At 65.4% G+C, this 115,343-nt stretch carries 100 protein-coding genes and 3 pseudogenes (1 of these 103 only partly in view); 40 read left to right on the top strand and 63 right to left on the bottom strand.

Features of this window, described 5'->3' with window-relative positions; genetic code table 11:
- Positions 1 to 83 precede the first annotated feature (83 nt).
- A complete protein-coding gene (locus tag BST13_RS02135; protein WP_083160180.1) occupies positions 84 to 569 on the top strand; it encodes a flavin reductase family protein in 486 nt (161 codons plus the stop codon).
- Positions 570 to 572: 3 nt separating this feature from the next.
- Here the strand turns inward: BST13_RS02135 and BST13_RS39265 are convergent, their stop codons facing one another.
- From BST13_RS39265 to BST13_RS02155, 5 genes are all read right to left on the bottom strand, one after another.
- On the bottom strand, positions 573 to 734 hold the full coding sequence (locus tag BST13_RS39265; RefSeq protein ID WP_095533378.1) for a hypothetical protein: 162 nt from the start codon (positions 732 to 734) through the stop codon (positions 573 to 575).
- A gap of 116 nt (positions 735 to 850) precedes the next feature.
- Entirely contained in the window at positions 851 to 1,600 is a 750-nt protein-coding gene (locus tag BST13_RS02140) for a succinate dehydrogenase/fumarate reductase iron-sulfur subunit (protein ID WP_083160182.1), read from the bottom strand.
- A 1-nt stretch (position 1,601) separates the two neighbouring features.
- Positions 1,602 to 3,509, bottom strand: a complete 1,908-nt coding sequence (locus BST13_RS02145) for a fumarate reductase/succinate dehydrogenase flavoprotein subunit (protein ID WP_083160184.1) — start codon at positions 3,507 to 3,509, stop codon at positions 1,602 to 1,604.
- Between the two features lie 37 nt (positions 3,510 to 3,546).
- A complete protein-coding gene (locus BST13_RS02150; protein ID WP_083160186.1) occupies positions 3,547 to 4,377 on the bottom strand; it encodes a hypothetical protein in 831 nt (276 codons plus the stop codon).
- 56 nt (positions 4,378 to 4,433) lie between these two features.
- Positions 4,434 to 4,724, bottom strand: a complete 291-nt coding sequence (locus tag BST13_RS02155; RefSeq protein WP_083160188.1) for a hypothetical protein — start codon at positions 4,722 to 4,724, stop codon at positions 4,434 to 4,436.
- 109 nt (positions 4,725 to 4,833) lie between these two features.
- On the opposite strand from BST13_RS02155, the gene BST13_RS02160 reads away from it, so the two are divergent.
- The 3 genes from BST13_RS02160 (at position 4,834) to BST13_RS02170 (ending at position 6,824) form a co-directional block, all read left to right on the top strand.
- The gene (locus BST13_RS02160; protein WP_083160721.1) at positions 4,834 to 5,607 is read left to right on the top strand and encodes an isocitrate lyase/PEP mutase family protein; all 774 of its coding nucleotides are present in this window, start codon (positions 4,834 to 4,836) and stop codon (positions 5,605 to 5,607) included.
- A gap of 82 nt (positions 5,608 to 5,689) precedes the next feature.
- The gene (locus BST13_RS02165; protein WP_245839268.1) at positions 5,690 to 6,157 is read left to right on the top strand and encodes a hypothetical protein; all 468 of its coding nucleotides are present in this window, start codon (positions 5,690 to 5,692) and stop codon (positions 6,155 to 6,157) included.
- Between the two features lie 208 nt (positions 6,158 to 6,365).
- Positions 6,366 to 6,824, top strand: coding sequence for a hypothetical protein (locus BST13_RS02170; protein WP_245839270.1), 459 nt, complete (start codon positions 6,366 to 6,368; stop codon positions 6,822 to 6,824).
- Between the two features lie 59 nt (positions 6,825 to 6,883).
- On the opposite strand, the gene BST13_RS02175 is transcribed toward BST13_RS02170, so the two are convergent.
- Entirely contained in the window at positions 6,884 to 7,765 is an 882-nt protein-coding gene (locus tag BST13_RS02175) for a DMT family transporter (RefSeq protein ID WP_245839272.1), read from the bottom strand.
- A 25-nt stretch (positions 7,766 to 7,790) separates the two neighbouring features.
- Here BST13_RS02175 and BST13_RS02180 point away from each other — a divergent pair, with 25 nt between their 5' ends.
- Complete coding sequence (locus BST13_RS02180) at positions 7,791 to 9,203, top strand: aminotransferase-like domain-containing protein (protein ID WP_083160194.1); 1,413 nt, start codon at positions 7,791 to 7,793, stop codon at positions 9,201 to 9,203.
- A 195-nt stretch (positions 9,204 to 9,398) separates the two neighbouring features.
- Here the strand turns inward: BST13_RS02180 and BST13_RS02185 are convergent, their stop codons facing one another.
- Positions 9,399 to 9,857 carry a MarR family winged helix-turn-helix transcriptional regulator gene (locus BST13_RS02185; RefSeq protein WP_083160196.1) on the bottom strand — a complete coding sequence of 153 codons (459 nt, stop codon included), beginning with the start codon at positions 9,855 to 9,857 and terminating at the stop codon, positions 9,399 to 9,401.
- 475 nt (positions 9,858 to 10,332) lie between these two features.
- Here BST13_RS02185 and BST13_RS02190 point away from each other — a divergent pair, with 475 nt between their 5' ends.
- The 6 genes from BST13_RS02190 (at position 10,333) to BST13_RS02215 (ending at position 16,633) form a co-directional block, all read left to right on the top strand.
- Positions 10,333 to 11,241: an SDR family NAD(P)-dependent oxidoreductase gene (locus BST13_RS02190; protein WP_083160725.1), complete on the top strand. Its 909-nt coding sequence runs from the start codon at positions 10,333 to 10,335 to the stop codon at positions 11,239 to 11,241.
- 17 nt (positions 11,242 to 11,258) lie between these two features.
- A complete protein-coding gene (locus BST13_RS02195) occupies positions 11,259 to 12,140 on the top strand; it encodes an amidohydrolase family protein (RefSeq protein ID WP_083160198.1) in 882 nt (293 codons plus the stop codon).
- Positions 12,137 to 12,604: a MaoC family dehydratase gene (locus BST13_RS02200; RefSeq protein ID WP_083160200.1), complete on the top strand. Its 468-nt coding sequence runs from the start codon at positions 12,137 to 12,139 to the stop codon at positions 12,602 to 12,604. Before BST13_RS02195 ends, BST13_RS02200 begins: the two co-directional genes overlap by 4 nt.
- An 18-nt stretch (positions 12,605 to 12,622) precedes the next feature.
- A complete protein-coding gene (locus BST13_RS02205) occupies positions 12,623 to 13,789 on the top strand; it encodes an acyl-CoA dehydrogenase family protein (protein ID WP_083160202.1) in 1,167 nt (388 codons plus the stop codon).
- Positions 13,790 to 13,911: 122 nt separating this feature from the next.
- Entirely contained in the window at positions 13,912 to 14,907 is a 996-nt protein-coding gene (locus BST13_RS02210) for an NAD(P)H-dependent flavin oxidoreductase (RefSeq protein ID WP_083160204.1), read from the top strand.
- A 133-nt stretch (positions 14,908 to 15,040) separates the two neighbouring features.
- Entirely contained in the window at positions 15,041 to 16,633 is a 1,593-nt protein-coding gene (locus BST13_RS02215; protein ID WP_083160206.1) for an AMP-binding protein, read from the top strand.
- A 317-nt stretch (positions 16,634 to 16,950) separates the two neighbouring features.
- Here BST13_RS02215 and pcaC read toward each other — a convergent pair whose 3' ends face one another.
- The 4 genes from pcaC to pcaH are packed head-to-tail and all read right to left on the bottom strand — an operon-like array spanning position 16,951 to position 19,910.
- On the bottom strand, positions 16,951 to 17,340 hold the full coding sequence (pcaC, locus tag BST13_RS02220; RefSeq protein ID WP_083160208.1) for a 4-carboxymuconolactone decarboxylase: 390 nt from the start codon (positions 17,338 to 17,340) through the stop codon (positions 16,951 to 16,953).
- On the bottom strand, positions 17,337 to 18,596 hold the full coding sequence (locus BST13_RS02225) for a lyase family protein (protein WP_083160727.1): 1,260 nt from the start codon (positions 18,594 to 18,596) through the stop codon (positions 17,337 to 17,339). The genes pcaC and BST13_RS02225 overlap by 4 nt, the downstream gene beginning before the upstream one ends.
- 2 nt (positions 18,597 to 18,598) lie before the next feature.
- Positions 18,599 to 19,150: a protocatechuate 3,4-dioxygenase subunit alpha gene (gene pcaG / locus BST13_RS02230; protein WP_083160210.1), complete on the bottom strand. Its 552-nt coding sequence runs from the start codon at positions 19,148 to 19,150 to the stop codon at positions 18,599 to 18,601.
- Positions 19,143 to 19,910 (bottom strand): protocatechuate 3,4-dioxygenase subunit beta, encoded by a 768-nt coding sequence (gene pcaH, locus BST13_RS02235; protein ID WP_083160212.1) that lies wholly within the window; start codon positions 19,908 to 19,910, stop codon positions 19,143 to 19,145. Before pcaH ends, pcaG begins: the two co-directional genes overlap by 8 nt.
- Before the next feature lie 88 nt (positions 19,911 to 19,998).
- Between pcaH and BST13_RS02240 the strand changes: the two genes are divergently transcribed.
- Positions 19,999 to 20,781, top strand: a complete 783-nt coding sequence (locus BST13_RS02240) for an IclR family transcriptional regulator (RefSeq protein WP_083160214.1) — start codon at positions 19,999 to 20,001, stop codon at positions 20,779 to 20,781.
- A 22-nt stretch (positions 20,782 to 20,803) separates the two neighbouring features.
- Here BST13_RS02240 and BST13_RS02245 read toward each other — a convergent pair whose 3' ends face one another.
- The gene (locus BST13_RS02245) at positions 20,804 to 22,033 is read right to left on the bottom strand and encodes a PucR family transcriptional regulator (protein WP_083160216.1); all 1,230 of its coding nucleotides are present in this window, start codon (positions 22,031 to 22,033) and stop codon (positions 20,804 to 20,806) included.
- A 205-nt stretch (positions 22,034 to 22,238) separates the two neighbouring features.
- Here BST13_RS02245 and BST13_RS02250 point away from each other — a divergent pair, with 205 nt between their 5' ends.
- From BST13_RS02250 to BST13_RS02265, 4 genes are all read left to right on the top strand, one after another.
- Positions 22,239 to 23,129, top strand: coding sequence for an alpha/beta hydrolase (locus tag BST13_RS02250; protein ID WP_083160729.1), 891 nt, complete (start codon positions 22,239 to 22,241; stop codon positions 23,127 to 23,129).
- A 23-nt stretch (positions 23,130 to 23,152) separates the two neighbouring features.
- Positions 23,153 to 24,082, top strand: coding sequence for an SDR family NAD(P)-dependent oxidoreductase (locus tag BST13_RS02255; protein WP_083160218.1), 930 nt, complete (start codon positions 23,153 to 23,155; stop codon positions 24,080 to 24,082).
- Positions 24,083 to 24,197: 115 nt separating this feature from the next.
- Positions 24,198 to 25,055 (top strand): SDR family NAD(P)-dependent oxidoreductase, encoded by an 858-nt coding sequence (locus BST13_RS02260; protein WP_083160220.1) that lies wholly within the window; start codon positions 24,198 to 24,200, stop codon positions 25,053 to 25,055.
- A 668-nt stretch (positions 25,056 to 25,723) separates the two neighbouring features.
- Positions 25,724 to 26,524, top strand: a complete 801-nt coding sequence (locus tag BST13_RS02265) for a nitroreductase family protein (RefSeq protein WP_083160222.1) — start codon at positions 25,724 to 25,726, stop codon at positions 26,522 to 26,524.
- A 285-nt stretch (positions 26,525 to 26,809) separates the two neighbouring features.
- On the opposite strand, the gene BST13_RS40370 is transcribed toward BST13_RS02265, so the two are convergent.
- The 4 genes from BST13_RS40370 to BST13_RS02285 form a co-directional block, all read right to left on the bottom strand.
- Positions 26,810 to 26,977 carry a hypothetical protein gene (locus BST13_RS40370; RefSeq protein WP_158087091.1) on the bottom strand — a complete coding sequence of 56 codons (168 nt, stop codon included), beginning with the start codon at positions 26,975 to 26,977 and terminating at the stop codon, positions 26,810 to 26,812.
- 69 nt (positions 26,978 to 27,046) lie between these two features.
- Positions 27,047 to 28,222 carry a 4-hydroxybenzoate 3-monooxygenase gene (locus BST13_RS02275; RefSeq protein WP_083160731.1) on the bottom strand — a complete coding sequence of 392 codons (1,176 nt, stop codon included), beginning with the start codon at positions 28,220 to 28,222 and terminating at the stop codon, positions 27,047 to 27,049.
- Between the two features lie 117 nt (positions 28,223 to 28,339).
- Entirely contained in the window at positions 28,340 to 29,548 is a 1,209-nt protein-coding gene (locus BST13_RS02280; RefSeq protein WP_083160226.1) for a cytochrome P450, read from the bottom strand.
- 29 nt (positions 29,549 to 29,577) lie between these two features.
- Positions 29,578 to 30,561 (bottom strand): PDR/VanB family oxidoreductase, encoded by a 984-nt coding sequence (locus BST13_RS02285; protein WP_083160733.1) that lies wholly within the window; start codon positions 30,559 to 30,561, stop codon positions 29,578 to 29,580.
- A 113-nt stretch (positions 30,562 to 30,674) separates the two neighbouring features.
- Here BST13_RS02285 and BST13_RS02290 point away from each other — a divergent pair, with 113 nt between their 5' ends.
- The 3 genes from BST13_RS02290 (at position 30,675) to BST13_RS02300 (ending at position 34,988) form a co-directional block, all read left to right on the top strand.
- Positions 30,675 to 31,433, top strand: coding sequence for an IclR family transcriptional regulator (locus BST13_RS02290; protein WP_083160735.1), 759 nt, complete (start codon positions 30,675 to 30,677; stop codon positions 31,431 to 31,433).
- Between the two features lie 98 nt (positions 31,434 to 31,531).
- Complete coding sequence (locus BST13_RS02295; protein WP_083160228.1) at positions 31,532 to 34,117, top strand: flavin-containing monooxygenase; 2,586 nt, start codon at positions 31,532 to 31,534, stop codon at positions 34,115 to 34,117.
- Between the two features lie 115 nt (positions 34,118 to 34,232).
- The gene (locus BST13_RS02300; RefSeq protein ID WP_083160230.1) at positions 34,233 to 34,988 is read left to right on the top strand and encodes an SDR family NAD(P)-dependent oxidoreductase; all 756 of its coding nucleotides are present in this window, start codon (positions 34,233 to 34,235) and stop codon (positions 34,986 to 34,988) included.
- Here the strand turns inward: BST13_RS02300 and BST13_RS02305 are convergent.
- The gene (locus tag BST13_RS02305) at positions 34,985 to 37,303 is read right to left on the bottom strand and encodes an ATP-binding protein (protein ID WP_245839274.1); all 2,319 of its coding nucleotides are present in this window, start codon (positions 37,301 to 37,303) and stop codon (positions 34,985 to 34,987) included. The two genes, BST13_RS02300 and BST13_RS02305, sit on opposite strands and share 4 nt — an antisense overlap.
- 318 nt (positions 37,304 to 37,621) lie before the next feature.
- Here BST13_RS02305 and BST13_RS02310 point away from each other — a divergent pair, with 318 nt between their 5' ends.
- The 4 genes from BST13_RS02310 (at position 37,622) to BST13_RS02325 (ending at position 42,533) form a co-directional block, all read left to right on the top strand.
- The gene (locus tag BST13_RS02310; RefSeq protein ID WP_095533387.1) at positions 37,622 to 39,247 is read left to right on the top strand and encodes a fatty acid--CoA ligase; all 1,626 of its coding nucleotides are present in this window, start codon (positions 37,622 to 37,624) and stop codon (positions 39,245 to 39,247) included.
- A gap of 25 nt (positions 39,248 to 39,272) precedes the next feature.
- The gene (locus tag BST13_RS02315; RefSeq protein ID WP_083160737.1) at positions 39,273 to 40,196 is read left to right on the top strand and encodes an AraC family transcriptional regulator; all 924 of its coding nucleotides are present in this window, start codon (positions 39,273 to 39,275) and stop codon (positions 40,194 to 40,196) included.
- A gap of 156 nt (positions 40,197 to 40,352) precedes the next feature.
- On the top strand, positions 40,353 to 40,916 hold the full coding sequence (locus BST13_RS02320; RefSeq protein WP_083160236.1) for a flavin reductase family protein: 564 nt from the start codon (positions 40,353 to 40,355) through the stop codon (positions 40,914 to 40,916).
- An 18-nt stretch (positions 40,917 to 40,934) separates the two neighbouring features.
- A complete protein-coding gene (locus BST13_RS02325; protein ID WP_095533381.1) occupies positions 40,935 to 42,533 on the top strand; it encodes a 4-hydroxyphenylacetate 3-hydroxylase family protein in 1,599 nt (532 codons plus the stop codon).
- A 167-nt stretch (positions 42,534 to 42,700) separates the two neighbouring features.
- Here the strand turns inward: BST13_RS02325 and BST13_RS02330 are convergent, their stop codons facing one another.
- From BST13_RS02330 to BST13_RS02355, 6 genes are read right to left on the bottom strand one after another with little or no spacing between them, the layout of a single operon-like run.
- Complete coding sequence (locus BST13_RS02330) at positions 42,701 to 43,273, bottom strand: HutD/Ves family protein (protein ID WP_083160237.1); 573 nt, start codon at positions 43,271 to 43,273, stop codon at positions 42,701 to 42,703.
- A complete protein-coding gene (hutI, locus tag BST13_RS02335; RefSeq protein WP_083160239.1) occupies positions 43,270 to 44,463 on the bottom strand; it encodes an imidazolonepropionase in 1,194 nt (397 codons plus the stop codon). The genes BST13_RS02330 and hutI overlap by 4 nt, the downstream gene beginning before the upstream one ends.
- On the bottom strand, positions 44,460 to 45,791 hold the full coding sequence (locus BST13_RS02340) for a formimidoylglutamate deiminase (RefSeq protein WP_083160241.1): 1,332 nt from the start codon (positions 45,789 to 45,791) through the stop codon (positions 44,460 to 44,462). The genes hutI and BST13_RS02340 overlap by 4 nt, the downstream gene beginning before the upstream one ends.
- Positions 45,788 to 47,002, bottom strand: coding sequence for an allantoate amidohydrolase (locus BST13_RS02345; protein ID WP_083160243.1), 1,215 nt, complete (start codon positions 47,000 to 47,002; stop codon positions 45,788 to 45,790). The genes BST13_RS02340 and BST13_RS02345 overlap by 4 nt, the downstream gene beginning before the upstream one ends.
- A complete protein-coding gene (hutU, locus tag BST13_RS02350) occupies positions 47,002 to 48,657 on the bottom strand; it encodes a urocanate hydratase (protein WP_083160245.1) in 1,656 nt (551 codons plus the stop codon). Before hutU ends, BST13_RS02345 begins: the two co-directional genes overlap by 1 nt.
- A 41-nt stretch (positions 48,658 to 48,698) precedes the next feature.
- A complete protein-coding gene (locus BST13_RS02355) occupies positions 48,699 to 49,568 on the bottom strand; it encodes a MurR/RpiR family transcriptional regulator (RefSeq protein WP_083160247.1) in 870 nt (289 codons plus the stop codon).
- A 340-nt stretch (positions 49,569 to 49,908) separates the two neighbouring features.
- Between BST13_RS02355 and hutH the strand changes: the two genes are divergently transcribed.
- From hutH to nirD, 3 genes are all read left to right on the top strand, one after another.
- A complete protein-coding gene (gene hutH / locus BST13_RS02360) occupies positions 49,909 to 51,480 on the top strand; it encodes a histidine ammonia-lyase (protein ID WP_083160249.1) in 1,572 nt (523 codons plus the stop codon).
- A gap of 103 nt (positions 51,481 to 51,583) precedes the next feature.
- On the top strand, positions 51,584 to 54,148 hold the full coding sequence (nirB, locus tag BST13_RS02365) for a nitrite reductase large subunit NirB (protein WP_083160251.1): 2,565 nt from the start codon (positions 51,584 to 51,586) through the stop codon (positions 54,146 to 54,148).
- Entirely contained in the window at positions 54,145 to 54,516 is a 372-nt protein-coding gene (gene nirD, locus BST13_RS02370; RefSeq protein WP_083160253.1) for a nitrite reductase small subunit NirD, read from the top strand. The genes nirB and nirD overlap by 4 nt, the downstream gene beginning before the upstream one ends.
- Before the next feature lie 546 nt (positions 54,517 to 55,062).
- Here the strand turns inward: nirD and BST13_RS38965 are convergent.
- The 9 genes from BST13_RS38965 to BST13_RS02415 all read right to left on the bottom strand — a co-directional run bounded on the left by BST13_RS38965 (position 55,063) and on the right by BST13_RS02415 (position 62,808).
- Complete coding sequence (locus BST13_RS38965; RefSeq protein WP_158087092.1) at positions 55,063 to 55,224, bottom strand: hypothetical protein; 162 nt, start codon at positions 55,222 to 55,224, stop codon at positions 55,063 to 55,065.
- Between the two features lie 211 nt (positions 55,225 to 55,435).
- Entirely contained in the window at positions 55,436 to 56,131 is a 696-nt protein-coding gene (locus BST13_RS02380; RefSeq protein WP_083160257.1) for a sirohydrochlorin chelatase, read from the bottom strand.
- Positions 56,128 to 57,288, bottom strand: coding sequence for a uroporphyrinogen-III synthase (locus BST13_RS02385; protein ID WP_083160740.1), 1,161 nt, complete (start codon positions 57,286 to 57,288; stop codon positions 56,128 to 56,130). Before BST13_RS02385 ends, BST13_RS02380 begins: the two co-directional genes overlap by 4 nt.
- A gap of 35 nt (positions 57,289 to 57,323) precedes the next feature.
- The gene (locus BST13_RS02390; protein WP_083160259.1) at positions 57,324 to 58,739 is read right to left on the bottom strand and encodes a nitrate/nitrite transporter; all 1,416 of its coding nucleotides are present in this window, start codon (positions 58,737 to 58,739) and stop codon (positions 57,324 to 57,326) included.
- A 98-nt stretch (positions 58,740 to 58,837) separates the two neighbouring features.
- Positions 58,838 to 59,368: a GNAT family N-acetyltransferase gene (locus BST13_RS02395; RefSeq protein WP_095533388.1), complete on the bottom strand. Its 531-nt coding sequence runs from the start codon at positions 59,366 to 59,368 to the stop codon at positions 58,838 to 58,840.
- 131 nt (positions 59,369 to 59,499) lie between these two features.
- Entirely contained in the window at positions 59,500 to 60,381 is an 882-nt protein-coding gene (locus BST13_RS02400) for a 5-oxoprolinase/urea amidolyase family protein (RefSeq protein WP_083160262.1), read from the bottom strand.
- Between the two features lie 16 nt (positions 60,382 to 60,397).
- Positions 60,398 to 61,060 (bottom strand): 5-oxoprolinase subunit B family protein, encoded by a 663-nt coding sequence (locus BST13_RS02405; protein ID WP_083160264.1) that lies wholly within the window; start codon positions 61,058 to 61,060, stop codon positions 60,398 to 60,400.
- 74 nt (positions 61,061 to 61,134) lie between these two features.
- Complete coding sequence (locus tag BST13_RS02410; protein WP_083160266.1) at positions 61,135 to 61,818, bottom strand: queuosine precursor transporter; 684 nt, start codon at positions 61,816 to 61,818, stop codon at positions 61,135 to 61,137.
- Positions 61,819 to 61,854: 36 nt separating this feature from the next.
- Complete coding sequence (locus BST13_RS02415; RefSeq protein ID WP_083160268.1) at positions 61,855 to 62,808, bottom strand: ABC transporter substrate-binding protein; 954 nt, start codon at positions 62,806 to 62,808, stop codon at positions 61,855 to 61,857.
- 126 nt (positions 62,809 to 62,934) lie between these two features.
- Here BST13_RS02415 and BST13_RS02420 point away from each other — a divergent pair, with 126 nt between their 5' ends.
- The 3 genes from BST13_RS02420 (at position 62,935) to BST13_RS02430 (ending at position 66,249) form a co-directional block, all read left to right on the top strand.
- Positions 62,935 to 63,219, top strand: coding sequence for a hypothetical protein (locus BST13_RS02420; protein WP_083160742.1), 285 nt, complete (start codon positions 62,935 to 62,937; stop codon positions 63,217 to 63,219).
- 112 nt (positions 63,220 to 63,331) lie between these two features.
- Positions 63,332 to 64,894: an amidohydrolase gene (locus BST13_RS02425; RefSeq protein ID WP_083160270.1), complete on the top strand. Its 1,563-nt coding sequence runs from the start codon at positions 63,332 to 63,334 to the stop codon at positions 64,892 to 64,894.
- Between the two features lie 11 nt (positions 64,895 to 64,905).
- On the top strand, positions 64,906 to 66,249 hold the full coding sequence (locus BST13_RS02430) for an APC family permease (protein WP_083160744.1): 1,344 nt from the start codon (positions 64,906 to 64,908) through the stop codon (positions 66,247 to 66,249).
- An 81-nt stretch (positions 66,250 to 66,330) separates the two neighbouring features.
- On the opposite strand, the gene BST13_RS02435 is transcribed toward BST13_RS02430, so the two are convergent.
- On the bottom strand, positions 66,331 to 66,750 hold the full coding sequence (locus BST13_RS02435) for an organic hydroperoxide resistance protein (protein ID WP_083160271.1): 420 nt from the start codon (positions 66,748 to 66,750) through the stop codon (positions 66,331 to 66,333).
- 118 nt (positions 66,751 to 66,868) lie between these two features.
- On the opposite strand from BST13_RS02435, the gene BST13_RS02440 reads away from it, so the two are divergent.
- Positions 66,869 to 67,312, top strand: coding sequence for a MarR family winged helix-turn-helix transcriptional regulator (locus BST13_RS02440; RefSeq protein ID WP_083160273.1), 444 nt, complete (start codon positions 66,869 to 66,871; stop codon positions 67,310 to 67,312).
- Here BST13_RS02440 and BST13_RS02445 read toward each other — a convergent pair.
- The 4 genes from BST13_RS02445 to BST13_RS02460 form a co-directional block, all read right to left on the bottom strand.
- The gene (locus tag BST13_RS02445) at positions 67,309 to 69,303 is read right to left on the bottom strand and encodes an MFS transporter (RefSeq protein WP_083160275.1); all 1,995 of its coding nucleotides are present in this window, start codon (positions 69,301 to 69,303) and stop codon (positions 67,309 to 67,311) included. The two genes, BST13_RS02440 and BST13_RS02445, sit on opposite strands and share 4 nt — an antisense overlap.
- Positions 69,304 to 69,443: 140 nt before the next feature.
- On the bottom strand, positions 69,444 to 70,469 hold the full coding sequence (locus BST13_RS02450) for an alcohol dehydrogenase catalytic domain-containing protein (RefSeq protein ID WP_083160277.1): 1,026 nt from the start codon (positions 70,467 to 70,469) through the stop codon (positions 69,444 to 69,446).
- A gap of 2 nt (positions 70,470 to 70,471) precedes the next feature.
- Positions 70,472 to 72,394: a flavin-containing monooxygenase gene (locus BST13_RS02455; protein ID WP_083160279.1), complete on the bottom strand. Its 1,923-nt coding sequence runs from the start codon at positions 72,392 to 72,394 to the stop codon at positions 70,472 to 70,474.
- 86 nt (positions 72,395 to 72,480) lie between these two features.
- The gene (locus BST13_RS02460; protein WP_083160746.1) at positions 72,481 to 73,653 is read right to left on the bottom strand and encodes a Fic family protein; all 1,173 of its coding nucleotides are present in this window, start codon (positions 73,651 to 73,653) and stop codon (positions 72,481 to 72,483) included.
- A 463-nt stretch (positions 73,654 to 74,116) separates the two neighbouring features.
- On the opposite strand from BST13_RS02460, the gene BST13_RS39275 reads away from it, so the two are divergent.
- Positions 74,117 to 74,461: a hypothetical protein gene (locus tag BST13_RS39275; RefSeq protein ID WP_170064254.1), complete on the top strand. Its 345-nt coding sequence runs from the start codon at positions 74,117 to 74,119 to the stop codon at positions 74,459 to 74,461.
- A 58-nt stretch (positions 74,462 to 74,519) separates the two neighbouring features.
- Here the strand turns inward: BST13_RS39275 and BST13_RS02465 are convergent, their stop codons facing one another.
- From BST13_RS02465 to BST13_RS02565, 21 genes and pseudogenes are all read right to left on the bottom strand, one after another.
- Positions 74,520 to 75,398: a crotonase/enoyl-CoA hydratase family protein gene (locus BST13_RS02465; RefSeq protein WP_083160281.1), complete on the bottom strand. Its 879-nt coding sequence runs from the start codon at positions 75,396 to 75,398 to the stop codon at positions 74,520 to 74,522.
- A gap of 79 nt (positions 75,399 to 75,477) precedes the next feature.
- Positions 75,478 to 76,077 (bottom strand): LysE/ArgO family amino acid transporter, encoded by a 600-nt coding sequence (locus BST13_RS02470; protein ID WP_083160283.1) that lies wholly within the window; start codon positions 76,075 to 76,077, stop codon positions 75,478 to 75,480.
- A gap of 314 nt (positions 76,078 to 76,391) precedes the next feature.
- Positions 76,392 to 76,814 (bottom strand): annotated as a pseudogene (locus BST13_RS02475) (ATP-binding protein); the annotation flags it as partial.
- Positions 76,815 to 76,862: 48 nt separating this feature from the next.
- The gene (locus BST13_RS02480) at positions 76,863 to 77,306 is read right to left on the bottom strand and encodes a DUF6262 family protein (protein WP_083160285.1); all 444 of its coding nucleotides are present in this window, start codon (positions 77,304 to 77,306) and stop codon (positions 76,863 to 76,865) included.
- Positions 77,303 to 78,640 carry a tyrosine-type recombinase/integrase gene (locus tag BST13_RS40130; protein WP_281254716.1) on the bottom strand — a complete coding sequence of 446 codons (1,338 nt, stop codon included), beginning with the start codon at positions 78,638 to 78,640 and terminating at the stop codon, positions 77,303 to 77,305. The genes BST13_RS02480 and BST13_RS40130 overlap by 4 nt, the downstream gene beginning before the upstream one ends.
- The gene (locus BST13_RS40135; protein ID WP_281254717.1) at positions 78,523 to 79,476 is read right to left on the bottom strand and encodes a hypothetical protein; all 954 of its coding nucleotides are present in this window, start codon (positions 79,474 to 79,476) and stop codon (positions 78,523 to 78,525) included. The genes BST13_RS40130 and BST13_RS40135 overlap by 118 nt, the downstream gene beginning before the upstream one ends.
- A pseudogene (locus BST13_RS02490) lies at positions 79,473 to 80,655 on the bottom strand (tyrosine-type recombinase/integrase). The gene BST13_RS40135 and the pseudogene BST13_RS02490 overlap by 4 nt, the downstream one beginning before the upstream one ends.
- A 120-nt stretch (positions 80,656 to 80,775) precedes the next feature.
- Positions 80,776 to 81,105: pseudogene (locus BST13_RS02495) on the bottom strand (ATP-binding protein); the annotation flags it as partial.
- A gap of 55 nt (positions 81,106 to 81,160) precedes the next feature.
- Positions 81,161 to 82,708 (bottom strand): IS21 family transposase, encoded by a 1,548-nt coding sequence (gene istA / locus BST13_RS02500; protein ID WP_095533390.1) that lies wholly within the window; start codon positions 82,706 to 82,708, stop codon positions 81,161 to 81,163.
- Positions 82,709 to 83,778: 1,070 nt separating this feature from the next.
- Entirely contained in the window at positions 83,779 to 84,924 is a 1,146-nt protein-coding gene (locus BST13_RS02510) for an acyl-CoA dehydrogenase family protein (RefSeq protein ID WP_158087093.1), read from the bottom strand.
- A 91-nt stretch (positions 84,925 to 85,015) separates the two neighbouring features.
- Positions 85,016 to 86,632 (bottom strand): GMC family oxidoreductase, encoded by a 1,617-nt coding sequence (locus BST13_RS02515; RefSeq protein ID WP_083160290.1) that lies wholly within the window; start codon positions 86,630 to 86,632, stop codon positions 85,016 to 85,018.
- Between the two features lie 13 nt (positions 86,633 to 86,645).
- On the bottom strand, positions 86,646 to 87,695 hold the full coding sequence (locus BST13_RS02520; protein ID WP_083160292.1) for an aldo/keto reductase: 1,050 nt from the start codon (positions 87,693 to 87,695) through the stop codon (positions 86,646 to 86,648).
- A gap of 37 nt (positions 87,696 to 87,732) precedes the next feature.
- Positions 87,733 to 88,800 carry a 2,3-butanediol dehydrogenase gene (locus BST13_RS02525; RefSeq protein ID WP_083160294.1) on the bottom strand — a complete coding sequence of 356 codons (1,068 nt, stop codon included), beginning with the start codon at positions 88,798 to 88,800 and terminating at the stop codon, positions 87,733 to 87,735.
- On the bottom strand, positions 88,797 to 89,960 hold the full coding sequence (locus BST13_RS02530; protein WP_083160750.1) for a glycerate kinase: 1,164 nt from the start codon (positions 89,958 to 89,960) through the stop codon (positions 88,797 to 88,799). The genes BST13_RS02525 and BST13_RS02530 overlap by 4 nt, the downstream gene beginning before the upstream one ends.
- Positions 89,957 to 90,982 (bottom strand): ABC transporter permease, encoded by a 1,026-nt coding sequence (locus BST13_RS02535; RefSeq protein ID WP_083160296.1) that lies wholly within the window; start codon positions 90,980 to 90,982, stop codon positions 89,957 to 89,959. The genes BST13_RS02530 and BST13_RS02535 overlap by 4 nt, the downstream gene beginning before the upstream one ends.
- 3 nt (positions 90,983 to 90,985) lie before the next feature.
- Entirely contained in the window at positions 90,986 to 92,503 is a 1,518-nt protein-coding gene (locus BST13_RS02540) for a sugar ABC transporter ATP-binding protein (RefSeq protein WP_083160298.1), read from the bottom strand.
- Complete coding sequence (locus BST13_RS02545; protein WP_158087094.1) at positions 92,500 to 93,516, bottom strand: ABC transporter permease; 1,017 nt, start codon at positions 93,514 to 93,516, stop codon at positions 92,500 to 92,502. Before BST13_RS02545 ends, BST13_RS02540 begins: the two co-directional genes overlap by 4 nt.
- Positions 93,513 to 94,646 carry a sugar ABC transporter substrate-binding protein gene (locus BST13_RS02550; RefSeq protein WP_083160302.1) on the bottom strand — a complete coding sequence of 378 codons (1,134 nt, stop codon included), beginning with the start codon at positions 94,644 to 94,646 and terminating at the stop codon, positions 93,513 to 93,515. The genes BST13_RS02545 and BST13_RS02550 overlap by 4 nt, the downstream gene beginning before the upstream one ends.
- A complete protein-coding gene (locus BST13_RS02555; RefSeq protein ID WP_083160304.1) occupies positions 94,643 to 96,244 on the bottom strand; it encodes an acyl CoA:acetate/3-ketoacid CoA transferase in 1,602 nt (533 codons plus the stop codon). The genes BST13_RS02550 and BST13_RS02555 overlap by 4 nt, the downstream gene beginning before the upstream one ends.
- Before the next feature lie 526 nt (positions 96,245 to 96,770).
- Positions 96,771 to 97,790, bottom strand: a complete 1,020-nt coding sequence (locus tag BST13_RS02560) for a LacI family DNA-binding transcriptional regulator (protein WP_083160306.1) — start codon at positions 97,788 to 97,790, stop codon at positions 96,771 to 96,773.
- A gap of 176 nt (positions 97,791 to 97,966) precedes the next feature.
- Positions 97,967 to 99,451 carry an aldehyde dehydrogenase family protein gene (locus BST13_RS02565; RefSeq protein WP_083160308.1) on the bottom strand — a complete coding sequence of 495 codons (1,485 nt, stop codon included), beginning with the start codon at positions 99,449 to 99,451 and terminating at the stop codon, positions 97,967 to 97,969.
- Between the two features lie 131 nt (positions 99,452 to 99,582).
- Between BST13_RS02565 and BST13_RS02570 the strand changes: the two genes are divergently transcribed.
- Positions 99,583 to 100,743: a DUF993 family protein gene (locus BST13_RS02570; RefSeq protein WP_083160310.1), complete on the top strand. Its 1,161-nt coding sequence runs from the start codon at positions 99,583 to 99,585 to the stop codon at positions 100,741 to 100,743.
- A gap of 27 nt (positions 100,744 to 100,770) precedes the next feature.
- Here BST13_RS02570 and BST13_RS02575 read toward each other — a convergent pair whose 3' ends face one another.
- Positions 100,771 to 101,577, bottom strand: a complete 807-nt coding sequence (locus BST13_RS02575; protein WP_083160312.1) for a sugar phosphate isomerase/epimerase family protein — start codon at positions 101,575 to 101,577, stop codon at positions 100,771 to 100,773.
- Positions 101,578 to 101,791: 214 nt separating this feature from the next.
- On the opposite strand from BST13_RS02575, the gene BST13_RS02580 reads away from it, so the two are divergent.
- From BST13_RS02580 to BST13_RS02600, 5 genes are read left to right on the top strand one after another with little or no spacing between them, the layout of a single operon-like run.
- The gene (locus BST13_RS02580; RefSeq protein WP_083160314.1) at positions 101,792 to 102,973 is read left to right on the top strand and encodes an acyl-CoA dehydrogenase family protein; all 1,182 of its coding nucleotides are present in this window, start codon (positions 101,792 to 101,794) and stop codon (positions 102,971 to 102,973) included.
- A complete protein-coding gene (locus tag BST13_RS02585) occupies positions 102,970 to 103,716 on the top strand; it encodes an SDR family NAD(P)-dependent oxidoreductase (RefSeq protein ID WP_083160316.1) in 747 nt (248 codons plus the stop codon). Before BST13_RS02580 ends, BST13_RS02585 begins: the two co-directional genes overlap by 4 nt.
- A gap of 32 nt (positions 103,717 to 103,748) precedes the next feature.
- A complete protein-coding gene (locus BST13_RS02590; RefSeq protein WP_083160318.1) occupies positions 103,749 to 105,089 on the top strand; it encodes an MFS transporter in 1,341 nt (446 codons plus the stop codon).
- Positions 105,086 to 106,123 carry a Gfo/Idh/MocA family protein gene (locus BST13_RS02595; protein ID WP_083160320.1) on the top strand — a complete coding sequence of 346 codons (1,038 nt, stop codon included), beginning with the start codon at positions 105,086 to 105,088 and terminating at the stop codon, positions 106,121 to 106,123. The genes BST13_RS02590 and BST13_RS02595 overlap by 4 nt, the downstream gene beginning before the upstream one ends.
- Positions 106,111 to 107,196, top strand: a complete 1,086-nt coding sequence (locus BST13_RS02600) for an alcohol dehydrogenase catalytic domain-containing protein (RefSeq protein WP_083160322.1) — start codon at positions 106,111 to 106,113, stop codon at positions 107,194 to 107,196. The genes BST13_RS02595 and BST13_RS02600 overlap by 13 nt, the downstream gene beginning before the upstream one ends.
- Positions 107,197 to 107,636: 440 nt before the next feature.
- Here the strand turns inward: BST13_RS02600 and iolG are convergent, their stop codons facing one another.
- From iolG to BST13_RS02620, 4 genes are all read right to left on the bottom strand, one after another.
- Positions 107,637 to 108,644: an inositol 2-dehydrogenase gene (gene iolG / locus BST13_RS02605; RefSeq protein WP_083160324.1), complete on the bottom strand. Its 1,008-nt coding sequence runs from the start codon at positions 108,642 to 108,644 to the stop codon at positions 107,637 to 107,639.
- A 64-nt stretch (positions 108,645 to 108,708) separates the two neighbouring features.
- A complete protein-coding gene (locus BST13_RS02610; RefSeq protein WP_083160752.1) occupies positions 108,709 to 109,584 on the bottom strand; it encodes a sugar phosphate isomerase/epimerase family protein in 876 nt (291 codons plus the stop codon).
- Between the two features lie 20 nt (positions 109,585 to 109,604).
- On the bottom strand, positions 109,605 to 110,687 hold the full coding sequence (locus BST13_RS02615) for a Gfo/Idh/MocA family protein (RefSeq protein WP_095533391.1): 1,083 nt from the start codon (positions 110,685 to 110,687) through the stop codon (positions 109,605 to 109,607).
- A gap of 200 nt (positions 110,688 to 110,887) precedes the next feature.
- Positions 110,888 to 112,477 carry an IclR family transcriptional regulator gene (locus BST13_RS02620; protein WP_083160326.1) on the bottom strand — a complete coding sequence of 530 codons (1,590 nt, stop codon included), beginning with the start codon at positions 112,475 to 112,477 and terminating at the stop codon, positions 110,888 to 110,890.
- Positions 112,478 to 112,823: 346 nt separating this feature from the next.
- Here BST13_RS02620 and BST13_RS02625 point away from each other — a divergent pair, with 346 nt between their 5' ends.
- The 3 genes from BST13_RS02625 to BST13_RS02635 form a co-directional block, all read left to right on the top strand.
- Complete coding sequence (locus BST13_RS02625; RefSeq protein ID WP_083160327.1) at positions 112,824 to 113,909, top strand: maleylacetate reductase; 1,086 nt, start codon at positions 112,824 to 112,826, stop codon at positions 113,907 to 113,909.
- Between the two features lie 14 nt (positions 113,910 to 113,923).
- Positions 113,924 to 114,886, top strand: coding sequence for a dioxygenase family protein (locus tag BST13_RS02630; RefSeq protein WP_083160328.1), 963 nt, complete (start codon positions 113,924 to 113,926; stop codon positions 114,884 to 114,886).
- 167 nt (positions 114,887 to 115,053) lie between these two features.
- Positions 115,054 to 115,343, top strand: partial view of a sugar porter family MFS transporter gene (locus BST13_RS02635; protein WP_083160329.1) — the beginning only. The gene runs 1,195 nt beyond the window's last position; only the first 290 of its 1,485 coding nucleotides appear in the window; its start codon is at positions 115,054 to 115,056; the stop codon falls past the right edge of the window.

Genomic DNA, 115,343 nt, shown 5'->3' on the forward strand with positions numbered 1-115,343 from the left:
CGCGCGACGGCGCGGCCTAGTTCGGTTCACGGCGAGCCTGACGGTGGCCGCCGTCGGCGACCACGTGTGAAGATGGAGATGATATGAGCGCAACAGAATTGAGCCCGACGTCTCTGCGTGAAGCATTCGGCCATTTCCCCACCGGCGTCGTGGCCATCGCCGCCGAGGTGGAGGGCATTCGTGTGGGCCTGGCAGCCAGCACGTTCGTCCCGGTGTCACTGGATCCGCCGCTGGTGTCCTTCTGCGTGCAGAACAGCTCCACCACCTGGCCCAAGCTCAAGGGTCTTCCGGCCCTGGGCATCAGTGTGCTGGGTGAGTCCCACGACGACGCAGTGCGCGCCCTGGCCGCCAAGACCGGCGATCGCTTTGCGGGTCTTGAGACGGAATCCCGCGATTCGGGTGCGGTGTTCATCCACGGCACCAGCGTGTGGCTGGAGAGCACCATCGCGCAGCTGGTGCCCGCGGGTGATCACACCATCGTGCTGCTACAGGTCAGCGAGATCACGGTGCACGACGACATCGCACCGATTGTGTTTCACCGCAGCACATTCCACCGGCTCGGCGACTGAGGTTCAGGGGCGCTCGGCGAGTTCCTTGCGATAGCCGTCGACGCGCTGCTCGAGTTCGGCGGCGTCTTCGGGGCGGCCTTCCTTGCGGGCCAGTTCCGCCCGGGCCGAAAGCTCGCGGATTGCCGTGCGAATGTCGTTGACGCTGTGGGTGTGTCCCATTGTCATCGGCTGCCTTTCGTCGCTGATTGGCTGCTTACGCCCGAGCCTACGCGCTGATTCTGCGGTCGGGGCGGCGTCTACTCGTACTTTCGCGCCTCGTCCGCAGAATCAACGCACCGCAGCTACCGCTTAAAAAGCTTGTTGCCCAGCCACACGATCGGGTCGTACTTGCGGTCCACGACGCGTTCCTTCATCGGGATCAGCGCGTTGTCGGTGATCTTGATGTTCTCCGGGCAGACCTCGGTGCAGCACTTGGTGATGTTGCAGTAACCCAGCCCGAACTCGTCCTGGGCCATGTCCCGGCGGTCCACGGTGTCCAGCGGATGCATGTCCAGCTCGGCGATGCGCATGTGGAACCGGGGGCCCGCGAAGTTCTGCTTGTTCTCCTCGTGGTCACGCACCACGTGGCAGACGTTCTGGCACAGGAAGCACTCGATGCACTTGCGGAACTCCTGGCTGCGGTTCACATCCTCCTGCTGCATCCGGTATTCGCCGGGCTGCAGACCTTTCGGCGGGGTGAACGACGGGATCTCGCGGGCCTTCTGGTAGTTGAAGGACACGTCGGTGACCAGGTCGCGCATGATCGGGAAGGTGCGCAGCGGCGTCACCGTCACGGTCTCGGCAGGGTCGAACGTCGACATGCGCGTCATGCACATCAGCCGCGGACGGCCGTTGATCTCGGCCGAGCAGGATCCGCACTTGCCGGCCTTGCAGTTCCACCGCACCGCCAGGTCAGGGGTCTGGGTGGCCTGCAACCGGTGGATGATGTCGAGCACCACCTCGCCGTCGTTGACCTCGACGGTGTAGTCCTGCAAATCACCGCCCGTGTCGTCTCCGCGCCAGACCCGCAGGTTCGCGTCATACGCAGCCATCTCAGCCCTTCCGATCGGGGTGCTCGGCCAGTTCTTGCTCGGTGTAGTACTTCTCCAGTTCGGACAGCTCGAACGTGGCCAGCAGGTCGGCCCGCATCGGCAGCTGAGACTCCGGCGTCACCGTCACGTCCGGCACCACCTGGTCATCGCCGACCGCGCGGCACACCAACAATGTGTTGCGCCAGTTGGCGTCCATCTCGGGGTAGTCGTCGCGGGTGTGCCCACCGCGGCTCTCGGTGCGGGCCAGCGCGGCCTTGGCGACGCACTCGCTGACCAGCAGCATGTTGCGCATGTCGATGGCCAGATGCCAGCCCGGGTTGAAGGCGCGGCCGCCCTCGACGGTGACGTGGCGCACACGGCCCCTGAGTTCGGCGAGCTTGGTCAGCGCCTCCTCGATCTCGTCGGCCTTGCGGATGATGCCGACCAGATCGTTCATGCACTGCTGCAGCTCGGCGTGCAGGGTGTACGGATTCTCCGGATTCGCATGCTGTTCGAACGGGTCCAGTGCCAGCTGGGTGGCCTCGACGATGGCGGCCTCCGACACGGCCGGCCGCTCGGACAGGGTCTGCACATAGTCGGCGGCGCCGAGTCCGGCGCGGCGGCCGAACACCAGAAGGTCGCTCAACGAGTTGCCGCCCAGCCGGTTCGAGCCGTGCATCCCGCCCGAACACTCGCCTGCGGCGAACAATCCGGGTGTGATCGCCCCGCCTGTGTCGGGGTCGACTTCGATACCGCCCATCACGTAGTGACAGGTCGGGCCGACCTCCATCTCGTCCTTGGTGATGTCGACCTCGGCGAGCTCCATGAACTGGTGGTACATCGACGGCAGCCGCCGCTTGATCTCCTCGGTCGGCATGCGTGAGGCGATGTCGAGGTACACGCCGCCGTGTGGCGAGCCGCGGCCCGCCTTGACCTCGGAGTTGATGGCGCGGGCCACCTCGTCGCGGGGGAGCAGGTCAGGGGTGCGGCGCGCGGAGTCGTTGTCCTTGAGCCACTGGTCGGCTTCTTCTTCGGTTTCGGCGTACTGCCCCTTGAACACCGCGGGGATGTAGTCGAACATGAACCGCTTGCCTTCGGAGTTCTTCAGCACTCCGCCGTCGCCGCGCACGCCCTCGGTGACCAGGATCCCTTTCACCGACAGCGGCCACACCATGCCGGTCGGGTGGAACTGGATGAACTCCATGTTGATCAGACTGGATCCGGCGCGCAGGGCCAGCGCGTGGCCGTCTCCGGTGTACTCCCACGAGTTCGACGACACCTTGAACGACTTGCCGATGCCTCCGGTGGCCAGCACGACCGCGGGGGCCTCGAACAGCACGAAATTGCCGCTCTCGCGGTAATACCCGAATGCGCCTGCAATCCGGTCCCCGTCCTTGATCAGGTCCGTGATGGCGGTTTCGTGGAACACCCGGATGCGGGCCTCGTAGTCACCGAGTTCGGCCTTGTCCTCCTGTTGCAGCGAGACGATCTTCTGTTGCAGGGTGCGGATGATCTCCAGGCCGGTGCGGTCGCCGACGTGGGCCAGCCGCGGGTAGGTGTGGCCGCCGAAGTTGCGCTGGCTGATCCGGCCGTCCTTGGTCCGGTCGAACAGTGCGCCGTAGGACTCCAACTCCCACACGCGATCCGGGGCCTCCTGCGCGTGCAGTTCGGCCATCCGCCAGTTGTTGAGGAACTTGCCGCCACGCATGGTGTCACCGAAGTGCACCTGCCACGAGTCCTTGGTGTTGACGTTGCGCATCGCCGCGGCGCACCCGCCCTCGGCCATCACCGTATGTGCCTTGCCGAACAGTGATTTGGTCACCACTGCCACCCGCAGACCCCGCTCACGCGCCTCGATCACCGCACGCAGCCCTGCACCGCCGGCACCGATCACGACAACGTCGTATTGATGCCGTTCCAGTTCAGCCATCTATAACCCCACTACTTTGTTTTCAGGAATTAGGTTGTCAGCCAACAAATCTCAAGTCGGATATGGTTCCGCTGGCGACCAGCATGATGTAGAAGTCGGTGAGCACCAACGTGCCCAGCGTGATCCACGCGAACAGCATGTGGCGGGTGTTCAGCTTGGATACCTGGGTCCAGATCCAATAGCGGACGGGATGTTTCGAGAAGTGTTTGAGCCGCCCTCCGGTGACGTGTCGGCAGGAATGGCACGAGATGGTGTACACCCACAGCAGGATCACGTTGACGAGCAGGATGAGGTTGCCGAGGCCGAATCCGAAACCGCTGGCGGTCGCGTCGGAGTGGAAAGCCACGATGGCGTCGTAGGTGTTCACCAGTGAGATCAGCACCGCGACATAGAAGAAGTACCGGTGTGCGTTCTGCACGATCAGCGGAAGTCGCGTCTCCCCGGTGTATTTCGCGTGCGGCTCGGCCACCGCGCAGGCGGTCGGGGACTGCCAGACCGACCGGTAGTAGGCCTTGCGGTAGTAGTAGCAGGTGAGCCGGAAAGCCAACAGGAACGGCAGCGAGATGAACGCCATCGGGATGAACCACGGCAGGGTGCCGACCCAGTGCCCGAAGTGGCTCGCCCCGGGCGCGCACGCGGTGCTCACGCACGGCGAGTAGAACGGCGTCAGGTAGTGGTATTGCGGAACCCAGTAAGCGCTGCCCCAGAACGCCCGGATGGTGGCGTAGATGACGAACGCGGCCAGTCCGAGGTCGGTCAGCAGTGGCGCCTGCCACCACCGGTCGGTCCGCAGCGTGCGCTCCGGAATCTGGGCGCGCGTGGGGGAGAAGACCCCGGTCGCACGACGGTCATCGGTGGGTGCGCTCACGGTTCCCTTTCGTCAGTTTCAGTTGTCGGGTGGGGCGGCAGATGCCCGGCTTCCTGCTAGCCGCTGACGCCGCCATCGCTGATGTCGCCCCAGAACTCCCGGTCGTATTGGGTATCGGGGATCGCGATCTTCTCGCCGACGGCCGTCTGCGGTGTGCAGCCGTGGCGCATCGCGAGTTCATCGGCGTCGATGTTCAGGCGGTCGACGTCGAGGAGGATGCGCTCGACATCGTTGGTTATCCGACGCGTGGCCGGCGAGTCACCGTATTTGGCCGCCAGCGCCGTGACAGAGCGACGCATATCGCCGATCAACTTGTGCAGTTCGGCGAATTCGGTTGTGGTGGACATGTGACCTCCTTGGGCTGAAGGGTGTCATGAATCACAGTACGACAACCGATGCTAGCCACATCACCAGTTGAGAGTGACGCGGGTCACGTTGAGAGTCGGAGGTATGCGGATGCCCCAACAAGCTCTGTCCCAACAGGTTCTGCAGGACCGCGCGACTGCCCTGCTGGCATTGCACCAGCCGGGTAATCCGGTGGTGCTGCCGACGGTGTGGGACGCCTGGTCGGCGAAGACCGCCGTCGAGGCGGGGTTCGAGGCGCTCACGCTGGGCAGCCATCCGGTGGCCGATTCGGTCGGGAAGGCCGACGGCGAGGGGATGGCCTACGACGAGTTGACGGCGCGGGTGGCCCAGATCTGCGGTGCGGTCGACGTGCCGATCTCGGTCGACATCGAATCCGGTTACGGCGAGACGCCGCAGCGGCTCATCGATGGTCTGCTGGCCGCGGGCGCGGTCGGGCTGAACATCGAGGACACCGTGCACAGGGAGGGCAAGCGCCTGCGCAGCGCCGAGGAACACGCCGCGTTGGTCGGTGAACTGCGCAAGGCGGCCGACGCTGCGGGCGTGCACGTCGTGATCAATGCCCGTACCGACCTGTTCCTGCGGGAAGACGGTTCGGAGGCCGATCGCGTCGAACGCGCCGTGGCCCGGCTGAAACTGGCCGCCGACGCGGGTGCGGACTGCCTGTATCCGGTGGGACGTCATGATCCGGAAACCATGCGACGCTTGACATCTGAGCTGCCTCTGCCGGTGAATGCGATCGCGATACCCGAGACCGACGATCCTGCGTCGTTCGGACCGCTCGGGGTCGGCCGGATCAGTTTCGGGCCGTTCCTGCAGCGGGCCTTGACCGGGACGGTGAACGAGTTGCTGGTCCGCTGGCGCTGAACGTCGGCTGTGCGTCCATAATGTGACCAAGGGGTCACGAGAAACGGTAGGGCGCATCATGGGTCGGGGTAATAGTTGTGCGATGACGGCGCCCGTCGTGGCCGTCGCGATGCTCGGCGCTGGTGTCGCCGCAGCGGATTCGGGCCTGACGATGGTGCCGCTGCAGGCGCAGATCAGGCATTGCGATTTCGCTGCGGCGGAGCACCTGACCGGCTATGGCGCGGGCACCGGCTCGGGCTTCGTCGATGTCGGCGCGGACGGTTCGGGCACGGTGCGCGCCGATGTGCGCATGCAGACCGCCGTGCCCGATACCGCCTATCGGGTGCGGCTCATACAGTTGCCGCGTTTGTCGTACGCCACGTGCAATGCCGGTGATCCGGGTGTGGCGACCGGCGTGCTCCAGACCGATGCGGTGGGCACGGCCTCGACCACCGTGACGGGGCCGCTCATGCAGGGTGCAACCGGCGCGTATGTCGTCATCGAGGGTCCGCCCGCGACAGGCAAGTTCATCCCCGAGACCTATAGCTCGACCTTCATCGCCCGGCTCTGAGTTGTAGTCGGTAAACCGATGGAACTCCTTTGGGTTCCATCGTTTTTCGCTCATATCGGCTGAGCGGAGGCGGCTTCGCCTGATCGCGCCGCGCGGCTCGACCTGGCGCGGGGCCTTCATGTGCGCGGATAATGTGACCACGATCACACAACGAGCATGTGAGGCGCAGATCATGGCCAGGCATGGGATTGGTTCGGCAGTAGTCGTAGTGGTTGCAGTCGCGGCCCTGGGCGGTACGGGCACCGCAGTCGCCGGTGCGGGTACGGCGATGACGATGGTGCCGCTGGACAACCAGATCAAGCAGTGCGACCTCGTCACCACCACGTACGAGCTGACGTACGGCAGTGCGTCGGGGTTCGTCGATGTGGGCGCACCGGATTCGGGTTCGGTGCGTGCCGAGGTGCATATGCAGACCGCGCTGCCCGACAGCACCTACCAGGTTCGGTTGGTTCAAGTGCCGCGCTCCTTGGCGGCGACGTGCAACCCGGGCGATGCCGGGGTGGCCGCCGGGGTGATGTACATCGACGGTCTGGGCAACGGTTCGACGACGGTCACGAGCCCGCGGATGCCGGGTGCGACCGGAGCGGGCGTCATTGTCGAGGGTCCGCCCCGCCCGGGCCGCCTGCACGGCGACATCTACACCTCGTCGTACATCGCCGCGATCTGACCGCTGATCGCCACACCGGTGAAACTCCCTGAGCTCCAACGGTGTTCGCGGTCAGCCAGTCATCCGAGCCGGATGCGCACGGCAAGGCCCGCGCAGGCGATCACCGCGGCTCCGCCGAGCACCGTCAGCCAGGTCAGCTGCTCGTGCAGCAGCAGGGCCGCCCAGCAGATCGTCATCACGGGCTGGACGAGTTGCACCTGGCTGACCTGCGCCATCGGGCCGATCGCCAGGCCCCGGTACCACGCGAAGAAGCCGAGGTACATGCTGATCGCCGCCAGATAGCCGAAGGCCGCCCACTGAGCCGGCGTCGCATTCGGTGGTTGCTGCACGACGGAGATGGCGGTCAGCACCAGCATCACCGGCGCTGCCACCACCAGCGCCCAGGACACCGTCTGCCACGCCCCGAGCTCCCTGGCGAGCAGTCCGCCCTCGGCGTAGCCGACGGCCGCCGCCGCGACAGCACCGAACAGCAGCAGATCCGCCCAGCCTAAATGTCCGATCCCGCCGCCCTGCACCATCGCGAACACCACCGCGGCAGCCGCGCCGATGGTGGCAGTGACCCAGAACGCCGCAGGCGGATGCTCGCGACTGCGCAGTACGGCGGTGACCGCGGTGGCCGCCGGCAGCAGCGCGACCACGACCGCACCGTGGCCGGCGGGCACGATCGTGAGCGCGTACGACGTCAGGAGCGGAAATCCTGCGACGACCCCTGCGGCCACCACAGCCAGGCGGACCCACTGCGTGCCGCGGGGCAGCGATTGCCGGGTGAAGGCCAGTGCGGCGGCGGCGAGTGCGGCGGCGACGACGGCTCGTCCCGCACCGATGAACAGCGGGGAGAGCCCGCCGATCGCGAAGCGGGTGAAGACGATGGTGAACGAGAACGCGACCACGCCCAGAAAGCCCCAGAGCACACCGGCTTGGGATAACGGTGGTCGCGTCATCACAGTAGCGCTACTCTTATCCGACATGGATAACGATAGCACTGAGCGGATCGTCGCGGGTCTGCGGCAGTGGATCGCCACGGCGGCGCCCGGTGCGCAATTGCCGTCCAATCGTGCGCTGGTGGCCCAGTACGCGGCCAGCCCGGTCACCGTGCAGAAGGCGATGCGCGCACTGCGCGGCCTCGGGCTCGTGGAATCGCGGCCCGGGGTCGGCACGTTCGTCCGGGCTGTCCGCACTGCCCGACCGCCCGACTACGCTTGGCAGACAGCCGCTTTGGGATCACCCCAGGTTCGACTACCGGGCCCGTCCACGCCGATGCGCAGCGCGGCGCCCGATGTGATCGGCCTGCATTCGGGTTATCCGGACCGAGAACTGCTGCCCCAGCGCTTGGTTCGCGTAGCCCTCGCACGGGCCGCCCGCACCGACGCTGCGCTGACCCGGTCCGACGCTGCGGGGTTGTCCGAATTGCGGGCGTGGTTCGCCACCGAACTGGCCGAGTCCTGCCCGGCGGGCGTGACCCCGCCGGCACCTCGCGATGTGATCGTGTTGCCCGGCAGTCAAAGTGGATTGAGCTCGACCTTTCGGGCCCTGGTCGGCTTCGGGCAGCCGATGCTCATCGAGTCCCCCAGCTACTGGGGTGCGATCCTGGCCGCCGCCCAGGCCGGCGTGCGGTTGGTCCCCGTGCCGAGCGGATCGAGCGGTCCTGATCCCGACGAGCTCGCGCGTGCTTTCGCCGAGACGGGCGCCCGGCTGTTCTATGCGCAACCAAACTTCGCCAATCCTACCGGGGCGCAATGGGATTCCGAGTTGACGCGACAGGTGCTCGACGTCGTGCGGCGCCACGGTGCCTTCCTGCTGGAAGACGACTGGGCACGCGATTTCGCCATCGACGCCGCCGCCAGCCCGGTCGCCGCGCTCGACGACGCCGGCCACGTCATCTACCTGCGCTCGCTGACCAAGAGTGTGTCGCCGGCGATCCGGGTGGCAGGTCTGGTGGTCCGCGGACCGGCGCGGGAACGCATCCTCGCCGACCGGGGTGCCGAATCCATGTACGTCAGCGGGCTGCTGCAGGCTGCCGCGCTCGATGTCGTCACGCAGCCGGCCTGGCACTCGCATGTGCGAGCTCTGCGCCACCAGTTGCGGGTACGGCGTGATCTTCTGGTCTCCGCGGTGACCGAGCATGTCGCCGCGGGGCACCTGGACCGCGTGCCCCGCGGCGGCTTGCACCTGTGGCTCCGGCTTCCCGACTCCACCGACCTCGACCGGCTGGTGCGGGACTGCGAGACCGACGGTGTTCTGGTGGCGGCCGGTGCGGAGTGGTTTCCGGCCGAACCGGCGGGCGCTTACCTGCGGCTGAACTACTCCGGGCCCGACCCGGCGCGGTTCGCGGAGGGCGCCAGGGTGGTCGGTGCGGCGCTGGCCAGGCAGGCGGGGTAGCGGCTGTCCTTGCTCAACAAATTCGTCGTCGGGAGGAGCCGTGAACTGCCGTGCGACAGTTGCGTTGAGTAGCCGGGTGAAGGAATGCCCAGCCAAGCAGTCGCAGATCTTCGAATCGCCGAGCGCCGCTGGGAACTGGCGTGTGCTCGCTGTGGCCTCCCGGCCCTATTGGTGGCCGAGATTGTGCCCTGACCTTTACCGGTCGGGAGGTGGGTCAGCGCTCACAACTCTGGACAGCAGTTCTTCAAGCGTTTTGCGCTCCGCAGCGGTCAACACTGAAAGCAGCTCAGCGTCGACTTCGCGAGCGAGGGCCGCCGTTTTGCGGTAGACCTGAGAACCCTTGCGGGTCAAGACAATCAGTCGGGTACGTCGATCATCGGGGTGCGGGTCACGTCGCACCAGGCCCGCGCGCTCCAGGTCATCGACGAGGGCGACCACCGCACTCGGGTCCACTCCCAGAAACTCTCCCAGCTCACGCTGCGACATCCCGCCGCTTTCTGCAGCGGCAACCAGCACAGAGTGATGCCTGCTGCGCAGACCGACGGGTTCAAGGACGCGGTTGAAATTGCGCACCGACAGGCCGCCCGCTAGCGCGAGCAGGAATCCAACCCTGTCACCCGGGGAGGGTTGCGCTCTCTTCGCTGGTTGTGCCATAGGAGGTCATTGTGGCATCACACGAGTACGCGCGAGCCGCAACCCGGCGGGTGCGCCCAAACAGGATGAGCGCCACGGGTCGGATCCAAACAGCAAAGAAGGCGTTCAGGCCGCCGCCTGCGCCAACTGCCGACGAGTCGCCAGGTTGGCGGGTTTACGCCCGGACACTGCTCTTTCTGGCCAGAAGTAGCCGCAGGGCGGACAGGTACTTACGCAGGTGCTTCTGCCCTCAACTCCACCGTGTGCTCAGCATCGTTCGCCACGTCCTGGGCCGCCGCGGCGAGCGGCATGACAAGTCCTGCGTGCGTATCGGCTCCACTTGCGGTTAGACCAGGTTGGGGCAGCGCAGTCAAATATCGAACCGTGTCGATGAGAACATCAATCATTGACAATCACAATCATTTATTTGTAGCCTCTTCTCGCAGTGGCCCCCCGTATCACCAACCCGCGGCTGCGAACATCTGAGGAGGATCGAATGGACTTGTCCGGCAAGGTTGCCGTGGTCACCGGAAGTGGCCGCGGGCTCGGGCGGGCGTACGCGGCCGAGCTGGCGGCACAGGGAGCAGCCGTGGTTGTCAACGACATCGATTCGTCGGTGGCCGATCAGGCCGCCCAGGACATCGTTGCCGCGGGAGGGAAGGCCGTGGCAGAAGTAGCCGCCGTTGGAACCACCTCCAGCGCACAGGGTCTTGTCAATCGCGCTGTCGAGGAGTTCGGCCGGCTAGACATCTTGGTGAACAACGCCGGCATACTGCGCGATACCACTCTGCTCAAGATGACCGACGACGACTTTGACGCCGTGATTACAACCCACCTCCGCGGCACCTTCACATGCACGAGGGCGGCGGCCATCCAGATGCGCCAGCAGGGTGATGGCGGCCGCATCATCTGCGTGGGCTCACCGACCGGTCAGGTCGGCAACTTCGGTCAGACCAATTACGCCGCCGCCAAGGCCGGAATCGTTGGGATGGTGCGCACGTGGGCGATCGAACTGGCCCGAGCCGAGATCACGGTCAACGCGATCGTTCCCGTCGCAGCCACCCGAATGACCGAGACGGCGCCGTTTCTCAAGCCATACTTCGACGCCCTCAACGCCGGCCAACCGCTGCCCCCCTTTGCTCGCCAGGAACTCGGGTTCGGCGGGCCCAGCGATGCGGCCGGGGTGGTGGCGTTCCTCGCATCAGATGCCGCGGCATCGATCACCGGACAAGCCATCGGCATCGGCGGCGATCGGTTGACGCTGTGGACGCATCCGACCGAGGTTGGTGCCGCACTCGCCAACGGGACTGGATGGACCGCCGACGAGATCGCCGCAATCTGGCCCAAGCAGTTTGCCGATATTCAACAGCCAGTAGGCCAGCAGCTGCCGGAGTCCACGAAATGACCCCGGCGGCACCGGGAGTGGACTTGCAGGCCACGACCGCGATCGACGTCCATGTTCATGTTCACGCGGACGCACATGGCCACCTGGCCGTCGACGACGAGCTCAACGCCGCCGCGGCAGCCTACTTCCGCAGTGAGGTTCCGCAGCCGACCGTCGGCCAAATAGCTGAGTATTACCGCACACTCAACATCGCGGCGGTGATCTTCAGTGTCGACACCGAGGCAACCACGGGGCATCCCGCGCTGTCCAATGAAGAAATCGCAGACACCGCAGCCGAATATCCCGACGTTCTCATCCCGTTTGCATCCGTAGATCCGGCCCGTGGCCAGGCAGGCGTCCTTGCCGCACGTCGCCTCGTCGAGGACCATGCGGTCCAGGGCTTCAAGTTCCACCCCTCGCTTCAGGCGTTCGAGCCCAACGACCGCAGCGTCTATCCGTTGTACGAAGAGTTGCAGAGCCTCGGTGTCCCGGCGCTGTTCCACACCGGGCAAACGGGTATCGGCGCAGGGCTGCCCGGCGGGCGGGGAATCAAGCTGCGTTACTCCAACCCCATGTTGATTGACGACGTCGCCGCGGACTTCCCGGGGCTGACCATCATCCTCGCCCATCCCTCTGTGCCGTGGCAGGACGAAGCGATATCGATCGCCACCCATAAAGCCAACGTCTACATCGACCTGTCCGGGTGGTCACCCAAATACTTTCCTCCGCAACTCGTTCACGCCGCCAACACGCTGCTGCGCCGCAAAGTCCTGTTCGGATCGGACTACCCGATGATCACTCCAGAACGGTGGCTGCGTGACTTCGAGGCCGTGGACATCAAGGATGATGTGCGGCCAATGATTCTCAAAGACAACGCTATTCGCGCTCTGAAACTCGACAGGACGGAGAGGACCGCATGACGACGACGAGTGTATCGCTGGCAGATCTGGTCGGACTTGCAGGCGCAAGTCTTGGGCCGAGCGATTGGATCACCATCGATCAGGACCGAGTCGACACGTTCGCAGACGCCACGGACGACCATCAATGGATACATGTCGACGTCGAACGCGCCAACGCCGAGAGCCCGTTTGGTGGTCCGATCGCGCACGGCTATCTCACCCTTTCGCTGCTCATTCCGTTGTTCAGCCAAGTCCTGTCCGTCAATGACGTTGCAGCCGCGGTAAATTACGGTCTCAACAAGGTCCGCTTCCCAGCCCCGGTGCCTGTGGGCTCGAAGCTTCGCCTCAGCGGAGTGATCAATTCCGTCGACGAGATTCCCGGTGGTGTGCAGTTGACTGTCGACACCGTCATCGAAGCCGAGGGCGCCGGCAAGCCGGTCTGCATTGCCCAGCCGGTTCTCAGATTCCTTGGCGACCAGGGCTGACGGCGGCAAGGAAGCACCATGAGCCTGACTCCCCTCCCACGCACCATCTTCAACGAAGACCATGACACCTTTCGGGCAGCCGTCCGCGCATTCACCGAACGTGAGGTCGTACCGAATCTGCCCCGATGGGCCGACCAGGAGCACATCGACCGCTCGCTCTGGCGCGAAGCTGCCGACATCGGCCTCTTGGGCATCGAAGTTCCCGAGCGTTTCGGTGGAGGAGGAGTCAAGGACTTCCGGTTCAACGCGATAGCGATCGAAGAATTGTGCGCGGTGGGCGCCACGTCGATCGCGATGGGGCTGACCAGCTTCAATGACTTGGTAGCTCCGTATTTTCTCGCGCTGGGTACCGACGCTCAGAAGCAGAGGTGGCTGCCACCGATGTGTCGCGGAGAAAAGATCGGCGCCATCGCGATGACCGAGCCGGGTACAGGTAGCGACCTCTCCGCAATAGCCAGCACAGCTGTTCCCGAGGAAAACGGATTCCGCCTCAACGGCTCAAAAACGTTCATCACCAACGGGATACAGGCCGATGTCATACTTGTCGTCGCCAAGACCGATCCGACAGCAGGCCGGCGCGGCATCTCATTGCTCGTCGTCGAGGACGGCATGCCGGGTCTCACCAAGCAGGGGCCGCTGGCCAAGGTGGGGCTGCACGCACAAGACACCGCTGAGCTGCATTTCGACGATGTGCACGTGCCCGCCGAGAACCTGCTCGGCGAACTCAATATGGGCTTCAGCTATTTGCGGGGCAACCTTCCACAAGAGCGCTTGAACATCGCCGTCGGCTCAATGGCGTCGACGAACCGGGTCTTCGACATCGCGCTCGAATACGCGACACAGCGTCAAGCCTTCGGCCAACGAATCGCGGATTTTCAGGCCAACCGGTTCTATCTCGCCGAGCTGGCCACGGAAGTGCAGATCGCGCAGGTCTTCGTCGACCGCTGCATTCTCGACGCCGTCCACGGCCAGCTCGACGATGCGCACGCCGCCATGGCGAAGTGGTGGATCAGCGAGCTATACCTGAAGGTTGTTCAGCGCGCGGTGCAATTGCACGGAGGCTATGGGTTCATGGCTGAATACGCTGTCGCCCAGGAGTATCTCGACAGTCGGGCCGCCACACTCTACGGCGGCACTACAGAAATCATGAAGGAGATCATCGGTCGCCGGCTGGTCGCAACATAGCCACGGCTTACATCTACTTCTGACTGGTTCTCTGAGTGAGACGCGTCCCGCGCCCCTGTCCACGTAGCCGTACGTCGGGGGATCTCCAACTGCCCGTACCGCACACCCTTCTGGAGGAACGCATGGCTTTACCTGATGTTCTGTCGCGACCGCTCGCCCTGCCCGTGGTGGCCGCGCCGTTGTTCATCTCCTCGGTGCCCGAGCTCGTGATCGCGCAATGCCAAGCAGGTGTCGTGGGATCATTTCCGGCGCTCAATGCACGCCCTTCATCACTGTTGGCCGACTGGCTGGACCGCATCGCCGACGAGAACGGTGCCTACGCGCGAACGCATCCCGAGATGCCCGTCGCCCCATATGCAGTTAATCAAATCGTGCACCGCTCCAACGACCGGCTCGACCACGACATGAACGTCATCGTCGAACACCGCGTGCCGATCGTCATCACCTCACTGGGCGCGCGCCCGGAGATCAACGACGCGGTCCACTCATACGGTGGGATTGTGCTGCATGACGTCATCAGCAACGAGTTCGCCCGCAAGGCAATCGACAAAGGCGCCGACGGAATCATTGCAGTGGCCGCCGGCGCGGGTGGGCACGCCGGAACGCAATCCCCGCTTGCGCTCATCCGTGAGATTCGGGAGTGGTTCGACGGCCCGCTACTGCTGTCAGGCGCTATCGCCCACGGCCGCTCGATTCTTGCCGCACTGGCCGCCGGTGCCGACTTTGCCTACATCGGCTCCGCATTTCTCTCGACTGTCGAGGCCAACGCCGCGCCCGCCTACAAGCAGATGATCGTCGACTCGACGGCCAAAGACATCGTCTACTCCAATTTGTTCACCGGAGTGCACGGCAATTACCTGCGCGGCAGCATCGCCGCTGCCGGACTGGACCCCGACGACCTGCCTGAGTCAGATCCCTCGGCAATGAACTTTGGCAGCGGCGGCAACATGAAAGCCAAAGCATGGAAAGACGTCTGGGGGTCCGGCCAGGGAATCGGCGCGATAAGAGAATCGCTGACGGTTGCACAACTCGTCACCCAACTCAAAGCCCAGTATGACGAAGCCCGGGACCGTCTGGCCGCTACTGTTTTGTCGAATTCCTTGACCCCGGTTACATGACGCCAGCTGGTCGAGACAGACTTTGCCATCAGTGGCGGCACGAGACTCGGCGACCGTTGTGCCCCGAAATGCAGGCGTCCAACTACCGCCCCTAGGCATACCAGTCAGGCATGGCCAGCTAAGAAGGATGTCAATGATCTTTTCCGCCTCGATCCGCGAGATCGACTTGCCCACAATCAATCTCGCGGACTTCGTACTGGCCGATGTGGATTCGCGCCCGTCGAAGCCCGCGTTGATAGATGCCGTCACCGGCCTCACGTTGACCTACAGCGAACTGGACGAGATGTCCGCACGTGTGGCCGGCGGGCTCGTGAGCGACGGAGTTCGTCCGGGTGACGTAGTCGCCCTGATCAGCCACAACCAGCCGATGTACGCGGTGGCCGTCTACGCGATCCTGCGGGCCGGGGCTGTCGTCAGCCCTGTCAATCCGCTGCTGAACGGTTCAGAGATCAGCAAGCAGCTGACGACGGCCCGCGCCAAAGCCGTCGTAGCGGCGACCGGGGGCGACTGGCTTGCCCAAGCGGTTGCGGGTACACAAGTTGAGACCTGCTACTCGTTCGACGACTCTGCCGTCACACGCTCCTTCCGCGCTCTTCTCTCGTCGGCACCCGCGGTTTCCTACCAGCCTGCGTCGACGAATGATATTGCGGCACTGCCTTTCTCGAGCGGGACAAGTGGAACCAGTAAGGGGGTGATGCTAAGTCACGGCAACCTCGTCGCGAATCTGATACAGCTTCGTGATTGCTGGTCGCTGGATGCCGAAGCAGTCGTATGCGCAGCGATGCCGCTGTATCACATCTACGGGTTCACGGTGATACTGAACTCGGCGATTCTTGCGGGCGGCACGGTGATCACCATGCCGCGCTTCGATCTTCGTAGCTACCTGGAAATAGTGCAGAACTACCGTGTTACGCTCGGACACCTGGCACCGCCACTCGTCCTGGCCTTGGCGACGGCTGCTGAAGTGGACCAGTACGATCTGACGTCGATGACGAGGGCGATATCCGGGGCAGCCCCGCTGGATGAGGAACTCGCTGCGCGCGTCGAGGAACGAACCGGCATTCGTATCCGCCAGGGATACGGCATGACTGAGGCCAGTCCGGGGACCCACGGCGCACCGTCGGATGAGTTCGTCGCAATACCGGCGGGGAGTATCGGTCACCTCCTGTCGGGTACCACGGCCCGGATCGTTGACCCGGCTACCGGCGAGGACGTCGGCGATGGAAGCGCTGGCGAGCTGTGGGTTCGAGGACCCCAGATCATGCAGGGCTATCTGGGACTTCCCGAGGAAACGAAGGCCACGCTCGTTGATGGATGGCTGCGGACCGGCGACGTCGTCGAGCATCGCGACGGTTGCTTCTACGTCGTCGACCGTCTGAAGGAGTTGATCAAATACAAGGGCTATCAAGTCGCGCCCGCAGAACTCGAGGCTCTGCTGTTGCAGCACCCGCAGATCGCGGATGCAGCGGTAATCGGATTGCCGGACCTCGTTGTAGGTGAGTTGCCGATCGCCTATGTGGTGCATTGTGCCGCCTACCCCGGTCCGTCGGACGCAGACGCAATCATCGCGTGGGTGGCTGAGCGCGTCGCACCCTACAAGAAGATTCGACGGGTGGAGTTCATCGAACGCATTCCGAAATCGCCCGCGGGCAAGATCCTTCGCCGCGTGCTGAGGGACCTTTCAAGGGAAGACCAGGAGACGGAAGCCCACGAGCTGCGGCTCTGAACGGAAGTCTTTGTTTGTGCCTACTCGCCCACAGAGGAGTGATCGCGCGGCGGATCGTCACTGTCTACGCGAAGACTGCGCGATCATACCCAGAGGCCATCCCACGCCTCGCGGGGCATTCGATAATCATCGATAACTACAACTATTGATGAGCTCATCGATTATGTGAGGAGGGAATGCAAATGAATCTCGTGGGACGCCAACGTCCCGATTTGTACCGAAAGACAGCAGCACGATGGACGGTCGTACGGCGGCCACCGCGCCGTTCTATGGACCCACCGGTGCGTGCGGGATCGAGGGCTCCGGGTAGGCGTCGGTCACGGTGTGTTATCCCCGCTGAAGAGGGTTTCTTGTGCGATGCGGAATGCTGTGTTGGCGTCTGGCACGCCGCAGTAGATCGCGGTCTGCAACAGCACTTCCTTGATTTCATCGTCGGTGAGCCCGTTGGTGCGTGCGGCGCGGAGGTGCATGGCCAGTTCTTCGTGGTGTCCGCGTGCGATGAGCGCGGTGAGTGTGATCAGTGAGCGGGCGCGGCGGTCTAGTCCGGGCCGCGTCCAGATTGATCCCCAGGCGTATTCGGTGATGAGCGTTTGGAAATCCGCGGTGAAGTCGGTGGTGTGCGCGATGGCGCGGTCGACGTGGTCGTCGCCGAGTACAGCGCGTCGCACGACCATGCCGGCGTCGTATCGGTCGGCTGGGTCGGTCATAGCGGACTCCGTTGCGTGCTGGCCAGTAACTCTGTGGCGGTGAGGTAGAACTCGGCCCGCGCGAGGGCGGCGTCGATGATCTGGTCGCCGATACCGAGGTAGGTTGTCGTTGCTGGTTTTTCCAGTAGTGATGCGATGGCTCGTTGTTCTCCGGATACGTCTGTTGCGGCGAGATTGGCCGCCATGCGATGGGTGTCGACACTTAGGCCCGCGAGGAGGTCGCTGGTGTGCGATGCCGCGACTACGGTCCGCCGACCCAGAATTCGCAGGGTGTCCCATTCGGCGTGCCAGGCGCCGTCGGCGCGTTCGTCGTTGTGCAATCCAGCGGCGGTGTGCAGAGTGGCCGCCAACGGTGGTGCGGTGATTGCGGTGCGGCGAAGCAACACCGACAGCACGGGGTTGGTTTTGTTGGGCATCGTCGACGATCCGCCGCGGCCCGGCTCGGCGGGCTCGGCCAGTTCCCCGATCTCGGGTCGGCCGAGTGTCACCACGTCGGCGGCGATGCGTCCCCACGCGTCGGTGCAGCCGACGAACGCGTCGCCGATCGAGGTGACCGGTGCGCGAACGGTGTGCCAGGGCAAACGGCGGTCCAAACCCAGTGTGTCGGCGGTGAAATCAGCCAGCCGGATCGCGACGTCGGTCGCGTCCGCAGCACCAAGCATCAGGGTCGCCATCTCCACCGATGCGGCCAAGGTGCCGGCAGCTCCGCCGACCTGGACGGGGGTGCGTACCTGTGTGACCACGTCGGCCGCGTCGCAGACACCGTTGAGCCAGGCAGCGGCCTTGACACCGAAGGTTGTCGGGATCGCCGGTTGCGTCAGGGTGCGACCCACCATCGCGGTGGCGCGATGTGTGCGCGCGAGGTTGCCAAGGTGGCGCAACTGGGTGGCCAACTCGCCGCGCACCCGGCGCAGGGCCTCGCGCATCGTCACCATCAGTGCGGTGTCGAGCACGTCTTGACTGGTCAATCCGCGGTGGATCCATCGCCGCGTCGGCTCGGGGGCCCGTTGACGTAGCAGCACGACCAGGGGGATGACAGGGTTCGCGCCGTCGTCGGCGGCCTCGACGAGCGCCGCGAGGTCGGTGTCGTCGATGAGGGTGTGCAGATCACAGTCGGCGGCATTCGAGGGGATCAGGGCGTTGGCGGCGAGGCCCGACAGCCATGCGGACTCGACGTCCACCATGGCGTGCAGCACCGCGCTGTCGGTGAGCAGTCGACCGCCTCGCTGATCTCCGGGCCACAGTAGGTTGGTCACGGTCACGACCTCGGATAGGTCAGGAAGACCGTTTCTTCTGCGCCTTGCAGACGGATGTCGAATCGGTAACCGGTGGAATCGGATTGGCAGATCAGTGTGCTACGGCGGTCGTCGTCGAGGCGGGCGAGCAGGGGGTCACCTGCGAGGTTTGCGTGCGGCAGATAGGCGCGGGTGAACAGCGCGTCGAGCAGGCCGCGGGCGAATACGGTGGTGGCGAAAAAGGGTGCCTGACCGGGACCGGTGCTGCCGGGGGTGATGGTGCTCAGGCTGTAATGGCCGGCTGTGTCGGTGGCTGCGCGGCCCCAGCCTGTGAAAGCCCATCCGTCGCGGTGCAGCGATCCCGCCTCGGAGACGATCGCGCCGGTGTCATCGGCCTGCCATACCTCGATGAGCGCATCGGGCACCGGGGCTCCCGCACCGTCAAAGACGTTGCCGTGCAACCTGATCGCGTTGCGATGGCCGGTCACGGCTAGTTCATTGTCGCCGGGGTAGCACAGTCCATAGTGGAAGAACGGGCCCACGGTCTGACCAGGGGTCGGGTGCAGCTCAGGCATCGGCGTCCTTATCGATCGGGGTGCGTCGGGCGCCGTCGAGCACGATGTCGAACCGGTAGCCGGTGGCGTATTCGGGCTGGGTGAGGTCGTGGTCGTAGGTGGCCACGAGACGCTCGCGTGCCGCCGGATCGGTGATCGACTGGTAGATGGGGTCGAGGGCGAACAGCGGGTCGCCGGGAAAGTACATCTGCGTCACGAGTCGCTGCGTGAACTGTGTGCCGAACAGCGAGAAGTGCACGTGTGCCGGGCGCCAGGCGTTGAGGTGATTGCGCCACGGATAGGGCCCGGGTTTGACGGTCAGAAACCGGTAGCGACCGTCGGCATCGGTGATGCACCGTCCAGCACCGGTGAAGTTGGGATCCAGCGGTGCAGGGTGCTGGTCGCGTTGGTGAATGTAGCGGCCGGCGGCGTTGGCTTGCCAGATCTCGACGAGCTGCCCGGGGATCGGGCGTCCCCGTGTGTCGGTGACGCGTCCTGCGATGGCGATGCGTTCCCCGATCGGTTCGCCCGTGTGTCCGACGGTGAGGTCGGCGTCCAGGGGGGCGACGTCGCGCGCGCCGAAGCACGGCGCGGACAGTTCGAGGTCGTGCGGATCGGCCAGCAGCATCGGGTTGTTCGGGTGGCGCAGGATGCTGCTGCGATAAGGCGCATAGTCGAGCCGCGGCTGCACACCCGCGTGGCGTGCGCCGCCGATCGCAGCGATCTCGGCGGAGATGTCGTGTTGGGATGCCAGCGTTGTGGTATCCGCCAGGGCGGTCATACCCGCTGACGCTAGCCACAGTGGTGCGTGACCCCGAGCCTGTGCTTTCATTCAGTGAAAGCACTGGGCGTCCGGATGGAGGTGACGCATGGCCGGCAACATTTCGCAGGCTGGTCAATCCGTGGCGTCCCGAACGTTGTCGCTGCTCGGGGCGTTCGACACCACGCACCGGCGGCTCACGTTGACCGAGATGGCCCGCCGCGCCGACCTCCCCGTACCGACGGCATATCGGTTGGTCAACGAACTCCAGGAGTGGGGCGCGTTGACCCGCACGGCGACCGGCGAATACGTGATCGGACGCCGCCTGTGGGACGTGGGTTTACTGGCGCCGACGCAGACCGGTCTGCGCGAGATCGCCTCACCGTTCCTGCACGACCTGTACGGGGCGACGCTGTCCACGGTCCACCTCGCCGTCCGCGAGGGCACACAGGCCTTGTACCTGGACCGGCTCGCCGGCCACGCCTCGGTCCCCGTGGTGTCCAAGATCGGCTCACGACTTCCGTTGCACGCCACGGGTGTTGGCAAGGTGCTACTTGCGTACGCACCGGCGAGTGTCCAAGCCGAGGTGTTGTCGCACTTACAGCGGGTGACAGCGCACACCGTCGTCCACGCAGGCGTCCTGAAAGCCCAACTGGCAAGGGTGCACCGCGATGGCTACGCCACGACGGTAGAGGAGATGACGCTGGGCGCGTGTTCGGTGGCGGTGCCGGTCTTCCGTGAGGAAACCGTGGTGGCAGCACTGGGCCTGGTGGTCCCCACCCTCAAACGTGACAAGCTGCGCTTGGTATCGGCATTGCACGTTGCAGCACAGGGGATTTCGCGAAGCCTGTGCGGAGCAACGCCTGGAACTGCCAGACCGACGTTTGGTTGACCGGCGTCATCAGCATAACCCGTCAGCTGCCCCTCAGGTCGATCCACGGGGCAAGTTCGAGCGCGACTGCGACTTCAAGACTTTGAATGCTGAGGGGTTTTGGGAGCAGACGTTCGGCGCGAGCAACGCGCGCCAACACCGTATTACGATGTGCAAAGAGAACTTTCGCGGCCCGAGGAGCGTTCGATTGTTCGCGTAAATATACCGCCAGAGTTCGGCGCAGCTCCGCATCAGCGTGAGCCAGGTCGCCCAGCGTACGCCTCACAAACTCGCGAGCAAGCCCGTCGTCGTGACCGACCAGCGCGACCAGCTGTAGAGAATCCCAGCAGGCGCAGCGCAGGTGGCCTGCGCGGACGAGGAGCCGTTGAGTGGCCAGGGCCTCGAGGTGACTGCGACGAAATCCATCAATGCCCGAGGCGGGTGACCCCATCGCTACGAAGACGTCAGTCTGGCCGAGTACCGATTCGAGCAGTTGGGCGTCGGGAAGGTGATCAGCTGGAACCCACACCCACAGCGCGCCGACGCTGGCGGTGACGGTGAGGTGCCGGCGCGCTCCGACGGCCGCCGCGAGCGCTTCGGCGGCCTGGCCCAAAGTGGCTGCATCAGGCTCCACCTGGTTACTCCACACGATCGCCGCCAGATGCGATCGATCGAGACCGTAACCCAAGCGGGATTCGGCGAGGGCGCGCCGAAGAGGTGCGCCATCGATCAGGAGTGTGACGGTTTCGAGTCGTTCTGCTTGCGTGCCCTTGGTGAGTTGCTCACGTTCGTCACGCATCTGCGCCGAGACCAGAGCTATTGTCGCATCGACGAATTCAAAGATGGAGCGGGCGCTGAAGTCCAGCAGTTCGGCGAGCTCATCGGGATCGCTGGTCAATCCGAGGGCGATGCTCATCCAGCGTCGCCACGCCACGTTCTGCCCTGCACGCCACGCTTGCAGCACGCTGTCGTCGAGGCCACGGCGGATGAGGTCACGGGCGATGATCGTCGGCTCAGGTCCCCGGTTGGGCGCCACCGGTGTGGCGGGATCACGGCGCACGGCTTCGATCCAAAACAGCAGGTTGGCCTTGTTGCTGCGGCGCAACGCCGCAACCAGCGCCGGGTCCAGCGTCAAACCCGGATCCTGGTCAGCGAGCGTGGCTTCATCGATCTCGGCGAGAAGAGACTCAAGAACCTCGCCGGGTGCAGCGAGGATCTCCACGCCGGTCTGCATCAACTCGCAGACGCGCGGCGAAGGTCTCTGCCACCTCATGCCACTCAGACTAGAGCTGCGTTGGGCCAGCGCCCATCCATAGGGTGATTTCGTGTGCAACCGCCTCTTTGCGGTTCGCGCTTGAGCGACGAACATCACTGGTAGCAGTTTTGGAGGCCAAGCCCACATCGGTTCTCGATCCACAAGGAGTTGCCCAATGTCTGCCGACCCACTACAGCGCGACGCGCGCCAAGAGGAGCTACCGATGACCAGCCGCCTCGACGTCGAATTTCAGGCCGGTGATGCGACCTGCCGCGCGTGGCTGTATCTCCCCGACGCCGCGCAGCCGCCGGTGATCGTGATGGCCCACGGACTGGGCGGCATCCGAGAGATGCGGCTGGATGCGTACGCGGAGCGATTCACTGCCGCCGGCTACGCCTGCCTGGTGTTCGACTACCGTCATTTCGGCGCCAGCGACGGCCAGCCCCGTCAACTGCTCGACATAAATCGACAGCTTGCTGACTGGTCGTCCGCCATCGCATATGTCCGTCGCCGCACAGATGTGGACTCGAGCCGGATTGTGCTGTGGGGCACTTCTTTCGGCGGCGGGCATGTGATCGTCACGGCGACTCGCGAGCCGCACATTGCCGCTGTCATCGCGCAGTGTCCGTTCACCGACGGTATCGCCTCTCTGCTCGCGATGAACCCCTGGACGTCGGTCAAGGTCACCGCCCGCGCGGTCGCCGACACCGTCGCCGGCCTGCTCGCACGGCCACCGATCATGTTGCCCTTGGCCGGCCCGCCGAAATCCGCGGCACTGATGACCGCCGCCGACGCGGTCCCCGGATATCTCGGCCTCGTCCCCGACGGGGCACCCCACCGCAACGAGGTTGCAGCACGGGTGGGGTTGCGAATCCCATTGCGTCGTCCAGGCCGGTTCGCCGCGCAGGTGCGCTGCCCGATCCTGTTCTGTGTTTGCGAGACCGACAGCGTTGCCCCTGCCAAAGCGACTCTGCGCCACGCCCGCACCGCACCGCGGGGAGTGGTGCGGGTATATCCCGAGGGCCACTTCGACATATACACCGGCGAGGCATTCGAGCGCGTGGTTGCGGACCAGATCGCTTTCTTGCGCGACCGCGTACCCGTCGGCGCGTAGTCACGGCATATCAGGAGAACACCGTGTCCCGCTACAACCTCACCGGACGCACCGTCGTGATCACCGGCTCCACCGGTGGCCTCGGCTCAGCCCTTGCCGATGCGCTGCGCGCACGTGGCGCCAACCTGGCATTGCTCGACCTCAACCTCGAGGCCGTGAAGGCCCAAGCCGAACAACTCGGCGGTGGCACCGTCGCACGAGGATTCTGGGCCGACGTACGTGACCTCGGCAGCCTGGAAATAGCGATGATGGGTGCCGCCGAGCATTTCGGACGTCTCGACATCGTGATCGCCAACGCGGGCATCGACACGATGGCGCCGATGGCCACCCTCGACCCCGCGGCATTTGAACAAGTCATCGACATCAACCTTGCCGGAGTCTGGCGCACTTTCCGGGCGGCCCTGCCTCACGTGCAACCCCATCGCGGATATCTCCTCGCGATTTCCTCGATGGCTGCCTTCGTACACTCGCCCTTGCAAGCGTCCTACACAGCCAGCAAGGCCGGCGTCTGGGCCATGTGCGACAGCATCCGACTCGAACTCCGTGCTCTCGGTGTCGGTGTCGGCAGTGCGCACCCGACCTTCGTCCGTACCCCCATGATGGACGACGTGGTCGCCGATCCCGCCGGACGAGCTCTCTGGAGCGGCAACGATAAAGGCCTGTGGAAGATGGTTCCGATGCACACGGTAACCGCCGGCATCGTCAACGGCATCGAGCGCCGAGCCGACCAGATCATCATCCCGAAAACCCTCACATTGACCGCGAAGGCGCCCGGCCTCTTCCGCGCCCTGGTCGAGCGAATCGGCTTCCGGGACAGGGCCATCCAACGTGCGATCGATATCGCATCCCCCAGCGGCTGGCATGACAGCCAAGCCAGCAGCCGACACGAGCCCACCTTGGTATTGACCGGCTCTGCGGGAAGACAGCCGATTCCGGAACCAAACCGGAACTGAATGCGCGAAGTGCTCTGGCAACAAATACCCCTTCCGATTTCTGCAGTCAGCGCCGGCGCCGACTTCCCTACGTGCCGTCTGACTCGCCAAATTCGCTACTGATCAAGGAAATTCGATGTCCACCTACGCCCTCAAAGGCAAAGTCATCCTCATCACCGGCGCCACCGGCGGCATCGGCACCGCGGGCGCACGGGCACTGACAGCGCAGGGCGCCAAAGTGGTCCTGGTCGACCTGTCCGACGATGCCGTCACCGCGCTCGCCGCACAGCTGCCTGCCGGAAGTTCACTGCCCATCTCCGCCGACGTCACCGCCGTCGATCAGATGAGCGCCGCCGTCAACAAAGCCGTCGCAGAATTCGGCCATCTCGATGTCGTGTGGGCCAACGCCGGCATCGCCAACAATCCCCCCGTCACGCTCGCCACCGCCGACCTGACCACCTACGAGAAGGTCATCGAAGTAGACCTGCTCGGCGTCATCCGCACCATTAAGCCGGCACTCCCGCAGATCACCGAAAACCAGGGCCAAGTCATCGTCACAGGGTCGGGTTATTCATTCATCAACGCGGTCCTCAACTCGGCCTACGGCGCCTCCAAAGCCGGGGTCGAGATGCTCGCGCGCAGCCTACGCGCCGAACTCGCTCCCTACGGCGCGTCCGCCAGCGTTCTTTACCCATCGTGGACCAAAACCCCAATCACCGATTCCACCAACAGCGACGAACTGGTCGACCAACTGTTCAAGCACGCCTTCCGCGGACCCCTAGGCCACTTCTCCGAACCCGAAGTCGTCGCAGCCGGCCTCGTCACCGGTCTGCGGAAACGCTCACCGCGTATCTTCGCCCCACGTCCATGGGCTGCTTACTCAGCCTTGCGCGGCGTCCTGAACCCACTCACCGATGCCGTCCTGAACCGCGACAACACCATCCGCTCCCTGGTTCGGCAAATCGAGGCACGGCGACGCGCCATCCCGACCTGATCTCGATGCGCCTCTCGGAATTGGTCGCGGCAACACCGACATCGTGGCGGTGCGAACTTCGAGGCGGCGGCGTCGGGGACAGCGTTGAGGTGACAGTGCGGCTATTTCAGGTCGCTCTTCACGAAATGCCAGTGGAAGCCGTTGCAGCAGAACCGACTAAGTGATCGAGGCGATCTCCACAACCTGTATCAGCGACACAAAATTGCTGAGCAGATCAACACTGACGATCAGCGCAGCCTCACCCGGCCGCCGCCTCAACGCCAGAAACCGGTTCCCGAATGCAACAGGGCTCAGGGCGAAGACAGGTATGCCTACAGGTATGGGGACGGGTAGCTCACCCGATGTGGTCTGCGCCACTGCGGCGGATGCTGTGAGATGTGTTGCTCAGTGACGCAGTGCGCGACCTTGTAGGCACGACGAGTGAGGGCCCCTCCTTCGCAGGCCGCATACCCATCAGCGGACAACGTCACCGCCGAACCCTGTCTGCGGAAGGAGTCCTGACGCCGACTCCTCCCGAACGCATCGAATCAGGTCGTCTGATGACCTTCTGCCGAAGCCCGCTGCGACCGCCGGCGCCGGGACCGGCCCCGTGTCAATCAGATACCTCAAGCGGCCAATTTCTGAGCCCTCCTAAAACACCACCGACCAAGACGAGGAGAAACCAATAAATGGATCAGCCCATCACTGCGTTGCCCGTTGAGCACGCCGCAGCTATCCCGCGGGACCCAGAGGAAGAAGCGACGCGGGCGGCGACCACCGATCTGTATGACGTCATGAGCACGATGCGCGCGATGCGCCGACTCAAACCGGAGCCGGTGCCGCGCGAGCTGATCGAACGGCTGATCCAGGCTGCGTCGTGGGCGCCCAGCGGCGGCAACTCGCAGACTGCTCGCTACATCGTGGTTGACGACCGAACCCAAATCGCACGAATTGCGCCGCTGTGGAGGCGAGCTCAACGCTTCTACCTGACCGCACAGGCCGACGCGTGTCCACCGACGATGTCACCGAAGCAGTTTCAGCGCACGATGGCGGCGGGGGAGTATCTTGCCGACCACTTCGAAGACGTGCCCGCGCTGATCGTGGTGTGCTGTGATGTGTCGTCAATGATGCACCGTTGGCTCGCCAATACTGGGTCGGTAGCACGTGCTTTTGGAGGGCTAGGTATCCGCCGAGCCGTGACCGGCGGGGCGAACTTCGGCAAGTTCGCACGCCTATCCATCGCTGCCAGCGTCTACCCGGCGGTTCAAAATTTGCTCCTGGCCGCCCGTCAGTCCGGCCTGGGTGCCAGCTTGACCACCACGCATTTGCTGTTTGAGCGCGAACTCAAAGACATACTCGACTTACCACGCAATGTCCGTACATTCGCCTTCGTGCCAATTGGTTACCCCCTCGGTCGATTCGGCCCAGTCAACCGCGCCCCTGTCGAACACTTCCTGCAGTGGAATCACTGGCAGCAGCGGCCGAATTAGGCGTGCCGGTAGACGGCACAGCGGCCGTGCAGCGACGCATGATCAGGGTGCACCGGACTCGTGAAGTCACTGCTTGGACCGCCCCGGCGAAGTTGGAAGCCGGATCAGTTGGGCTCAGGCCGTTGTGCCGGCGTCGCCCGTCGTCCGGTGGAATGTGCCCCTCCTACTCGGCTGGAGGCATTTTCCGCAGAAACAATGCGGCCCTTCCGAATTGTAAGTACCGGCCGACTACCTGAGTCTTCTCTACCGCCAGGTCGACTTCCCTTGCAGCGCTCCGTTTCCGAACTAATCAGTCTCACCGATGTCGAGGCGGCCTTCGGCATCATGCATGTCGGCCGCGTCCTGTGAGCGTGGCCGACCCAGATCGCGGAGAAAGCCGGACTGAGCGTCGAACGCGCCACGGTGTTCACCCGGCATGGGCAGTCCACCAGTGTCGGGCGGGAAGCGCCGCATCTCGAGGATTGGATCGCGCGGTCGACAGATCGCCATCGCGAGACGTGCACGCGATGGCTCTTTGTGGTGTCAGCCGATGTGCAGGGGTAGGCCGGCGTAGTTCTCGGCCAACCCCGTCGCTGCGGCGCGGCTGCTGGATACCCATCGAAGCTGTGACTGCTGGAGCTGTGCATCGAACGGGTCGCCGCTGATGTGCAGCATGCTGGTCATCCACCAGGAGAAGTGCGTACAGCGCCAGACCCGCTGCAGCGCGGTGTGCGAATAGTCGTCGGCGAGGGTGGGGTCGTTTTTCTTGATCAGCGCCGTCAGCGCCGGGGCGAGGACCGACACGTCGGCGATGGCCAGGTTGAGGCCTTTGGCGCCGGTCGGTGGGACGATGTGGGCGGCGTCGCCGGCCAAGAAGAGCTTTCCGTGGCGCATCGGAGTCTGCACGTAGCTGCGCATCGGGAGCACGCTCGATTCGGTGATGGGGCCGGCCTGCAACGACCAGCCGTCGATGCTCGCCCCGAGCCGAGTGGACAGTGCTTCCCAGATCCGTTCGTGGGACCAGGATTTCACGTCGGTGTCATTGGGCACTTGCAGGTAGAGCCGACTGACGGTCTGGGAGCGCATCGAGTGCATGGCGAACCCGTCGGGATGCCAGGCGTAGATGAGTTCGTCGGTGGAGGGCGCGACGTCGGCGAGCACGCCCAACCACGAGTATGGGTAGATCTTCTCCCACACTTGCTTGACGGTCTGGGGTACCGCCGCGCGGCTGGGTCCGAATGAACCGTCGCAGCCGGCGATCACCTCGGCGTCGAGGCGTTGCGCCTTTCCGTCGACGGTGAAGGTGACGTAGGGCCGGTCCGTGGTGATGTCGTGTACCGCTGCGTCTGCGGCTTGGTAGATGATCTGCTGATCGGCTGCACGGCGTGCGGCGACGAGATCCTTTTGCACCTCGGTCTGTCCGTACACCCACACGCTGCGTCCGACCAGGTCGACGAAGTCGAGGTGGTGACGTTCGCCCGGTGTCTGCAGGTAGATTCCGCGGTGCTCGATTCCCTTGTGCGACAGCCGGTCACCGAGGCCGGCCGAGCGCAGCAACTCGACCGAGGAGTGCTCCAGGATGCCCGCGCGGATCCGTGAGAGTACGTACTGCTCGGTGCGGGCTTCGACGATGACAGAGTCGACACCGTCGGCGGCGAGCAGGTGGGACAACAACATGCCGGCCGGGCCGGCGCCGATGATGGCGACTTGAGTGCGCATGCCGCCAGTGAACGGCACCAGACGACCATTCACCCACCTTCGGCTTTCACTCAACGAAAGGCCCGGAATCGGGCGCATGCGGGTGGCGGCGCCTGTCCGCACCCTCGCCCCGGTTGCTCAAACCAGCGTCACCTCGACGGGGATGCTCTGCCAGGCGCGCAGCGTGTTGTTGTGGTGGCGGACGGCCGGGCCTGCCAGCTCGATACGTTCGACGCGGCGTGCCAGCGCCGACAGTAATGCCTCTGCTTCCAAACGCGCTACGTGCTGCCCCACGCATTGATGGATTCCCATGCCGAATCCGACATGCCCGGAGGGGTCGCGAGATAGGTCGAACTGGTCAGGCTCATCCCAGCGTCTGGGGTCGCGGTTGGCGGCGCCGAGGAACATCAGGATCTTCTCGCCTTCGGGAATCACGGCATCGCCAAGATGGACGTCGCGGGTGGCAGTGCGGAAGAACGTTTGCACGGGCGACTCCCATCGCACGGCTTCGTCGAACGCGGTCCTAATTGAGGCGGGCTGCTCTCGGAGTCGTTGCCACTGCCGGGGATTGGTGGCCATGGCAAACAAGGTCGCCGACAGGCCGTGCACCGTGGTGTCGACGCCAGCCGACAGCAGCGACCGTACGACCACGGGCGCCTGTTCGTAGGTGATCTCGCCCCGATCGGCCGCAGCCCAGATGTCGGCGCCAAAGCCCCTGTCCGCGAGTGCTTCCCGCTGACATTGCGCGTTGGTCCACGAACTGAGTTCGGGTGCGCGCACCGCGCCATTGGCGACAAGGCTGTTGGCTGGGCCGAACGCATTGAACAAGTGGTCACCGTAGGGCAGGAGGTTCTCCCGGCCTTCCTGACCGATGCCAATGGCGTCCGGGAACACGCGCAGCGGGAACGCCTGCGCCAACGCGGTGACGGCGTCGAACTCTGGGCCGTTGGCCAGTACGGCGTCGACGAGCGCCGTCGCGTCGGCGATCCAGTCTTCGCGCAGTTTGCGCAGGGCGCGAGGCCCAAGAATCTTGCTCAACACCCGCCGTGGTGCATCGTGGCGGGGAGGATCGGCCTCTAGAAGTAAACTCGGTGGGCGCCACGGCTGTTCGCGCCGGAAGTTCGACAATCCGACACCGGCCGATGACTGAAAGTCTTGCCAGTTACTCAACGCCGCTCGCACGTGTTCGTAGCGGGCCAGCGCATAGACGCCGTAGAGGCTCAAGTAGCTTATTGGGCCCGCTTCACGGAGGGCCTCATGAAGGGGCAGAGGGTTTTCAAGCAGTTCGTCGCTGAACGGGTCGGCATCGTTGTTGGGTAGAGCGATGGGTGGCAGCAGCGCGGGCATCGTTGTCCTCCTTGGAGAATCAGAAAGGGTCACAGATCCAGGACCAGGTTGTCGCTGTGGGCACGCGAAACGCACGGGAACATGCAGTCACCGGCCTGGCGTTCGTGGTCATCGAGGACGGCGTCGCGGTGATCAGGTGTGCCGCGCAGAACTGTCACTTCGCAGGTACCGCAGGTGCCCTGCTGACAGGAGGACAGCACGTCGGCGCCGGCGGCCCGCACGACGTCGAGCACAGAATCGTCGGGCCCGACCGTGACGGTCACTCCGGTGCGCGCCAAGGTGACCTCAAACGTGGTCAGCGACGCGGCGCTGAGATTGGTGTGGCCGACAAATCGCTCGCTGCGCAGCGCGTATTTCGGCCAGCCAACCATCGCGCGCTCGATGGCGTCCAAGAGTGGAACCGGGCCGCAGGCATACACTTTGGTGTCGGCGCGCGGATCTCCCAGGAAGGCCGGCAGATCCAGTAGCCCCGCCTCGTCTTGGGGAGCGACAGTCACCCGATCGCCGTACGCGGATAGTTCGTCCACAAATGCCATGGATGCGCGTCGCCGGCCACCGTAAAGCAGGCGCCAGTTGGTCCCGAGCATGTCGGCCTGCCTGATCATCGGGAGCAAAGGAGTGATGCCGATCCCGCCGGCCACGAACAGATACGTCGGCGATGGCACGAGGGCGAAATTGTTGCGCGGCCCGCCGATCTCGATCTGATCGCCGACGGCGAGGACATCGTGCACGTATGCCGAACCCCCGCGGCTGGCAGGCTCTCTGAGCACACCCACCTGATAGCGATCAGGAGTCCAACGATCACCACATAGCGAGTACTGACGGGTCACCCCGTTGGGAAGGATGACGTCGATGTGGGCACCGGGCGCCCAATCAGGCAGCCGGCCGCCATGGGCTGCCGACAACTCCAGGGACACCACCCCTTCGGCCACGACTCGCTTTTCGGTGACGACGACGGCTGTCACACTGGCATTTCGGCGCTGAGCTACTGGCGTTCGATCGACAATCGGCATCATTGCGGCTCCTTCACACTCGCGAATGAGTGTGATCCGCACCCCCTGCCGCCACCGACTGGTGTATCAATGAATGAGAAGATTCAGTCGCTGAAGCTGGGGTGAACCTCAACATGCCACGGACCTACACGGGGGAATCGACACTCGCCCGGGCGATCCGCGTGCTCTCAGCGTTTGAACCCGACCAGCCGGCACTGTCTGTCTCGACCATCGCCCGACGCAGTCAGCTCCATGTCGCGACGGCGTCGAGGATCGTGGCCGAGCTGGTCGCGCACGGACTGTTGGAGCGAGGCGAAAACCGCGAAGTGAGAGTCGGCGTTCGGTTGTGGGAACTAGCTTCACGCGCCTCGCCAACCCTGTCGCTGCATCAAGCTGCGATGCCGTATCTGTCCGACATCCACGCCGTCGTAGACCACCACGTGCAGTTAGGGGTTCCTGATGGCGACGACGTTCTCTTCGTTGAACGATTGTCGGCGAAAAACGCCGTCATCAATTACTCACGCATAGCCGGCCGGCTGCCGTTACACGCCTCGTCTTCGGGCCATGTGCTGCTCGCATTTGGCCCCCAAGATCAGCGGGAGCGCATTCTGCGACAACCGATGAAGGCCTACACCGCACACACCATCACCGACCCCGCAAAGCTGCGTGACGCACTCGACCTCGTCCGCCGCCGCGGATACGCCCTACTTCCCGGCCATATCCATGATGACGCAGCAGGACTGGCTGTCCCCGTCTTCGACAGCTTGGGTAAGGCCATAGCCGCCCTATCGATCATCGGTCCCAATGACGATCGACTCAACGCACACGTCCCCCTCCTGTTGGCCGCCGCGCGCGGAATTCGGCGCGCACTCAATCCGAGTGCCACCACATAGCACCCCCAGAGCTGGTGCGCAGATCAGGTATGGGCGCGGGTATGGGTACGGGTAGTACGCCGGATGTGTGACGGATCACTGTTCTTCACGATGAAGACATGGACACCAAGGACGTTGACGTCGTAATCGTTGGAGCTGGATTCTCGGGTCTCTATGCGACCCACCGACTCCGTAACGGGTTGAACCTCTCTGTGCAAGCCTTTGAAGCCGCGCCCGGCGCCGGCGGGGTGTGGCACTGGAACACCTACCCCGGTGCGCGCTGCGATTTCGAGAGCATCTTCTACTCGTACTCGTTCGACGAGGATCTGCAGCGCGAGTGGCGCTGGACGGAGCGTTTCGCCGCTCAGCCCGAGATCAAGCGATACCTCGAGCACGTCGCCGACCGATTCGACCTCCGACGCAGTTACCGCTTCAACACCCGGGTTACGTCGGTGGTGTGGGACGAGGACGCCGCGCGGTGGCGCGTCGGCACCGACGACGGGGCCGTCACGACCGCACGGTTCTTTCTCAGCGGAGCGGGTGCATTCGGGGTGACGAAGCCCAACGACTTCCCCGGACAGAGCGACTTCGGCGGCACTGTGGTGCACACCAGCAGCTGGCCCCAACAGGGCATCGAGCTGGCTGGCAAACGCGTCGCCGTGATAGGCACGGGGTCTACGGGCATCCAGGTCATCCAGACCATCGCCAGTGAGGTCGGCCAACTGACCGTCTTCCAGCGGACCCCGAACTTCGCCTGTCCCCTGGGAAACAGGCCGTTGTCCGATGACGAATTCAACGCCACGGTGGCCGACTACCCACGGATTCGTCAGGAGGCACTCAACAGCATCGCGGGCGCGGCCTATCCGCGCGCGGTGCTTCCGGCGGCGGCCCACACACCAGAACAACAACGCGCGGTCTACGACGAGTTCTACAACGGCGGCGGTTTCCGCATGCTTGCCTCCACCTACTACGACCTGATCAGCAATCCCGAAGCGAACCGCACGGTGGCCGACTACATCCGAAGCCGCATCCGTGAGCGTGTGACCGACCCCGAGGTCGCCGAACTGCTGTGCCCGACCGATCACCCGTACGGAGTCAAGCGGGCGACGTTCGAAACCAAGTACTTCGAGGTGTTCAACGAGCCCCACGTACGCCTTGTCGATGCGCGCACGACACCAATCGTCCGCATCACGGAGAAAGGTATCGCCACCACCGAGCAGGAGTACGAATTCGATGTCATCATCTTGGCCACCGGATTCGATGTGGGCGCGGGAGCCCTGAAGCGGATGGGCGTCATCGGCCGCGAAGGCAAGAGTTTGACCGATCACTGGGCGCACGGCCAACGGGCCTATATCGGCACGGCCACCCACGGGTTTCCAAACCTCTTTCACATCAACGGTCCGCAAGGTGCCGCTGCCTTGTTCAACAATCCCATTGCCATCGAAGAGAGCGTCGACTTCATCGCAGACCTGATCACGACGATGGAGGAGCGCGGGTACCGAACAGCGGAAGCGACCGCTGAGGCCGAGACCCGGTACAACGAGCTGGTCTGTGAAGTCGCCGATGCGACACTGGTTCCCACCGCAACCACGTGGTACATGGGCGACAACATCCCGGGCAAGCCGCGGATCCCGTTGTCACTGTTCACGGGCGCACCGATGTTTCGCGCGGTCGTCGCCGAGGTGGCGGCGCACGACTTCAGCGGATTCGCCTTCGACGGTCAGGAAAGGCCGGTTTCGCCACTGGTCAATCTTGACGGGAGCGAAGTCTTCCTGCTCGCGGGCATGATGAACATGGGCATGAAACCCCTCGAGCAGTGTTCCCTGGAGGAAGTTCGCTTCAGCCTGGAAGCCTTCAAGGCCTTGCAGCTTCCGCTGCCGACCGGCATCTCCGTTACCGAAGTGTCCTATCCCACCGAGGAGGGACAGCGCCCGGTGCGGCTGTATCGGCCCGAAGGTGACACGGGCCCGCTTCCGGTCATCGTGTTCGTTCACGGCGGTGGTTGGGTCGGCGGAAGCCTCAACGCATTCGACGAGCCCTGCGCGGTCCTGGCTCAACGGGTCGGCGCGGTCGTGGTGTCACCGGACTATCGGCTGGCACCCGAACATCCCTTCCCCGCAGCGCCCAATGACGTCCTCGCCGCGCTGCGGTGGGCGGGCGAGCATGCAAGCGAGTTCGGCGGAGACCCCGACCGTATTGCGATCGGCGGCGAAAGCGCCGGAGCGAACCTCGCCGCAGTGACCGCTCTACGAGCCAGAGACGAGGGCGGCCCCACGCTGCGGGCGCAGATTCTGGTGACGCCACCCGTAGACCCGTTGGCCGACAACGACTCTCGCAAGCAGTTCGCGAACGGACCGATGATCTCGGCCGAGGTCGGCGAACGCATGTGGACCATGTACCTGGGTGACCCCGCGAACGCCACGTCGCCGTGGGCGGCGCCGATCCGGGCCGAGGACCTGTCGGGGTTGCCGCCGACACTGATCGTGACCATGGAGATCGACCCGACTCGGGACGAAGCCGAGGACTACGCGGCGGCGTTGCAGGCCGCCGGCGTGCCAACGCAATGCCGACGCCTCCCACGCCTGTTCCACACCACGTTGTCCGTGTCGGGGGCAGTTCCGCGGGCCGCGGAGATCCACGACGCGATAGCGGAATTCCTCGACCCGCTGCTGGTCAGGCAAGCCGAGGCCAGCGTCGTCGGCTGAGGCGTGATGGTGGCCGGGGCAGCGCAGTGACCGGCCACCACCCACCAAATGCCCACCATTACAGCCTGATTCATCCTGTCCACACTTGACACGAACAGAAAGAAGACGCACTGACATGAGCGGATCCCTCCACGGCAAGCGGGCGCTGATAACCGGCGGACACCGCGGGATCGGTCGCGCGATCGCCGAAGCCTTCACAGAGGCCGGTGCGGTCGTCGCGATCGCTGACATCGAGGGCGCCGAGGTAGCAGCGAAAGAGATCGGCTGTGGCGCAATCGGTGTCGCGTGCGACGTGAGATCGGCCGACAGCGTGGCCGCGGCAGTGCAGACGACGACGGCGTCCCTCGGCGGGCTCGACGTGCTGGTCAACAACGCCGGTGTGGAAGTGATCGGCCCGCTGCACGAGACCAGCGAGGCGGACTTCGACCGCTTGGTGTCGATCAACGTGCGCGGACCTTGGCTTGTGTACAAGCACGCCGTGCCGGCGCTCATCGATGGCGGCGGTGCCATCGTGAACATCGCTTCGATCAGCGGCGTGGTGGCCTTTCCCCTACTGGGTATCTACTCGGCGACCAAGGCGGCGTTGATCAGGCTCACCGAAGCTATGGCGTTGGAGCTGCGTGACCATCGGGTGCGTGCCAACGCCATCTGTCCGGGCTTCGTCAACACCGAGATGGTGGCCCGCACCAGTGACGTCTTCGGCGACATCACCGGCATGTCGTTCGAGCAGATGGTGACCCAGGGGCAGGGGGAAATGGCCGCACCGGCCGACATCGCGGGGCTGGCGACCTATCTGGCCTCAGACACTGCATCCTTCGTCAATGGCACGGCCATCGTGGTCGACGGGGGCATGAACCTGCGGCGTGTCTAGCGCGGCGTCGGGTGCCGCGCCATCCAGGCCGCGACTTGCGCGCGGGACGCGAAGCCCAGCTTGGACAGGATGCGCTCAACGTGGCCGTCGGCTGTGCGCTTGGAGATGACGAGGCGCTCGGCGATCTCGCGGTTGGACAGCCCCATCTCGACCAGCGCCGCGACTTCGAGTTCCCGTTTTGTCAGTGGTTCGCTGGGCAGGCGCGCTGACCTGTGTGCACCATCGAGGACTCCAAGCACGAAGTCGATCGCCTCGTCGACGTCCATCGGCCTGGCGGAATGTGACGTGTCCGCCGGTGCAGGCTCGACCGGCGTGGGGGTGTGGGCGACAGCGAAACCGGACAACTGGGGTCCGAAGGCATCGATGGAGGTTCCCATTGCCTGCCACAGCCCCATGGCCGTACGCGAGAGCACCCGCGCACGACCGAATTGACGGCGGTCGTAGGCGGTCCACGCGAGCAGATCGGTGGTCAGCGCGACCGCGATGCCGTCGCCGAAACCACGTCGTAGCGCCAGAGCTCGGCGCGCGGAGCGCTCCGCCTCGTCATAGGCGCCCAAAGACCAATGTGCCAGTGCCGCTGACCATTCGGCATATCCGCGCGCCGAGCGTTCTCCGTGCTGCTCGCATAGCGTCACGGCGTCACGGGCTTCGGCTAGGGCTCGGTCGGCCGCGCCGTCCGCGGCCAAAGCGCTCGCAAGCATGTATCGCGCCGTCATTTCCATTTCGCGATCGCCGCGGGCAGCGTGATCCTCCACCGCTCTGCTGAATCCGCCTACGGCAGCGGCTGTGTCGCCGGTGAACAAATCCCGCAGCGCCTTCCAGTGGCGCACGTGCGCGGCGAACACTTCATCGTCGGACTCCGCGGCGTACGACTCGAGCTCCTTCAACCAGCTGACGGGAGATTCGTGGTCGCCCTGCAGCAGGGCGATCCAGGTGACGACCCACAGACAGTGCGCCCGCGCGGCCGATGGTGGCGTTTCGTCCTCGAGCATGGATTCGATGCGCATCCTGCCTTCTGCGAGGCGTCCGTTCAACAACCACTGATAGCGCAGCCGGCCCAGCAGTTCGAGCGCGACCTGCCCTTCTGATGGAGTCGTCGCGCTCCAATGCACAGCGGCCACGTAGCTGGGGTGATCGAGGCTCATCTGTCGAATCAAGCTGTCCTGGCTGGGGCCCCACCACTGCGTCAAGACTCTGGCGGCGCGACGCAACATCACGTCGCGGTGGCGGCGGTGCAACTGCTCCGTCTCGCCGGCCTGGTCCGCCAACTCGGCAGCGACCTCTCGCACGGTGGCCGGCAGGTAGTAACGCATGGTTCCCGCGCCGCGGTCAGTGAGCACGATCGACTGGGCGACGAGCCGGTCGATCGAGTCGAACACGTCATCGGCACGTAGCTCGCCAAAAGCACATACCTGTTCGGTGAGTTCGAGGTCGAAGGTCGCAGCAAACACCGCCAGTCGGCGCCACAGCACCTGCGCGGTGCCGTGACACAGGTCGTAGCTCCAATCCACCATCGCCCGCAGCGATCGGTGGCGTGACATCGAGTTGACATCGGAAGCGGTGAGAGAGGTCAACCGCTTGCGGAACCGCTCGACAACCTGCTCGATCGTGAGGGACCTCAGTTTCGCTGCCGCCAATTCGATGGCCAGCGGCGATCCCTCCAGCAACCGGCATAGCTCGATCACGGCGTCGGCGTTGACGCCCGTCACGTCGAAGTCCGGGTCCACGGCGACGGCGCGTTCGACGAGCAAGCTCACCGATCCGTCGGCGATGAGCTGCTCGGCCGGCGTTCCAAGCTCGGGCACACTCAACGGGAGGACCGGACGCAGCACCTCACCCACCACACCCAGGTGCTCGCGGCTGGTGGTGATGACGTGCAGGTTCGGCGCTGCCCGCAGGAGCACGGGCACGGTGAGGCGCACTGCATCGATGACGTGCTCACAGTTGTCGAGGACCAACATCAGTCGGCGTTCAGGGAGAACTGACAGCAGCTTGTCGCGCGGCGATGTCGCCGACTGATCGCTGATCCCCAGGGCACTGACGATCGCGGCCTCGACGTCGTTGGTGCCAGCTCCGACGCTCAGATCGGTCAGCCGGACCAGCCAGGCGCCGTCGGGGAACTTCCCCTGCGCACGATGCGCTACTTCCAGAGCAAGCCTGGTCTTGCCGACACCGCCGGGTCCGGTGAAGGTGATCAACCGCGACTGGGCCAGCATCTTCTGGGCTGCTTCCAGATCGTGGCGGCGAGCCACGAGTCGATTCAACGGCGGGCCCACCCGCTCGCCTCCTCGTCGCTGGCTCAGCGATGAGCTCATACCGCGATCCTAGGTCTCTTTTCCCGCGGCGCCGAAAAATCAGCGTTGTCCGACGAAGGAGGCGCTCAGCAGGTGAAAGATTCACTGCGGTGGTGCTGCAATCGCCGTCGTCTTCGCGCCGGATACCCGTATCCATACCCGCGCCCATACCTGTTTCCGGCAAGTCGCTGGTGCGGTGGCCGAAACGGCCAAATAATGGCCATGGCGGGTGACGGGTGCGGAGGAGCTGTTCCGTTGCGCGGCACGAAGAGTCGACGACGCAACCTTCGACGGCTGAGACGCCTAGATGACAAGAAGGATTCGCCCGTGAAGAGCACGATGCAGGAGTACTCCCTGACCATCGGGGCCATCGCCCGGCACGGAACGACCGTCCACACCCGGCGCCAAGTGAGAACCCGCCGGCCCGATGGGACAATGCGTGTCGCGACGTTCGCTCAACTCGGCGAGCGCACAGCGCAATTGGCCAACGCACTGCGCGCGTTGGGGGCTGGTACCGACACCGTTGTGGCCACCTTCATGTGGAACAACCAGGAGCACGTCGAGGCCTACTGCGCCGTGCCCGCAATGGGCGCGGTGCTGCACACACTCAACATCCGGCTCGCAACTGAGCAGCTTGTCTACATCGCCAACCACGCCGGCGACGAGATCGCCATCGTCGATGCCAGCCTCGCCGGACAGTTCTCCGAGATCGCGCCGCACGTGCCCACCTTGCACACCATCATCGTGACCGGTGATACCGACCTGAGCTGTCTGATAAGGACGGGTAAACGCGTTGTCCGCTACGACGACATCCTCGACGGGCAGCCCACCATGTACGACTGGCCTGACATCGACGAACGCAACGCCGCAGCCATGTGTTACACGTCCGGGACGACCGGCAACCCCAAAGGCGTTGTGTACAGCCATCGGTCGACCTATCTGCACACCATGGCGATCTGCGCCAAGGGCGCACTCGAAGTGGGCCCCGAAGACTCCGTGTTGCCCATCGTGCCGATGTTTCACGCCAACGCGTGGGGCCTCATCTACGCCGCATTGATGGCCGGCGCAGACCTCGTCCTACCCGACCGCTTCCTGCAAGCCGAACCACTCGTCGAACTCATCGAACGCGAACGTCCGACGATCGCAGGCGCAGTGCCCACCGTCTGGAACGACGTCGTGCAGTACCTCGAGGAGCGACCTGACGCCGACATCTCGTCGTTGCGACTAGTCGGATGCGGCGGATCAGCGGTGCCCGTGCACCTCATGCGCACCCTGCACGACAAGTACGGAATCTACCTCGTCCAAGCGTGGGGGATGACCGAAACATCGCCGTTGGCAACGATATCCAAGCCAGCGCCGATCTTGGACGACAGTCAATACTGGCAGCGCCGGGCATCCCAAGGTCGGCCAGCGTGCGGCGTGGAGGTACGGATCGTCGATTCCGACGGGACTGTCGTCGGCCACGACGGAGAAGCTGTCGGGGAGATACAGGTACGGGGCCCGTGGATCACGGGCGGGTACCTCGACTTGGAGGCTGACAACTCCTTCGACAGCGGCTGGCTCAGCACCGGAGACATCGGCTCCATCGATGCCGACGGGTACGTCACCCTCACCGACCGCGCCAAGGACGTCATCAAGTCCGGCGGGGAATGGATCTCCTCGGTGCAGCTCGAGCTGGCCATCGCGTCTCACCCGGATGTGTTCGAGGCGGCGGTCATCGCAGTCCCTGACGACAGGTGGCAGGAACGCCCCCTCGCAGCGGTCGTCCTCGGCCATGCCGCAGATGTGACCATCGCCGAGCTGCAAGATTTCCTGCGTGACAAGGTCGCGCGGTGGTGGATTCCGGAACGGTGGGCTTTCGTCGACCAGCTTCCTCGCACGTCTACCGGCAAGTGCGACAAGAAGTGTCTACGTGAGTGGCATAGCCGGGGACAGTTGACTCCGGCGGATCTCACCGGGCGCTGAACACGATTCTGTGGAAGGAGCCGTCGTGGCCGCTCCTGTCGCCCCTGCGAGCACGGACTGGGATGAGGTCTCACGTGCCGTGGCCAACGCGTACTTCCCCCACGAATTACATCCGCTCGGGCATGCGAAAGCAGGAAACGCTCGCGCCCGTGGGGTCGATCTCGGGCCGATCAGGATCGCCGACATCACCTGGGGCGCAGCAGTCTCAGTAGTCACCACCCATCCCGGCGCCTACGCCGTCAACATCCCGGTGTCCGGTCATCTGGAGTCGGTCCTCGGTCGGGACCAACTCGTGGCCACGCCCGAACGTGCAACGATCTTCCCTCCCGATACCCCCGCGTGCATTCGGCGGTGGAGCGAATCCTGCGTCATCGTCGGGGTCCGCTTCGATCGCGACTACCTGCACCGGGAAATTCACCGCCTGCTCGACGAGCCCGTCGACGGGCTGCCCGATCATCTCGACCTCGCCGACGGGACTGGCGCGGCCTGGCTACAGCTGGTGCGCTGCCTGTCGGCCGACGCGGTGTCAGAACAGCATCCCCTGGTCCGTGAACAGCTGTGCGCTGCGATCACGACCGCATTCGTGCTTGCCGCGATGCCCGATGGCGGCACTCGGGCATCGGCGTTGCGGCCTCGGATCGTCAAACGCGTCGTGGACCAACTGCGCGACGACCCAGCCCGGGCCTGGACTGCCGGCGACATGGCCGAGGTGGCCGGTGTCAGTGTTCGCCGCTTGCAGGAAGGGTTTCGGTCCTATCTCGGCATCACGCCTCGCGAGCTACTCGTCGACATCCGCCTCGCCCGAGTGCGAGAGGAGCTGTTGCGCGGTACCGGCGATTCCACAGTGACATCAGCTGCCATGCGGTGGGGCTTCACCCACACCGGCCGCTTTGCCGCCGCGTACCGCCGCAAGTACGGCGAGTCGCCTTCTGAGACGCTGCACACCTGAGGGGTCCGGCGGTCACAGCGTCACTGCAACGGCCATTCACTCCTGTGACCCGGGTCGCACTCGTCGCGCATTGTGGATAGCAACCGCGCATCGCGGATCGACGCCGTGTCGGGGCCGAAATAGCCTGCGTCACAACGATCAAGGCGAAGGAGGCTCATGGGTGAGCAGCATGATCTGAGGCGGATCTTCGGTCAGTTCGCCAGTGGTGTCACCGTCATTACGTGCCGGAACGGCGACGGCGCACCTCACGGTGCCACGGTCAATGCCTTTACGGCGGTGTCGTTGGAACCGCGCCTATGTCAGGTGACGATGACCAGACGATCCAAGGCGTGCACCTACCTCAGCGGGGCGCCCTTCGCAGTCAACGTCCTGGCCGGCGATCAAGTCGACACGGCGATGCACTTCGCTGGACGACCTTGCGTGCGTGACCCAGCTTGGGCCGAAGGCCCGACCGCTCCGATCTTGACGGGTACATCTGCCACACTGTCATGCCGCCCCTGGGCCGAGTACGACGGCGGCGACCACATCATCTTCATCGGCGAGATCGTCGATGCCGTCGTTCACGACAAACCACCGCTCATCTTCTACCGCAGCACTTTTCACAGCCTTGGTCCGCCATCGGCTCACATGACATGGGCAGGCAGCGCCGACGACCCCGAAATAGGTTGGTTCGACGCCGCGACGTCATTCACCCCCATCCACCTCCCTCACACCGTTTAACGCGAAGGAACACCAACGATGACCACCACCACCCCGGGCGCCGACATCGAAACTAGCGAGAGCCGGGACGTCGAAAGTAGCGGCGTCAACTACGCCACCCGACCCATGACCGGCGACGAGTACATCGAGTCGCTGCGCGATGACCGCGAAATCTACTTGCACGGTGAACGTGTCACCGACGTCACCACCCACCCCGCCTTTCGCAACCCCATCCGCATGACAGCACGGCTCTACGATTCTTTACACGGCGGCGAGCACGTCGATGAGGTGACCAGCCCGACCGACACCGGCAACGGCGGCGTGACAATGCCGTTCTTCAAGACTCCCCGCTGTGCCGAGGACTTGCTCAAGGAGCGCGACGCGATCGCCCGCTGGGCACGTATGACCTACGGATGGATGGGCCGCAGCCCCGACTACAAGGCATCGTTCCTCGGCACTCTGCACGCCAACAAGGAGTTGTACTCGCCGTTCCAAGACAACGCCGAACGCTGGTACCGGGAGTCACAGGAGAAGGTCCTGTACTGGAATCACGCCATCATCAACCCCCCGGTGGACCGTCAGCTGCCACCCGACGAGGTCGGCGACGTGTACATGAAGGTCGAGAAGGAGACCGACGCCGGCCTCATCGTCTCGGGAGCCAAGGTCGTCGCAACAGGTTCGGCCATCACTAATTACAACTTCATCGCCCATTACGGCCTGCCCATCAAGAAGAAGCAGTTCGCCCTCATCTGCACGGTGCCGATGAGCGCGCCAGGAGTCAAGTTGATCTGCCGGTCCTCGTTCACCCAGCAGGCCGCGGTCATGGGCACCCCGTTTGACTATCCCCTGTCGAGCCGCATGGACGAGAACGACACCATCTTCATTTTCGACAAGGTCCTGGTTCCGTGGGAAAACGTGTTCATGTACGGCGACGTTGACAAGATCAACGCCTTCTTCCCACAGTCGGGTTTCCTTCCCCGCTTCACCTTCCAGGGCTGCACGCGGCTGGCCGTCAAACTCGATTTCATCGCCGGGCTCTTGATGAAGGCGCTCGACGCAACCGGTGCCGGTGGATTCCGCGGAGTGCAGACCCGAGTCGGCGAAGTGATTGGCTGGCGAAACCTGTTCTGGGCGTTGAGTGAATCGATGGCGCGCGACCCCGAGCCGTGGGTGGGCGACACAGTCATCCCCAAGCTCGAATACGGCCTGACCTACCGCATGTTCATGATCCAGGGGTACCCGCGCGTCAAGGAAATCATCGAGCAAGACGTGGCGTCGGGCTTGATCTACCTGCCCTCCAGCGCAGCTGATTTTCACTCACCAGAGGTACGCCCATACCTCGACAAGTATGTCCGCGGATCCGACGGCATGCCCGCGGTCGAGCGGGTGAAGATCATGAAAGCGCTGTGGGATTCAGTCGGCACCGAGTTCGGAGGCCGCCATGAGTTGTATGAACGCAATTACTCCGGCAACCACGAAAATGTCAAAGCCGAGCTGCTTTTCGCCGCCCAAGGCCGCGGCGACGCCGCAGCGATGAAGGGCCTGGCCGAACAGTGCCTGTCCGAATACGACCTGGACGGGTGGACGGTGCCAGACCTCATCGGCAACGAGGACGTGTCCTACTTCGGCAACCGCTGAGCCCAGCCGGAGATGAACGGTGAAGATCACCCGGGTAGAGGCGGTTCCGTTCGCCATCCCCTACAAGAGGGCGCTGAAATTCGCGTCCGGTGAGGTGCCCAGCAGCAGCGCGGCATCCACGGCTTTGGTGGCGGTCGCGAGCGGGTACAGACAGCCGAGACAGCGGCTCAGCGCCGCACCGGTCGTATCCGCACCACGGCCACCTCGCCAGACCCACTCATCGTCAGAGCCGGTCCGGGCCAGCGCAGGGCGTCCAATGCGCCCAGTTCGACGCGTTCCTGCGCGCCCGACGACACCGCGACGGTCCCGGACAGCCCGACCAGCACCAGCGGTTCGGCCGGACCCACCGATACCTCGGCACCGGCGCGCAGCCGGACCACGTCGAGTTCGGCTGTGGCGCAACCGCGTCGGGTCATCACGTTGAGATCGCGGGTCGGCGCGGGAACTTCGCCGGTGGTATCCGAACCGCCGTCGAAGGCGAACGGCTCCAACGGTTGCAGGCGGTGCCGCCTGCCGTCGACGGTCAGCACCATGTCGGTGCCCTCGACGAGCATGATGGTCCGGTCGACCCCGGGGAAGGCAGAGAAAGCGCCGGACGCCGACACCTCGGCAATGCTGATCCGCCAGTCGAACTCGTCGGTAGCGCAGGAAGGGTTGCGGGCCAGCTCATAGGTGACCCCACCGCCGTTGCGCCACGGCATGCGCTGGTGCGTGGCGAACCGTTGCACCTGCAGTGTCACGACGAGTGATCCCCGACGCTGCCCGCGACCAGCTCGCCGCCCCGCCACACCGCACCCACCAACGGCACGCCGGGCCGATACGCCAGGTGGATGTGCGAAATCGCGTCCAGCAGAACGGCATCGGCCCGGGCGCCGACCCCGAGATGCCCGACGTCGGTGCGACGCAATGCCCGTGCCCCGCCCATGGTCGCCGACCACAGTGCCTCGTCGGGGGTCATGTTCATGTCGCGGACCGCCACCGCGATACAGAACGGCAGGTTGGTGGTGAAACCGGAGCCCGGGTTGCAGTTGCTGGCCAGCGCCACCGTGGCACCGGCATCGAGCAGCCGCCGGGCGTCCGGATACGGCATGCGGGTGGCGAACTCGGTCGCCGCAAGCAGCGTGGCCACGGTGTTGCCGGAAGCCAACGCGGCGATGTCGTCGTCATCGAGGAACGTCGCGTGGTCGGCCGACGCGGCGCCGAACTCCACGGCAATCTGCACACCCGGTCCCGGCCCGAGCTGGTTGGCGTGCACGCGCGGGATGAGGCCCCGCTCGACGCCGGCGGCCAGGATCTTCCGCGTCTGATCCCCGTCGAATGCCCCACGCTCGCAGAACACGTCGATCCACTTGGCTTCGGGCGCACACGCGTCGATCATGGCCGTACACACCAGGTCCACGTAGTCGTCGGGGCGGTCGGCGTACTCCTGCGGCACCAGATGTGCTCCGAGGAAGGTGATTTCGTCGGTGAACTCGGCGGCGAGCTGCAGGCTCTGCACCTCGGTGTCGACGGTGAGTCCGTAGCCGGACTTGCACTCGTTGGTGGTGGTGCCCGAGCGTCGCGACTCGGCGATCAGGCGCGCGACGTTGGCGCGTAGCTCGTCGGTGCTGGCCGCGCGGGTGGCGTTGACCGTAGTATTGATTCCGCCTGCGCTGTAGGGCTTTCCGGCCATCCGAGCGGCGAACTCGGCAGAACGGTCGCCGCTGAACACCAGGTGGCTGTGGCTGTCGACGAAACCTGGTATGACGGCTCGCCCGTCGGCGTCCACCCGGTCGTCGGCGTCCGGCGCCCCGGTGCGCGGTCCGACCCAGGCCACCACACCGTCGTCGAAGACGATTGCGGCATCTTCGATCAGGCCGACCAGCCCGGCCTGTTGCGCCGGATCGTTGGTGACCAGGGCGCCGATGTTGTCGATCAGAAGACTACTCATGAGATCAGAGTCCTTATGGAATCATGAAGTGCCGCAGGTACATCCGCGATCTGGGTGTGCGAACGTCGGTCCACCACCCGGCGGCCGCCGACGACTACATCGGTGACGTCAGGCGCGGACGCGGCGAATACCAGCGTTTCCAGCAGGGTTCCGGAATCCCAGCCGGCCATCCGTACCGAATCGAGCCCCACCGTGACGAAGTCTGCGAGCGCACCCGGTTCCAGCCGGCCGGCCTCGGGCCAACCCAGCGACGCATGCCCGTCCGAGGTCGCGGCGCGCATGAGCTCGGCCGCAGGCCAGTGCCCGCGCCGTTCGGTGCGCAGTCGCTCGTCGAGTTCCATGCCGCGGGCTTCCTCGAAGATGTCCACGATGGCGTTGCTGTCGCTGCCCAGGGTCAACAGGCCGCCCGCCGTGGCGAGATCTCGTGCCCGGCCGATGCCGTCGGCGAGGTCGCGTTCGGTGGTCGGTGTCATGCACACGTAGGTGCGCGAATCGGCCAGTGCGGCGACGTCGTCATCGGTGAGGTGGGTGGCGTGCACCGCGGTCGACAGCGATCCCAGCGCGCCGTGTTCACCCAGCAGCTGGGTCGGCGTGCAGCCGTGTGCGGCCATGCAGGCCTCGTTCTCGGCCCGCTGTTCGGACATATGGAAGTGCAGCGGCACGCCATGGTCGTTGGCCCAGTCGGCGACGGTGCCCAGCTGCTTTGCCGGAACGGCACGCACCGAATGGATCGCGGCGCCGATGCGGGCCTGCGGTGTGGCGGTGAGCCGTTCGACGCGCTCGGCCCACGCGGCGGCGGTGCCGTCGGTGAACCGGACCTGCGGGCCTTGCAGCTCGGTGCCGAAACCGCCTGTCAGATAACACGTATCGAGCAGCGTGATGCGGATCCCGGCATCAGCGGCCGCCGCAATGAGTGCCTCTCCCAACGCATTCGACTCGGGGTACGGCGTGCCATCCGGGCGGTGGTGCACGTAGTGGAACTCGCCGACACACGTGATGCCCGCGAGGGCCATCTCGGCGTATGTTGCGCGTGCGAGTGCGTGATACGAGTCCGGGTCCAGCCGGCCGGCCACGGCGTACATGTCCTCGCGCCAGGTCCAGAACGTGCCGCCACCGCGGTGGGTCCGCCCGCGCAGCGCGCGGTGGAACGCGTGGCTGTGCGAGTTGGCCAGGCCCGGGACCGTCACGCCCGGCAGGTGGGTGGCATCGGCAGGGCGATCCTGCCCGGCCGACACCGACGTGATCTTGTCGCCGTCGACCTCGATCAGCACCCGATCGCTGACCTGATCACCACCGAGCCAGGCGTAGTCCGCGAAATACCGCGTCACTGGCCCACCAACTCCTTCAGCACCTTGGTCAGCGCCACCACTCCGGCCACGCAGTCGTCGTCGGAGGCCTCTTCCACCGGGCTGTGACTCACCCCGGTGGGGTTGCGCACGAACAGCATTGCCGTCGGCACGTGCGCCGAGAGGATCCCGGCGTCGTGGCCCGCCCCGGTGGGCAACTGCGGTGCGCCGTCGAGCAGCGCACTGATCCGGTCCCGCAGTGCGTCGTCGAAACCAACGACGGGCGAATAGGATTCGCGAGTCACCGTGCAGGTGGCGCCGTGCTCGGCGGCCGCGTCCTCACCGGCCGCCGTGACCTCGGAAACCAACTTCTCCAACACGGTGTCGTCGGCCGCGCGGGCGTCCAGCCAGCCGTGCACGGCCGACGGAATCGCGTTGACGCCGTTGGGGATCACGAGCACCTTGCCGAAGGTGGCGAGTGCGCCGGTGCGGGTGGCGGTGTCCCGGGCGGCCAGCACACTGGTCGCGAACGGCAACATGGGGTCGACGCGATCATCCACCCGGGTGGTGCCGGCATGGTTTGCCTCGCCGAGGAATTCGAACCGCCAGCGGCCGTGCGGCCAGATGGCTGTCGCCACCCCGACCGCGGCGTCCATGTCCACCAGCGCCCGGCCCTGTTCGACGTGAAGTTCGACGAACACACCGATGCGCTCCAGCGCCTGCTCGTCACGGCCCAGCCGCGCGGGGTCCACCCCGGCCGCCTGCATCGCATCGCCGAGGGTGACGCCGTCGGCGTCCCTGAGCCCGCGGGCGCGGTCGGGTTCGATCGCGCCGGTCAGCAGCCGACTGCCCATGCACGCGACTCCGAACCGGGCGCCCTCCTCGTCGGCGAAGTTGGTCACCGCCAGCGAGCGGGTGGGCTCGACGCCCTGCGCGCGCAGTTCGTCGACAGCCAGAAAGGCCGAAACCACGCCCAGCGGACCGTCATACGCCCCGCCGTCGGGCACGCTGTCGAGATGGCTGCCGGTCACCACCGAGCCGGCGCGGGGTTCGCCCCACCACGCCCACTGGTTCCCGTTGCGGTCCTCCTCGTAGGTCAGGCCGCGCTGCTTGGCCTGGTCGATGAACCAGGCGCGCAACTCGCCGTCGGCCGCGTTCCAGGCGAACCGGCGGTAGCCGCCGCTGCCCGGGTCCCTGCCGATGGGCGCGAGCGACGCCCACAAGGAGACGAACCGGTCATTCAGAGAGGTCATCAGCTCTCCTGCATGGGGATCCGGACGCCGCGTTCCTTCGCGACCTCTTCGGCCCGCTCGTAACCGGCGTCGACGTGACGGATCACGCCCATGCCCGGGTCATTGGTCAGCAACCGCGAAAGCTTTTGTGCCGCAAGCTCGGTCCCGTCGGCCACGCCGACCTGCCCGGCGTGGATGGACCGACCGATGCCGACGCCGCCGCCGTGGTGGATCGACACCCACGCCGCACCCGACGAGGTGGCGGTCAGGGCGTTGAGCAGCGGCCAGTCGGCGATCGCGTCGGATCCGTCGAGCATCGACTCGGTCTCGCGGTAGGGGCTGGCCACCGAGCCGCAGTCGAGGTGGTCGCGGCCGATGACGATCGGGGCCGACACCTTGCCGCTGGCCACCAGATCGTTGAACAGCACGCCGGCCTTGTCTCGTTCGCCGTAGCCCAACCAGCAGATCCGCGCGGGCAGGCCCTGGAACGCGATGCGCTCACGGGCGCCGCGCATCCACTTGTGCAGGCGGTCATCGTCGGGGAACAGATCCATGATGGCCTTGTCCGTGGTGTAGATGTCCTCCGGATCGCCCGAGAGCGCGACCCAGCGGAACGGGCCCTTGCCCTCGCAGAACAGCGGGCGGATGTAGGCGGGGACGAAACCGGGGAATTCAAAGGCGCGTTCGTAACCGCCGAGGCGGGCCTCGTCGCGGATCGAGTTGCCGTAGTCGAAGACCTCGGCGCCGCCGTCCTGGAACTCGACCATGGCCTCGACCTGCTTGGCCATGGATTCGCGGGCCCGGTCGGTGAATTCGTCGGGCTTCTTCTCGGCGTAGTCGTGCCAGTCGTCGAGGTCGATGCCTTCCGGGAGGTATGACAGCGGGTCGTGTGCGCTGGTCTGGTCGGTCACCAGGTCGATGGGTACGCCGCGGCGCAGCAGCTCGGGGAAGATCGTGGCGGCGTTGCCGACGACGCCGACCGACCAGGCCCGCTTGTTGGTCCGGGCGTCGACGGCCTTCTTGATGGCATCCTCGAGATCGTCGGCGACCTCGTCGAGGTACCGGTGCTCGACGCGGCGGCGCAGACGCGCCTCGTCGACGTCCACGATGAGGCAGGCGCCGCCGTTGAGGGTCACCGCGAGCGGCTGCGCACCGCCCATGCCGCCGCAGCCGCCGGTCAGCGTCAGGGTGCCGGCAAGGGTGCCGCCGAAGCGCTTTTCGGCTGCGGCAGCGAAGGTTTCGTAGGTGCCCTGCACGATGCCCTGAGTGCCGATGTAGATCCAGGACCCCGCAGTCATCTGCCCGTACATGGTCAGCCCGAGGTTCTCCAACCGCCGGAACTCGGGCCAGGTGGCCCAGTCGCCGACCAGGTTGGAGTTGGCGATCAGTACGCGGGGCGCCCACTCATGGGTCTGCCACACGCCGACCGGCTTGCCGGATTGCACCAGCATCGTCTCGTCGGGTGCCAGGGTCTCCAGGGTGCGCACCATGGCGTCGAAACAGGCCCAGTTGCGTGCCGCGCGTCCCGTACCGCCGTAGACGACCAGGTCGTCCGGGCGTTCGGCATTCTCGGGATCGAGGTTGTTCATGAGCATGCGCAGTGGAGCTTCGGTATACCAGCTGCGTGCGGTGCGGGTGGTGCCGCGAGGGGCACGTACGGGACGGGCGCCTTCCATTGGATCTCTCCCTTGAATATCGAAATGGGTTGGTGGAGTGGCTAATCGAGAAACAGATTGCGATCTGATGCGCGCTGGTCGAATTCTTCGAGCCACCGCTGGCCGTGTTCGGGCAGCGCCTCCGTGAGCGCGTGGAGCAGGCTCATGGTCAGTGCCATCGGCGCGACGGTGGAATCGAAGGTCAGTGTCGAGGCGACGGGCGCGGCGAGCAGATCGTCGACTTCGCCCGCCAGCGGGCACAGCGGGCTATCGGTGACCAGGGCGACCCGCAGCCCGAGGGTGCGGGCGAACTGAATGGATTCCTGCAGCGCCCGTGGATAGCGCGGCAAGCCGAAGGCCAGCAGCCATGTCGCGCCCGCGGCGCGGGCGTTGACCAGCACGTCGTCGCCATCCGAACCGGCAGGAACCGACCGCACATCCGGGTGCACCTTCGCGGCGAAATGCACGAAGATGTCGGCGAACGGCTTGGACACCCGCAGCCCGAGCACCGGCAGCGGTCGCGAGTCAGCGAGGTAGCTGCCGACCCGCTCGATCCGCTCGCCTGCCCATGGGCTGGATGCGAGCTCTGCGAGGTTCGCGGTCTCGGCCGCGATCAGGCGGTGCAGTGCACTGACCGAGTCGGCTTCGGTACCGGTGCCGCGTAGTTCTTCCTGTACCTGCGCTCTGGCCTGTTCGCGCAGCTCAGGGTAGCCGTCGAAGCCCAGGGCGGAGGCGAAGCGGCTGACCGTCGGCTGGCTGACGCCCGAGCGGCGGCCGAGCTCCTCGGCGCTGAGCCACACCGCTTCCTCGGGGTGGTCGAGCAGAAAGCCCGCGACGCGTCGCTGTGCCGGCGACAGCTGACGGCCTTCGATCAGCATGTTGAGCCAGCGCCGCACGCTGGCGGCAGCTGCCGGTGTCTGCCCTGTCGGCATCTTCCCTCGATTCGACGGTGTCAGCCCAAAATGTGCTCTCTGAATGAAGACTTGTCAAGAGCGGTCACTCATATCGATTGAATAATCATACAAACTACAAGATCAACACTTGCTGTATACATTCACCACGATGTAGCGTGCCTTCGCAGGGTAGGGGCGTGACGGTGTCAAGCGTGAGGATCAGGAGAACCGACGGCGTCGAATGCGTTGTGGCCCTTGTCGCGGCTCCTCGGTGCAACGGCCACCAAAATCGCCCGCAACTCTCCGGGGCCGGTCATCGTGGTTCCGTGACGACACCGCAGACCCGTCCAGTTTCCAGCAGCACAGTAGGGAGAATCAGATGAACAGCACGCCGCCCCGGGTCACCGTTGGCCGGGGACCGGTTTCGGAAGCTGATGTCGTTGCCGTGGCCCGGTACGGGGCCGGCGTGGAGCTCGGCAGCGACGCACTTGCCGCGATCGGCGAGGCGCGCACCATCGTCGACGCACTGGCCCACGACGTCAAACCGCACTACGGAGTGTCGACCGGTTTCGGTGCGCTGGCCAGCGTGCACATCCCGCTCGACCAACGGGTGCAGTTGCAGCGCTCACTGATCCGCTCGCATGCGGCCGGATCCGGGCCCGAAGTGGAACGTGAAGTGGTCCGCGCGCTCATGCTGCTGCGGCTCTCCACCCTGGCGACCGGCCGCACCGGCGTGCGGACGGAAACCGCCACGACCATGGCCGCCCTGCTCGACGCCGGGATCACACCCGTCGTGCGCGAGTACGGTTCGCTGGGCTGTTCGGGTGATCTGGCGCCCTTGGCGCACTGCGCTCTGGCGCTCCTCGGTGAGGGCGACGTGCGCGACGCCGCAGGCAATCTGCGCGAGTCCGCCGAAGCGATGCGCGAGGTCGGCATCGAACCGATCGAGCCCGCGGAAAAGGACGGCCTGGCACTCATCAACGGCACCGACGGCATGCTCGGCATGCTTCTGTTGGCCTGCCACGATTTCGACATGCTGCTGCGCTGTGCCGATCTCACGGCCGCGATGAGCGTCGAGGCCATGCTGGGCACCGACCGGGTGTTCGCGGCCGATCTGCAGGCGCTGCGCCCGCAACCCGGCCAGGCCGTGGCGGCCGCGAATATGCGTGCGCTGCTGGCGAATTCGCCGATCGTCGCGAGCCACGTCGGCCCTGACTGCACGTACGTCCAGGACGCCTACTCGATGCGGTGCGCACCCCAGGTCGCAGGCGCCGCTCGCGACACCCTGGCCCACGCCCGCACCATCGCCGGCTACGAACTGGCCTCGGCGGTCGACAACCCCGTCGTCACGGCCGACGGCCGCGTGGAATCCAACGGCAACTTCCACGGTGCTCCGGTCGCCTACGTGCTGGACTTCCTCGCCATCGCCGTCGCCGATCTGGCGTCGATCAGTGAACGACGCACCGATCGCATGCTCGACGTCGCGCGGTCGCGTGGGCTGCCGCCGTTCCTGGCACACGACGCAGGCGTCGACTCGGGGCACATGATCGCGCAGTACACCCAGGCCGCGATCGTCTCGGAGCTCAAGCGGCTGGCGGTGCCTGCCAGTGTCGACTCGATCCCGTCGAGCGCGATGCAGGAAGACCACGTCTCGATGGGATGGTCGGCGGCCCGCAAACTGCGGCTGGCGCTCGACGGGCTGACCCGCGTGCTCGCCGTCGAACTGCTCACTGCTGCGCGGGCCATCGACCTGCGGGCACCGCTGCAGCCCGGTCCCGCCACCGGTGCCGTGGTCGCCGCGCTGCGCGAAACCGTGCCGGGGCCGGGGCAGGACCGCTTCCTGTCTCGCGAGGTCGAGGCGGCCGTGGAGTTCGTCCGCAGCGGGGCCGCGGTGGCCGCGGCGAACTCGGCACTGCCGGAGCCGTTGCAGGGCGTCTCGGCCGAACGCTGAGGTCAGGCTCCTCACATACTGCCGGGCAGGGTCGTGAGCACACCGTGATGGGCGCTTCACACAGCGCGACATTTCGGCAATATCGCGTCCCTAGCCTCGCGGTATGTCTGGAACACGAAACGTCGTCGTGGTCGGTCACGGCATGGTGGGACACCGCTTTGTCGAGGCGCTGCGGGCCAGGGACACCGCGGGGGACTGGCGCGTCACGATCCTGGCGGAGGAGTCCGAAGCGGCCTACGACCGGGTCGGGCTGACCGGATACACCGAGCACTGGGACCGTGCCCGGCTGGCGCTGCCCGGCAACGGCTACGTCGGCGACGACCTGGTCGACCTGAGGCTGGGCAGTGCGGTCGTCGAGATCGACCGGGACGCACGTACCGTGCGCACCGCGAATGGCGAGAGCTTCGCCTACGACACGTTGGTGCTCGCCACGGGGTCGTACGCGTTCGTGCCGCCCGTGCCGGGGCGCGACCTGCCCGGCTGCCATGTCTACCGCACGCTGGACGACCTGGACGCCATCCGCGCGAGCGCGCAGACAACGTTGGGCTCGAAGTCGCCGGTCGGTGTGGTGATCGGTGGTGGTCTGCTCGGCCTGGAAGCGGCAAACGCGTTGCGGCAGTTCGGACTGAGCACGCATGTTCTTGAGATGTCGCCGCACCTGATGGCGGCTCAGCTCGACGAGGCCGGCGGCGTATTACTGAACCGCATGATGCGGGCTTTGGGCATCGAGGTGCACACTGCGGTCAGCACCGAGAGGATCCAGCCGGCGCAGAAGCATCAGCCGCTGCGGCGCTCCGCGATCGACGACTCGCTGCGGGTGTCACTCAACGACGGCACCTCGATCGACGCCGGCGTCGTGATCTTCGCCGCCGGTGTGCGACCGCGCGACGAGTTGGCCCGCGGCGCCGGTCTGGACGTGGCGCAGCGTGGCGGTGTGCTCACCGATCTGACTTGTGTGACAAGCGATCCCAATATCTACGCAATCGGCGAGGTGGCCGCCATCGAGGGCCGCTGTTACGGCCTGGTGGCTCCGGGATACACCACCGCGGAGGTGGTGGCCGACCGGCTGCTCGGCGGCGCGGCCGAGTTCCCCGGCGCGGACATGTCGACCAAGCTCAAGCTGCTCGGGGTTGACGTCGCCAGTTTCGGTGACGCGAAAGGGCTTACGCCGAACTGCCTTGAGGTCGTGGTCAACGACCCCGTCAAGCAGACCTACGCCAAACTGGTGCTGTCCGACGATGCCAAGACCCTGCTCGGTGGCATCCTGGTCGGCGACGCGTCGTCCTACGGCGTGCTGCGACCCATGGTGGCCAGTGAGCTGCCCGGCGACCCGTTGGCGTTGATCGCTCCCTCGACCGACAGCGAGTCGTCCGGGCTGGGCGTGAGCGCGCTCCCCGACATCGCGCAGATCTGCTCGTGCAACAACGTCACCAAAGGCGATCTGAAGGAAGCGATCTGCGGAGGCTGCACCGATGTGACCGGCCTGAAGAAGTGCACGCTGGCCGGCACCTCGTGCGGGTCGTGTGTGCCGCTGCTCAAGCAGCTGCTTGAGGCCGAGGGCGTCGAGCAGTCCAAGGCGCTGTGCGAGCATTTCAGCCAGTCGCGGGCCGAGCTGTTCGAGATCATCAGCGCCACGGAGATCCGCACGTTTTCCGGTCTGATCGAGCAGTTCGGTACCGGAAAAGGTTGCGACATATGCAAACCCACGATCGCCTCCATCTTGGCGTCCACCAGCTCGGAGCACATCCTCTCCGGTGAGCAGGCCTCGCTGCAGGACTCCAACGACCACTTCCTGGCCAACATCCAGAAGAACGGCAGCTACTCGGTGGTGCCGCGGGTTCCCGGCGGGGACATCACCCCCGAGCAGCTCATCCTGATCGGCGAGATCGCCAGGGATTTCGACCTGTACACCAAGATCACGGGCGGCCAGCGCATCGACATGTTCGGCGCCCGGGTGGAGCAGCTGCCCGAGATCTGGCGCAGGCTGGTCGAGGGCGGGATGGAATCCGGGCATGCCTACGGCAAGTCGTTGCGCACCGTGAAGAGCTGCGTCGGCAGTGACTGGTGCCGCTACGGCCAGCAGGATTCCGTGCAGATGGCCATCAACCTGGAGTTGCGGTACCGCGGGCTGCGGTCCCCGCACAAGCTCAAGATGGGGGTGTCGGGCTGCGCGCGTGAGTGCGCGGAGGCCCGTGGCAAGGACGTCGGCGTCATCGCCACCGAAACCGGCTGGAACCTCTACGTCGGCGGCAACGGCGGGATGACGCCCAAGCACGCGCAACTGCTGGCCGGCGACCTCGACGACGAGACGCTCGTGCGCTACATCGACCGGTTCTTGATGTTCTACATCCGCACCGCCGACCGGCTGCAGCGCACCGCGCCGTGGGTCGAGGGCCTCGACGGTGGTATGGACCATCTGCGCGATGTCGTCTGCAACGACTCGCTGGGTCTTGCAGCCGAATTCGAGGCCGCGATGGCCCGCCACGTCGAGGGATACGCCTGCGAATGGAAGGGCGTGCTCGAGGACCCCGAGAAGCTGTCGCGGTTCGTCTCGTTCGTCAACGCCCCCGATGTCGCAGATCCCACCGTGGCGTTCACCGAACGGGCTGGGCGCAAAGTGCCGGTCACTGCGCTGGGTATGCCCTCGATCGGCCAGGAGGCGAAATGACACTGCTCGACGTTCACCAGGACATCGACGCATCGACCTCACGCGAATGGACGACCGCATGCCGGTACGACTACCTGATGCCGTGCCGCGGGGTGGCCGTGCTGCTGCCGGATGGATCGCAGGTGGCGCTGTTCCGGCTCGACGACGGCACGCTGCATGCCGTGGGCAACATCGACCCGTTCTCCGGGGCGGCCGTGATGTCCCGCGGGATCGTGGGTGACCGGGGCGGGCGGGCCACCGTGCAGTCGCCCATCAAGAAGCAGGCGTTCGCGTTCGACGACGGCAGCTGCCTCGACGGACCCGAGATGTCGGTGCCGGTCTACCGGACCCGCGTCACGCCCGGCGGCTTCGTCCAGGTCGCCCGGTAGCGCCTGCGGTCGTCCAGTAGGCGTCGCGGCCCGGTCCGTCACAGCGCTGGACGTCACCGCGCCGTTCCAACACCGTCAGGTTCCGATAGACCGCTTCGATCACGACCGGTTCACCGAAGTGTTCGTGAACGTGGTCACGAAGCTGTGCGGTGGTCATCGACCGTCGCGTGCCCGAGAGCGCGCTCAACAGGCGCAGCCGCAACCGTTCGGCCGGCGTCGGGTTAGTTGCTGGCACGAATGGACTCACCGTCGGGGCGACGAGTGTCGCCCACCGTTGTTACCTGCACTGTTACCCAAGCTCCCGCAAACAAAGACCAGCTATCGGACATACGATAGCTGAGTACAACCCGAATTCCCGCAGCGCCGTGATCAGCTTGGATGCTGGGGCGCATGTTTAGCAGGTCGAAAACCCGGGTACAAGCGATTTTCACGCTGCAGATCATCCAGGTGAACGGCAGTTGAACAGGTACCAGTGGGTCTTGGCGGTTTGCTCTGGCTAACTAGAAAAGTTCGCTGAGCGTCGCTACTATCCCGTTGGGGAGTGCTTCAAAAGGGGCTGACGAGGATGATATTTGCACGTTCGATGGTCAAGCTGGTGGGTTTGCTCGGTGCAGCGGCGATGCTGGGCGCGGTGATCGCGTTGATGTTGCCGCTCGGTCTTGCTGTGGTCGACCGCACGGGCGCACCGATACCCTGCGGCACCGGCATGCGTCCGTCCTATGACGTCGCGGCCAAGCAGGATCTGCTCAACCTGGACCAACACACCTTGGCTGGGCCTGCGTACGTGATGAGTGACTATGCCGAGCAGTGCGAGGGACTGGTCACTGCGCGTCGGACGGCAGCGTTGTCCGTTGGTGGCGGCGGTGCGGTCCTGTTGCTGGCCGTGCTGGCCGGGCCGTACGTCGTACGCGCGCTGGCCTCACGCCGCGACCGGCAGGCCCAGTACGCCCGCTCGGCGGAACCGGTTGGCGATCAGCCGAACCATGCCGGGGTGCAAGCCCAGCGGTTCGCTGACGACGTCCCCACCGGCGTCACGCAACCGATCCTGGAAGAGCCCATCGGCAAGCAGGTAGGACGCCACTGCAATGCGGCGGCCGCTGCGTTGGCGCTGCGCGGCAACAGCTTCGGCGACGCTGGGCGCGCCGGTGGCGGCATAGGCCAGTTCTACGCGATCGCCGGTAACGGCTGACAGCAGTGCGGCGGTGCGGCGCAGATCGGACTGAGCGCGGGGGTCTGATGTCCCTGCCGCTGCCAGGATCACTGAAACGCCTGGGCGCCAGCCTGATTCGGCCAGCCGATCGGCGAGTACCCGGACCGTCCCTGGGCACGGGCCCAGTGGCTGGGTGATGGTCACCGAAGGGTGACCGCTGGCAGCGACATACGTGGGCACGTCGACGCGGACGTGATAACCGCTGGCCAAGAACGCGGGTACCACCACCGCAGGCGCATCCGCGGGCAGAGCGTCGAGCACTTCGGTCGGTGTCGGTCCGAGCACGTCGACGAACGAGACGTGGACCTGTCGGCCGAGCAGCTGGGCCACCCGCTCGGCGAGCGTGTTGATCATCGCCACACCGCCCGGCTTGCGGGTCCCGTGCGCCGCCAGTACCAGGCTCATCGCGCGCCGGCGAGGTCGGCGTTCACCGGCTCGTCGACCGCCAGCCGGTAGCCACGCTTCACCACGGTCGACACGATGTTCTTGTCTCCCAAGGCAGTTCGCAGCCGCAGCACAGCCGTCTCCACGGCGTGGGTGTCGGTGCCGCTGCCCGGCAGCGCGCCGAGCAGATCGAATCGGGATACCACCGCCCCGGGCCGGTGGGCCAGCGCGCGGATGGTCGCCATCGACGCCGGCGACAGTGGCTTGACGACGCCGTCGACCATCACGCACGTGCCCCGGATCTCCAGGACATGCCCGGCCACTCGGACGGTACGGGCCTGCAGCAGGGGCAGTTCGTCGGTGATGTGGCGGGCCAGCGCGCCCAGCCGCATGCGTTCGGGCGCCGAAACGGGTATCCCGAGCCGGACCAACGGCCGGGCCGTCACGGGACCCACGCACATCGCGTGCACGTTGGTGCGCAGCGCCGACACCACCTGATCGGCGATCCCCATCTCGGTCGCGCGCATCAACACCGAGGCCACCGCCGGTGCCGACGTGAAACTGACCGCGTCGAAACGCTGTTCGGCGATACCGGCGACCAGCTGGTCGAATTCGCCCTCGCGTGGCGCGGGATGCCAGCGGTACACCCGGATAGGGACCACATCCGCACCGGCGCTTCGTAATTCGTCGAGGAACTCCGGGAAGGGGTCCCAGTCGTCGGTGGCGCCGTGCAACTGCACGGCGATGCGCAGGCCGGCGATTCCGTGCTCGACGAGATAGTGCAACACCTCGCGGGAGGATTCCGAATCCGGTGACCACTCCTCCGGAAGACCCGCCGCCCGCAGCGCGCCCGTGGCTTTCGGGCCTCGGGACACGATGCGGGCCTGGCTCAGGGCGCTGGTCAGTTCAGCGGCCACGCCCCAGCCGTCGGCCGCCGCGATCCAACCGCGAAAGCCGATCCCCGTCGTGGCGACCACGATGTCGGGCGGATCGGAGATCAGGGCCTCGGTGTTGGTGCGCAGCTCGTCATCATCGGGCAACGGAACCATCGCGATGGCCGGCGCGCTGGTCACCGTCGCACCGCGGCGGGTGAGCAACGTGGCCAGCTCGTCGGCACGCCGGGCGGAGGTCACCGCCACCCGGAAGCCGGTCAGCGGTGCCCAGTCGGGCTCGGTCATGGGATCCAGTGAAGGCACGTCGTGTTTCCAAGTCATTACCCGGCCATTGCCGAGGCGTGTCGGTCTGTCTGGACCATTGTGACGCCTGCCGTGGCGGGCCGACGAACGTAGCGGAACCAGGTGACTGCCGAGGCCAGCACGTAGAAGGCCAGGAAGACCCACAACGCGGTGGTCGCCGAGCCGCTGGACAGGTAGGACTGCCGCAACGCCAGGTTGATGCCCACGCCGCCGAGTGCTCCGATCGCGCCGGCGAAGCCGATCAACGCCCCCGACATCGATCGCGACCACTGCTGCCTGGTCTCCTGATCGGCCTGCAGGGAGTGGCTGCGGGCCTCGAAGATGGACGGGATCATCTTGTACACCGAGCCGTTGCCGAGTCCGCTGAGCAGGAACAGGGCGACGAACCCGACGACGTAGCCGGCCATCATCAGGCCCGTGGCAGCGCCGGCGCTGTGATCGTCGACCATGCTGATCGCGACCAGGAGCCCGGCGGCCAGGATCATGCCGCCGAAGACCGCGAGGGTCACCCGGCCGCCGCCGATCCGGTCGGCCAGCTTGCCGCCGTAGACGCGGGACAGCGAGCCGAGCAGCGGGCCGATGAACGCGATCTGCGCGGCGTGCAGTGAAGCCTGGGCCGGGGTCTGGCCGCCTGCCGCGAAGTTGATCTGCAGCACCTGACCGAACGCGAACGCGAACCCGATGAACGATCCGAAGGTGCCGATGTAGAGCAGCGAGATCACCCATGTATCCCGTTCGCCGAGAATGGCTTTCATCGCGCCCAGATCGATCTTGTGCTGTTCGAGGTTGTCCATGAAGAGCGCTGCGCCGATTCCGGCGACCGTCAGCGCCACCAGATACACCGCACACACCCAGTAGGGCGCCCGGTTGCCGGCGGTCGCGATGACCAGCAGTCCGATCAGCTGGATCATCGGCACACCGATGTTGCCGCCGCCCGCGTTGAGTCCCAGCGCCCAGCCCTTGAGCCGCTGCGGGTAGAACGCGTTGATGTTCGTCATCGACGACGCGAAGTTGCCGCCGCCGAATCCGGCCAGCGCCGCGCACACCAGATAGGGCCACAGCGGCAGGCCGGGATGGGCCAGCAGCACCATGGTGCCCACGGTCGGGATCAACAGCACGAAGGCCGAGAACCCGGTCCAGTTCCGACCGCCGAACGTGGCCGTCGCCATGGTGTAGGGAATGCGGAGGCATCCGCCGACCAGGGTGGCGGTGGCCCCCAGCAGGAACTTGTCGCCGGCGGTGAAGCCGTAGACCGACTCCGGCATGAACAGCACCATGACCGACCAGATGGACCAGATGGAGAACCCGATGTGCTCGGCGAACACCGACCAGATCAGGTTGCGCCGCGCGATGTACTTGTTCCCGTTCTCCCAGGCCTCGGTGTCCTCGGGATCCCAGTCGGTGATGTGATCAGGTTTCAACAGTTTCGGCATGGCCCGAACGGTAGAAACCGTTTATTGCCCGGACGCTCCCCGCGATGACCCGGCCGTGAAATTCCGCTCACTCTATCCAGGGCGCGCGTGTGAGGCGGTTACCAGACGTCGCCGTCACGCCAATCGCAGGTCAATTCCGCGGTGGTGTCCAGCTCGAGGCCGTGCGGCAGGTCGGTCGGCAGAACGAACAGCGACCGGTCGTCGTCGGGGGTGCGCGCCAGGCCCGCGGGCTGCAGCACCGAGGTCGGGCCCTGCCACGCCAGCCAGCCGCGTGAGGTGTACATCGGCCGGCCCTCTTCCGACGCGCTCAGCGCGCCGATCTGATACGCCCCGCGCAGCACCTGTTCGAGGGCATCCATGACCGCCGTGGCCAGTCCTTGACCGCGCCAGTCCTCGCGGACCGCGACACCTTCGAGGTAGCCGCAGCGCAACGCGGTGTCGCGGTAGAGCAGCCGGCGTTGGACCACCGCGCCGTGCGCGATCAGCGCACCGTGATGGCAGATCAGTGCGTGCATGCCGCCGAGGGCGTGCTCCCAGTCCGCATCGGTGAAATCCCCGCCGAACGCCTCGATGACCATGCGGCGGGCGCCTTCACGGGTCTCGTGGTCGAGATCGGAGGTGTGGACCAGCCGCGCGGTGTAGACGTCACGGAGACGGGCACCGAGGTCTCCGCGGACGTGAGGAGCACCAGGATCGCGCGTAAGCACACCCTGTTTCTACCAGCGATGCCCGACGGTGTCTCGGTACGGTCCCGGGTGGATCAGTCGAACGGACGCCGTGGGTGGGCCCAGTGCAGTCGGACGGTCTGGCCCGGCCGCACCTGGCCCAGCTTGTCGATGTCCTCGTCGGTCACCACACCGATCACCGGATAACCGCCGGTGACCGGGTGATCCGGACCGAGGATCACCGGAAAACCGTTGGGCGGCACCTGAATGGCCCCACGGGTGGCCCCTTCGCTTGGCAGTTGGCGGTCCGGCCAGCGGTAGTCCAACGGCATGCCGACCAGGCGCATGCCGACCCGGTCGCTGCGGTTGGTCACCAGCCAGTTGGTGCGGATCAGGACGTCGGGGTCGACGAACCAGTCGTCGCGCGGACCCGGTACGACCTGCAGTTCGACCACTTCGTCGGTGATTGCTGCCACCGGAGCCTGGTCCAGTTCGGGGAACTCGTCGGTGTGCTCGCCGATGGGCAGGATGTCCCCGGGTTGAAGCGGGGTGGGCCCGATCGACGACATCACGTCGTAGCTGCGTGAACCCAGCACCGGTTCGACGTTGATGCCGCCGCGCACCGCGAGATAGCTGCGCAGCCCCGAGTGCGGCGCGCCCAGCGAGATCACCTGGCCGTCGTGCACGTAATGGATGCTGTTGGTGCCGAACGGGATTCCGTTCACCGCGGGATCGGTGTCGGCGCCGGTGACGGCGATGGCGACGTCTCCGCCGCGCACCCGTGCCGAGAACCCGCCGAAGGTCACCTCGATGGTGGCGTGCTCACCCGGATTGGCCACCAGTCGGTTGGCCAGCGTGTGAGAGCGACGGTCGGCGGCGCCCGAGCGGCTGACACCCATGTGTGCCAGGCCGGGGCGGCCCAGATCTTCCAGCAGTGCCAGCGGGCCGGTGCGCAGCACTTCCAGTGTGGTGGTCATGTCTCTCCTGCCTCCCTCAACCGATCGCCCGGAACTGGACTCGCATCCCCGGCGTCAGCAGCGCCGGCTTCTCGCGGTCGACGTCGAACAGCACGGCGTCGGTGTGCCCGATCAATTGCCAGCCACCCGGTGACTGCCGCGGATAGATACCGCTGAATTCGCCGGCCAGCCCGACGGCTCCGGCGGGAACGCTGGTGCGCGGTTCGGCGCGGCGGGGGACCTGCAGTCGCGGGTCACCGTCCACCAGGTAGGCGAAACCCGGTGCGAAACCGCCGAATCCGACCCGCCACGGGGTGCCGATGTGCGCCGCGATGACGCCTGCGGGCGTCAGCCCGGTCAGTGCCGCCACCTCGTGCAGGTCGGCGCCGTCGTAGACGACGTCGATGGTCACGTCGACCTGGTCGCTCCCCGGTTCGGTGGCGAGCCGTTCCGGTGCCGGACGGAGCTTGCTCAGCCGCTGCCGGACCCCGGGTTGATAGCGTGCGCCTGCGAGCTTCACCAGGATGGTGCGCGACGCCGGGACGATGTCTACGACGCCGGGCAGGTCGGCCTCGTGCAGGTGGGCCGTCCACGCCAAAACGTCGGCCGTGCTGTCGAACTCGAGCAGCAACGCGTGATTCCCATATTCGTGGACGTCAGGCATGACCACTGCGTCCACCACATCTGATGCCACACTCATATTCCGAAACTACCCGCGAGTAGCTAGGAAATGGGTGGCTCTATGAGCCTTGCCAGAACTGCCTTACCGAAGCCTCACACCGCGAGCTGATACGTGGGTTCGCGACGCTTGATGAAGGCGATCACGCGGTAGGTGACGGGCAGCATGACCACCTCGACGGCGGTCTTGTAGAACCAGCCGAGCGCGGTGTAGACGGCGAAGTCCTTGAACGTCGAGATACCGATGGCACCGGCGGCGATGCTGCAGAACACCAAGGTGTCGCCGAGCTGTCCGGCGAACGTGGACCCGACCAGGCGGGCCCACAGGTGCTTCTCTTTCGTCCGCTGCTTGATGGCGACGACAACCCAGGCGTTGATGGTCTGCCCGACGATGAAGCCGGCCAGTCCGGCGATGATCAGCTGCGTATACGCGTGCACGACGTTCTCGAAGTGCTCTTCGTTGGTGTAGAAGTCGGCGGCCGGCAGGTAGATGGTCACCCAGAAGGTGAACGCCGCCAGGATGTTCATCGCGAAGCCGAGGAAGATCGCGCGGCGGGCGGCCTTGAAGCCATACACCTCGGAGAGCACGTCGCCGATGACGTAGGTCAGCGGGAAGACGATGAACCCGCCGTCGGTGATGATCGGACCGAACGCGACGCCCTTGGTGGCGGTGACGTTGGAGATGATCACCAACGCCGTGAACACCGCTACGAGCACCGGATAGTAGGCAGAGCCGATGGCCGCCGTGCCGCGATGCTGGTGCTCTTGGGTGCTTGTCACGCGGCCATTTTGTCAGGCCTTTCTTCGTCGGGCCTGTCAGGCCAGTGCGCGCGCCAACAGGGGTGGCAGCTGATCGGCCACCCACGGGTAGGACAGCGTCGAGGCGAACGCGATGGCCCCGGCCAGGTCCTTGGTGGTGAAGACGTGGCGGTTGCGGGCTGTGGCCCGCAGGCCGGCGATGGTGGGGTCGGCGAGCAACGCGTCGCGATCCTGATCACTCTCGGTGGTCCAGATGAGCACATCGGCACTGTCGAGGACGGAGGCCATCTGGTCGCGGGGGATCAGCTTGTCGACCGGTGGGACGGTGAAGCCGAGCTGGGTCAGGAAGTCGGTGCGCCAGCCGGGCGGGGTGGCCTGGACGCTGTCGCGGAACAGCGTGCCGCCCAGCAGCAATGCCTTCTTGCCGTTGAACTGCGGATTGTTGGTGGCCGCCGCCTTGAACTTGTCGTCGACGCCGTTGATCAGGCCGGTCATCTGGTCGTTCTTGAACACGGCCTGGCCGATGACGGTGGCCTGGTCCTTCCATGGTTCGAAGAAGGCGTCCTGGCCGGATTGCGCGACGGTGGGGGCGATCTCGGAGAGCTTGGCGTACGTGTCGGAGTCCAGCCCGGCATCGGTGGCGATGATCAGGTCGGGTTTGAGTCCCTTGATCTGGTCGACCTGGATACCGTCGGCCAGGCTCAGCACGGTGGGTTGGGCACCGGCGAGTTTGGGCTGCGCCCAAGGCCATACCGCGAACGGTTCCTCACCGAACCACTCCGTGACGGCGATCGGCACGACGCCCACGGCCAGCAGATCGTCCTGACCGGTGAAACCGGCGCTGACCACGCGCTGCGGCGCGACCGGGATCTTCGTTTCGCCGAAGACGTGCCGGACGGTGACCGAACCGTCCTTTGCGACTTCGCCAGGCTTCTCGGTGCTGCATGCGGCTACGAGCGCCATACCCGCGGTGATAGCCAGAAACCCCCGCCGGGACACAATTGTCGGCACTTAGCCAGAGTAACTGGTTTGCAGTGATGTCGTCATCGAACACCGTTGCCGCGCGCCGTGTCACGGCAGGCGTCCTGGCGTCGATAGCGAATATTTGTGCACGGGTGGCCGTATCCTCATCCCATGATGCGGCGCAGCGTGCTGTTCGCCATGTTCGGGCTGGCTCTTCCGGTTGCCGTCACGGTGGCTCCACCGGCCGCGGCTGATTGTGTCGACGCCGGCGGTTCCACGGTGTGTGCGCAGGGGACGGTGCGCGGCGGCGGGCCCGAGCCGCCGACCGCAGGCCCCTACTACCCGTACCCGTGCGAGCTCGACTGGTACTGCGACACCGGGGGTCTGAACATCATCATCGGTGGCGGTGACAACGGATGGGATGGCGGGGGCATCCGCCCGATCCGTCCTGGCCGGTAGCGTCGTTCCACGTAGCGGACATGCCCCGCGATAACCGCGCGGGCACGGCACGTCCGGGCGTAGTGTGCCGTCCGTGTTGACCCTGTTCCACGGTGGAGTCATCTGGACTCCGATGACGACGACAGACGCGCTGCTGGTTTCCGACGGTGTAGTGCAGGCAGTGGGAGACCGGGCCCGGGAACACGCCGCCGACGAGCAGGTCGATCTGGAGGGCGGCTTTCTGATGCCGTCGTTCGGTGACGGCCACGCTCACCCGCTCTACGGTGGTCTGGAATCGGCGGGGCCTGCCGTGCGGCCGTGCACGTCGGTCGACGAGATCGTCGCGACGGTAAAAGCTTATGCCGCAGCGCATCCCGAACAGGAGTGGATCGTCGGGGCGTCGTATGACGGCAGCCTGGCTCCGGGTGGCCTGTTCGACGCGCGTTGGCTGGACGCCGCCGTTGCCGATCGGCCGGTCGTGTTGCGGGCGTGGGACTACCACACCATGTGGGTCAATTCGGTGGCGCTGCAGCGGGCCGGCATCACCGCCGACACCCCGGAGCCGGTGTTGGGCGAGATCCCGCGCCGCGACGACGGTTCCCCGCTGGGCACGTTGCGCGAGTGGGGCGCCACCGATCTGATCGCCGCGGTGATGCCCGTGCGTGACGAGGCGGTGCGCGTCGCGGCGCTCGGCACCGCGGCCGACTATTACCTGGCCCGCGGGGTGACGTGGGTTCAGGATGCCTGGGTCGAACCCGGCGACGTGGACACCTACCTCGCGGCGGCCAACCAGGGTGCGCTGCGGATGCGGTTCAACCTCGCCTTCTACGCCGATCCGCGGCATTTCGATTCGCAGGTAACGCATTACGCCGATGCCGTAGCCCGGGTCCGGGCTGCGGGCTCGCCGCTGCTGACGGCGCAGACGGTGAAGTTCTTCGCCGACGGGGTCGTGGAGAACGAGACGGGCGCGTTGCTCGAGCCGTATTGTTCCGGCCTGCACAACCACGGCATGCAGTTGTGGGAAGGCGATTCCTTGGCGGAGGCCGCCCGCCGGGTCGACGATCTGGGCCTGCAGATCCACATCCATGCGATCGGTGACGCCGCCGTCCGGCAAGCCCTTGATGCCATCGAATACGTTGTGCGGCAGAATGGTCCGCGCGACCGTCGGCCGGTCATCGCCCATGCGCAGCTGGTGGACGACGCCGACATCGGCCGGTTCGCGGAGGTGGGCGTGATCCCGAACATGCAGCCGCTCTGGGCACAGATGGATGCTCTGATGACGGTGCTGACCATCCCGCGGCTCGGGCAGGAACGCTCGGATCAGCAGTACCGCATGCGCACGCTGGAAAAGTCCGGTGCGGCACTGGCATTCGGCTCGGACTGGCCGGTGTCATCCGGCGCGCCGCTCGACGGCATCGCCATTGCGGTGTCCCGGCGCACCGCGGCAGGCGAGCCCGCGGGCGGCTGGACCCCCGAGGAGATCCTGCCGCTGGAACCCGCGCTGGCCTCATACACCGCAGCGGTGGCGTATCAGGCCTTCGCCGAGGAAGATTGGGGCCGGATCGCGCCAGGCGCCAGCGCGGATCTGGTGTGGCTGGAGCGCGATCCACGGACGGTGTCGCCGCTGGATCTTCCGGCAGTGGGGGTACGCGCCACCTATCTACAAGGCCGGCCGGTCTATTCGGCCGCGAAGTGAAAGGCAACGCGATGACCCCTACGACCTCCGAGGCGGAGGACCACCTCAACCGCGTTCTGGGCTTGCCGTCGCTGGTGTTGTTCGGCCTGGTGTACATGGTGCCGCTGACGGTGTTCACCACCTACGGCATCGTCACCCAGACCACTGGTGGCCGCGTCCCGCTGGCCTACGTGGTCACGCTCGCCGCCATGGTGTTCACCGCCCGGTCGTACGCCAGGATGTCGTCGGCCTACCCGGTGGCCGGTTCGGCATATACCTACGCGCAGAAGACTTTCGGTGCCCCCATCGGCTTCCTCGGTGGCTGGTCGCTGCTGCTCGACTACCTGTTCCTGCCGATGATCAATTATCTGGTGATCGGCATCTACATGGAGCAGGCCCTGCCCGCCGTTCCCGCATGGGTGTGGGTGGTGGCCTCCATCGCTGTGGTGACCGTGCTCAACATCATCGGCATCGTCTCGGTCAACCGGACCAACTTCGTCATCATCGCCGCCCAGACCATCTTCATCGTCGTCTTCGTGGTGCTGTCGATCGTGGCGGTGACCAAGGCCGGCTCGATCGATCTGGCGGCCCCGTTCCGTGGTGACGGCACCGCGCCCGGCGCCGGTCCGATATTCGCCGGTGCCGCGGTGCTGTGCCTGTCGTTCCTGGGTTTCGATGCGGTGTCGACCCTGGCGGAGGAGGCCAAGGACCCGAAACGGTCTGTGCCACGGGCGATCATGATCGCGACGCTGGCCTCGGGTGTGATCTTCATCGTGCTGTCGTATCTGTCGCAGCTGGTGTTCCCGTCGAACCAGTTCGCCGACGTCGACTCCGGCGCGCTGGACGTGGTGTCGGCCGCCGGCGGCAAGTTCCTCGTGGTGTTCTTCACCTCGGCCTATGTCGCGGGAGCGCTCGGCTCGGCGCTGACATCGCAGGCGTCGGTGGCTCGCATCCTCTACGCGATGGGCCGCGACGGCATCCTGCCGCGGCCGGTGTTCGGCCGGCTGTCGCACAAATACCTCACCCCGATGTACGCGATCCTGGTGGTGTCGGCGGTGTCGCTGCTGGCCGTGGTGATCAAGCTGGAGACCCTCGCGTCGCTGATCAGTTTCGGTGCGCTGGTGGCCTTTTCAGCGGTCAACCTGTCGGTGATCAAGCATTACTTCCGTGATCAGGGCGAGCGCAGTGGCGGCGCGGTGATCAACAACCTGGTGTTGCCTCTCATCGGTTTCGGGTTGACCGTGTGGCTCTGGACGAGCCTGTCCTCGACCGCTCTGATCATCGGACTGTGTTGGCTGGCAGTCGGTTTCGTGTGGCTGCTGGGCGTGACCCGCGGCTTCACCCGGCCCACGCCTGTGATGGACATGAAGGAGTAGGGCCCCGATACGCCGAATGGCCACTTGCTGCACACGCATGACGAAAAAGCGTGCAACAAGTGGCCATTCGACGTTATGGGATCAGACGACCGTGATGGTGACGTCGATGTTGCCCCGGGTGGCCTTCGAGTAGGGGCAGACCTGGTGCGCCTCGTCGGCGATGGTCTGGGCCAGTTCGCGATCGATCCCAGGAACGCTCACATTGAGCCGGGCCTGCAGGGAGAACCCGCCGTCGGAGTTGATCAGGTCGACCTCGGCGTCGACTGCGGTGTCCGCAGGCAGCTTGACCTTGTGCTGGCCGGCGACCAGACCCATGGCGCTGAGGTAGCAGGCCGACCATCCCGCGGCGAACAGCTGCTCGGGGTTGGTGCCCGCGCCGTTGCCACCCGGAGGGGTCAGCTGGATGTCGAGGTTGCCGTCCGAGCTGTAGGACTCGCCCTGGCGCCCGCCGGTGGTGTGGGTCTTGGCGGTGTAGATGACGTTGGCGGTCTCTGTGGACATGAAGGTCTCCCGGTTCTCTATTGATCGGACCCGATCTAATCGGACTCGCTTGATATTAACGACGACCGAGCAGTTTGTCATCCCATCCGATTGAATCGGATCCGATATAATCGGGATCGTGAGGAAAGACACTCCGCAGCTCTCCGACTTCCTGTGCTTTGCGATCTACTCGGCCAACCTGGCCTACGGCAAGGCCTACAAGCCGATCCTGGAGAAGCTCGGCGTCACCTACACCCAGTACATCGCGATCGTTGCCCTGTGGGAGCAGGACCGGCAGACCGTCGGCAGTCTCGGCGAGAAGCTGTTTCTCGAATCGAACACGCTGACGCCGATTCTGAAAAAGCTTGAAACGATGGGCTATCTCACGCGCGAGCGTGATCCCGACGACGAACGGCAGGTGGTCGTGAGCCTCACCGAGGCCGGCCGCAAGCTTCGTCAGCAGGGCCTTGAGATGGATCTCGTCGCGGCCACCGGTCTGGAGCCCGAGGAGTTCCGCGCCATGCAGCGTGGCGTCGTCAAACTCCGCGACAACCTGCGCAAGCACGCGCAGGAGAACGCCTAGGCGGGGCTGCGCTCGAGTTCGGGACTGAGCCAGGCGCCGGTTTGTTCGGGGACGACCAACACGGGTGTGGGGGAATGGGCGACAACCGAGGCTGCGACGCTGCCCTCCAGATGCCCCAGCCATCCGCTGCGCCGGTGCGGGCCGATTACGATCAGGCTCGCGTGGTGCCGGTTGGCGGCCTCGATGACGCCTTTCCACGTCGGCGCCGCTTCGATCGCCACGCTGCGTGCCGTGAATCCGGCGGCCTCGGCCAGTCGCGCTCCGTGGGCGGCTGTCTGCTCGGCGGCCCGTCGCACCTCGGTGGCCTGATCGGCGTCGAAATGCCCGGCCCCGGTGGGGATGAATCCGACGTCGGCGGGCTGCCAGACACACACCACCACCGCATCGCGCAGCGTCGACAGCTGGGCTGCGGCTTGCCGGATCGCACATGCCGCGCGTTCGGAGCCGTCGTAAGCGATCAGCACAGGACCCTCTGATGCCGACGCGCCCTGGTGCTCGGGCGCCAACACGGGCGCACGTTCGGCGACGGCGGGCGAAGGCAGGCCGCGACGGATCCGGGCGAGAAGCGGCGGCGAATACCAGGCCGGGGACTCGCCGTCGAGGAACCTGTTCAGGTCCGGGGCCTGGGGTCGGGCTCCGCTGAGCGCGTAGATCGCCACGCCGAAGGCGGCACCACCGACGGCGAGCCAGAATCCGATCCACAGGGCGTCGCTGGTGCCTTGGGCCAAACCGCCCGAAGCTGACGCGGCGAAGTACGCGAAGATCGGAGCGACCATGAAGGCTGCGACGGCGCGCAGCAATTCGATGATCGCGAAGACGCGTTGCAGGCTGTTGGACTGCAGCGAGAAGCCTGCGACGAACAACGCCGGGGCAACCGTCGCGCCCAGCGCGAGCCCGGTCAATGCCGACGCGACCAGCGCCAAGGGCTGATTGGCGGGCAGCGACATCCGGAACAGCAAGATCCCCGCGGCGAGCAGGGCCATGCCCAGCAGCGGCAGGTAGTGCATCGCCTTGCGTGAGATGACGAATCCGAACACGAACGCCATGACGACCGCGCCGCCCAGTTCGGGCAGATAGATCAGCCCGACCTGCACCGGGCTGAACGTCTGGAGGAAGACCTCGGCGGTCAGCGCGGTCGCCGCCACCGACGCGGCTGCGGCGAACAATGCGACGCCGACGCCCGCGACCGGGATCGAACTGGTGAGCATGGTCCGGATCGTCAGCAATGGCCGGCGGGCCCGGAACTGATAGACGATCAACACCACGATCAACGCCAGCCCGCCCAGCATCGGTGCGCTCACTGCCAGGTCGGCGAACCCATGGCTGGTCAGTTGTGACGCGCCGACGAAGGCCGCGGCACAGCCGACCGAGGCCAGACCGATGGCCGTCAGGTCACGTGGCGCATCGAGGTCCGCCGGTGGCGCATCTTCGAACGTCAAGGCCGCCATCACCAGAGCCACCAATGCGATCGCGGCGATGATCCAGAACAGTGGCCGCCATGCGTGGGATTCGGCCTGGATGCCGCCGATGAACGGGCCGAGCGCCACCGCCCCGAACACGCACATGTTCATGATCACGGCGGTATGTCGGAGGTTCTCTCTCGGAAACCCGATGGTCAGCGGAGGTGCTGCGGCGATCAGCAGCATGCTGGTGGCCAGACCTTGCAATACGTGCCCGCAGACGAACATGCCGCCGTTCTGGGCCGCTGCGGCGAGCACCGAGCCCACGACCAGCAGGACCGCGTACACGAGCATCATCCGGCGCTGGGGCAGGTGCTGCGCGAACTGGACCGCCAAGACCGTTCCCACGGCGTATGCGGCATTGCCCAGGCCCGAACTCAGGCTCATCGCCTGGCTGGACATGTGCAGCTGCTCGGCGATGATCGGCACCAGCGGATCCATCGCCGCCGACAACGCGAGGTAGGGGATCAGGGCCAGCGTGACCATCGCGGCCACCGCGGGATAGCGCCCCGCCAGCGGACCCTGACGCATCAGCCGAGCCCGCCCGCGTCTGTCGTCTGGCGGGGTCGCACCAGGCATGAGCAGTCAGCAGTCGGGTTCGGTTTACACACGACCCCGTGGAACCATCCGGGGCGCCCGATTTATTCCGGTGTGGCGCGGATCACGCGCAGTTACGGATTGAGCCTGATCTTCAGGTGCTCGCCGGAGCGGGCGAACGCGGCCGCGTAGCCGTCGGCCGCCGCGTCCAGCGGGAAAGACGTGGTGAAGATGCCGTCCACGTCGAGGCGGCCGGCCTGCAGCAGCGGCACCAGCTCGGGCCAGGTCTGTTGCACGGGCGCGGTGGTCAGCCGGATGGTGAGACTGCGGATCAGACAGGCCAGCGCCGGCATCGGATACGGCTGCAGATCATGCACGCCGACGATCGAGACCGTGCCGCCGGTGCGCACCGATTCGATCGCATCGTTGATCGAGGCGTCGGAGCCCACGGCGTCGATCACCGCGTCGGCGCCCAGGCCACCGGTGGCTTCCCGGACGGGTTGCGCCGTCGGCGGCGTCACCCCGACCGCGCCCCACGATTCCGCGCGCTGACGCCGCGCCTCTACCGGATCGACGGCGAAAACCCTTGCCGCACCGAGAGTCAGCGCACTGCGTACGGCGCACATACCGACCGCACCCAGGCCGATCACCGCGACGGTACCGCCGATCGGAATGTCGGCCCGCTTGGCCGCCGCCCAGCCGGTGGCGAGGTTGTCGGTGAGCAGCAGGGCCTGTTCGGTGCTGATGTTCTCCGGCAGGGCGAGCAGCTGGAACTGGGCTGCCGGCACCGCGAGGTACTCGGCTTGCGCGCCGCCGAGGACGCCACTGCCGAAGATCTGCGGACCGTGGACGCACCGGATCGGGTCGAGTGTGGCGCATCCCCCACAGTGGCCACAGCCGGCCACCGAGGACACCAGTACCCGGTCGCCGACAGCGAATGATGCGACATCCGAACCGATCTCGACGATGGTGCCGACCGCTTCGTGTCCGACGCTGATGGGTTCGAAGATCGGGTAGTGGCCCTCGAGGAAGTGCAGATCGGAGCCGCAGATCGAGGCGGCGTCCACTTGGAGGACGGCACCGTCGGGGCCGGGCAGCACCGGATCGGGCCGGGTGGCGACGCTGACCTGACCCGAGCTGTCGACGACCACTGCACGCATACTCACGCCTCCTCAAACTTGAAGTCCGACCACACGGGTTCGTCGATGGCGGAACGGTATTCGCTGAGCCGCCATGGGCTCACGGTGTGGATCTCGCCGTCGGCGTTCTTGAAATACGAGTGCTTGATCGACGGGTGCGCCCACACCGTCCGCCGGATCGCCCGCTGCGACCGCTCGTGCCAGGCACGGGTGGGCTCGGGTAACGGTTCCATGGTCCGCACGCCCGCGTTGACCAGGTATGCCAGGCACTGGTCGATGTAGTGCATCTGCAGCTCCGAGTTGAGGATCAGGCTGCCGCCATGCGCGAGGTGGGTACCCGGGCCGTACGTCATGAAGAAGTTGGGGAAGCCGGGGACCGTGATACCGCGGTAGGCGTAGGGACGCTGACCCCAGAGCTCGTGCAGATCGATGCCGTCGCGGCCGGTGATGGTCATGGGGAACAGCACGTCGGTGGCCCGAAAACCGGTGGCGTACACGATGATATCGACGTCGTGCGCGACGCCGTCTGTGGTGACCACGCCAGTCGGTGTGATCCTCTCGATCGGGGTGCGGACCAGCTCGACGTTTTCGCGTTTGAGCGTGCTCAGCCACCTGCCGTTGTCCTGCAGGGTGCGCTTTCCGGTGGCCGGATAGTCGGGTAGCACCTTGGCCAGCAGGTCGGGGTCATCCCCGACCTGGGTGGTGATCCAGCCGGTGAACATCACCCGGGCGATGGCGTTGATGTCGCTGACGGCGCTTGACTGGTCGGCGTAATTCGGGTCGACTCGCGCGGCGTCCAGACCCTTGTCCGCCCCGGGCCACATCAGCAGGAAGCGGTACCAGCGGCCGTAATACGGCAGGTGTTCCATGGCCCAGCGGACGCCGTCGCTCACCGGCTCGTGGTACATCGGGTTGGGGAACATCCATTGCGCGGTGCGCTGGAACACCGTGAGATGGGCAACCTTGTCGGCGATCGCGGGAGCGATCTGGAAGCCGCTCGCTCCGGCCCCGATCAGCGCGACCCGCTTGCCGGTGACGTCGACGTCGTGGTCCCACGCCGCGGAGTGAAACGACGGGCCGTCAAACGTTGCGGCGCAGGGGAACTCCGGTATGTGGGGCCGATTCAGCTGGCCGACCGCGGTGATGACCGCGTTGGCTTTCAGCGTCTCGGTGCCGTGAGCCGAGCGCACGGTCAGGTTCCACAGGTCGCCGTCCCACGCTGCGGACAGCACCTCGGTATTCCACCGGATATGGGGCTGCAGCTCGTGGCGGTCCACCACGCTTTCGAAGTACCGGCGCAGCTCCGGTTGCTCGGCGAAGAAGTGGTCCCAGTGATTGCTGGGTTCGAAGCTGTAGCAGTAGAAGTGGTTCGCGACATCCACTCGGGCACCCGGATAGCTGTTCTCCCACCAGGTTCCGCCGGGGCCGGCGTTCTTCTCCACGATCGTGAACGGCAGGCCCGCCTGCTTGAGCCGGACTCCGGCCAGCACCCCCGATTCCCCGCAGCCGATGACGATGACGTGAAAGTCCTTGGCTCGCTCCGGATCCAGGGCGGCAGGCTGTCGCGGATCGGTGCCCTGCAGATCGAGTTCTTCCAGGACCAGCGGCAGGTTGTCGGCGTCGACCGGCTCGCAGGCCGCCCAGTCGAGCATCTCCCGGACCAGTTCGTCGGGCAGTGGATCGGGGACCGGGCAGCCCCGATCCCGGTAGTCGACGATCACCGGTAACGCCTCGGCGCGGGCCCGAGCCTTGTCCTCCTCGCTCATGAAGCCCTGGACCTCGTTGAGGAAGAGGCCGGCCTGTTTGAACTCGCGGATGTAGCGCGGATCGCCCGTGAGGTGCACCAGCGACAGCAGCAGCGTCGGGATGCTGACCTGTTCGAGCGCAGCCGCGATGTCGGCCGTCGGGGTGCTGAACGGCCGGCCGACATGGAAGCTACGCGTCACGGCGAGTTACGCTACTGCTCGTAGCGTTATGGGGCAAGGGGCGCGCGCAGTGGTCGTGACTGGCAGCGCGTGTCGTGCCCGTGTGATCACCCGCGTCGTCCGGCCCGTTCGGCGAAATCGTCGAGTGCATCCAGGATTTCAGGTGCACGCCAGGCACGGTTACGCGCTCGGTCGGTGAACTCGACGACGATGCCCGCCTCGGTGAGAGGACCGATATAACGGCGAGGATGGTCAGTAGGGATGCCCAGCTCCTCGCGCAGGAGCACACCGTTGATGACTGGCCGCCGAGTCAACAGGTCGGCAACTCGCCACACAGCCGAGTCCGACCGCGCGGTGACCCGGTCATTCCAGCTCGCCCGGATCTCACGCAGCTGGGTGATCAGCTGCCGGCCGTTGACAACCGCGCGCTCGCTGGCGTGGGCGAACCGCTCGACGATCGGTGCGAGATCGCCTTCTCGGTAGGCGGTGAGAGCGGCAAAGTAGCCGTCGGTATCGGACAGCAACCCGGCGGATACGGGGACCGTCACCTGCCGGGTTAAGCCTTTGTTGCGCAACATCGACTGCACCAGCGCCCGGCCTGTGCGACCGTTGCCGTCGGTGAACGGGTGGATGGTTTCGAATTGGGCATGGGCTACCGCGATCTGCGCGAGCAGCGCAACGTCGTCTCGTGCCGCGAAGGCGATCAAATCGTCGATAGCGGCGGGGACGCGCTCGTGGCGGGGCGGGACGAAAATCGCGCCCCGCGGGCTGTTTCCGCCGCCGATCCATACCTGCTCGGTGCGCCACTGTCCTGGGGCGTGACGCGACTGGCCGACCATTAGTGCAGCGTGCGTGGCCAGGATGGCATCAGCGTCGACACGGTCTGACAGCTCGACGGCGGCGGTCATCGCGGCCGTGTTGGCGACTATCTGCTCGGCGTTGGCCTTTCCTCTAGCGCCCGGCAGTTCGGCTTCGGCGATGGACCGTGCGGACGCGGTGAGATTCTCGATGCGGGAGCTGGCTGCAGACTCGCTGCGCAGGAGCACGGCCGAGAACGGCGCGATCTCGCCTCCGAGTTCAGCATCGAATCGGGTGATGGCGAGGCTGGCGTCCTCGGCAGCCGCGTACACATCCGACGGCAGCTCCAGATGTAGGTCGGCGATAACTGGTGGGATCGCAGCCCGGTATGGCCCATGGCGGCGAGACGGCCGGGAGTAGCTGCTGTCCAGGCTCGGGGTCCACTGCAGCGTCTCGTAGCTGAGCGGAGAAAGTGTCGCCATGAATCCACTGTAGCGACAGATCATGACATAAGTGTCGCTATACGGGACCAAAGGTCGACACTTGAGCTTTCGAGAGACGACCCCGTAAGTGTCGCCACAGTCCAATGATGGCGACACTTACTTGCATATATGTCGTCATAGGTGTGGTTGATCGTCAAGTGCGCTCTACCACGAAGAGTCGGCCTCAGCGCCGCGCCGAACTGCCGCGCTCTACAGAAGTACGGTCTCTGCGAGCCAGATGTGACGGACAACCTCATTGAGGGAACTCGGACGACCGTACCGTTACGACTTTCGCTAACTCGATGAGAAATGCGGGCGCGCCACGTGCGCGAGAAAGAACAACGGCACACGTCATAGTCGCGGCATTCTCGAGGCAAAGTCTGAGAAGCGGCAGTCCCGCGTCCTGCGCCCTTGGTGCGTTTGCCGGACTGTCCTCGGCTCTGGATGTCCATAATGGCGAAAAATGGCGCGGGAACGACCGATTGCTGCCAACCACCGGTCAATCTCTGCCAGTGGAATTAAGCCGCTGACCATCGCGTTATGGCAGTCAGACCGGCGAGAAACTCCTCAAACCGGTGGACCGACATCCGAACCGCGACATCACCGCCACGGCTCGAACTCTGAACAGAAGGGCTTCGCCATGAAGAAGTTTGGATTTGCCAGCGCCATCGTTGCCGGTTTTGCGACCGCGGTCTTCGGGCTGGCCGCGCCGGCTCAGGCTGACGTGACTCACAACCAGTGGGTGCACGACATTCAGCATCAGGCCACCGTCGGCAGCGTCACCTCGGTGTTCGGCAACGGACGCTGACCCACGACACAAAGGAGGGGCACCCACGCCGGGTGCCCCTCCTTCTTTTTGCGTCGACTTATCCGCCCTGAGTCCACTCTTGGTAGAACGGCGGCATCTCAGATGCTTTGGCCGAGAACTGCGGTGAGCGCTTGTCGAGGAAGGCCCGCACGCCATCGTGCCCGTCCCCGATGCTGGTGTAGAACATCGCCAGGGAGTCCACCCGGTGTGCGTCGACCGGGTGCGGCTCGGCCGAATTCCGGTAGAGCATCTGCCGCATGAGGGCCACCGACACCGCCGAGCGGTCGCGTGTCCACGCATCGGCCAGCGCCCGCGCCTCGGTGAGCAAGGCGTCCGGTTCGTGGACCGCCTGCGCCAAGCCGATGTCACGGGCGGCGTCGGCGGTGAGAATGTCGGAGCGGTACACCAGATCCAAAGCCGTTGGCATACCCACGATCCGGGGCAGGAACCAGGTGGAACACGCCTCCGGGGTGATACCGAGCTTTCCGAAGACCAGTCCGAAGCGGGCCTTGGTCGACATGAGCCGCGCATCCATGGCCAGCGTCATCGTCGCGCCGATGCCCACCGCGGCCCCGTTGATGGCGGCGATCACCGGCTTGCGGCAGGCGTAGATCGCCAGAGTCACCCGACCGCCGGTGTCGCGGACCCGCTGCAGCGCGGGGTTGTCGAGATCGGCCATGTCGGCCAGGGTCGGCGATTTCGACTCGTCGAGGCCGAACACATTGCCCTCACTGGACAAGTCCATTCCGGCGCAGAACGCCCGGCCCTCGCCCGTCACGATGACCGCACGTACCGCGTCGTCATCGTTGACCCCGACAAAGGTGCGCTCCAACTCGTCGGCTATCTCGACGGTGAAGGCGTTGAGGTTGTCCGGGCGGTCGAGTACGACGGTGAGGATGCCGTCGCTGAGCTCATGCCGGATCGTCGTGAAGTCCACGGATGTTCCTCCTCGGGTTCGGTTGGTACCCAGCTTGCCCAAGGACCGACCCGTGGCCGCACTGACCCCCGCGGATGCGTCAGGACACCACCATCCACACGCCCAGTGCCGCCATCGTCACGGCGATGACACCGTCGAGGACCCGCCACGTCAACGGAGTCGCGAACAAGCCGGCCAACCGGCGCGCGCCCAACCCCAGGCTGACGAACCACACCACGCTGGCAGTGACCGCGCCTATGCCGAAAAGCCAACGCTGCTCACGCTGTTCATTGGCCAGCGAGCCGAGCAGGACCACGGTGTCGAGATAGACGTGGGGGTTGAGCCACGTCAGCGCGGCGCACGTGACGAGCACCTCGAGCAGGCGGGCGGGTGCCTTCTCCGAGGGGTTGAGCGTCGACGGTCGGTAAGCGCGTTTGGCCGCCAGCGCGGCGTACCCGATGAGAAATGCCGCCCCGCCGAACTTGGCGACCAACACGGCATCGGGGTGAGCGGTGATCAACGCGCCGACGCCTGCGATGCCGGCGGTGATGAGGATCAGATCCGAGAGCGCACATACCGCGATGACCGCTATGACGTGCTCACCACGGATGCCCTGACGCAGCACGAACGCGTTCTGCGCGCCGATCGCGGCGATGAGCGTCATTGCGGTCAGGAAACCGATAAGCACAGGTGAGGCCATGCGTATGACCGTAGGGCTGCCGAGTGGTTCAGTACAACTAATGATTCTTAGTTTGCATTAGGAAATCTAATCTAACGAAAGTTATCATTTCGTCTTGAGGTGGCAGCAAGTGTTGTTTCCAGTTCTCCGCTGGGTTTTCCATTTGAAGGTTGCCAACGATTACCAATTGGCAACTTCAAATGGAACTTGGATAGGTGTACTAGCTGCTACGAACCGCGGCTGTCGTCCGTCGCGTAATTCCCCAGGGGTTTCCGTCACGTAATTCCCCAGGTGCGGGCCTCGGTGTAGGTCTTACCGGGCCGCGTTGGTGGTGTCTAGTTGGTGGGGCGACCGGGTCGTTTCCGGGGCCGGTAGCTGGGTCCGTCCATGAGGACTTGGTGGCTGGTGTTGATCAGTCGGTCAAGCAGTGATTCGGCCACGACGGGGTTGGGGAAGAGTGGGTACCAGTCTGTGGGGGCGCGGTTGCTGGTCAGGATTACTGGTTTGCCAGCGATGGCCCGATCGGAGACCAGGTCGTAGAGGTCGTCGGACTGGGTGGTGGTGTGTTCACGCATCGCGAAGTCGTCGATTATCAGGACCAACGGTCGGGTGTATTCGCGCATGCGTTGTCCGATGGTGCGGTCGGCGTGCCCTCCGGCCAGATCGGCGAGCATGCGGGAGCATTTGACGAACCGGACGTCACCGCCTCGGCGGGCTACGTGATGCCCGAGTGCTTGTGCCACATGGGTTTTGCCGACCCGGTTGTTATCTCGGGTTCGAGAGCCAGATGGCCGCATTCTGCCTTTTCAGGACGTTGTTGCGATTGATGCGACGTTGGGTGAGGGGTGAATGCCCCGGCGGGCGAGTTCGCGTCGTAGATCGAGGTTCTCTCCGTGTGCTCGCTCGAGGGCGTCTCGGAGTTGTTGTAGTTGCTGGCGGTGCTGTTTCTTGAGTTCGGCGATCTGGCGGGTCAGCGTGATGACGAGCGTGCTGTTGGTGTCGATGGGTTGGTCGGAGGGGGTTTTGCGGTGGGTGCTGCGGAGATGTTCGATTCGTTTGCGTAGGTCGGGATGGTTGTAGAGGAAGGCGTGGGAGACGCATGCTTCGCGTTGTACGGCTTGAAACGTGATCGGTTCGCCGCGTTTGATCAGTCGGCGGATGGCCTGTTCGGCGTCTCGGGTTTTGTTCTGAGACTTGACTTTCGCTGCTTCGGTGAGTGCTGTGATGCGGCGTTCTCGGGAGTCGGTCATTGGGGTCTCCTGCGGTGGGCGGTGAGGTCGAGAGTCAGCGGGACGGGTCCAGCGCTGGGTCGATGACACTCGGTTGCCTCTCCGTGAGTCGCGGAGTCGGGCGCCTCGTTGAGGGTGGCCAGGAGCCGGGTAAGCGCGTGGTGTTCAGCTCGGCGGCGGGTCAGCCAGACGTTGTCATCGGGCATGGGGTGGCCGTGTCGTTGTTCGAATTCTGTTGTGGCCCGGTCGATCAAGTCCTGTGTTTCGCAGAGTTGGCGATGCAGCACATCGTGGTGGGTGTGGTCGGTGACGAAAACTGAGCAGGTCAGGCAGGCGTTGCCCTTGTCGCAGGATTGCAGCGGCGGCAACATGCACCACCCGTTGGGCAGGAACCGGTCTGCGCGGCGGAACAGATGCAGGGTGTCGTGGTCGTCGCTGGAGAGTTGGATGCGGGTGCCGTCGGATCGCAATTTGGCGGTGGCCAGGAAGGCCTGCTCTGCGTACTCGTCGCGGGCGGCGATGTAGTGCATCGTCATGGTGGGGGTGGCGTGGCCGGCGTAGCGCTGCAGTACGTGGATCGGCAGACCGAGTTCGGCCAGCCGGGTCAGCCGGGTGTGGCGGAAGCGGTGGGTGTGGCTCAACCGCACGACGTGGCCCTTGGCGTCGGTGATCTCGACGAGGTCACTGAGGGTGCGCAGCACCCAGTTATAGGTGCCTGCCGGATAGGGTTTGTCGCCGCGGCGGTTGCCCAGACGTCGCGCGAACAGATACCGCCTGCTGCCGTCGGGATGATGGACTTGGAGCCAACGGTGTTGTTCGGCAATGACTTCGGTGACCTCGCGGTCAACAAGGATGGTGTCGGGTGCGACGTCGATCTTGCTCTGCGCGTAGCGGAACCTGGTCAGCGTTTGGTTGTCGCCCTCGGCTGCTCCGGTGCTGGTGGGTGCAGCCGAAAGACAGTCGAAGTCACAGGTGCGGATCTCGCTGGCCCGCCGCCCGGTGAGGATCTGCAGCAGGATCATCCGCATCGCTTGCGGATCGTCGAGCCCGTTGGCGGTGATGATGGTGCCGTCGCCGCGAGTGATGGTCATCTGTTCGGTGCGAGGCAACCCGATCAGCGGCAGCGCGGCAGTGATCTGAGCGAGTGCGTGATCGTCGATGTAGTTCGCATCGTTGAAACCGCGTTGGTGCGGTATCCGGGTGACCCGGCCGAACCAGCTCGCTGCGTGTGCTGCGGTCAGTCGTTGCCAGGGCTCGGCGCCGAGAACGCTGCGAGCCTCGGCGGGGTGGGCGGCAACGAAGTCCAGGAGGCCGGCCGCCGCTCGCAGGTCGTCGTTGATTCCCCGGCTCGGCACCGTTCTTCCGAGGTGGCGTGTGTCGGATTCGCGGGTGACGCGGTTGGCGGCCACCGCGGTCCACCGTGCGAACGCAGCCGCCTGCTCAACCGCGCTCGTCGGGTCGCCCAGGATGTCGGTCGGGTCGTCGAGCTGGCGGTCAGCCAGTTGTCGAACCGGCGGAAGCTACGCATCCGTTCCTGGCTGACCGTGGTCCAGCGCAGCTGCCCGGATTCGAGCATCGTGCCCAGGTGCCACTTCACCGCGGCCCGCAACCAGGGAAGCTGTATATCTCCGGGTGAGCAGCCATAGTTGGCGACCGGTTCACGATCGGTCAGTGGTATCCGCGGATCGCAGCGCGGGTGCCAGAAGTCCAGCTGCCACCACGGGCCGTCGTCACAGGCGGCGATCAGTGCGTGCCGGGCGAACCCAAAAAGTGCGTGCACCCGGCCTCGCCCTCGGGGTGAGGGCAATCGCTTGCCCCTGCTGGCGTAGAACCAGCTCTGCAACGTCGCGGCGGCGTCGTAATCCATCGCCCGGATCGACGGGGCGAAGCCACGGCCCTCGGCGACGGCCCGCCGAATCATGTTGGCTAACTGCGCCATCGCCAGCACCGACACACGGGTGCCATCAGTGGCCTGCCAGTGCGCCATCCACGCCAGCTCTGCGGCGAACGGGTCGGGCAATCCGCTCAGATCCAGATGCGGCCAATCGTTCTCGGTAATCGAGGCCCAGTTCTGGATTCCGGGCCCGAGCACGGGGCCACGCCACTGTGCTGGCAGCTCGTCCCAGAGTCGCCAGATCGGATCGAGGTGTTCGGCACTGCGCAGGTGCAGGTGACCATGCTTGTCGATCATTCGGCCACCCGCCAGCTGCTGGCGTAGGACGCCCAGTTGGCTGCTGCTCGCAGGGCTTCGTCGTCGCGGACCCAGCCGTAGAGGTCAAGTGTGGTCTGCACGTGGGCGTGGCCAAGCCGTCGGGAGACCAACCCATTCCGGCGTCCCGGCGAGCAACAAGGCGGTGGCATGAGTATGGCGGAACCAATGCGGCGTCCACCCGGGTGGCCCGATGCAGCGCCGACGCAGCGTGGCCACTTTCTCCCGGACCGTCGTCTCTCGCAGAGCGGCAAGTAGCGGTGGTCGGGACACATTCACTAGTAGCGGCGACGTGTCCGTAAGCGCAATGCCGGATTCGGCTGCCCGGCAGGCGATGTCGGTGAGGTAGTCGGCGAACAGCCGCTCGAGGTCGGCCCCGACATAGACCCGTCGCGGTCGCATCATCTTCACCCGTGCCCCGTTGGGGTTATCCGAGCGGGGCACGATCTGGACATACGCGGTGTCCCCGCGGCCAAGCACGAACTCGCCGATCCGCAGGCCCAGCGCCTCCCCGAGACGCATCCCGGTCTCGGCCAGCAGAGCGAACACGAACCGATCGCGCAGGTTTCCCTGCCACGAACCGGACCTGGCATCGAAAACCGCGCAGCCATCCAGGATGGCCTGGATCTGCTCGGGCAGCAGCAAGGGCGGTCTGTCGCGGCGGCGGTCGCGGCGCACGCGCACCAGCGATGACGCGGCCGGGGCCGAACGCGCGTCCAGATGCGCAAGCAAGCTTCGGGCCGGTCGGTGCCGCGGTGTTCCTCGAAGGAGCCGTCCGGCCACAACCACACCGGAAACTGCTTGATGCCACCGGTAGAACGAAATCAACGCTGCAAGACGGACTTCCAGTGTTGCAGTAGTCGGCGCCTGGTCAGGTTCGGCCAGCCTATGCTCAACTGTGCGGCCGTTGCGCTGCCAGGACAGGAACGCGGTGAATGCGGGGACACCGACATCACACCAGGCGCCGGTTTGCCCGCGTTGCTCCAGGAAGGTCCACCACTGCGCCAACGACGTCGCATACCCGCGCACCGTGTTCGGCGACCACAGGTGCCGGTGGGCTTCTATCCACTCCTCGACGGGACCGACCGTTGCGAAGTCCTCGCCGAGCACAGTCCAGGTCCGCTGCCCTCCCGCAGGAGACACTGCCACCGGATACGCCATCGTTGCCGTTCCTTCACATTGAAGAACACCCGCCGATAAACCGGCAACAACGATGACTTGCCCAGCATCAACCCCCTTGTCACATACATAGATTCGAGCGTGTTGCTACCCGTTGATAACAACCGGGCCGTAGAGAATGACCGATTCGCCGGCGTCGAGCCAGCGCAGCGCGGCCAGGTCGCGCAGCATGGCGCCGGGCAGTTTGGTGTTGGCGGTGAAGTCGAAGTCTTCGAAGGTGGCTTGGGCTTCGAACTTGGCGCGGCGCAATCGTCGTGTCAGGGCGGCTGATTCGCGGCGGGCGATCTCGTCTTCGCACAGGGCTTGCAGAAACTCGAGGTGGCCGAGTCCATCGTCGCGGGTCTGGGCCAGTCGGGCGTCGAGGGTGTCGAGCATGCCGGACAGTTTCAGGGTGCGCAGCGCATTGCGCAGCGCCGGGTCGCAGATCGACATGACTATCTACTCCTAAAAGATGAATTGAATTGGGATAGTGCGTGATTGGTGGATATCAGGCGATACTGCCGGTATCGGTGCCGAATTGTTCGGGGCCGCGCAGGAACGCCCCAGCCGCCGCGGCAGCACCACGCTGGGGCGGCTCGCCGGCGTGTTCGGTGCCGGCCGCCAGGATGCCCTTGATGGTGCGATAGGACGGGTCGCCGACCGCGATCGCGCGGGCGCAGGCGACCTCGAGGCGCTCACAGCCGTGTTTGTCGCGCAGCCCGAGCACCCCTTGCGCTGAACGCAGGTGGTGGATGGCGTTATCGGCCATGAACTCGGCGATCACCGCCTCACAGGACGGGCCGACGAGCTCAGCGGTGCGCCGACACCAGGCCGGGGTTTTCATCGCGAACGCGACCTTCTCCGGCGGGTAGTGATTGAAGTCGGTGGACCGGCCGCTGGGCCGGCGCACGTGGGTGGCCACCACCTGGTCACCGGAAAAGATCTGCACCACATCGCCGGCGGAGCGGGCATGCAGACGCTGCCCGATCAGCCGCCACGGCACACTGTAGAGCGCCTTGGCGACCTTGAGGTGTGCATCCACCCCGACCGTGCCAATCGACCACGTAGACAGTTCGAAGCCCCTGTGTGGCAACCTAATCAACGCGTCTTGCTCGACCGCTTCGAACACCCGCAGCGGTTGGGCGCCGTCCAAGGCACGGCAGTGTCGAGCGCCGGCCACCTCGGTACTCCAGCGCACCCCATCGGATTGCATCTGGGCCAGCGAGGCGAATTCACGGCCGCGCCAGAACGAGTCCCGCACATAGCGCATGGGGCGTTCCACCCGGGGTTTGTCCTTGGGTTTGAACGCCCGCGCGGGGTCGATGAGCGTGCCGTAATGGGTGGCCAACTCAGCGTAGGTGCGGTTGATCTGCGGGTCATACAGGTCGGGTTTATCCACCCCGGTCTTGAGGTTGTCGCACACCAGCCGCGCCGGCACCCCGCCGAAGAACTCGAACGCCGCGACGTGGCAGGCACACCACGTGGTTTGGTCCATCCGGATCACCGGACGCACGAACAGATGCCGCGAGCACGCAAGCACCATCACGAACGCCCACACCGCGACCCGTTTAGCTGACACGGGATCAAACCACATGCCCAGCCGGCCGTAATCGATCTGCGCTTCACTGCCGGGATCGACCGGACCGCGCGGCACCGTCACTCTCGCTCGCGCCACCTCATCAGCGAAATATGTTGCTATCCAACGCCGCACCGACGACTCCGACGCCGCCACACTATGATCGTCGCGCAGCCGCTGGGCGACGGTAGCTACCGTGACATCGGCGTCAAGCCAGGCTTTGATCCGGTCACGGTGCGGGTCGATCAGCGGCCACGTCGACGCCCGCGCCGCCGGATCCGACAGTTCCGGGAACCACCCGGCGATCAACTCCGCCCACACCTCGGCGTTCAAAGGTTCGCCTCCGGGCTCCATCCCGTCGGCGATCGCCGGGGCCAAATATTTGCGGATGGTTTTGCGGTCGATACCCAGCGACTGCGACAACTGAACCTGTGAACGGCCCGCATGCCAATGGGTAAACAACTCGACAAGGTCGAGCATCACGATATTTCTCCTCGCCATCAGCGCCCTTCCATCCGTCAGTCGACAGATGCAGAGCGAACCTGTATGCGAGGCCCACACCGGGCAGACACACCGCCCAGGGTGGGGAATTACGTGACAGCCAGGGGTGGGGAATTACGTGACGGACAACCCCTCAAACCTGGGGAAATGCGTGACCGCTGACACGGCTCGGTCGTTGGAAGCTCTTTGGAGAGCGGCACGGACACGAGTGCCTCCGTGCGCGTGCGACGGTTCGGAGATCGCTGAGATGTTTAAACTGATTGCAGTTGGTGATTTTTCGACGCCGGGATGCGGTTTTTTCTGGACCTTTTAGACGGTCGCCCATGGGGGTGGCGCGATTCGTACGAGTAGCACTACTAGTAGTGCATTGCGCGGATGATCTCGCCTACGCCTGATTCCGATGCGTCCGAGCATGTTTCCGGGCTCGTCGTGGAAATCCTCGATGAACTTCGCGTACGGGTACTCGAATGTCGGTTGGTACTGCAGGTCTTGCCCCGCTGCGGCAGACCGGAACTTCGATGAGCTCTCGCGCGGCCTGCATACGATACAGAAGGATCTGTTACTAACAACTGAAGAACACCATTCTGCCGCCACGACGACGACACACCACAACAGCTAGCGACGATCGCATGATGACGCATCATCACAACAACAGCGATTTCCTCATTTCCAATTCGTATGTGGGACAGCAGGGATCAAGCGCTGGGGTAAGAAAGCGCTGAGCGGAGTCCGGGGCCCGGCTGAAACTCCCGGTCCACGCGTAGCCGAGCAGCGCCATGGCGGCTATGACGACCAACGTTCCCACAGTGAACATTTCGAAGGTGGCCCGCGAGACGTCCCAAGTTTGGGTGAAGTCGTAGTCCACACCGAACGACCGCTCGAGATGTGTTACTTGACACCCGTATAACAGCAGCGGAAGCTGGAATCATGACCGCCGTTGTCAGTCGGTGAGGCTATCGCTCAGCCGTTCACTGGGTGATGCTTCATGGGTGCTCTGTCTGGGATCTGAATTGGTGAAAGCGCCCGCCCCGCTGGGTGTGGAGTTCAGTTCAGCGGTTGGCTGTCAATGCGTGGCGGCCGATCATTAGTGTGTGGATTTCGCTGGTCCCGTCGAAGATTTGACCGGCCTTGCTGTCGCGGAATAAGCGTTGCACACGACTGCTGTGGTGGACGCCTAGGGCGCCGAAGATTTGCACGGCTTCGATTGCGTGCTTCATGGCGGCGTCGGTGCTGAATAATTTGGCCTTTGACAGCAAGATTGGATCGCCACCTTTCCCGAGGGCGAAGCTGTCGCCGGCAGCAAGGGTGAGGAGTCGTGCAGCCTCGTAGTCGGTGGCCATCTGACCGATCCTGAGCTGGATGGTTTGTAGTTCGCTGAGCGGTTTTCCGAAGGCGATCCGATTGTTGGCGCGGACCGAGCATTCTCGAATGGCCGCTTTCAGGAAGCCGCAGGCGTAGTTGGCGGCGTCGACCCGGGCGAGGTTGATGCCTTCCATCATGCCGGCAAACCCGGAGACCTTCAGTGCCGAGCCGGCCGGAACCTTAACGTTGTCGAACCTGAGTTCACCCAGCGGCATACCGCGGAAACTCATCAGGTCAAGGGTTTCACTTCGGCTGACGCCCTGGGATTCCAAATCGATGACCAGGGCGACGGTGTCGGCGTCCCGGCCGGCGTGGTCGACTTTGGCCAGCACCACGTTGAACGTGGCGACGGGGGCGAAGCCGATCCATTTCTTCCCGCCGTTGAGGATCCAGCCGTCCCTGTCGCGGGTCGCAACGGTTTGGATCGAGCGGACCTCGGTACCGGCGTCGGGTTCGGTGACCCCGAAGGATCCGTAAATCTCACCGCGGAGTAAAGGTTCGAGCCAGCGGTCGGCAATGTGCGGCTCGGCGTACCGCTTGAGCAGGTAGGCCTGCAGCCGCAGCGCGCCGAGTGCGACCACCGCGGCCGGGAAGGCTGCCGCGACCAGTTCGGTGGTCTGGTGGATCAGCCGCATCCGATCGAGCCGTAGGTTGCGTTCTTGGTCGAACATCAGCTCAAGGAGGCCGAGTTCGGCGAACTGCCGGATGACGTCCGGGAAGAACTCGCCGTTGTCGCTTCTGTCGGCGCGGGGTAGGAGCACGGTGTCGCAGTATTTTTCAATGTCGTTGAGGTAGTTTGCTTCGTCGTGTTCGAAGTCACGGCGTCCTGGCACGAGGGTCTCCCGATCGGTCGGTGAATGGTGGCGGCGTGCGGCGACGGTGGTCGCCGTTGGGGGTCTTGCGATTGAATTGGGGTGGCGATGGCTAGGCGATGCGCTCCCGCCCGCGGATGAGGTCAACGGCCTTCTCGGCGATCATCACGGTCGGCGCCTGGGTGTTGGAGCTGACTATGGCCGGCATGATGGACGAGTCGATGACCCGCAGGCCTTCCATGCCGTGCACGCGCAGGTCGCTGTCGACCACCGACTGGTCGGTGTCCCCCATGGCACACGACCCGACCGGGTGGTAGGAGGTGCGGCCGTAGGCCTTCACGAACCGGATGTAGTCGTCCGTGGTGCGAAGGTCGCTTTGGCCGGCGAGGTGTTCCTTCTTGATGTGCTTGCTCATCGACGGTTGTGCCATGATCTCGCGACTCTGCCGAACGCCGGCGGCGCTGATCTCCACGTCGTAGTCGTCATCCAAGAAGTTGGGGTCGATGATCGGTTGGACGGTCGGGTCGGTGGATCCGACGCGCACGGTGCCCCGGCTCAGGGGGCGCAGGAAATAGCTGTTGAGCGTGACGCCGTATCCAGGTCGGACAGCAGCGATACCCGCTTCCACACCCGCCGCCGGCAGGAAGTGGAATTGCAGGTCCGGGTCATCGATCTCGGGCGTGGACCGGGTGAACGCGCCCGCTTCGACCACAGTCGAGGCCAACGGGCCCGACCGGAAGGCAAGGTACTCCAACCCGGCGACCGCGGTGGCCGGTCGGACCAGGTTGAGCCGATCCATACTCTGGTACTGGCGCAGCTCATAGATGATGTCCAGGTCGCAGTGGTCATGCAGGTTCTTACCGACACCGACGAGCGGGTGCCGCACCTCGATACCCAGCGGTGTGAGATCGGCGGGGTCGCCGATTCCGGACAGTTGCAGGATCTTCGGCGAGCTGAAGGCGCCGCCCGATAACAGCACTTCGCGGGTAGCCCGGAACTGGGCAGTGGTTCCGTCGTGCAGAGTTTCCACGCCGACCGCACGCTTGCCTTCCAACAGAATCCGGGTCACCAAATGTTGGGTCAGTACCGTGAGGTTCGGCCGTTTGCGCGCCGGGCGGATGTATCCCGTGGCCGTGCTGCACCGGCGGTGGTGCTGGGTGGTGGTCTGATAAAACCCCGAGCCGTACTGGGTTTCGCCGTTGAAGTCGGCGTTGTAGGGAAGGCCGTACTCCTGCCCGGCTTTCACGAACGCCTCGGACAGCGGGTGCGGTTCGGCGATGTCGGACACCCCCATCGGACCGGTCGTGCCGTGATACGGGGCCGAGAGGCGATTGTTGTTCTCCGACAGCAGGAAATACTTCTGGATGTCGTCGAACGACCAGCCCTTGGCCCCGTAGTCGCGGTCCCACGTGTCGTAGTCCGCGGCGATGCCGCGGGTGAACACCTGGGCGTTGATGGAGCCGCCGCCGCCCAGGACCTTGCCCTGCGGCAACAGGATCACCCGGTCGCCGCAGGCCTTCTGCGGGGCGCTGGTGAACCCCCATTGGTAGGGGCCTGCGGTGAGTTTGGCGAAGCCGGCGGGCACGTGAATGAACGGGTGGCGGTCGCTGCGGCCGGCCTCGATCAGCAGCACCCGGATCGCCGGGTCCTCGGTGAGACGGCCGGCGAGGACGCAGCCGGCGGTCCCGCCGCCGATGACGACGTAGTCATAGGAGGTGTTGTTGTGCATCGGAACTTCTTCCTTACCTGGGAGAGCGGATGGATGGATGTGGTTGGTGGGCAGCGGTTTCGGGTGTGGGTGCCTGGTCATCGACGAGACCGGCCTGCCGGCAGTCCGACCACAGCGCGGCCGGGATGTCGGTGTTGAGCCAGGTGAGGTTCTGGGCCTGCTGGTCGACGGTGCGGGCACCGAGAATGACTTGTTTGACCACGGGATGGGCGAGTGCGAAGGCGATCGCGGTCGCGGGCAGCGGCACGTCGTGCGCCCGGCACACCTCGTCCAACCGCCGTGCTCGTTCCAGGATGTCCGGCGGTGCCGGCGCGTAGTTGAACTTGGCGCCGGGGACGGGCCCGGTGGCCAGCACTCCGGAGTTGAAGACGCCGCCGAGCAGGACGGCGATGTCACGGTCCTGGCACAGGGGGAACAGGGTGTGGGCCGGTTGCTGCTCGAGCAGCGTGTACCGGCCGGCCAGCAGCAGGCAGTCGATGTCGACTCGTTCGACGACGTCGCGACAGACATCGGCTTCGTTGACCCCCACGCCGATGGCCCGGACCAGGCCCTCGTCGCGCAGCCGGATCAGGGCCGGAAAGGCCCCGGCGATGGCTTCAGCGAAGCGCTGCGGTTGTGCGTCGCCGTGGGTGTATCGGTCGATGTCGTGCACGAACAGGATGTCGAACCGGTCCTGGCACATGCGTTGCAGGCTGTCCTCGACCTGCCTGAGGACTGCGTCGTAGGAGTAGTCGAACTCGGCCCGCAACGGCGGTACGTCGACCCATACTCCGGTGTCGAAGCTGCCCCGAGGAGCGGGTGTCAGCGTGCGGCCGACTTTGGTCGACAGCACGTATTCGTCGCGGTCATGCTCCATCAGTGCGTGGCCGAGTCGGTGCTCGGACAGCCCGTGTCCGTACATCGGCGCGGTGTCGTAGGCCCGGATACCGGCGGCCCAGGCGGCGTCGATTTGAGCTTGGGCGTCGGTGGCTGAAATGGGGCGGAAGATGTTTCCGATCGGTGCACCGCCATAGCCGACAACGGTGACGTCGATGCTGCCCCGGGGGATGGTGCGAATATCCATGCGAACTCCAGTGTTTCGAGGTGGACAGATGGCCGGCTTACGCTCCTGGCCGCACCAGGATCTTGATGTGTTGCTCCTTGTTGTCGATCAGTTCGGTGAAGCCGTGATCGACGACGTCGGTCAGCGCGATCCGGGCGGTGATCATCCTGCTGGGTTCGATGCGCTCGTCGGCGAGCGCGGCGATCACTGCGGGGTAGTCATCGCCGGCGTAACACAGGCCCGAGCGCAGGTTCCGTTCCCCGGACAGCAGCAGACCCATGTCGATGGGCGCACTGTCCTCCCAGATGGCGACGTTGTAGGCCGTTCCGGCGGGTCGGACAGCGGCCAGTGCGGTGTTGATCGTGGCCGGCAGCCCGGAGGCGTCGAAGCTGACGTGCGGGCCGACGCCGTCGACGGCCGCCCGGCTCAGTGCCACGACATCGTCGGTCCTGGGGTCGTAAACCGCGTGGGCACCGAAGGATTCGGCCATCGCTTTGCGGGCCGTCGACGGCTCGGATACCCCCACCCAGCTCGCCCCGGCGGCCCGAAGGCACAGCAGCAGGGCCAGACCGATCGGACCTCCACCGATCACCAGGGCCGACTGTTCGGGTCGGAATCCGGATTGGACCACCGCGTGCCAGGCGACAGCCAACGGCTCGACCAGTGCCCCCATTTCGGTAGATACGCCCGGCGGCAGGACGTGCACATTGCGCCGGTCCACGGCGCAGTACTCGGCCAGGCCGCCACCGTAACCGGCCAGTCCGTACACACCGCCGCGCTCGCAGATGTTGTAATCGCCTGCTCGGCATTGGGGGCAGGCATCACAGCGCAGCAAGGGCTCGACGGCGACCTGGTCACCGATGGCGACGTCGGTGACGTCGTCACCCACTTCGACTACGGTGCCGGCGAATTCGTGACCCATGACGACCGGGGGGACTTCGGCGGTCAAGGGGTGCGGGTGGTCCGCGCTCGGAATGAAGATCGGCCCGGCCTGAAACTCGTGCAGGTCTGTGCCACAGATACCGCACCAGTCGACTTCGATCAGGACCTGCCCGGATCCGGGGCGGGGTTTCGGAACATCTTCCACCCGTAGGTCGTTGGCGCCGTGGAATCGGAGAGCCTTCATTGTTCGTCCTGTCGTTGTGCGCCTGCGGCGGGCGTGGCGGTCAGTTCAAGAGCCGTTTGGGCGAGTAGAAATCCGGTGTGCCGCAACAGGTCTGCCGCGTTCCGCATCGCCAGCCTCGGGTCGGGTTCGAGGTCGACCAGTTGGTGGTGGCGGCGAATACCGAGCTGCGCCAGTCGTGTTGGTCTGGCCGTGATCCGCCCCGCGACCAACGCCACGGGTCTGCCGGTGCGAACAGCCCTGGAGATCACGGCCATGGGTGCCTTCCCGGCCTCTGACTGGTCGTCCCACGACCCCTCCCCGGTCACTACCAGTGCAGCTGCGCGCAGCCGTTCGTCCAACCCGATGGCGTCCAGGACGAAGTCGGCGCCGCTGATGACCTCGGCGTTCAGAGCGGCGATCGCGGCTGCGGCAGTACCGCCCGCGGCGCCGGCTCCCGGAACGCCCGTGACATCGACGCCGGTCTCGTTGTGCAGCAACCCAGCCCAGGCCGCGAGCCCGCGGTCCAGGGTGGCGGTATCGCCGGCCGTGACGCCCTTCTGCGGCCCGTACAGGTGCGCGGCGCCGGCAGGCCCGGTCAGTGGACTCGTGACGTCGGTCGCCACCGAGAACCGGACCCGCCGTACCCGAGGGTCGAGCGTCGACAGGTCCAGCGTGTGGGCCGCCAGTAGACCGCGACCGTCCGGGCTGCAGGGCGCGCCGGCGGCATCCAGAACCCGGGCGCCGAGACCGAGAAGCAGCCCCATCCCACCGTCGGTGGAGGCACTGCCGCCGAGGGCGAGCACGATGTGACGGGCACCCGCCTCGATGGCCGCCAACGCCACGGTGCCGACACCCAGAGTGCCGCTACGCCACGGTTCCAGACGACCTCCTGGCAATGCGGCCAGGCCGCACACGGATGCGAGCTCAATGACCGCCGCATCGTCCTTGCGGGCGAACGTCGCGATGGTCGGATTGCCCAGTGGACCATGCCCTGCTACCCGGGCACGCTCGAACCCGTTTGATGCCAGGGCATCGAGGGTGCCGTCCCCGCCGTCGGCGACGGGGCAGGTCACCGCCGGGTGCCCGGCGGTGGTGATCCCGTCGGCGACGGCCCGGCACGCGGCATCCGCGTCGATGGATCCCTTGAACTTGTCGAGGGCCACCAGCACCGGGGTGGTCATGCGACCACGACGGTTCGCTGCCGGTCCACGGTCGCGACGATGGCAAAGATCACGATCAGGCCGTAGAGGATCGGCTGGATCGCCGACGCGACGCCGGCGATGTCCAGCCCGACCCGCAGCACCGTGATCACCAGGGCGCCGAGCAGGGTGCGGCCGACGCCGCCGACCCCCCCGGAGATCGACGTGCCACCGATGATGACCGCGGCGATGGCCGGCAGGAGCAGGGACGTGGAGGTGGACGCCCCGGCGGACTGCAGCTGCGCGGTCTGGAAGACGGCGGCCAGCGCGGCGAACAGACCGCTGCCGACGAATGCCAGGATGACGATCAGCTGGGTGCGGATTCCGCTGTAGGCGGCCGCCCGTTCGTTCAACCCGACGGCCTTGATCTGCCGGCCGACCGGCAGTCCCCGCAGTGCCGCCATCAGCGCCACGGTGATCACCATGACCAGCACGAAGGAGATGGGGATTCCGTACCAGCGGTTGAAGATCCATTCCACGTACTGGTAGCCGTCGAGCACCAGCACCGTGTTGGCCTGGGCCAGCATCAGCGACAGTCCGGACCACACCCCCATCGCGCCGAGGGTGACGATGAACGACGGCACTTGCGCCTTGACGTGAACCCATCCGGCCAAGGCACCGGCCAGTGCGCCGCCGATGAGGATCAGCGGGACAGCCACCACCCCCAGCGTGCCCAGCGCCTTCGCGACCAGCACGCCGGTGAGGCTGGCCAGGGCGGCGTTGCCCAGGTCGATCCGCCCGGTCAGCACGACCAGGCATTGGCCGATGGCCAGCAGCGCCAGAGGGGTGGACTGCTCGAGCAGCGAGGCGAAGCTGCGCGCGGTGAAGAACTTGTGGTCGATGGCGCCGATCGCGACGACCAGCACCACCAGCACCAGCAGTGGCGCCAGCCCGATGTCCTGCACCCGGCGCAGCATCGTGGTTTGCGCCTTCCCGCCGGGTTTGTTCCCGGTCGAGGCTGTCGCGGCGGTCGTCGGGTCCGGGGTTTCCGGAAGTGTTGTCATCGCTCACACCATCCTTGCCAGCACGTCGGTCTTGTCCGGCCGATTGGTCGGGGTCGAGGGAAACTCACCGGTGATGCGGCCGTCTTTCATCGTGATGACCCGGTGGCTCATCGCGATACCTTCGTCGAGGGTGTCCGCGATCAGCAGCACTGACAGGCCATGGGCCGCCAGCTCACGGATCAACCGGTAGACATCGGCCTTGGCGCCGATGTCGAGGCCCCGTGTGGGGGTGTCCAGGATCAGCAGGCGCAGGTCGGGGTCCAGCAGCCACTTGGCGAGCACGACCTTCTGCTGGTTGCCCCCGGACAGTGTCCGCATCAAGGTCGCCGCCGACGGGGTTTTCACCCGGAGCCGGTCCAGCCAGCTGCGGACCGTCCTGTGTTCCAGGGCCGGATCGATGAACGGGCCGCGGCACACCTGGTCGGGGTGCGCCAGGGTCAGGTTGTCGTTCACGCTCATGCCCAGGACCGCACCGTCGATCTTGCGTTCGGATGGGATGTATCCGATACCGTCCCGCACGGCCTGGGTCGGGGTGCGAAAGCGCAGCGCCTGACCGTCCAGGGTCACGGTGCCCGATTGGACCGGGACAGCGCCGAACAGGGCACGGCCCAGGTATTCGCGGCCGCTTTCTTGCACACCCATCAGCGCGACCACCTCACCGCGGGCCACGGTCAGCGACACGTCGTGGAAGTGATCGCCGGAGAGTTTCGAGATCTCCAGTCGTACTTGATCTTCCGGCTCCACTTGGCCTTCTTCGTGGTAGAAGCCCTGGTGTCGTTCTTCGCCGACCATCAGTTCGTAGAGCTCGTGTTCGGCCACCGTCTTCGGGTCCCGGACGGCGACCACTTCGCCGTCGCGCATGATGTAGACGCGGTCGCAGACGGCCAGCACCTCGTTCATGCGGTGCGAAACGAACACCACGCTGGCGCGTTTCTTGAGTTCTCGCACGATCTGGTAAAGCTTCTCGATTTCGTCGTGCTCGAGCACCGAGGTCGGTTCGTCGAGCAGGATCACCGGTTCGTGCTCGGTGCGGTCACCGGTGGCCAGGGCCTTGGCGACCTCGACCATCTGCCGCTGCGCGAACGGCAGCGATTCGGTGATCGCCGCGGCGTCCAGTCCGGTGCCGACCTGGTCGAGGTAGCTCTGGGCGCGCTTGCGCAGCTCCGACCACCGGTACACGCCGCCCCGGACGGTGTTGCCCTCGTTTCCCAGCAGCACGTTCTCGGCAACGGTGATGTTGGGCAGCAGGGACTGCTCCTGATAGACCATCGCCACGCCCTCGCGTACGGCGTCGCCGACGCCGCCGAAGGACACTGGTTGGTCCCGAAGGATCACGTCGCCGCTGTCCGGGCGTTGGACCCCGGACAGGATCTTCAGCAGCGTCGATTTTCCGGCTCCGTTTTCCCCGATCAGACCAACCACTTCGTGTGGGTGGACTTCGATCGAGACATCTTTGAGCGCTTTGACTCCGGGGAAGCTCTTGCTGATGTTGCGTACCCCGAAAACCACGGAGGAAGTCATTTCACCACCCTCAAACGTGCGCGCAGCCGCCACATCGTGATGACCGCGGCGATGACAACGATGGCCCCGAGGACCGCCTGTTGGATGAACGAGTTGACGCCGGCCAGCACCATGCCGTTGGCCAGGGCGACCATCACGCACACGCCGACGACCGAGTGCAGCACGCCGCCGCGGCCACCGGTCAGCACGGTGCCGCCGATGACGACGCCCGCGATGGTCACGAACAGTTGACCGGTGCCGATACCCACATCCCCGACGCCGGTCCGGGCGGTGGCCATGGCGCCGGCCAGCCCGGCGCACAACCCGGCCAGGATGAACCCGTAGACCCGGACCCGGCGCACCGGAATTCCGGACAGCTGGGCGATGTCCTCGCCGCCGCCCACCACCATCGCGTACCGGCCGAACCTCGAGTAGTGCTGGATCCAAATCCCGATCAGCACAACGACGATCGCCGTCCACACCAGGATCGGGAGCCCCAGCACCCGGTCCACGGCGAAGCTGAGGAACCCGCTGTCCTGAATGCGGGGCGGCTTGCCGCCGAACAGCAGCTGAGCGATGCCGAGGCCGATCTGCCAGGTACCGATGGTGACGATGAACGATGGCACCCGCAGATAGGCCACCGATAATCCGGACAACGCACCGAGTGCCGCGCCGAGCGCCATGGCCACCACGACCGCCCACAGTCCGAGGTCGTTACCGTTGCGGTCATTGAGCAGCAGCACCGCGGTGACCATGCCGGTGGCACCCATCACGCCCTCCAGGGACAGGTCGATGCTGCCCATCAACACCACGAAGCTGAGGCCGACCGCGAGCACGGCCGGCACTGCGCTTTGGATCGCCAGGGTCGAAAGGTTGCCCAGTGAAAGGAAACTCGGGTTCACCGCCAGCATCACCAGGGTGATCAGCACCAGTACGGCCAGCGCCGGCACCGGCACTCGCTCCGAGCGGAGCACCCTGCGCAAGCGGCTGGGCAGGGGCGGTGGTGACGTCACGATCGTCGTTGCGGCGCTCATGACTGGACCTGCTGTCCCACGGGCGCCCATAGGTCGGAGAAGTTCAGTTTCGAGGTGTCGGCCGGATCGCCGACCGTGGCCACGTTGGCGGCGGTGACGACGGGCAACGGCTTGAGGTAGAAGGCGCGGTGATCGGCGGGCTCGGTGGCCGGATCGATCTGGCCGGTCGCCGCCGCAAATCCGAAGTTCAGCCCGTAGGCCCCCTGTTGGACCGCCGTGGACTGGGTGGTGGCCACGTAACCGCTGCTCGGGTCGGCAACCGCGCCGAGCGCCTCCTTGAGTCCGTCGATGCCGGTGACCTTGATCTTTCCGGTCTTGCCGGCGCCCTTGATCGCCGAAAGCGCACCCAGCGCCATGGAGTCGCTGGCAGCCCACACGCCGTTGATCTGGTCGCCGTATTTGGTCAGCAACGACTGGGTGACGTCCTGCCCCTTGGTGCGGTCCCAGCCGGCGGTCTGGTCCTCGAGCAGTTTGATGTTCGGGTACTCGGCCAGCGCCTTTTGCAGACCCTTGAAGCGTTCTTGAGCCGGGGCGTTGTCGAGGATGCCCTGCAGGGCGATGATCGAGCCCTTTCCGCCCATCGCCTCGAACAGTGCCTTGGCGGTGTCGTAACCCTGCGGGACGCCGTTGACCGACATGTGCGCGACCCAGTGCGAGTCCTTCGCGGACGGCAGCAAGCCCGGTGGGGTATTCCATTGAGTGACCAGCCAGGCTCCGGCGTTGTCGACCGCCTTGACCATCGAGGGGACGATGGCGGCTTCGTTCGGGTCGATGTTGAGCACCACGCACTCGCCGCCGTTGGCCAACAGCGACTTGATCTGACTCAGTTGCTTGCCGGAGTCACCCTCGCTGGCGATCCATTTGTAGTTGTGGGTCAGGCCCTTGGCCGCGGCGAACGCCCTGGCGCCGGCATCGACGCTGACGTAATACTCGTTCTCCAGGCCGCGGCCGGATTGCACCAGCGTGACGTCCTCGGGCTTGCACGTCCCCTTGGCGGTCAGGTCGCCGGTCGATCCGCCGGCGCAGCCGGTCAGGGTCGTGGCGACGAGCACGCCGGCGGTCACGCCGAGCACCAGTGTCTGGCGGCCCGAACCGATGCGTAGCCGCTGGGCGGCAGTCCACTTCATCATGATGAGACCTTTTCTGTGGGGGAGTGGTGCACGGTTTCAGCCCCGGTGAGCACACCGGGCTGGGTCGACGACCGGAAAACCTCGGCGGGCATCGGCCGGACGTGACCGATGTTTGGCCGGAAGTCCATGTGCGCCAATATGTCCCGTTCGAGGTCGACCCCCGGCGCGACTTCGACCAGGGTGATGCCCCGGTCATCGAGTTCGAACACGGCCCGTTCGGTGATGTACAGGGCTGGCTGACCGGTCCGGCGGGCGTTGGCTGCGGCGAACGTCAGGTGACCGACCAGGGGCACGAACTTGTGCAGGGTGCCTTCGGCAACGATGGTCAGGTTTCCGTCGCCGACCTCGATCTTCAGTCCTTTGCCGGTGAACGTGCCGCAGAACACGACTCGTTTGGCACCATTGACGATGTCGATGAATCCGCCGGGTCCAACGGTGGTCCGGCCCAGCTTGCTGACGTTGACGTTGCCATGGGAATCGACCTCGCCCATGCCCAGGATCGACAGGTCGATCATCCCCGAGGCGAAGAACTCGAACTGCAGGAGCGAGGAGAACACCGCCTGCGGGTACCGGCTCAGGCCGAAAAGTGCTCCCGTTTCTGGGAATCCGCCGACGGGCCCCTGCTCGATACACAGGGTGACGTCGTCGAGTCGGCCCTGTTCGATCAACACGTCGACGGCGCCGGCGCTCATGCCGTAGCCGACGTTGAGCACACAGCCGGACTGCACCTCCATCGCGGCGCGGCGGGCAATGACCCCGCGAGCACCTTCGATCGGGCTGATCGCCGGGTGGAAACTGTTTTCAAAGTGACCAGGGGTATAGAAGGCCGGTTCCAGCTGGGAGACCCGTGATTGTTGCTGTTCCGGGTGCTCGACAATGACGTCGACCAGTGGCGAGGGGACCAGCATCAGCCGTGGATCCAGTGCGCCATCGGCGACGACCTGCCGGACTTGGGCCACAACGATGCCGCCATTGCCGCGGGCGGCGATGGCAACGGCCTGGGCGTCCAGGCTGGACGCCTCCTGGTCGGCGCTGACATTGCCCGTGCGGTCGGCCGACCAGCCTCGGATGATGCCGACGTCGACCGGGAGCGGGCGGTAGTGCAAGTACTCCTGCCCGTCGATCTCGATGAGTTTCACCAGGTCGTCGGTCGCGGCGGCATTGATCTTGCCGCCGGACTCTCGAGGATCGACAAATGTGTGCAACCCGACCTTGGTGATCAGCCCTGGGCGCCCCGCGCCGCTGTCTCGCAGCAGTGCGGCGATGACCCCGGCCGGGAAGGAATATGCCTCGATCGCGTTGGTGGCCGCCAACTCCTGCATCCGTGGAGACCAGCTCCAATGGCCGCCGATGACCCGCTTGACCATGCCTTCGTGGGCGAACCGGGTCAGCCCGGTCGTTGTCCCGTCACCGATGCCCAGGCCGTGGACGATGGTCAGATCGCGGGGATGCCCCTCGGCCAGGAATCGTCGTTCCACGGCGGCGAACACGTGATCGGCTTCGAGGATGCCGCCGCCGGAACCGGTGAGCGCGACCACCGCACCGTCCTCGATGGTGCGGGCCACCTCATCCGCGTCGATGAACCGCGCGCCGGTCATCAGTCGCCCAGCCCAGTGTCGGCGGTCAGCTTGGTGCCGACCGCGAAACGATCGTCGGCGACCGACGGCGTGGCCATCGTGAATGTCAACGCGACTGCTTCGCACTGGTCGTTCCGTCTCCCTGGGATCAACATGCTCGCTCTCCTAAAATCGTGTAAGCGTTTTCTACCGTGATTTGGACCACAAGTCAATACCCCCTGTGACGGGGCAACCGAATGCCAGCGAAAACGATGCTACATAGGCGATATACTGCATGTATTGGGTTGTCAGCCGGATACGTCGACTTGAGTGCCTTGATCGACACAGATGCAGATAGCGCTTTCACTATGGACGGTGTTGGGCGTGCGGGCCCGCGCCCCGACGAGCCGATCAGGATTGCTGCAGAGGACGACCAGCATCGTTGTGGCGCCGTCAGGCCTGGCCTTCGGTCCGTGCCTGAGCGACCAGAAAGCCGTTACGGTGCAACAGGTTCAGCGCGCAAGCGCGGCGCCGGGGTTGGGTCGCTCACGGCGCGGTGATGGCAGCGTCAGCGCGGTGGCGCCGTCGACTCCCGCAGGATGACCTCGGCAGTCAACATCGGTGGCGAGTCTGAGGGCGTCTCGCCGGCAAGCATCAATTGCATCAGGCCCCACGCGGCTTGACCGAGGTCGACTTTGGGATTGGTCACCGTGGTCAACTTGGGTGCGATGTGGCGCGCGAGCACGTTGTCGTCGAAACCCGTCACCGACATGTCCTCGGGGACGCGAACGCCGTGGTCGCGCAACGCTGAGATCGCGCCGATCGCCGACAGGTCGTTGAAGCAGATCAATACCGAGGGATCATGGGAAAGAGCTTCCGGCACAGACGCATACGCGCCTTCGACGGTGCCGTCGCAGCTGACGTAGCTGGTCTCGAGCCCGAACATCGACAAACTCTGGATTGCCCGCCACCGTTCCCGGTTCTGCCATGCCAGTTCCGAACCACTCAGGTAGACGGCCCGGCGATGGCCCAACTGGGATAGGTGAGTGCACAGTTGCATCATCGGCGTGAAGTTGTCCACCGCCACCATCGGCAGATCGACACCGAGTTCGACGCGGTTCACCAGAACAACCGGGGCCTGGCGCCGCGCGAGCTGTTTGAGTCCGGCGGTGGCGATGCGACTGGACAACAGCACCAGACCGTCGACCTGCTCGAGCAAGTCCAGGGCGGTGTTCAGCTCCTGCTCAGGGTCACCGGCGGAGTCGGCGATAAGGATTCGGTAGCCGTGCTCGGACGCGCCACGATGCATTTGACTGACGAGATCGAAGAAGTAGGCGTTGGTCAGGTCCGGCAGCAGAACTCCGATGTTGCGCAAGGATCCCAGCGCCAGCCCCCGTGCGGCGCGGCTGGGCCGATACGACAGCTCCGCGACGGCCTGCTGCACTCGCGCGGCCAATTCAGGTTTGACCGCGGCAGAACCACTCATGACCCTGGACACGGTCGCAATCGACACGCCCGCCGCGTCGGCCACCGTACTGATCGTCACGCGGCCGGGTGTGGGCCCGGTCGTCGAGTTGCGTGTCGCCATCGCGGGCCTCCCATGATCGTGAAAAAACTATCACCGGCCAGGGCGTGCCGAATCATCTGCCACCGGACACCCGAGTCATCGCATGCTACCTGCGATTATTCCTGGGTTTGGGTTTCTTCACCATGTCATCTCTCTGCAATCGCTTTCTGTCGATCAGCTCTCGCCGCCGCCCCGGTTCACCGGAAGAACGGCTCGCGTTGACCGGTGCGGATCTGGATCGTCTTCACTTCGGTGAACTCGTCGAATCCGACCTGTCCCATCTCTCGCCCGTAGCCGCTGTTCTTGACCCCGCCACCGGGCAGTTGGGGTGCGCCGTCGATGGTGGTGTTGATCCACACGGTGCCGCTGTGCAGGGCGCGGCCGACGGTGAGCGCGGTGTCGATGTTCTTCGACCAGACGGTGTTTGCCAGACCGTATTCGACGGAGTTGGCCAGGCCGATCGCCTCTTCGGTGGTACCGAATCGGGTCACGGTGAGAACGGGGCCGAAGATTTCTTCTTGGAAGGCCGGGTTCTGGGGGGTGACCTCATCGAGAATCGTTGGGGCGAAGAAGAATCCGTCCCGCAGTTCCGGACTGTCCAGCCGAGCGCCGCCGAGCAGGACCCGGGCCCCGTGCTGCCGGCCGATGTTGACGTAATTGAGCACGGTTTCGAGGTGTTCGGCGTGGATGAGCGCCCCGATGTCGGAATCCTCGTCAAGAGGATGTCCCACGGCGAGTTCGCGCGCGCGACTGACCACAGCTGACAGGAATTCATCGGCGATGTCCTGGTGCACCAGCAGACGGGCGCCGGACACACAGCATTCACCCTGGTTGAAGAACACGCCGAACAGGACGCCATCGACGGCCGCCGTCAGGTCTGCGTCCGGGAACACGATGGTGGCCGCCTTACCCCCGAGCTCCATCGACAGTCGCTTGCTGTTGACCCCGGAGGCCTGGATGATGCGTTGCCCCACCGAGGTGCTGCCGGTGAACGACAGTACATCGATGTGTTCGGATTCGGCCAGGTGCTGGCCGACGACGGAGCCGCGGCCGGTGACGACGTTGAAGACACCGGCGGGCACACCGGCCTCGACGGTGAGACGGGCGATCTCCAGGGTGGTTCCGGAGGTCACTTCAGCGGGTTTGGCCACCGCGGTGCAGCCGGCGGCGAGCGCGAATGGCAGTTTCTGCATGAGCAGAAGCAACGGGAAGTTCCATGGGGTGATCATGCCGACGACCCCGGCCGGTTCGCGGGTCACCAGGCCGGTGAAGCCGGGGCCCAGGTTGGTGTGGACGTCCCCGTGCATCGTCAATGCGAGAGCTGCGGCGTACTCGGTCAAGCCGATGCTGGCTGCGACGTCGCCGCGGGCCAGTCGCAGCGGCTTGCCCGTCTCCTCGGCTTCGATGCGGGCAAGCTGTTCGGCGTCGCGTCGCGTCAGGGCGGCGAGGCGGTTGAGTATCCGGGATCGATCCTGGCCGGACAGGTGCGGCCAGGTGCCGGTGTCGAATGCGGTCCGGGCGGCCTCGACGGCTGCGCGGGCGTCCTCCACCGTACCGGCGACGTAACGGGCGACCAGCCGGCCGGTGGCCGGCGAGTGGCGATCGACCATGTTGGTCCCCGGAGGGCTCTCGTGGCCGTTGATGTGCAGCCCGTAACTGCGGACGGCGTTGTCAACCTGCATGGGTACCTCCAAGAAAGCGCTTGCTTGACGGTGAATGTGACACAGGTTACGGTACAACAGGCTATTTACCATGCGCAAGGGCCGTAGATCGGCATTAAAAGAAAGCGCTTACACATCGGAAGGTTTGGCACATGACGATTACGGTCACGATTCCTGGACCTGGCGGCGGCCAGCACGTGTTGCACGAGGGTCATGGCTATCCGGCGGTCTGCGCGCCATCGGTGTCCCGGGAGGCATATGCGGCGGCCCACGTCGTGGCGAACCCGCTGACGGCCTCGATGGCCGACTCCGGCGAGGGCACCATCGACTGGTCTGCGACATTGCGAATTCGCGAACGGATCTGGGATCTGGGGCTCGGGGTTGCCGAGGCGATGGATACCGCTCAGCGGGGAATGGGCCTGCCGTGGAGCGACGCGCAGACGTTGATCGACCTGACGTTGACCGCCGGCCGCGCCCGCAACGCAGCCACGGTGGTCGGAGTCAGCACTGACCAGCTTCCCGAGAACCTTCCCGCGTCCCTGGAGCAGATCACGCAGGCCTACATCGAGCAGGTCGAATTCGTCGAGCAGCGCGGCGGCACACCGGTGCTGATGGCCAGCCGCTGGCTTGCGGCCACGGCGCGCACGGCCGACGACTACCTGCAGGTGTACCGGGCGGTGCTGGTCGCCGCCCGCGGCCCGGTGCTGTTGCATTGGCTGGGCGTAGCATTCGATGCCCGTTTGGAAGGCTATTGGGGCAGCACGGATCTCGACGTCGCCACCCGGACCGTTCTGGACCTGATCGAGTCGGAGCCGGCCAAGATCGCGGGCATCAAGATCTCGCTACTGGACGCCGCCCGTGAGGTTCGGCTGCGCCGGCAGCTGCCCGCCGGAGTGAAGTTGTTCACCGGGGATGACTTCAACTACGTCGACCTCATCGCCGGTGACGAACTGGGCCACAGCCACGCGCTGCTCGGTGCGTTCGCCGCCATCACCCCGATCGCCGCCGCGGCACTGGCCCGCCTGGATGCCAGCGACGTGGACGGCTACCGCCGAATTCTTGAGCCGACACTTCCGTTGTCCCGATTGGTGTTTCAGGAACCCACCCAGTACTACAAGACCGGGGTGGCCTGGTTGTCCTACCTCAATGGGGACCAGCGGTCGTTCCGGATGATCGGCGGCCTGGATTCCGGACGCAACATCGCGCATCTGATCGAGCTGTTCGTCACCGCCAATGACATCGGCCTGTTCCGGGATCCGGCCCTGACCGCGCACCGGCTGAACACGTACCTCGCCGCGTACGGCCTGGCCTGACCTCGCAGGGCCGGCCGCGGCGGCAGATCACAGCGCCGCCGCCGCGGCAGCCGCGGCGGCAGCGGTGGTCTGCGCTGACTGCGCCCACCACCGACGACTGAGAACCTCGATCTCCACCAGACCCCGATAGCCGGCCTGCCGGGCCAGCCCGATGAATCCGGTCAGGTCGATGCACCCGTCGCCGGGCATCGCGCGGCTGTCCAGTTCGTCGCAGATTGGGGAAACCCAGTCCGCGACTTGAATACTGGCCATCAACCCGGCGGCGGCATCGAGCTCGGTATCGAGCCGGTGGTCCCACCAGACATGGTAGGCGTCGATCGCCAGCCCCACCCACTCCGAGCCGATCGCGCGGACCAGCGCCGTCGCCTCCTGGAGGCTGGTGATCGCGGATCTGCTGGCCGCCATCATCGGATGCATGGGTTCAACGGCCAGCCGGACCTGGGCCGCGCGAGCCACCGGCTCCAATGCGGCGATGCCGTCGGCGATCTGGGATCGCGAAACCGTGATGCCCGGCTGGACGACCGGGCCGCACACCAGCACCAGACATTCCGCACCCAGATCGTGCGCCTGCTCAACCGCTCTGCAGTTGTCCTCATGGATCGCGTCGGCGCGCGAAAGGTCTGTGTGCGTGAACATTCCACCGCGGCACACCGATGTGACCGCGATCCCCTCTGCCGTCGCACGCCGACGGAGGGAAGCCAGGTTCTGTCCTTCGAGTGTGTCGCGCCATAGGCCGACCCCTCCAAATCCGTTGGTGAGAGCCAGGTCGACGACCTGATCGGCAGGGGTGCCTTTGACGGTGACCGAGTTCAAACTCGCATCGCGAAGATCCATCAGTGTGCCGATCCGTGGGCGGCGCGGTGACGCGGCGTGCGGCGATCCATATTGTGGCCTTTCGTGAAAGCGCTTTCTGGTGTACGTTCGATCACATCGTACGTTGACTATGACCTGTTGTACATCGGCGATCTGGCGAACGTAGTCGGGCGAAAGCTCTTACAACAGCCAGTCTGGCGGCCACGCGTCCGCCATATCTAGAAAAGGAGCATTAATGTCATACGCCCCCGGAGCACGGCACAGCGTCATTCCCAGCACGGCGCTGGGCGCCGACGAACGCGCACTCGTCGCCGAGTTCGTCGACGAGCGCATCCGCCCGATCGCCACCGAACTCGACGAAACCGAACGCTTTCCGGCCGAGATCTTCGCCGAGATGGGCAAGATCGGACTTTTCGGTGTCACTGTTCCCGATGACGCCGGTGGCGTCGGCGGAACGGCTCTGGACTACCTGTTCGTGATGGAATCCCTGTCCTACGGGTACGCCTCAATCGCCGACCAATGCGGTCTGGTCGAGATTCTCGGCAGCCTGCTCAATTTGTATGGCACACCCGCGCAACGGGAACGGTACCTGGCGCCGCTACTCAGCGCCGAGAAGCTCGGTGCGTACGCGCTGACCGAGCCCGGTTCAGGGTCGGACCTCGGTTCGATCACCACGCGTGCCACCCGGACCGCCGAAGGCTGGCAGCTGCGCGGCGAGAAGATCTACATCCACAACGCCCCGGTCGCGGATTTCGCGGTGGTGCTGGCGGTGACCGACCCCGAACTCGGCAAGCGCGGCGGCATCTCGGTGTTCATCGTCGACGTCGACCAGCCCGGGGTCTCGCGCGCCTACCACGAGCACAAGATGGGTCAGCGTGCCTCGCAGGTCGGCGGTTTGGTGTTCGACGACGTTATCCTCAGCCCGGATGCCCTGCTCGGCGAGGAGGGTAAGGCGTTCGGCTACATGATGAAGGTTCTCGCCAAGGGTCGGCTCGGCATCGCAGGGTTGTCACTGGGGATCAGCCGGGCCGCTCTCGACTGCGCCGTACGGCAATCACTTGACCGCAGTCAGTTCGGCAAACCCATCGCCGACAATCAGGCGATCTCGTTCTCGCTGGCCACGATCGCGACCGAGCTTCGCGCCGCCACCGCACTGTGCGTGACCGCCGCCCAAGCCATCGACGCCGGCGCGGACGACGCAGAAATGCTGTGCTCCATGGCAAAACTCACCGCCTCGGAGAACTGCGTCCGACACACCGACGCGGCGCTGCAGGTCTTCGGCGGCAACGGATTCATCCGTGGGTACGAAATCGAGCGGCTCTACCGCGACGCCCGGATCACCAAGATCTACGAGGGCACCAGCGAGATGCAGCGCCTCATCATCAGCCGCGCACTCCTGAAGGGAGCTCAGGCATGACCACCGCCGCCGCTCCGGATCGGACCACCCGGGTAGCGATCGTGACCGGTGCCGCCAGCGGCATCGGGGCAGCGATCGCCCGTCGCCTCAGTCACCACGGAGTCCGTGTCGTCGCCCTGGATCGCTCGGAGGCGGTGCGCGACATCGCCCAGGAGATCGGCGGGCGCGGGCTCGTCGGAGATATCACCGATGCGGCATTCACCGCCAACGCGGTCGAACTTGCCCAAAACACCGAAGGGCGACTGGACATCCTCGTCAACGCCGCTGGCATCCAGCACCGAACCGACGCGGTCGACATCGACGAAGACAGCTGGAGCCGGCTCCTGGAGGTCAACCTGTCCGCGGCATACCGCCTGAGCCGGCAGTCGGCCAAGGCGCTCGCCGCGACGCACGGGTGCATCGTCAACATCGCATCACTGTCGGCCGACCGCGCCGTGCCCGGCATCGTGCCCTACGGGGCCACCAAAGCTGCGCTGGTTCAGCTCAGCCGCGGGCTTGCCGTCGAAATGGGCCCGGACGGTGTCCGGGTGAACGCCGTTGCGCCGGGCTACATCGAAACACCGATGACACGGGATGTGCTGTCGCAGGATGAGTTTCGTTCCAGGGTTCTCAGCCGGATCCCGCTGCGCCGGCTCGCCGATGGCGACGACGTAGCCGACGTCGTGGTCTTCCTGACCTCCACGGCGGCTCGTTACGTGACCGGCGTGGTGTTGCCGGTCGACGGTGGCTATTCGATCACCTGATTCAAGTTTTCCACAGAACGAAGGACCATCCAATGGAAATTTTGATCCCCAGGAGCGCATCGCCCACGGTGGATGACACCGTTCAGCGCAGGCGAGTCGTCAAGGCGAGCGTCGCAGGCACCGTGATCGAGTGGTACGACTTCACTCTCTACGGCCTGGCCGCCGCCCTGGTTTTCGCGAAGTTGTACTTTCCGGGGGCCGGACCGTTGGCGGGCACATTGGCGGCGTTAGGAACCTTCGCGGTGGGGTTGGCTGCCCGCCCGATCGGGGGCCTGGTCTTCGCGCATTTCGGTGACCGGATCGGGCGGAAGCCGATGCTCCTGATGACGTTGCTGGTGATGGGCACGTCGACCACGCTCATCGGTGCCCTCCCCACGGCGCAGTCGATCGGGATCTGGGCGCCGATCGCCTTGGTGGCCTTACGGCTGTTGCAGGGTGCGGGCGCGGGCGCCGAGTTCGCCGGGGCGATCACGATGGTCACCGAATCGTCGAGCGCGAACAACCGGGCCCGCTCAGCGGCGTACCCAGGGGCCGCGATCTATGTCGGAACCGGCGGTGCAACAGTGCTTTTCGCCTTGCTGTCGCTGATGCCGGACGACTTGTTCCGGAGCTGGGGCTGGCGGATCCCGTTCCTGGCCAGCGCCGTGATCGTGCTCGTGGCTGTGTACCTGCGGCTGCGTGTGGAGGAGACCTCGGCGTTCCGCCATGCCGAGTTGGCCGGAGCCGTGGACCGGGCCCCGGTGGCCGTGGCCGTTCGCCACCATTGGCGCAAGATTCTGTGTGGGCTTGCGGTTTTCACGTTCGTAATCCCGTGGGCGTATGTGATGCAGGTCTTCGCGCTGTCGTACGTCACCAAGACCCTTGGCGTGGACGCCACCGCGGCCCTAGTCGGGTTGATCGTTGCCGAACTGCTCGCCATCCCCGTCATCATCGGATTTGGTGTGCTGGCCGACAGGGTGGGCCGCAAGCCGGTGCTCACTTTCGGCGCGATCTTCGGTGTGCTGTTCCCGCTGCCCATGTTCGCGATGTTCGAAACCGGTTCGCCGTGGCTGGTCGGCCTCGCGCTGACGCTCGGCATCTGTGTCGTCCAGGGGTCGACGTCGGGCCCGGCCGGAGCGCTGCTGTCGGAACTGTTTCCCACTGACATCCGGTGGAGCGGCATCGCGATCTCCCGGGAGATCCCAGCCGCGGTCGTGGGTGGGACCATCCCACTGGTGGCGACCGCGCTCGTGGCCGCCGGCGACGGTAAATCATGGCTGGTGGCCGGTTATCTGATCGTGCTGAGCCTGATCGGTCTGGTGGGTATCAGGTTGCTTCCCGAGACACTCGGCCGGTCGATCGACACGACCGTGACGGCAGCAGGACATCGATGAGCGTGCGCCGAGTGATCGTCATCGGCGCAGGTTTGACGAGCGCGGCGCACCTCGCCGCGTTGCGCGCGGTCGGCGCCGACATCGTCGGGATCGTCACCACCGATCCGGCTCGTGCCGCCGCAGCCCGCAGCCTTGCTCCGTCTGCACAGATCGTGGGGTCCGTCGAACAGGCAGTAGCCCTCGGCGCTGATACCGGGGTGGTGCTGACGCCGCCGTCGAGTCATCGGCATGTGATCGAAGTGCTGACCGAGCACGGACTCGACGTGGTGATCGACAAGCCCTTGGCGGCGAACCTGCCGGAAGCAACGGCACTGGTTGAATGCGTCGAGCGGGCCGGCGTGCGCGCCGCGGTCACTTTGCAGCATCGTTACAGCAGCGCCATGGGGGTGGCCCGAGAGGCGATGCGGCAGGGCAGGATCGGTGAGCTTCGGGCGGTGACAGTCATCGTGCCACTGTGGCGCAGCGACGATTACTACCGTGAGCCGGGCCGCGGGACATTGGCCCGCGACGGCGGTGGCGTGCTCATCACGCAGGCGATTCACCCGCTCGATTCCTATCTGGCACTTGTTGGTCCGCCTCGCTCGGTCGTGGCCACGAGTTCCACGAGCCGTTCGCGGTTGCAAGCAGAGGACACGATTCATCTGCTCGTCGATCACGAGAACTGTGCCGCCTCGATCATGGCGAGTACTGCGGCCTGGCCCGGTGGCCCCGCCGCGATCCACCTGTATGGCGATGGCGGGCAATTGCACATCGTCGGCGAATCCGTCACCCATGTCGCCGAACGTACGGAAGTGCTTGTTTCGGGCCCTGTCGATGCCTCCGGGCCGGATCCAAGCTCGATGGCCGCGTGGTTCATCGACCTCTACACCGATGTATTCGGCAGCTGGGCGAGGAGACAGAAGTCCGGATGTGAAGCTCGCTCCGGTCTTGCCGTACAAGCACTTATCGATGCCGCGTACCATTCGGCCGGCGCACCGCTTGCGCGGGCCTTGGTCCAGCGCACCACTATTGAGAGGCAGACATGTCGGTGCTGAGCGTCGAAGTTCCTGCGCCCAACCGGTTCGTTATCCGGCGATCGGCGGCTGAGAAGCCGCAGGCCGGCGAGGTGCGGGTGGAATTGGATTCCGCGGGTATCTGCGGTGGAGATCTGTCTCATCTGCGTGGCCGCAACGCGGTCGGGTCGTATCCGACGATTCTCGGACACGAATGCGCCGGCCGAATCGCCGCCGTGGGCGCCGACGTACATCTGCTGATCGGCCAGCCTGTGGTGATTTACCCGACGAGCGGGTGCGGCACCTGCCGCGCATGCTCAGAGGGGCGTTTCAACAACTGCCCGACGATGCGGGTTCGCGGTTTGTCGGACCCTCGAGGCCTGTTCAGCGAGTCATTTATCGTGTCGGCAAGCGATTGCGTGCTGATCAGCGAGTCGGTGTTGCACCGCTACGGCGCACTGGTCGAACCACTCGCCGTTGGGGTTCATATCGCCGGGCGCAGCGGCGCCCGTACCGGCGACACCGCCCTCGTGATCGGATGCGGGTCCATCGGGCTGGCGACCGCGCTCGTCGCGGTGAGCCGAGGCGTGCGTGTTCTCGGCGCCGACCGACATGGCGAGCGCTCGACCGCGGCGCACGCGTGCGGCGTGAAGGCCTTCACCACCGTCGGTGATGCTGCGCTGGTGCAGTGGGTCGGAGACCAAGCCGACAGCGTCGATATCGTCTACGACACCGTGTGCAGCCCATCGACAATCGACGTCGCGCAACGCGTGCTGGCACCGGGCGGACGCCTGGTCGCCATCGCGTCGGCCAAGCCGGGGCAGCAGGCCACACTGGACTACAGCGCGCTATACGCACGGGAACTATCCGTCGTTGCCTGCCGGAACTACGTCCGTGACGACTTCGTCGACGCCGCCGCTCTACTGGAGTCCGGCCGGGTCGACGCCACCGGGCTGCACACCGCAACGTTCGCGCTCGACGACTTCGGTAGCGCGGTAGACCAACTCGAATCGCACGGACACCATCACATCAAAATCCTCCTCACGCCGCGCCGACTCCTGGATTCCCGACCGTTGCTCGCCGCATGCCCTGGTCTCGCTGACAAAGTCAGGTAAGCAATTCCAGGAACTCGGCGCGGCGCGCCCTGGCCGGATTTCTCGGCGGAAGCACCTGACACGACGGGGTGGTTTGTGAGCACTCCGGTGCAAATGAGGATTGTCGGTTGCCAATCTCCGTGTCGAATTGCCATCTGCGATGTCGAACGATGTCGAATTCGACACCCTGAATGCCAAAGTCCTATAAATGCCCGGCGCTACGACCACATGTTGTCCGGTTTGAATCGTTTCTCGGCTAGCTCTGAGCCGTAGCCGAATTCTCCAAGCTTTCGCGGGCGCCGCTGTCTCTCACAGTGCCGGCGGTACCTGGCAGGGTGGGGATGCTTCGACAGCAGCAGCATCACCGCACCGGCGGTTGGACACATCTGAGATACGGAAACCAACCGCCATCGGCTCCAGAAAGCTCCGCTTGTCGCGCTATCGCCTGTGCCGCCACGGAACTATGAGGTGATCGCGACGGTTCTCCCGGTGGTTGCCGATTCTGCCGCAGCGTTGGCCAAGATGAGGGCCGCGACACCGTCGTCGAAAGACGGTGAGCAGGGGTCGCCGGTGCGGATGCAATGTACGAACGCGTCGAGCTCGGTTCGATAGGCCTGCGCGTAGCGTTCGAGGAAGAACGGCAGGTAGGGCGGAGCTTCCTCAGTCCCCGAAGCGTCGTAGCGACGGACCACAGTTTTGGCGACGTTACCGGCGGACAACATGCCGTCGGTGCCGAAGGCTTCGAGGCGTTGGTCGTAGCCGAACGCACAGTGCCGGGAGTTGGTGATGGTGACGAGCTCGCCCTTGCTGCCACGCAGTGTGATTGTTGCGGAGTCGAAGTCGTTGAGTTCTCGGATGTCGTCGCTGTAGACGTTGGCGCCCATGGCGGAGACCTCGACGATGTCGGGGATGAAGAATCGGGCCATGTCGAGGTCATGGATGGTCATGTCCCGGAAGATGCCACCCGACGCAGCGATGTACTCGCGGGGAGCCGGCGCGGGATCGCGGCTGGTGATGAGCAATTGCTCCAAAGTGCCGATCGCCCCAGCCTCGACCTGGGCCTGAATGGATGCAAAGTGAGGGTCGAAGCGCCGGTTGAACCCGAGCATGACAGGAACCGAATGGCTGCTGATTCGCTCGCGGCACTCCAGGACGGTGTCGATGTCGAGGTCGATCGGCTTCTCGCACAGGACGGCTAAACCGTGCGCCGCGGCGCGTGACATGAGGTCGACGTGGGTGGGTGTCGGCGAGGCGATCACCACGCCGTCGAGGTCGGGTTCGGCGAACACCTCGGCAGGGTCTTCGACTGCACGACCGTTCGTCCGATCGGCGAGGTCACGAGCTCCGTCGATGAACGGATCGGCGATCATCACCAGGTCGACGTTGGGGTGTGCGGCGATGTTGGCGGCGTGCACCTGACCGATTCGGCCGGAGCCGAACAGGGCCAGACGCACTTTCGGTTGGGGCATGACGATGTCCTATCGTTGTCGGACACATTGCGCGACAATGGTTTTAGCGGAGGGACAAGACGGATTAGACTAGTTGGGCGGCGCGTTCGAAGCACTCCAGCGTGGTAGCGTGCGCGGTACGCAATCCTTCGACGACCGGTGTGCGGCGGTGCTCGTCGGAGATGATCTCGACACCCCACGGTCCTTGATATCCGGCGTCGATGGTGCGTCGGATGAAGCTGGCGGTGTCGAAATCGCCGCGTCCACAGTAGGTTCGGTGTTTGATGGTGTCATCGACGACGTCGAGGACGGTGGTGTTCGTCCGGTCGAATCCGTCGTCCACCTCGACAGCGAAGACCCGCTCGATGGGTACGACCTTCCACAGATCCTCGTGCGAGAGGCCGGTCTTGTAGGTGTGCCAAATGTCGATCATCAATCCGGCTGCCGGGCTGTCAGAGCTGGTGACGACCTCGACGGCCTCCGGAGTGGTCCGCAGGTGGGAGAATGGCGTGGCCTCCAGCGCGAGACGTATCCCGGCGTCGGCCGCTTCGTCGGCGAGATCGCGGAAAGCGCTGGCGATGGTTGCCAGCGGCAACGGGTTCTCGGTCAGGCCGGCGCCGACCTTGATGTGACGTGCGCCGAGCGCGGTAGCCGCTTCGAACAGTTCGGCGCGCAACCGATCGGATGCGGCTCGCTCCTCACCGGCGGTCCACCAATCATTGAGGAACTCGACCTCGACGATGTCGATGCCGGCCGCATGGATAATCTTCGACAGCTCTTCGTATCCGATGGTCTCGCGAGCGTGGATGAGATCAGCATGGACCAATCCGATACCGTTCCAGCCGGTTTGAGCGATCGCGGTGATTCGCTCAGCCAACGGGATGGGACTACTCTCGTCTTCACGGAGCGGAGCAGCATCACCCGCGCTGGTCCAGCAGGTGGCGATCAGTAGTGGAGTCATGGTGTCTCTGGCTTCTTTCATCATGCTTTGTCGACTTCGATCTCGGTGCCGCGGTGTGACTCGGAGCGGTAGCAGGCGTCCACGATCCGTGCCACTGTCAGCGCGTCGGACACCGGTGACACGATCGGTGCCCCGGTACGGATGCTGTCAACCCAGCCGCGCATCTCGGTGTGGAAGTTGCTGATGTTCTCCAGTTCGGGCAGTTCGGAGAAGCGATTCTGCTCGGTCCGGGCGAACGGCGGGGTGAAGTATGTCTGGGTCCATTCGGTCCACCCGGCCGGGTATCCCCCACGATCGGCGTCGACGTACACCCGTAGCCGCTGGGGCAGGATCCCGACCTCGATCATGCCGGTGGTGCCGTACACAGTGATCCGCGAACTTTCGAACCACTCGAGGTGATCGTGCCCGTCGAAGCTGAAAGTGATCGACATGTCGGGATAGTTCAGCAGCGCAGCGGCAGAATCCTCGCGGCTGTTCTCGTCAGAGAGCCGGGCGGATTTGTGGACTCGGGCGTTGACTGAGTCGGGGGCGCCGAATACGTGCACCAGGGAATCGAGCATGTGGCAGCCGAGAATCCACAGCACACCGCCCATGTCTGCAGGCTGGTTGAGGTGCTGGGTGAGGTGTTCGCCGACCATTGCCGCCCCGCGGGCGGAGACGGTCACCACCTCACCGATCAGCCCGGACTTGATCAACTCCTTTGCGCGGGAGACGGATTCGGCGAGACGAACGTTGTAGCCGACCTGCACGACGAGATCGCTATGGGCGGCCTCGGCATCGCGTAACTGGACCAGATCAGCCACAGTGCCCCCGCCCGGCTTTTCCACGACCACCGACTTGCCGGCAGCGAGCGCTCGTACGGTGTGGGGCACCATGTCGCGGCTCTTGGAGTGGACCATGATCGCGTTGATCCGGTCGTCGCCGAGAATTTCGTCGATGGTGCGCGGTTCGAGGTCGTACTTATCCGTGAAGTACTTCAGGCGAGAGTCGTCATCGGCGGCCGCGACCACTTCGACGTCGTCAATCTCTCGGAGAGCCCGTACCCGCGCCGATGCGTGCGGATGGGTGATTCCGAGAAGGCCTACGACGATCGCATCAGACATCATCGTCTCCTGTCGTTTCTGGGTTGCGAAGTCTCGCAACGGAAGAGTCCGGGGTGTTGGTTTTCGGGATAGTCGCCGGGTGCTCCGATCGTGTGCTGACACACGCCGGTGATCGATCGGAACTCCGACTTTCACTGCCATCTAGTGGACAGGATGTCCAAGTGTTGCATGTGACGGCTTCGCCGGTCAAGTGCGCTGCATCACCGAATTCCTGCGGGTGTCGGAACGAAACCGAGGTAGCTCGAGAGTTCGCGGGCGCCGTCGCGGACCAGATCGGTGACCGACGGGGCGTCAACCGTGCCGGTGGCCAGAATCCCTTCGCGAAGGCCGCTGACCGAGAGGGATGCCGCCACCTCACCGAAGTGGTCGAAGATCGGCGCACCGACAGCGGCGATGCCGGGTGTGACCGTGTTGTCGCTGATGACGAAGCCTGCATCTCGGATCTCCTCCAGGTCGGCAAACAGCGCCGAACGTGAGATGTCGTGGCCGACATCTCCGGTCTGTGATGCGATGGAGGCGTACTCCTCCCACCCTTCCCGGTCCTCGAAAGCCAGCAGTGCCCGGGGTGCTGCGCCGACATGTAGCGGCAGCGAGCGGCCCAGCCGAAGAACTCGGCTGTTGACACGCACTCCGTCGATGCGTTCGATGCATACCGCGCGGGTGCCGTGGCGGACGCAGAGGAAGGTGGTTTCCCCGGTGGCGTCGTGGATGCGTTTGAGCACGGGGAGGGAGGCGCGGCGAATGTCGAGGCGGCGGATGAGTTCGTTGCTCAGCGAGAGGAGTTTGCCGCCGATCCGGTAGGCGCCGCGGTGACCCATCTGCTCCACCCAGCCGATATCGGCCAGTGTGGCGAGCATTCGATAGACCGAGCTGGCGGGCTCGTTGATCAACTCGGTCAGCCGGGCCGAAGTCGCGATACGTTCCTGTGCCAGCGCCTCCATGAGCGCGCCGGCTTTGACCACAAGCGACGGCGCACGCGTTGCTTCCGGTTCGGAATCGTTGTGCCCCGGGGCTTGCACGCCGTCCATCAGTCCGGTGGCCGCCTTTGCGGCGTCCATCGCGTCGGCGATGCGCTCGGCGGCCACCTGCAATACCTGGCCGGCGGCGGTTTCCTGCTGCAGAACGCTGGCCCGCAGGCCTGCCACCGAAATCGCCCCCATGGTGCCGCCGTCCGCTCGGCGCACCGGAACAGCAACCGCGGCAACGCCTTCGACAACTTCGCTGTCATCCACACTCCACCCCCGCGCGACGGTCTGGTCGAACTTGATGCGGAGCGCCTCGGCCGTGGTGGGAGTGTTCGAGGCGATCGGCTCGAAAGGAGCTGCGGCGAGCAACTCGTGCTGCGCCTCGGAGGAGGCGAACGCCATCAAGGCCGTCGATGCCGCGCCCGCATGGCAGGGCAACATCCGGCCCGGGCAGAGGCCGAGCATGTCGACCGCGGTACCGTCCACGTGGTCCAGGCACAGCGCCCCGTTCCGATGCGGGACGCAGAAGTAGACGTGCATCCCCAACTGTTCGCGCACCCAGCGCATCTGCTTGCGCAAGCCTTGACGGTTGACGTACGACTCAATCGCCGCGTCGCCCCACCTCAGCAGCGCGGTCCCCAACTCGACCCGGCCATCACCAGCCGGCCGGGCCACGCCGATCTGCTCGAGCGCGGCAACGATCCGATAGACCGAGGGACGCGGCTCGGACACGGCCTTGGCCAACTCGGCCGCACTCAGTGGCCCCAACCGGGCAAGCTCATCGACGATCTGACCAGCCTTGCCCAACAACTGAATCGTGTTCACTGCCTCATCGTCCCTCTAGGTCATTTGCAGCGGCCGACCGCTCCGTGTCCGGCCCCGACACCCATACCCCGTCGGCGACTGGTTTGCGGACACACCGGCTGATGCCGCCCGGCTCGCATGAGATGTCGGTCAATATCACGCCTGACAGTTGCATGGATCACCATCGTCGGCTTTAATCGTACCGTACGAACACATTGTCCGTCAGGTGGTAGTAAATTTCCCCGGGGCGGAGCTTGGATCGTCGAAGATCCGGCGGAACCGCACTCATGTTCGGCGTGGAGCCGATATCGGAGCGCGCCTTACGACTGTGGCCTGCTGGTTGGACACTGCTGAGGAGATCGACTCAATGACCTATGACTTCTGCTACGAAGCGCTACCGATGCGGGTGCGATTCGGCGCCGGCGCTCTGGCCTCATTGCCCGGGGAGCTGGACGAAATCGGGCTTCGACGGGTGTTGGTGCTGTGTTCGCCGGGGCAGGAGGACACCGGCGAGCTTGTCGTCTCAGCCCTGGGCGAGCGCTGTGTGGGCCTGCGTGCCGATGCCGTCATGCACGTTCCTGCGCAGGTCGCCGAACATGCACAGGCAGAGGTGGTTTCACTCGGCGCCGACGGTTGCGTCGCCGTCGGCGGCGGGTCGGCGATCGGACTGGGCAAGGCCATCGCACTCAAACACGATCTTCCGATCGTGGCGGTGCCCACCACGTATGCCGGTTCGGAGATGACACCGGTGTGGGGATTGACCACCGACGGTCGAAAGGAAACCGGTCGGGATCCGAAAGTGTTGCCCCGCAGCGTTATCTACGATCCGGACTTGACCCTGAGTCTGCCCGTCGGCATGTCGGTCACCAGCGGGATCAATGCCATGGCCCACGCGGTGGAGGCTCTTTATGCGCCCGACGCCACACCGATCATCTCGTTGATGGCAGAAGAAGGGGTACGCGCACTGGCCGCGGCCTTACCGGTAATCGTCACTGACAACGCCGAGGCCAGCGGTCGCAGCCAGGCGCTGTACGGAGCATGGCTGTGCGGAGCCGCCCTCGGAGCGACAACCATGTCGCTGCATCACAAGCTGTGCCATGCGCTCGGCGGCAGCCTCAATCTTCCCCACTCCGAGACCCACACCGTCGTTCTTCCCTACGCGTTGGCCTTCAACGAACCCTACGCACCCGACGCGGCCGCAGCACTGTCGCGCGCACTCGGCGTTTCCGCGGACCCGGCCGACCGGTTATGGCAGCTGTCGCGAGAACTCCACGCGCCTCAGTCATTGGCGGAACTAGGAATGCGGGAATCCGATATCGGGCGCATCGCCGAGGAGGTCACCAGCCGTTCTTACGGCAATCCTCGGCCGATTACCTATGACTCTGTCCATAACCTGCTGGCGGCGGCATGGGCCGGCCAATGGCCCGTCGCCGACGGATCGCCGTCCGCCTGAAAGCGAGAACTGCCATGAACCAACGACTTTCCAGCGCCGAAAACGGTACCTCAGTCGGCGTGACCGAGGTGTCGGACGTCCAGAACGCCATCGAGGAACGCCTGACCCAGACCGTCATGAACTCCTTCGACGGCTGTCAGGACGAGCGGTTGACCTTCTTGATGAAGGCACTTGTTCGCCATCTGCACGCCTTCATCCGCGACGTACGGCTCACCGAGGCCGAATGGAACAGCGCGATCGAGTTCCTCACCGAGGTCGGACATATCACCGATGACAGACGCCAGGAATTCATCCTGCTCTCCGACGTCCTGGGCGCATCGATGCAGACGATCAACGTCAACAACGTAGCCCACGGCGACGCCACTGAAGCCACCGTATTCGGCCCGTTCTTCACCGAGAACTCGCCGCGTATCGACAATGGTGGCGACATCGCGGGAGGGGCCGCCGGGCAGCCATGCTGGGTAGAAGGAACCGTTGCCGACGTCGAAGGTCGGCCGATCCCGCACGCCCGAATCGAGGTGTGGGAAGCCGATGAGGACGGCTTCTACGACGTCCAGTACACCGACAACCGCGTGGCTGCCCGAGCGCACCTCTTCAGCGACGACGACGGGCGTTATCGCTTCTGGGGCCTCACCCCGACCCCTTACCCGATTCCGCACGATGGACCCGTCGGCCGGATGCTCGCCGCCACGGGACGCTCCCCGATGCGCGCTTCGCATCTGCACTTCATGGTGTCGGCGCCAGGCCAACGAACCCTGGTGACCCACATTTTCGTCCGGGGTGACGAACTGCTCAGTCACGACACCGTTTTCGGGGTCAAGGACTCACTGATCACCGACTTCGCCGAGCAGCCGCCACATACTCCTACCCCCGATGGACGGCAGCTAGGTGAGCAGTCCTGGTCCCGCGCTCGCTTCGACATCGTGTTGGCACCCGACACCATCGCCACCCAACCGGCCGCTGTCCACGCAGGCTGACCGAGCGCCGCATCTTCACCGGCCACGACTCTCGGGAGAGAGTTTGTCCGAATGACTTTACAAATAGAATCCGTGCGTACTTTCTGTGATGGAGATCGCCATCCCTGGATGCGCCGTAGTGGCATCGGCGGTCGCCGCCGGAGAACAAGAAACAAGGGAGTCCACGCATGACTGACATGACTGCACATCTAGCCTCGGCGGCCGAAGCCAAGCTGCCACCGCTGACCGACGGCCCGCACCGAAGGCGGATCGGCCTCATTTCGATCGTGGCCTGTCTGGGTGGGCTGCTGTTCGGCTACGACACCGGTGTGGCCAACGGCGCCGAGGGGCCGATGGCCAAGGAGCTGGGGCTTTCCCTGCTGCAGTTGGGCGTCGTCATCAGCTCGCTGGTGTTCGCGGCCGCCCTCGGCGCCCTCATTGGGGGCAGGTTGTCCGATGCCATCGGCCGTCGCAAGAC

Origin of the sequence: Mycobacterium aquaticum (assembly GCF_002086485.1) — a bacterium.
GTDB classification, from domain to species: domain Bacteria; phylum Actinomycetota; class Actinomycetes; order Mycobacteriales; family Mycobacteriaceae; genus Mycobacterium; species Mycobacterium aquaticum.

What these genes read in the sequence shown, in the direction of transcription:
- BST13_RS02580 (WP_083160314.1), top strand. Translation starts at nt 101,792, where the DNA reads ATGTCATACGCCCCCGGAGCACGGCACAGCGTCATTCCCAGCACGGCG.
- BST13_RS02575 (WP_083160312.1), bottom strand. Translation starts at nt 101,577, where the DNA reads ATGGATCTTCGCGATGCGAGTTTGAACTCGGTCACCGTCAAAGGCACC.
- BST13_RS02585 (WP_083160316.1), top strand. Translation starts at nt 102,970, where the DNA reads ATGACCACCGCCGCCGCTCCGGATCGGACCACCCGGGTAGCGATCGTG.
- BST13_RS02460 (WP_083160746.1), bottom strand. Translation starts at nt 73,653, where the DNA reads ATGGCGACACTTTCTCCGCTCAGCTACGAGACGCTGCAGTGGACCCCG.
- BST13_RS02425 (WP_083160270.1), top strand. Translation starts at nt 63,332, where the DNA reads ATGACGACGACAGACGCGCTGCTGGTTTCCGACGGTGTAGTGCAGGCA.
- BST13_RS02295 (WP_083160228.1), top strand. Translation starts at nt 31,532, where the DNA reads ATGGACACCAAGGACGTTGACGTCGTAATCGTTGGAGCTGGATTCTCG.
- BST13_RS02570 (WP_083160310.1), top strand. Translation starts at nt 99,583, where the DNA reads ATGACGATTACGGTCACGATTCCTGGACCTGGCGGCGGCCAGCACGTG.
- BST13_RS02435 (WP_083160271.1), bottom strand. Translation starts at nt 66,750, where the DNA reads ATGTCCACAGAGACCGCCAACGTCATCTACACCGCCAAGACCCACACC.
- BST13_RS02250 (WP_083160729.1), top strand. Translation starts at nt 22,239, where the DNA reads ATGACCAGCCGCCTCGACGTCGAATTTCAGGCCGGTGATGCGACCTGC.
- BST13_RS02480 (WP_083160285.1), bottom strand. Translation starts at nt 77,306, where the DNA reads ATGACCGACTCCCGAGAACGCCGCATCACAGCACTCACCGAAGCAGCG.
- BST13_RS02400 (WP_083160262.1), bottom strand. Translation starts at nt 60,381, where the DNA reads ATGACCACCACACTGGAAGTGCTGCGCACCGGCCCGCTGGCACTGCTG.
- BST13_RS02520 (WP_083160292.1), bottom strand. Translation starts at nt 87,695, where the DNA reads ATGGATATTCGCACCATCCCCCGGGGCAGCATCGACGTCACCGTTGTC.
- BST13_RS02185 (WP_083160196.1), bottom strand. Translation starts at nt 9,857, where the DNA reads ATGGCACAACCAGCGAAGAGAGCGCAACCCTCCCCGGGTGACAGGGTT.
- BST13_RS02610 (WP_083160752.1), bottom strand. Translation starts at nt 109,584, where the DNA reads ATGACTCCACTACTGATCGCCACCTGCTGGACCAGCGCGGGTGATGCT.
- pcaC (WP_083160208.1), bottom strand. Translation starts at nt 17,340, where the DNA reads ATGACCGACCCAGCCGACCGATACGACGCCGGCATGGTCGTGCGACGC.
- BST13_RS40370 (WP_158087091.1), bottom strand. Translation starts at nt 26,977, where the DNA reads ATGCGGCGCTTCCCGCCCGACACTGGTGGACTGCCCATGCCGGGTGAA.
- BST13_RS02550 (WP_083160302.1), bottom strand. Translation starts at nt 94,646, where the DNA reads ATGATGAAGTGGACTGCCGCCCAGCGGCTACGCATCGGTTCGGGCCGC.
- BST13_RS02345 (WP_083160243.1), bottom strand. Translation starts at nt 47,002, where the DNA reads ATGACCTCTCTGAATGACCGGTTCGTCTCCTTGTGGGCGTCGCTCGCG.
- BST13_RS02430 (WP_083160744.1), top strand. Translation starts at nt 64,906, where the DNA reads ATGACCCCTACGACCTCCGAGGCGGAGGACCACCTCAACCGCGTTCTG.
- BST13_RS02450 (WP_083160277.1), bottom strand. Translation starts at nt 70,469, where the DNA reads ATGCGTGCAGTGGTCGTCGACAGCTCGGGTCAGGTCAGCGTCGCCACC.
- BST13_RS38965 (WP_158087092.1), bottom strand. Translation starts at nt 55,224, where the DNA reads ATGCCGGTGCCGCAGGGTATCGGTGCGCCCGTGCGGTCGACCACAGCA.
- BST13_RS39265 (WP_095533378.1), bottom strand. Translation starts at nt 734, where the DNA reads ATGACAATGGGACACACCCACAGCGTCAACGACATTCGCACGGCAATC.
- BST13_RS02210 (WP_083160204.1), top strand. Translation starts at nt 13,912, where the DNA reads ATGGCTTTACCTGATGTTCTGTCGCGACCGCTCGCCCTGCCCGTGGTG.
- BST13_RS02555 (WP_083160304.1), bottom strand. Translation starts at nt 96,244, where the DNA reads ATGACCGGCGCGCGGTTCATCGACGCGGATGAGGTGGCCCGCACCATC.
- BST13_RS02515 (WP_083160290.1), bottom strand. Translation starts at nt 86,632, where the DNA reads ATGCACAACAACACCTCCTATGACTACGTCGTCATCGGCGGCGGGACC.
- BST13_RS02135 (WP_083160180.1), top strand. Translation starts at nt 84, where the DNA reads ATGAGCGCAACAGAATTGAGCCCGACGTCTCTGCGTGAAGCATTCGGC.
- BST13_RS02560 (WP_083160306.1), bottom strand. Translation starts at nt 97,790, where the DNA reads ATGGCGACACGCAACTCGACGACCGGGCCCACACCCGGCCGCGTGACG.
- BST13_RS02200 (WP_083160200.1), top strand. Translation starts at nt 12,137, where the DNA reads ATGACGACGACGAGTGTATCGCTGGCAGATCTGGTCGGACTTGCAGGC.
- BST13_RS02205 (WP_083160202.1), top strand. Translation starts at nt 12,623, where the DNA reads ATGAGCCTGACTCCCCTCCCACGCACCATCTTCAACGAAGACCATGAC.
- pcaG (WP_083160210.1), bottom strand. Translation starts at nt 19,150, where the DNA reads ATGCCTGAGCTGCACCCGACCCCTGGTCAGACCGTGGGCCCGTTCTTC.
- BST13_RS02215 (WP_083160206.1), top strand. Translation starts at nt 15,041, where the DNA reads ATGATCTTTTCCGCCTCGATCCGCGAGATCGACTTGCCCACAATCAAT.
- BST13_RS02390 (WP_083160259.1), bottom strand. Translation starts at nt 58,739, where the DNA reads ATGCCGAAACTGTTGAAACCTGATCACATCACCGACTGGGATCCCGAG.
- BST13_RS02325 (WP_095533381.1), top strand. Translation starts at nt 40,935, where the DNA reads ATGACCACCACCACCCCGGGCGCCGACATCGAAACTAGCGAGAGCCGG.
- BST13_RS02590 (WP_083160318.1), top strand. Translation starts at nt 103,749, where the DNA reads ATGGAAATTTTGATCCCCAGGAGCGCATCGCCCACGGTGGATGACACC.
- nirD (WP_083160253.1), top strand. Translation starts at nt 54,145, where the DNA reads ATGACACTGCTCGACGTTCACCAGGACATCGACGCATCGACCTCACGC.
- BST13_RS02285 (WP_083160733.1), bottom strand. Translation starts at nt 30,561, where the DNA reads ATGCCGATTGTCGATCGAACGCCAGTAGCTCAGCGCCGAAATGCCAGT.
- BST13_RS02155 (WP_083160188.1), bottom strand. Translation starts at nt 4,724, where the DNA reads ATGTCCACCACAACCGAATTCGCCGAACTGCACAAGTTGATCGGCGAT.
- BST13_RS02380 (WP_083160257.1), bottom strand. Translation starts at nt 56,131, where the DNA reads ATGAGCCTGGTACTGGCGGCGCACGGGACCCGCAAGCCGGGCGGTGTG.
- BST13_RS02280 (WP_083160226.1), bottom strand. Translation starts at nt 29,548, where the DNA reads ATGCCCGCGCTGCTGCCACCCATCGCTCTACCCAACAACGATGCCGAC.
- BST13_RS02595 (WP_083160320.1), top strand. Translation starts at nt 105,086, where the DNA reads ATGAGCGTGCGCCGAGTGATCGTCATCGGCGCAGGTTTGACGAGCGCG.
- BST13_RS02190 (WP_083160725.1), top strand. Translation starts at nt 10,333, where the DNA reads ATGGACTTGTCCGGCAAGGTTGCCGTGGTCACCGGAAGTGGCCGCGGG.
- BST13_RS02240 (WP_083160214.1), top strand. Translation starts at nt 19,999, where the DNA reads ATGGCCGGCAACATTTCGCAGGCTGGTCAATCCGTGGCGTCCCGAACG.
- BST13_RS02540 (WP_083160298.1), bottom strand. Translation starts at nt 92,503, where the DNA reads ATGACTTCCTCCGTGGTTTTCGGGGTACGCAACATCAGCAAGAGCTTC.
- pcaH (WP_083160212.1), bottom strand. Translation starts at nt 19,910, where the DNA reads ATGACCGCCCTGGCGGATACCACAACGCTGGCATCCCAACACGACATC.
- BST13_RS02385 (WP_083160740.1), bottom strand. Translation starts at nt 57,288, where the DNA reads ATGACCGAGCCCGACTGGGCACCGCTGACCGGCTTCCGGGTGGCGGTG.
- BST13_RS02310 (WP_095533387.1), top strand. Translation starts at nt 37,622, where the DNA reads ATGCAGGAGTACTCCCTGACCATCGGGGCCATCGCCCGGCACGGAACG.
- BST13_RS02600 (WP_083160322.1), top strand. Translation starts at nt 106,111, where the DNA reads ATGTCGGTGCTGAGCGTCGAAGTTCCTGCGCCCAACCGGTTCGTTATC.
- BST13_RS02535 (WP_083160296.1), bottom strand. Translation starts at nt 90,982, where the DNA reads ATGACAACACTTCCGGAAACCCCGGACCCGACGACCGCCGCGACAGCC.
- hutI (WP_083160239.1), bottom strand. Translation starts at nt 44,463, where the DNA reads ATGAGTAGTCTTCTGATCGACAACATCGGCGCCCTGGTCACCAACGAT.
- BST13_RS02260 (WP_083160220.1), top strand. Translation starts at nt 24,198, where the DNA reads ATGTCCACCTACGCCCTCAAAGGCAAAGTCATCCTCATCACCGGCGCC.
- BST13_RS02625 (WP_083160327.1), top strand. Translation starts at nt 112,824, where the DNA reads ATGACCTATGACTTCTGCTACGAAGCGCTACCGATGCGGGTGCGATTC.
- BST13_RS02175 (WP_245839272.1), bottom strand. Translation starts at nt 7,765, where the DNA reads ATGACGCGACCACCGTTATCCCAAGCCGGTGTGCTCTGGGGCTTTCTG.
- BST13_RS02320 (WP_083160236.1), top strand. Translation starts at nt 40,353, where the DNA reads ATGGGTGAGCAGCATGATCTGAGGCGGATCTTCGGTCAGTTCGCCAGT.
- BST13_RS02290 (WP_083160735.1), top strand. Translation starts at nt 30,675, where the DNA reads ATGCCACGGACCTACACGGGGGAATCGACACTCGCCCGGGCGATCCGC.
- BST13_RS02140 (WP_083160182.1), bottom strand. Translation starts at nt 1,600, where the DNA reads ATGGCTGCGTATGACGCGAACCTGCGGGTCTGGCGCGGAGACGACACG.
- istA (WP_095533390.1), bottom strand. Translation starts at nt 82,708, where the DNA reads ATGCTCGACCTTGTCGAGTTGTTTACCCATTGGCATGCGGGCCGTTCA.
- hutH (WP_083160249.1), top strand. Translation starts at nt 49,909, where the DNA reads ATGAACAGCACGCCGCCCCGGGTCACCGTTGGCCGGGGACCGGTTTCG.
- BST13_RS02300 (WP_083160230.1), top strand. Translation starts at nt 34,233, where the DNA reads ATGAGCGGATCCCTCCACGGCAAGCGGGCGCTGATAACCGGCGGACAC.
- BST13_RS02245 (WP_083160216.1), bottom strand. Translation starts at nt 22,033, where the DNA reads ATGAGGTGGCAGAGACCTTCGCCGCGCGTCTGCGAGTTGATGCAGACC.
- BST13_RS02615 (WP_095533391.1), bottom strand. Translation starts at nt 110,687, where the DNA reads ATGTCTGATGCGATCGTCGTAGGCCTTCTCGGAATCACCCATCCGCAC.
- nirB (WP_083160251.1), top strand. Translation starts at nt 51,584, where the DNA reads ATGTCTGGAACACGAAACGTCGTCGTGGTCGGTCACGGCATGGTGGGA.
- BST13_RS02630 (WP_083160328.1), top strand. Translation starts at nt 113,924, where the DNA reads ATGAACCAACGACTTTCCAGCGCCGAAAACGGTACCTCAGTCGGCGTG.
- BST13_RS02355 (WP_083160247.1), bottom strand. Translation starts at nt 49,568, where the DNA reads ATGCCGACAGGGCAGACACCGGCAGCTGCCGCCAGCGTGCGGCGCTGG.
- BST13_RS02165 (WP_245839268.1), top strand. Translation starts at nt 5,690, where the DNA reads ATGACGGCGCCCGTCGTGGCCGTCGCGATGCTCGGCGCTGGTGTCGCC.
- BST13_RS02275 (WP_083160731.1), bottom strand. Translation starts at nt 28,222, where the DNA reads ATGCGCACTCAAGTCGCCATCATCGGCGCCGGCCCGGCCGGCATGTTG.
- BST13_RS40135 (WP_281254717.1), bottom strand. Translation starts at nt 79,476, where the DNA reads ATGATCGACAAGCATGGTCACCTGCACCTGCGCAGTGCCGAACACCTC.
- BST13_RS02445 (WP_083160275.1), bottom strand. Translation starts at nt 69,303, where the DNA reads ATGCGTCAGGGTCCGCTGGCGGGGCGCTATCCCGCGGTGGCCGCGATG.
- BST13_RS39275 (WP_170064254.1), top strand. Translation starts at nt 74,117, where the DNA reads ATGGCGCGGGAACGACCGATTGCTGCCAACCACCGGTCAATCTCTGCC.
- BST13_RS02565 (WP_083160308.1), bottom strand. Translation starts at nt 99,451, where the DNA reads ATGCAGGTTGACAACGCCGTCCGCAGTTACGGGCTGCACATCAACGGC.
- BST13_RS02160 (WP_083160721.1), top strand. Translation starts at nt 4,834, where the DNA reads ATGCCCCAACAAGCTCTGTCCCAACAGGTTCTGCAGGACCGCGCGACT.
- BST13_RS02525 (WP_083160294.1), bottom strand. Translation starts at nt 88,800, where the DNA reads ATGAAGGCTCTCCGATTCCACGGCGCCAACGACCTACGGGTGGAAGAT.
- BST13_RS02180 (WP_083160194.1), top strand. Translation starts at nt 7,791, where the DNA reads ATGGATAACGATAGCACTGAGCGGATCGTCGCGGGTCTGCGGCAGTGG.
- hutU (WP_083160245.1), bottom strand. Translation starts at nt 48,657, where the DNA reads ATGGAAGGCGCCCGTCCCGTACGTGCCCCTCGCGGCACCACCCGCACC.
- BST13_RS02265 (WP_083160222.1), top strand. Translation starts at nt 25,724, where the DNA reads ATGGATCAGCCCATCACTGCGTTGCCCGTTGAGCACGCCGCAGCTATC.
- BST13_RS02530 (WP_083160750.1), bottom strand. Translation starts at nt 89,960, where the DNA reads ATGACCACCCCGGTGCTGGTGGCCCTCGACAAGTTCAAGGGATCCATC.
- iolG (WP_083160324.1), bottom strand. Translation starts at nt 108,644, where the DNA reads ATGCCCCAACCGAAAGTGCGTCTGGCCCTGTTCGGCTCCGGCCGAATC.
- BST13_RS02405 (WP_083160264.1), bottom strand. Translation starts at nt 61,060, where the DNA reads ATGAGTGTGGCATCAGATGTGGTGGACGCAGTGGTCATGCCTGACGTC.
- BST13_RS02470 (WP_083160283.1), bottom strand. Translation starts at nt 76,077, where the DNA reads ATGGCCTCACCTGTGCTTATCGGTTTCCTGACCGCAATGACGCTCATC.
- BST13_RS02145 (WP_083160184.1), bottom strand. Translation starts at nt 3,509, where the DNA reads ATGGCTGAACTGGAACGGCATCAATACGACGTTGTCGTGATCGGTGCC.
- BST13_RS02545 (WP_158087094.1), bottom strand. Translation starts at nt 93,516, where the DNA reads ATGAGCGCCGCAACGACGATCGTGACGTCACCACCGCCCCTGCCCAGC.
- BST13_RS02420 (WP_083160742.1), top strand. Translation starts at nt 62,935, where the DNA reads ATGCGGCGCAGCGTGCTGTTCGCCATGTTCGGGCTGGCTCTTCCGGTT.
- BST13_RS02305 (WP_245839274.1), bottom strand. Translation starts at nt 37,303, where the DNA reads ATGAGCTCATCGCTGAGCCAGCGACGAGGAGGCGAGCGGGTGGGCCCG.